The organism is Hymenobacter plasmatis (assembly GCF_020711255.1).
Taxonomy (GTDB): Bacteria; Bacteroidota; Bacteroidia; order Cytophagales; family Hymenobacteraceae; genus Hymenobacter.
Genome location: NZ_JAJFAW010000026.1, coordinates 1 through 88126, shown reverse-complemented (window position 1 = coordinate 88126; position 88126 = coordinate 1). Strand labels below are relative to the sequence as shown.

Below are 88126 nucleotides of genomic sequence, written 5' to 3'. Positions count from 1 at the left end.
TATTCAATGTTACGTTTGGTTGTCAACTTGCCGAAGCAAGTCTTACCATTTGTCTTTTCCAAGCATTCAAAGAACGTGTATCGCGCCCAGTTGGCATGATAGTGTGGCCCTGCGGCCGGTGTCTCTCTTTCCGTTTCCCCCGTCTCTTTCGATTTGGGAGTGCAAAGGTAAGAAGAAGTTTTGAATTGTCAAGCTTTCGTAGGAAGTTTTTAAATTTTTTCCTGTTTCGCTTTTCAACTCTTTCCGCCTCCTATCGAAGCGGGCTGCAAAGGTACGGCACTTTTTTCGGCTTTTGCAACGTCTTTCGAAAATAACTTTTCTAGGACTTTGCTCAGGCAGCACGAGAGGTAAGACAAGCAAACCGTTCATGAAGTTCCGCAGCTTTCAATTTTTCTTCGAGAGCTTTTGCTTTTGAAGACCCGATGTCCGTTTGACGATTTGGGACTGCAAAAGTAGCGGATTTTTTCGGGGCAGAAAAGAGCTGCGCTAATGTTTTCACTCACCAGAGCACGGAGCAGAGGCTTTTCGTCGGAGGGCCGTTTAGGAATCAGTTACTTACCAACGTCAATTTCTTTGAGATTTTTTAACGTGTCGGCTCAGATGCGAAGAACTCGGCCAGGTTGGGGTGGAACTGGTGGGGCCGCTGGGCTTCGTATTGCTGGATTGAGCGACCGAGTTGGGCTAAAAATGGCAAGCCAATGGAGTCGTATTCGTAGGCACCGTCATTGATAATGCCATCGCGGTTGACGTACAGCACAGCGCTGAGCATGAATTCGGACTGGTGCAGGGAATCGGCGAAGTAGGAGACGTCAGCTAAGTAGCCGTGTGACATGCCTACTATATTATAGATGTGTAAGGCGGATTGGCGAGTAACGTCGGGGTTGCGACCGTAGTAGAGGTACTTCTTATAGGCGTCGAAGTAGCGTGAGCGGGCGTAGGGATGGAACCCGGACTCATGCGGCGTGGCGTGGAGGTAACGGCGAAGGAAGGCGTAGTCGGTCGGTGTCAGGTTAAACCGCTGGCTTAGGGGAACGGAGGCCGGGAACAGAATGCTTTGAAGCATGGCCGTGATATCGGCCAGCGGGAGATGGTTGGCAGTTGTGAAATCGTAGGGCTCGGGGACGATGCGGCCACCGGCCTGGTGGGCGCGGCCTTTGAGGACACGGCCGAGAGGGCTGTTGTAGGGAACTGGATTGACTTTGGCGGGCTCCTTATATAAAGTATCGCCTTGACGGGTGTGAAAGCTGATGGGATTGGTGTAGCGATTGGCAGTGGTATCGCAGGGAGCGAAGCGGCGGGTGATGCGGACGTTGGGATAACCAAGCTGGGCGAGGCGGTCGTTGAGGGGGCGCTGGCCCAGGAATTCGTAGAGGCGGTTGTAGGCTAGATTATCACTCACTAGGAGCATTCGTTTGATGTAGTTGCCGACGGTGGTGGCTTGGTCGGAATCGGCAGGGGCAGTGAACCGGACGGTGGTTTGGCAGCGGAAGGCGGTGCCGGTAGCCATAATGGTGTGGCGACTTACTCCGGGCTTATTGAGCTGATTCAGTTTTTCGAGGGCAAGAGCAGTCACCGGTAGCTTAACCAAACTGGCGGGGTTGAAGTACTGGCGCGGGTTGAGGTGGTAGGTGTGGGGGGTGAATGTTGGGCGGTTTTGAGCGTCGCGGTTGATTTGGGTATAGATAATCTGGAGCTCGTAGGTATCGGGGCGGGCTATTACTTGAGCTAGCTGCGGATTGGCGTGGAGCAGGCTATCCAGTAAGGGCGAGTTGGTGGAAGGTGCGTTTTTATTCCACGTCTGTTTACTAAAGAGAGGAGGTACCAGACGCGTGGTAGAGGCTTGAGCTGCCAAAGCGGCAATGAGAAGCGTGATGGCCACTCCTATTATATAGTACCGATAAGTGCGTAACTGATAGGGCAATTTCATAGCAGCCAAGAATAAAGAAGGGCCGTGGTGTTGCCACCACGGCCCTGGGAGGCAGTTTTTATGGGAGACTAGTCGGCCAATGGGATAAGGCGGCGGGCCAGGAGGAGATTGGAGTCGGTCTGGCGCCAGTTGTAGCCGGTGCCGAAGGGCAGGGCTTTGGGACGATGGAGAGTGTCGGTGTAGGCGGCGGTGAGCTCGGGCTGATAATGCTTGGCGAACAGGTTGATGGGGCGCTTGTAGGTGCCGTAGTAATTGAACTGCCAGGCGCCTTTTTGGAAGAACTTCATGGCGATACCCGAGTCATCCTGCAGGATGTAGCGGCTGTGGCGCAGTACCAAGCGGCGAACCTCACTAAAGTAGAGCTTGTGCATGAGATACGTGGCCGACTTGACGTAGGTGGTCAGCGGGCCCAGGGAACGCACGAACTGGATGGGGGCCGGCTTGACTTGCAGGCCGTGGTTGCTGAGGTCGGTGGAGAAGTAATAGACGGTCTTGGGCTGGCCGTCGGGGCCGCGCAGCTTCATTTCTACGCCGGGCACCGATTTCGGATGCGCGGCTTGGGTGGTATCGGTGGGCGCATCGGTGAGCTGGCCGCTGGCATCAAGCTGCACGGGACGGATGGCCGTGATTAGATTGCCGGTGCGCGCGGCGAAGAGCATCATCAGCGGCAGGGCGCCGTCGAGCTCTACCGACTTCAGGTCCACGGCCATGTCGTTGGTGCGGAAAAAGCTGAAGTTGAGCACCGACCACAGCGAAGCCTTGACGGCGGGAAACAGCTTGGGGTTTTCTAAAGAAGCGCGGGCCGGCACACTGCCCACGGGCTCGAGGCCCATCAGCACGTAGGTCTGGCTGGTGGGGAACATCGTGAAGACGTTCAGAAAATCGGGGCCGCTGAAGGGGTAGAAGATGGTGGGACTGCTGCGGTGCACTTCGTCCAGCTCGGTACTGGCCCACTTGGTCATGCTGGTGGTGTGGGTGGCGCGGTATTTAGCCCAACTTTTGTCCTGGTCCGCAGCAAAGGCCTGCCAGGCGGGCTGCTCGGCAAGCTTGGTCAGGTCGCTGTGCTGGCTGGGGCGCTGGCCGCCGAGGAAAGACGCGACGTCCTGGGCGTAGGCGGTATCCGGCGCGGTAAGCCGGTTGGGGCGCGGGGCTGCCGGTGCTGGTGTAGCAGGTTTGGTGGAATCTATGGCAGCGGCCGTGGAAGCCATGGTTTCTTCGGCGGCAGGAGCAGTTTTAGAAACCGTTTCGGTCTTAGTGTTCGACTCGGAGCAAGCGGTGAGCAGAAGCAAAGCGGCCGGCAGGAACCGAAGCGCAGCGGTGCGGGGATACATTATATAGTAGTGTATTAAAAACAACCGGCATCAGAGAATGAAGCCGGCAGATGATGCCGCAAGTTACGGCAGGGCTTTAGCCTTGGGCACCGGCACGGGGCGAGCAGTGCGCATGGCCAGGAAATACACCAGCAGTCCCACGCCCAAAGTGGCCAGGCCGTAGAGGGATTCAGTGGGCTTGTCGCGCAGAATAAACGCCAGCGTCCAGCCACTCAAGCCCAGAAAAACGAGGGGCGTGATGGGGTAGCCCCACGCGCGGTACGGGCGCTCCAAGTCCGGCCGGCGCCACCGGAGGACAAACAGGCCCAGCACGGTGAGGAACGTAAATAGGTTGAGCACAAAGCCCGCGTAAACCAATACTTCTTTGAAGCTAGGCTTGAGCACAAAGGCCAAGGTAATGACCGTTTGGAGCAGGAGCGCCCGCACGGGGATGCCGGCGCGGCTGCGCGGAGCCAACCAGCGCAAGGCCGGGATATCCTCCCCCATCGTTTGGACGATGCGGGGGCCGGCAAAAATCATCGAGCTAATGGTGGAAACGAGCAGGGCCGCGATTACACCGCCCATCAGCCGACCACCAAAAGGGCCAAAAAGCGAAGTAGCTGCTACAAAGCCCACCTCTACCTGCCCGCTCAGCCCAGCTAGCGGTGTGGAGCGGAGAAACACATAGTTGAGCCCAACATATAGAAGAAGCACGACGGCGGTACCGGCCAGCAGGATGCGCGACAGGTTGCGTTTGGGGTTTTCAATTTCGCCGGTGACGTACACTGCGGCGTTCCAACCGGAATAGGCGTAGCTCACATAAACCAGCGAAACGGCAAAAGTTGGGCTAAGCATCGCCTGCCAACCAGCGTCATCGGGTAGAAAGCTTAGGGGCTGCCCCTCTCCTACTACCATACCAGCGCCGATGAAAACCACCAGCACCACCACTTTCAGGGCGGTAATAATTACCTGCATTCGGCTACCGATGCGGGTACTGCTGCCGTGAACGACGGTTAGAAGGAGCACGACGGCTACCGAAAGCCAGGTGGGCTGCAGCGTGGGAAACAGGCTCTTGGCGTATTCGCCCAGCGCTAAAGCGGCCAGGGCCGTGGGCGCCGCGAAGCCGACGGTAGCCGACACCCAACCCGATAGGAAACCCAGCGCGGGGTGGTAAATCTGGCTCAGGTAATGGTACTCGCCGCCCGAACGGGGCATGGCAGCGGCCAGTTCGCCATAGCACACGGCTCCACAAAGCGCAATCAGCCCCCCAACTAGCCACAGCATCAGTAGCGCGAAGCCGCTTTGAATGCCCATCACCTGAAATCCCAGGCTGGTAAAAACGCCCGTGCCCACCATGTTGGCGATGACGATGGCCGCACCGGTGAGGAAGGCGATTTTGTAAGGAGCGTTGAGCGAAGAAGGCATACTGAGGAACTTAACTCCTCAAAGATGCGGGCATCTGGCGGGATTGCTGGTCAGTAAGCCCTGTGGGTAGCCTTCGCATTGCTGATGCAACAGCTGCTTGAGATGGATTTATAGCGCCACGTAGCGTTAGAAATTGCCCGTTTTAGCTCAAGCTGGCTCGCTACTTACTTTGGGCTTTTTATAAAGGGGCACGGTGCTGCACGGTTCCCCGTACATGATGCTGCTGGCCACGGGAAGAAGCTTTTGCATGATGGCGACGTAGGCGTAAGTGGGCACGGGCACGTTGCCGCAGCCTTTCACTACTACTTTAGCATCGCGGTATTCTTCCGAATCGATGGTGGCAATGGCTTCCTGAAACAAGGCTTGCTCCAACGCATCCAGATTGCCGAACACGTAGCGGTGGGCGTGGTTTTGCAGTTTCGTGGCAAGCAGCATGTAGGCCCAAGTGGGCACGATGGCATCAGCCGAGCAGATGATGGCCACGTTCTTGCCGTCGTATTGCGTCCAATCGTTGGTTTTGATGAACTCGCGGAAATCCTTTTCGCGCAGAATGAGCCCGTGGAATAGGTTTTCCTTGATGTCGTACACCACCCGCTCGCCGGGATGGATGAATTCTTCCAGATTCAGGGTAACGAGGCCGCTATTGGCGACGCGGTTGACGAAGAGGGGTTCCATGCTCGTGGGTAGTTAGTGCCTATCGAAGCAGGCAGCATCATGCTTTCGATGACGGGCTGCTACTTGCCTTTCGGCGTAGTGGTGTATACTTCTTTTAAATAAAACGGCTCGTAATAAGCCACGTTCTGGAATTCCTGGCGGTGGTACGCAGCTACGGCCAGCGCCCCTACCGATACGGCCGAGGGCTCGATGCCCGTCAGAAAACCGGCTTGGGGATGCTCGCCCAGCAGCGCCTGAAACTTTGTGGCACCGTGGCCAAAGAATAACACCGGATGGCGGGCCAATTGTTCGGCCAGCGTGTCGGCCTCCAGCAGAAGTGGCGTTGGCGCCAGCACTTCCTCCCCATCGTGGGTATAGAGGGCGGCGTAAACTTCCATGCGCCGGGCATCCAGCATGGGGCAATACAGAAAATTCTCGGGTGAAGCGGTGCCCGCGGCTACTTGGGCTGCCAGCGCGCGCAGCGTGCTAATGGCTATCAAAGGAATATCCAACGCAAAGCACAAGCCCTTGGCCGCGGCGCCACCAATGCGGAGGCCAGTGTAGGAACCCGGGCCGTCGCTCACGGCGATGGCGGCGAGGTCGCTCAACTGGTGGCCCGTATTGGCGAGTAACTGCTCAATTAAGACGGTGAGGTGGGTGGAGTGCGACTTATCAAGGCGCAGCTCAGATTGGCCGACCAGGGTGGCATCGGCTACGCGGTGCAGGGCGACGGAGCAAACCGGAGACGAAGTTTCGAGCGAAAGGAGGAGCGTCGGCATTTAGATTGACACAAAAAAGCAGACCCTTCTAGAGTCTGCTTTTTGTTTGGTTGAGCAAAATTACTTCGTCCCGGCCGACTTTCTAGCGCTGGCGGCCTGACCAGTGGGCTTAAGCAAAGCCGCGTACCGGTTGGGGTCGTTGAGCACCGACACAGCGGCGATGATGTTGGGGTCGTCGTCGAAGCCCGCTTCGGTGCGGCCTTTCTCGAAATAGTAGCGCGACACAATTTCCTGCTCCAGCAACTCCTTGATTTCGGGCTTGAAGCGCTGCAGGTCGTTGGCTTTGTTCACCGTTACTTTCTTGCGAATGGATTCGAGCTCGGCTTTTACGTCGTCGTAGTGCTTCTCTTCCTTTACCTTCTTGCCAAGGTCGGCGAGGGCTTTTTCGGCGTCGGTGCTGTAGCTGAGGTTCTTGCCCTGCAGATAGGTCACGAACTTCTGGTAATCGGTATCGGACAAATGGAAAGCACGGGCCGGCGGAATCGTAGTATGCTCGGCGCGGAAACGCGTAGCGTAGTCGAAGAGGTAGCTTTTCTGGAGCAAGGTGCGCGTGATGTCCGCGATTTCGCGGTCCTGCACTTCAATATCCGGAGCTACGCCGCCGCCGTCGTACACGGTACGGCCCGCAGTGGTCTTGAAAGCGGTGCGCAAGGAGTCCGGAAATTTACCGAGCGACCCGTCGTCGGCGCGGTGGGCATAGTCTATTTCCTGAATGCAGCGGCCGCTGGGGATGTAGTATTTGGCGGTAGTCACCTTCAGCTGCGAGTTGTAGCTCAACGGGCGGGTGGCTTGCACCAAGCCTTTGCCAAAGGTGCGCTCCCCTACTAGCACGGCGCGGTCGTAGTCCTGCAATACGCCCGATACGATTTCGGAAGCCGAAGCCGAGCGATTGGAGGTGATGATGGCCAGCGGAATCTGGGTATCGAGCGGCTGGTCGAGCGCTTTATATGTTTTGTTCCACTCCGTCACCTTGCCCTTGGTGCTCACCACGTCCAGGCCTTTGTCGATGAAGAGGTTGGAAATGTTCACCGCTTCGTTGAGCAAGCCGCCGGGGTTGTCGCGGATGTCGAACACGATTTTCTTCGCGCCCTGCTCTTTAAGCTTGGTGACAGCGGCGCGCACTTCCCGGCCAGCATCTACCGTGAAGCCCCCGAGCTGGAAGTAGCCCACATCGCCGGTTATCATGCCGATGTAGGGCACGTTGTCCACCTGAATTTTATCGCGGGTGATGTCGATTGCCACCGGCTTTTCCTGCCCGTAGCGCGTCACCATCAGCTTTACCACCGAATTGGCCTGGCCCTTAAGGAGCTTGCTGATATCGGAGTTGCTCTTTTTATCGACCACCACGCCGTTGATGTCGAGGATTTCGTCGCCGGGGAGCAGGCCGGCTTTCTGGGCCGGGTAGCCTTCATAGGCGGCTTGCACTACAGTCTTGCCGTTGCGCTTCACCACCGATGCCCCAATGCCGCCGTACTGCCCGGTGGTCATGGTGCGGAAGTCTTCGATATCGTCCTCCGGAATGTAGTTGGTGTAAGGGTCAAGCGAGCGCAGCATGCCGTCGATGCCCGTTTTCACCAGCTTGGCGGGCGTTATCTCGTCCACGTAATAGGTATTCACCTCCTTAAACAAGGTGACGAAGATGTCCAGGTTTTTGGCAATCTCGAAGTACCGCTCGTTGTCGGAAGCAGCCCGGAACGACACGAGGCCCAACGTACCTACGGCCAGGGTAGCGAGTAGTTTTTTACGGATAGTCATAAAAATACAGGTAGCAAGTAGGCGAATCTACGGGGCGGGTGGCGGAGCGGATGCTCGCACCGTTGTGCCTGATAAACGATGGATTGCGGAAATTAATTTTTTTTCCACCAACGATAGAGGACTTTTTTCCTTACCCGTGAAGATAATACCTAGAAGAGCGACTTGATGCCCGCCGGGTTGCTCCACTAACCGATATTTATTGAGCCGATACGCCTCCCGAATGAGCCGCTTGAGGCGGTTGCGGTCGACGGCCCTCTTGAATGTGCGCTTGCTCACGCTGATGAGCACCTGGGGCGGCGCGGCTGTGGGCGCCGGGCTAGCCACCCACACTATGCGCAGGGGATAAACGCCAAAAGAGGAACCCTGCTTGCTAAAAAGCTCTTCGATGAGCTTCTTGCGACACAGGTGTTCCTCTTTCGGGAAGGTATAGCGCCGGGAAGGCGCTGCTCCGGTAACCCCAGCCCCCGGCTCCTTCTCCGGAGGAGAGGGCAAGCCCGGCGATTGTGGTTCTTGCATAAAGTGAGCTATTAGCTAACAGCTTTCAGCTAATAGCCTACTGCTAGCGCTTGTGCTTGCCTTCGTCGGATACGGTGAGGCGCTTGCGGCCTTTGGCGCGACGGCGGGCCAGCACGTTACGGCCGTTGGCGGTTTCCATGCGGAGACGGAAGCCGTGCTTGTTAACACGCTTGCGCTTCGAAGGCTGATAGGTACGTTTCATGGTAAGTCTAGTTTCGAGTTGGGCCGGCAAAGGTACGGGCTTTCTCTGGAAAAGGCAAGGTCCTCAGACACTTTTACCGGCAATAGGCGTGCTCGCAGTAGCTTTAGCCACTTTTACACCCATTCGGCGATGATTCACTACCGCGTTTCCTTTGAGAATCCCCTCACGTTTTACCTCCAAATTGAGCTGACGCTGGACGTAGCCGCCGATGCCACCGCGCCGCTGGAGCTGCAACTGCCGGCCTGGCGCCCGGGCCGCTACGAGCTGCAGAATTTTGCCCAGAAGATTCACAAAGTCGAGGTGTTTGACGCGGCCAGCGGCCAGCCCCTCCCCTACGGCAAGCTCACCAAAGACCGCTGGGAAATAGCTAACGTGGCCGGCCGCACGGTGCGGGTGCGCTACAACTTCTACGCCCACCAGATGGACGCCGGCGGCTCCTGGCTCGACGAGTCGCAGCTGTACCTGAACCCCGTGCAGGCCTTCATGTACGTGGAAGACCGCCAGCAGGAAGCCTGCGACCTGACCCTGGCCATTCCCGAAGGCTGGCAAATAGCCTGCGGCCTCCCGCAAACCGCCCCAAATGTGCTAACGGCGCAGGATTTCGACCAGCTGGCTGACTCGCCGCTCATTGCCAGCCCCACGCTGACGCACCGGCAGTACGAGGCCGGGGGGCTGCCCTTCCACGTGTGGGTGCAGGGTGAGGCCGAGCTGAACTGGCCGCAGCTGCTGGCCGATTTCAAGGCTTTTTCGGAAGAGCAGCTGCGGCTATTCGGCGGCTTCCCGGTGGCCGATTATCACTTCCTGAACCAGTTTTTGCCCTACAAGCACTACCACGGTGTGGAGCACAACAACTCGACGGTGATTACGCTGGGCCCGGCCGAGCTGATTATGAGCGAGGGCCTGTACAAGGAATTGCTGGGCGTGAGCTGCCACGAGCTGTTCCACACCTGGAACATCAAGAGCATCCGGCCAGCCGAGATGCAGCCCTACGACTACAGCCGCGAAAACTACTTCCGCACCTGCTTCATCGCCGAAGGCATCACGACCTACTACGGCGAATACCTGCTGGCCCGCAGCCACGTGCGCACGCCAGCTCAATATTTTGAGGAGCTGAACACGGTATTGCGCAAGCACTACGACGACGCTGGCGGCGAAAACCTCTCGCTGGCCGACGCCTCCATGGACCTCTGGCTCGACGGCTACAAGTCGGGGGTGCCCGACCGCAAGGTGTCGGTGTACCACAAGGGCGCGCTTGCGGCACTCATCCTGGACTTGACGCTGCGGCAGCTTTCCGGCCACGCCCGCAGCCTCGACGACGTGATGCGGCGGCTGTACGAGGAGTTTGGCAAAACCGGCATTGGCTACACCGAGGCCGACTACATCAGGATTGTAAACGAGGTGGCCGGGCGCGACATGCACGCGTACTTCGACAAGTTTATCTACGGCACCGCGCCGCTCACCGAGCCCTTGGATAAGCTGCTGCACACGGTGGGCTGCCAGCTGCTGATGGCCGAAAACGGCTCGGCTTCGGAAGGCACATTCGGCTTCCGCACGGTGGTGAAGAACGAACGGACGGAGGTGACGGCGATTTGGCCCAATTCGCCTGCGGCCGCGGCCCTGACGGTGGACGACGAAATTGTGGCCGTCAACGGTCGCCGCGTCGACATGAACCTGCAGTCCTTGCTCAACAACGGCGCTCCGAGCTACGAAGTCGCGGTGTTTCGCCAAAACCGCTTGCTCACGGTGCAGCTGGCGGCGGTGCCGGGCCTCAGCTTTGGCCAGCGCTATGCGGTAGACAAGCTGGAAACGGCCAGCCCAACGCAGCAGGAAAGCTTCAGCCACTGGTTGGGCTGGAATTTTTAGAGAATCATTACACCAATAAAAAAAGCCCTGCCAATTGAATTGGCAGGGCTTTTTTTATTGAATTCAGTTTAATTAGTCCCCTTTTTTGCCGGGACCTTTGCCGCCATCCACCGACATGGGGCGGTTGCCCTGGGGGTTGTTGCGGATGGGTGTAGTCTTGCGCGGCTCGTTGCCGTGGCTGTTGCCATCGGTAGTGTTGCCGTGGGTCGAAACGTTGCTTACGTTGGGAGCTTGCACTTGCGTGCTCTTCTTTTTCGTATTAGCCGCTGGGTTTACGGACGTTTTTTCGTTCTGTAGGTCGGAATCTTTTTTAGCGAGTCCCATGGCGTTAAAAGGTTAATTGTGGAGGAGTATAAGTTGTACCCTTCCGCCGCCAAAAAGTTGCCCACCCGACCGAAAACTACAGCTTAGCCTACGTTGGCCAAAGCAGTAGCCGGCACCACTTTCACCAGCTCGGCAAACAGGGCCTCGCGGGCCTCCACTTCCTCGGCCGTGAGGTTGAGCAGGCGCTCGGTGCCAAATTTCTCGACGCAGAACGACGCCATGGCCGAGCCGTGAATCACCGCGCGCTTCATGTTTTCGAAGCTGATGTCGTCGGTCGCGGCCAAGTGGCCGATGAAGCCGCCCGCGAACGTGTCGCCGGCGCCGGTGGGGTCAAACACTTCTTCCAGCGGCAATGCGGGCGCGTAGAACACCTTGTTTTTGTGGAAGAGCAGGGCGCCGTGCTCGCCTTTCTTGATGATGAGAAATTTCGGCCCCATGGCCATGATTTTCTTGGCGGCCTTCACCAGCGAATACTCGCCGCTGAGCTGGCGGGCTTCCTCGTCGTTGATGCTGAGCACGTCTACCATTTCGATGGTGGCGGTCAGCTCTTCCAGGGCAATGTCCATCCAGAAGTTCATGGTGTCCATCACAATCAGCTTGGGCCGATTGACGAGGCGCTGGATAACCAAGCGCTGCACCTGCGGCGCCAGGTTGCCGAGCATCAGGTACTTGCAATCCTGGTAGCTGTCGGGGATGATGGGGTCGAAATCGGCCAGCACGTTGAGCTCCGTCACCAAGGTTTCGCGCGAGTTAAGGTCCCGCGAATACTTGCCCGACCAGAAAAATGACTTCTCGCCCTGCTTCACCTGCAGGCCTTCCACGTCCACGCCGTGCTCTTCAAGGAGCATGATGTCGGACTGCGGAAAGTCCTCGCCAACAACAGCTACCAATTTCACGGGCTTTAGCGAATAAGAAGCCGAAAGGCCGATAAACGTGGCAGCACCACCGATGATTTTGTCGGTTTTGCCGAAGGGCGTTTCGATGGCGTCGAATGCAACGCTGCCGATGACGAGTAGACTCATGTATTTAATGGTTAGGGTGTTGTCGATTTAAATTGATACTGATTGAACGGCTGAGTGCTGGGCCAAGGCCAACTTCCGCACCGCAATCACACTACAACGTTCGGCAATTAAAAAAAAAGTCCCCGGAAATCTCCGGGGACTTAATTAATTAATTAATGGGTAAATAATGGGGCTCGAACCCACGACCTTCGGAATCACAATCCGACGCTCTAACCAGCTGAGCTATATCTACCGTGTTGGTTTTGGTGGTGCAAAGATAGAAAAGGAAGCGGGATTGGGCAAAAAAAGTTCTGAGGGAGGTTCATTTGATGGCTCAACTGCATAGCAACCGTCATGCTGAGCTTGCCGAAGCATCTCGCGTGCCGTAACTAAACCAATGGTTCAATGATGCGAGCGAGATGCTTCGGCAAGCTCAGCATGACGGCATTTTTGCGCAAGGTTGTGTCGGGGCAAAGCCTCTCCGCTTCAAAAACCCGACCTTTGCAGAATGGAACCCAATACCACCCCATCGTTCAACGATTTTAAACTCAACAAACAACTTCTTTCGGCAGTAGCTGATGCTGGCTTTACCGAGCCCACGCCGGTGCAGCAGCAGACCATTCCGCTGCTGTTGGCCGGGCACGACGTGCTGGGCATCGCCCAAACCGGCACCGGCAAAACCGCTGCCTTTGGCCTGCCCCTGCTGATGAAGGCCAAATATGCCCAGGGCATCAATCCCCGGGCCCTGGTGCTGGCTCCCACGCGGGAGCTGGCCATCCAGATTGAAACGCACCTGAAGGCGCTGGCCGTGAATACCGACCTGCGGATTTTCGCCATCTACGGCGGCCTGGGGCCGAAAACGCAGATTGAAACCATTGCCCAGGGCGTCGATGTGCTCATCGCCACGCCGGGCCGGCTGATGGAAATCTACCTGAAGGGCGACTTGGTGCTGCGGGAGCTGAAAACCTTCGTGATGGACGAGGCCGACAAGATGATGGATATGGGCTTCATGCCCCAGATTCGGCGCATTCTAGAGATTATTCCGCGCAAGCGGCAGAACGTGCTGTTCTCGGCCACCATGCCGGAGCGCGTGAGCTTGCTGAGCGAGGAATTCCTGGAATTCCCGGTGCGCGTGGAAGTGAGCCCACCGGCCAAAACGGCTTCTACAGTAACCCAGACGCTCTATCAGGCGCCCAACCTGCTCACGAAAATCAACCTGCTCAATTTCCTGCTGCACCGCGACGCTGAGACCATGACGCGGGTGCTGCTCTTTACCCGTACCAAGGAGCACGCCGACCAAGTGGCCCACTTTCTGGAGCGCAAGGCACCCGCCGGCGAGGTGCGCGTGATTCACGGCAACAAGGGTCAGAACGCCCGCATGAACAGCATGGACGCCTTCCGGGCCGGCGAAGTGCGCTACATGGTGGCCACCGACGTGGCCGCGCGGGGCATCGACGTGCCCCAGGTAACGCACGTTATCAACTTCGACGTGCCCATTGTGCACGACGACTACGTGCACCGCATCGGCCGCACGGGCCGGGCGCAGCACATCGGGGCGGCCATCACCTTTGCCAACGAGGCGGAGATGGTGCACATTGGCGAGATTGAGACCCTTATCAATCAAACCATTGAGGTGCTGCCGCTGCCCGAAGAAGTTACCATCGAGGAGACGCCTTTTGAAGAGCAGCAGAAGATGGGCCGCGAGCTCGACGAGCGCCGCAAGAAGCTGGACCCCACTTTCCAGGGTGCTTTCCACGAGAAGAAAGAGTGGATTAAGCCGGGCGTGACCATCGACAAGCGCACCGGCAAGCCATTTCAGGAGGGCAAGAAAAAGAGCTCCAAAGGCTCCAAGGCCAACGTGGGCAAAAAAGGCGGCTCGGCTCCGGGTGTGAAAGCCATTAAGGCACGAAAGCGGCGGTAGCCATACCGGCTAAAATAAAAATTGACCTACCCGCCCAACTCCATGCCTAGTGTAGAGCTGAGCGGGTAGGTCAATTTTGTTTGGTACTGTAGTGGCCGAGGCTTTTGCTGCCAGGCGCTAGTGATGATGGTGTATCATGTGCCCGAAGTGCACGCTGATAAATGTGAGGGCACAGCCCCAGAACACCGCGCTCCAAAGCATGTGGAGCAAGATGCGCCCTCGTGGTACGCCCAGCAGCGTCGCGATGACGGTGCCGCCAATGGGGGTGAGCAGCAACGGGGTAAGGAAGGCAATGCCCCCCATCCCAAACTTGCGGAACACCTTGATAATGTTGCGCGAGCGTTTCGTAAAGATGGGCTCGCGTCGCAGGCGTCGCTGCTTCTGCCGGTGCTGCATCCAGACGCGACCGATGCCTGAGAAGATGAACACACTGGTCATCATGCCGGCCACGGTGAGGCCCATCGTGGGCCAGAAGTGCAGTCCCATAGAAGTGCCGGCCAGTGGGCCGCCCAAAAACTTGACCGTGCTCAACAAGAACACAGACGCGCATTTAACGGCGGGATGGAGCAAAACGAGGAGAAAAAGCAGGCGGTGAAGAGTAAAAAACAAAGCGGGGTGGACGCTTTGCAAAGATACCAAGTTTAAAGAGGGAGGGTTCCATAAACGCCGCTTGCAGGCCGCTTATTATGCTGTTTGGCCCAACCTAAACGGTAGCACACAGCCCAAATCCAACCTTATGGCCGGCCTGAAATCTTCATCCTTACCAGCCCAACTCTTGGGCTGAGCTAGTTGAGCTACTCGCTAAGCGGTGGCTTGAGCTAGAGCTTGCTGCCGTAGGAGAGGTCGCCCGCGTCGCCGAGGCCGGGCACGATGTAGGCGTGCTCGTTCAGGCGCTCGTCGATGGCGGCCACCCACAGGTTGGCTTCGGGAATTTCGCGGGCTACATACGCCAGGCCCTCGGGCGAGGCAATAACGGCGGCGATGTGCACCTGCCGCGGCATGCCGAAGCGAAGCATGGCCCGGTAGGTTTGCACGAGGCTTTTGCCGGTGGCCAGCATGGGGTCGGCCAGAATCAGTACCCGCTCGTCGAGGCTGGGCGCCGACAGGTAATCGACCTGCACCTGCACCTGGGCCGTGCCCTCAATGCGGTAGGCCGCCACAAAGGCGCTGGGCGACTGGTCGAAATAGTTGAGGAAGCCCTGGTGAAACGGCAGGCCGGCGCGCAGCACAGTGGCCAGAATGGGAAAGTCGTGCAGCAGCTTGCCGCGAGTTTCGGCCAGCGGTGTCTGAATGGTTTGCTCGGTGTAGCTGAGGTGGGCGCTGATGCGGTAGGCAATGATTTCGCCCAGGCGCTGGAGGTTGCGGCGGAAGCGGAGGCTGTCTTTTTGCACCTCTTTGTCGCGTAGCTCGGCCAGAAAATGGTTGGCGATGCTGGGCTCGGCACACACAACGTGCACATGGGCCAGGGCGTCGACCGTGTCGGTAGCGGCGGGCACGGCCGCGGCAGAAGGTGCGGTAGGAAGTGGGGGTTTGGCCATGCTGCAAAAAGGGAAAGGAGGTGGAGCCAGGAATATTAACCCTGCTGTGGCCCCGAAGTTGGCACAAAAACCGGCGGCAGGCAAGAAATACCCGGTGTCGGGCCTGCTTCGGCACCGGTTTGGGGTGGCCCAATGGGCCCTCCTGGCGACGGGCCACAGAGGCTCAGCTTATCCGTACCAACGGCTTGCTGCGTAGGTTTGTTAAGAAATTGCCGCTCTTGACTTTCGTTTGGTCGTGCCGTTTCGCTTTTATTGAGAACTATCGGTATTTATGCATAAAGCTCTGCTTCTTTCTTCTGTGCTGGCGCTGCTGACGGGCTCCCTGGCCGCCCAAACCGTGCCTACAGTGCCTCCTACGGTACCTGCTGAGCCTTCGGCACCAAGTACGGCACCCGCTACCCCAGCTGCTCCCGCGAAGGAGGAAAAATCGCCGTGGTTGATTTTCGACCAACCGCTTGATAGCGTGCCGCCCACACGGAGCAAAGCAGCTCGGGAGCGGCCGCTGCGCGATAAGCCAGCGCGCACGGCCGCACCGCGGCAAAAGAGCGTTTCGGGCAATAACACAAAATCCACGCAGGGAGCCAACTACGTGCCGCTCGACCCCGACACGTACCGCCTCATTGACCGGTACGCCATCAAGTTCGGCTCCGACTCGCTGCACGACCCGCACACCAGCTCGCGGCCTTATACCCGCGCCGGCGTGGCCCGGCTCGCCGAGCGCATGCTCTCGGCCGACAGCGCCCAGGCCTACCGCACGGGCAGCCTCTCCCGCGCCGACCGGTTCAATGCCCAATACCTGCTGAAAGACAATTGGGCTAACTCTGCGCAAGGGGCCGAGGTGAACCAGAGTGCCAGCCCTTTCCTGAACTACTTCTACCGCAACCAAACCGATTTATACCACGTCGAGTCGCCTGATTTTACGCTGCGCGTGAACCCTGTGCTGCTGCTGCAAGCCGGCAAGGATACCGAGCTGAGCGGGCTGCGGTTTGTAAACACGCGGGGCGTGCAGCTGGAAGGCACCATTGACCAAAAGCTGGGCTTCTATACTTTCCTGACCGACAACCAGCAGGCGGTGCCCGGCTACGTGCAGGACCGGATTCTGCGCGACGACATTGTGCCGCACGAAGGCTTCAAAAAGAACTTTAAAAACCAGGCCGACCAATACGACTTCTTCACGGCCCGCGGGGGCATTACCTACGCGGCCAGCAAGCACATCAACGTGCAGCTGGCCCATGACCGCAACTTCATCGGCAATGGCTACCGCTCGCTGATTCTCTCCGATTACAGCGCCCCGTACTTCTTCCTGAAGATTAATACCCGGGTCTGGAAATTCAACTACCAGAACCTGTTTGCCGAGCTCACCGCCGAGCGCAAAAATCAGGACCAGGTGTACCCGAAGAAGTACCTGGCGCTGCACCACCTCAGCTTCGACGTGACGCCCAATTTCAACATCGGCGTGTTTGAGAGCACAGTGCTGGGCGGCCGCGGCATCGACAGCACCATTGTGAACGGGCGCGTGGTGAACCAGCGCGGGGGCTTCGAGCTACAGTACCTGAACCCGGTGATTTTCTACCGGGCAGTGGAGCAGAACGTGGGCTCGGCCGATAACGCCATTCTTGGGCTGGATTTCAAGTGGAACGTGCTGCACACCGCTCAGCTCTACGGCCAAGTAGTGCTCGATGAGTTTAAAATAAGCGAGGTGCGCGCCGGCAACGGCTGGTGGGCCAACAAGCAAGCCGTGCAGCTGGGTGCCAAGTACATCGACGTGGCCGGCCTGCGCAACCTCGACCTGCAGGTGGAGTTCAACTACATCCGGCCCTATACCTACCAGCACGCCGACAGCTACACCAACTACCAGCATTACCAGCAGCCCCTCGCCCACCCCATGGGCGCCAACCTGGCCGAGATACTGGGCGTGCTCAGCTACCAGCCCCTGCCCCGCCTGATGCTGGTGGGCAAGGCCTTCTATTCGGAGCAAGGCCTCGACGTCAACAATGCGGACCTCAACGGCTTCAACTTTGGCGGCAACGTGCTCAAATCGTACAACACCCGCGTGAGTGAATACGGCAACAAAGTAGCTCAAGGCAACAAAAGCCGCCTGCTGCACGCCGATTTCACGGCCACGTACCAGCCGCGACTGAACCTGTTTCTCGACGCCAAGCTGATTGCGCGCAACCAGACCTACACCCGCACCCCCGCCCTCAACGGCAACGAAGTATATGCCTCGCTGGCCCTGCGCTGGAACATTGCCCAGCGCTTACATGAATTTTAATCAATACCCGGACGGCTGGTTGAAGTAATCTACAACTCAAGGCGCCCTTAGCTATGCACGCCGCCCTTATCCATGAAGACTTATTTACGCATCCTTAGCTACGCCCGGCCTTACGCAGACTTCCTGCCGCTATACCTGCTTTATACGGTTCTGGGTATCTTTTTCAGCATTGGCAACTTCGCGCTCATCATTCCGCTGCTGAACGTGCTGTTTGACAAGACCGGCAAGGTGCAGGTGAAGGCGCCGACCCACCTGCCGGATTTTGCGCTCACACTTGACTACATCACCAATACTTTCAACTACTACTTTGCCCAGGTGATTGCCGAGCACGGCAAGCTGGGCGCGCTGCTCTTTGTGTGCCTGGTGCTAGTGGTGTCGGTGTTTTTCAGCAACGTGTTCCGGTACCTGAGCTTGCGGCTGGTGGCCCGGGTGCGGTCGCGCGTTATCCGCAACCTGCGCCGCGCGTTGTACCACCGCATCATGCGGCTGGAGTTGGGCTACTTCGCCAACGAGCGCAAGGGCGACCTGATGTCGCGCTTTACCAACGACGTGCAGGAGGTGGAAATTTCGGTGGTGAACACGCTCACGGCCGTTATCCGCGAGCCGCTCACCATTGTGGCCTACTTCGCGGTGCTGTTTTACATGTCGCTCAAGCTCACGCTGTTCACGCTGTTGCTATTGCCTATTTCGGGCGGCATCATTGCGGGCCTGGCCAAGCGCCTGCGCCAGCAGGCCAAAACCAGCCAGAAGACGCTGGGCTCCATGCTCTCCGTGATTGATGAGACCCTGGGCGGCATTCGGGTGGTGAAAGCCTTTAATGCGGAGGAATACATAACGGGCAAGTTTGAAGCCCAGAACGACCAATACGCGAGCACCTCGCGGCGTATCGACAACATCCGTGACCTGGCCTCGCCCTTCTCGGAGTTTGCCGGGGTGCTGGTGGTGGCCGGGCTGCTGTACTTCGGCGGCTCGCTGATATTGGGCGGGCAGTCGGACCTGGAAGGGGCTTCGTTTATCACGTACATCGTGCTGTTTTCGCAGGTGCTCACGCCAGCCAAGGCGCTGTCGTCGTCGTTTGGCAACATCCAGCGCGGGCTGGTGGCCGGCGAGCGGGTGCTTAGCATCATCGACACGGAGCCCGCCATTCGGGACCGGCCGGGCGCCACCACCCTGCCGCCGTTCGAGCGCGAAATCGAGTTCCAGAACCTGCAGTTCAGCTACGGCGACACGCCGGTGCTCTACGATGTCAACCTGAAGATTCGCAAGGGCAGCACTGTGGCGCTGGTGGGCTCGAGCGGGGGCGGCAAAAGCACGCTGGCCGACCTGCTGCCGCGCTTCTATGACCCCAGCGGCGGGCAGATTCTGATTGACGGCCACGACCTGCGCGCCTGCACGCTGCACTCGGTGCGCGACCAGATGGGCATCGTGACCCAGGAAAGCATTCTGTTTAACGACAGCATCCTCAACAACATCCGCTTCAACACCGAAGCCAGCGAGGCCGAAGTCATCGAAGCGGCCAAAATCGCCAATGCCCACGAGTTCATCCTGGCCAGCCCCGAGGGCTACCAGACCGTGATTGGTGACCGGGGCTCGCGCCTCTCGGGCGGGCAGCGGCAGCGGCTCAGCATTGCCCGCGCCATCTTGCGCAACCCGCCCATCCTCATTCTCGACGAAGCCACCTCGGCCCTCGATACCGAGAGCGAAAAGCTGGTGCAGGAAGCTCTGCAGCGCCTGATGCAAAACCGCACGTCCTTGGTCATTGCCCACCGCCTGAGCACGGTGCAGCACGCCGATGAAATCATTGTACTGCAGCACGGCCGCATCGTGGAGCGCGGCACCCACGACGAACTGGTGCGGCGCGAGGGCGGCGTATACCAGCGCCTCAGCTCCATGCAGACCAATGCCGCGCTGGTGTAAGCCCTCGCGAATGCCCTAGCACAGCGAAGTGTGCCCTTAATGCGTACACAAGGGCTACACCAAGCAGGAACTTGATGTACCTATCTTTCGGCCTTAACCAATCTTTTCCGCCATGCTCGCTCTAAAACGTATTGTCACCGTTGCAGTAATGATTTACTTGTTGCTGGCGCTGTTGTTCATTTTCGTCCCGGCGGTGCGCACTTCCGTCATGGGCATGGGCTCGGGCCTGTCGGCTCTGGAGCAGGAACGGCAGTTTTACTACACCCTGTTTGTGATAGGCGCCATTTTGCTGGCCCTGCACCTGGTCACCGAAAACCTCGACAGTGCCATCCTGCGCCGCTCGGTGAGCCAATACGAAGGCAAAATCAACGAGCTCAAAGCCAAGCTGTACGACCAGCAACAGCGCGCCACGGCGCCGGTGGTAGCTCAACCCAGCCGCACCGTCGACGGCCGCATTATTGATGGGTCCGTGGTGGAAACCGGCCCGGCCGGCACCGTGAGCACCACCGAAACCCGGACCACCGAAACGTACACGCCCGACCACCTGCCCCGCCCCACGTTTCCGCAGACCGACCCGAGCCTGCCCAATACCCCACCCGCCGAGCGGCCGCTGCTGTAACCAGCCGTTCGGCTCAGCCCAACTTAATTCAATACTGGATTTCCCTTAAGTGCCTGACTCCGCCCTGCTTCCTGACCTTATCCACGCCGAGCTAAGCGAGGCCCGCGCCGTACTCGACCGGTTTCTGAACGAGCCCGCCAACCTGGCGCGCATTGCCGAAGCGGCCGAGCTCATGGCCCACAGCCTGCGCAACGGCGGCAAAATCCTGACCTGCGGCAACGGCGGCAGCCTTTGCGATGCCCAGCACTTTGCCGAAGAGCTCAGCGGCCGCTACCGCCAGGACCGCCGCGCCATGGCCGCCATTGCCCTCACCGACGCCTCGCACATGACGTGCGTGGCCAATGACTACGGGTTCGAATTCGTCTTCAGCCGCTTTGTGCAGGCGCTGGGCCGGCCCGGCGATGTGCTGCTGGCCATCAGCACCAGCGGCAATTCGCCCAACGTGCTACGCGCCGCCGAAGCGGCCAAAGAAGCTGGCATGCTGGTCGTGTCGCTTACCGGCAAAGACGGCGGCCAGCTGGCCGGCATCAGCGACGTGGAAATCCGGGCGCCGCACGCGGGCTATGCCGATAGGATTCAGGAAATCCACATCAAGGCCATTCATATCCTGATTATGCTGATTGAAAAGCTGACGCTGTAGCGCCGGCTTTAAATTGCGCCGCTTTCCTTCTCTACCATCCGTTTTGATACTCTCCAACCAGCCGTTGGAGCCACCGTTATGCTCACCAAAACCTTCGGCTCGGCCGTGCAGGGCGTCAATGCCTATACCATTATTATTGAAGTGGTGGTTTCGGCCGGAACGGGTTTCAACGTGGTGGGCCTGCCGGATAATGCCATCAAGGAAAGCCAGCAGCGCATTGAAGCGGCTCTGAAGTTCCGGGGCTACCGCATGCCGCGCACCAAGGTGGTGGTGAACATGGCCCCGGCCGACATTCGCAAAGAAGGCGCCGCGTACGACTTGCCCATTGCCCTGGGCATTCTGCACGCGTCGCAACAGCTCAATTCGGAGCGGCTGAGCGAGTACATCATCATGGGCGAAATGTCGCTCGATGGGGAGCTGCGCCCAATAAAGGGCGTGCTGCCCATCGCTATTCAAGCGCGCAAAGAAGGCTTTAAGGGCATTATTCTGCCCAAGGAGAATGCGGAGGAAGCGGCCATCGTCAACAACCTGGACGTGATAGCCGTCGGGAGCATGCAGGATGCCATCGACTTCTTTGAAGGACGGTTGGACATCACGCCCACCACGATTGATACTCGTGACTTGTTCCAGCATTCGGTCAACAAATACTCCGCAGACTTTGCCGATGTGCAGGGCCAGGAAAACATCAAGCGGGCCTTAGAAATAGCCGCGGCCGGCGGCCACAACGTGATTATGATCGGGCCACCCGGCGCCGGCAAGACCATGCTGGCCAAGCGCCTGCCCAGCATCCTGCCGCCGCTGAGCATGCAGGAGGCCCTGGAAACCACCAAGATTCACTCCGTAGCGGGCAAGCTGGCCGGGGGCGGGCTGCTAAGCACGCGGCCCTTCCGGGCGCCGCACCACACCATTTCGGACGTGGCGCTTGTGGGTGGCGGCAGCAACCCGCAGCCGGGCGAAATCTCGCTCTCGCACAACGGCGTGCTGTTTCTGGACGAGCTGCCGGAGTTCAAGCGCACGGTGCTGGAGGTGATGCGCCAGCCGCTGGAAGAGCGCCGCGTCACGATTTCGCGAGCCAAAGTCAGCATAGAGTTCCCAGCCAACTTCATGCTCATTGCCAGCATGAACCCCTGCCCGTGTGGGTATTACAACCACCCAGAGAAAGAGTGCGTGTGCGGCCCCGGCGTGGTGCAAAAGTACCTGAACAAGGTATCGGGCCCGCTGCTCGACCGCATCGACCTGCACGTGGAAGTGACGCCCGTGACGTTTGACCAGATGACGGCGACGCGCAAGGCCGAAACCAGCGCCGACATTCAGCCTCGGGTAGACAAGGCCCGCCAGGTGCAGGAAACGCGTTTTAAGGATTACGCCGATATCCACTCCAACGCCATGATGCCGCCGCAGATGGTGAAGGACGTGTGCCAAATCAGCGAAGCGGGGCGCATGCTGCTGAAAACGGCCATGGAGCGCCTCGGCCTCTCGGCCCGCGCCTACGACCGTATTTTGAAAGTGGCCCGCACCATTGCCGACCTGGCCGGCACCGAAGAAATCCAGATTCAGCACCTGGCCGAAGCCATTCAATACCGCAGCCTCGACCGTGAGGGCTGGGCCGGATAACCCCCCCATGTACAAGGCGCTTGTCAAACCTGCCCTTTTCTCCCTCGACGCCGAGCGCGCCCACCACCTGGTTTTCGACAACCTGCGCCGCGCCGCGCGCGTGCCAAGGCCCTGCTGCGGGCTTTGTACAACTACCAGCACCCCAGCCTGGGGCGGGAGGTATTTGGGCTGAAATTTCCGAACCCGGTGGGGCTGGCGGCGGGGTTTGACAAGAATGCCGCGCTGACGGATGAGCTGGCCACGTTGGGCTTTGGCTTCGTGGAAATCGGGACGGTGACGCCGCGTCCGCAGCCCGGCAACCCGCTGCCCCGCCTGTTCCGGCTGCCGCAGGACGAGGCGTTGATTAACCGGATGGGCTTCAACAACGACGGAGCGGCTGTGGTAGCAGCGCGGCTGGCGCGCCGCCAGAACCGGCAGCTCATCATCGGCGGCAATATTGGCAAGAACAAGGACACGCCCAACGAGCAAGCAGCTGCCGACTACGTAGCCGCCTTTGAGACGCTGGCCGACGTGGTCGACTACTTTGTGGTCAACGTGTCGTCGCCCAACACGCCCAACCTGCGCCAGCTCCAGGAGAAAAAGCCGCTCATTGAGCTGCTGCAGCAGGTGCAGGCCCGCAACCTGGCCCGCCTCGCGCCCCGGCCGCTGCTGCTCAAAATTGCGCCTGACCTCACCGATTCGCAGCTCGACGACATTATCGAAATAGCCCAGGAAACGGGGTTGAGCGGCCTGGTGGCTACGAATACCACCATTAGCCGCGATAACCTTAGTACCAATGCGGCCCAGGTGGCGGCTCTGGGTGCGGGAGGCCTCAGCGGCCGGCCTTTGCGGGCCCGGGCCACCGAGGTTATCCGCTATTTGCACCGCCGCACAGGTGGGGCGCTGCCCATTATCGGCTCGGGCGGCATTCACTCGGCGGCCAATGCGCTGGAGAAGCTCGCGGCGGGTGCTTCTCTGATTCAGCTTTATACCGGGTTTATTTACGAAGGGCCGGCGCTGGTGAGCCGGATAAATCGAAGATTGGTGCCACCCGCACCGGCTGGCTCCGCACCCGGCGGTGCCACCAGAGGATAACAGGCACGCCCAGCAGCGTGGGCCACAAAAAATTATACGGAAAGGGAATAAAGCGCAGGCTGGTGACCGAAAACGCGGAGACGGCCGCGATGTACGAAGCCAGAAAGCCCGAAATGTGGTTGAGCAGCCACTGGTTTTTGGTCAATTTTCCGGCGTTGGCATAGCCGCGCAGCTGGCGGACGGCGGTGCTGGCCCCGAGGGCCCCGAACACACCCACGGGAATATTGCCGGCGACGAATGCATAGGCTACGGTGCCGAGAAACACCACCAACCCCACGCCCGCTACCACCCAATCGAAAGTAGCTACCCGGGCGTCCCAGGCCAGGTGTTTCAGAAACAGCGACCGGTAGCCGAACCCCGCCATATAGAGGCTAAAGACGGCCGTGAGCAGCAAAAACAGGCTGTGAATGTGCTGGGCGCCGACCAGCGCCGTGGTGCCGGCCACCGCCATGGCCCAGAAAAACACCTTGCCCCAGCGCCGGTGCGCTACTCCTCCCTTGCGTACGGCCAGGGCCACCGGCGCCACAAAAAACCCAATAAAGCCCGCCGTGATGTGCAGGTAGCGGTTAACCAGAAAGAAGGTTTCCATGCGATGTGGCGCGGCGCTGAATGGGAACCGCGACCGAAAGATGGGCCCGCACGCCAGCCGTTAGGCTAAAAATATTGCCGAAACGTCGGGCTATTAGGTTGAAATGCTGCGCCGAGCGGATGCAGCGTTTGCGACCGGTGTCACAGCTTCGCGCCGATTTTGAATTCAATAACATCGGCTGCCCCGCGGTGAATCTTCAAGTCGACGGCCCCGAACAGCAGGTTAGTGAAGTGGTATTTCAGGCCCAGCCGCTCGTAGTAGGCCGTGCTCGACTTGTAGGGCGCGTACACATAAAAGCCCAGGTGCGACACGAACGCCAGCCGGCCAAACAGCAGCTCGTGGCCCACAAAGGCGCCCACTTTTTTCACATCGGGCTGCTTGAGGCCAGCGCGGGTGGTGTCTTCCAGCTGGGCTTGCAGGCTGCGGTCGTAGAAGCCTTCCACACCGGCCAGTAGGTTGGATTTGCGGTTCACGCGCCGCCCCACGGCGGCCGTCACCGAGTTCACAAGGTATTTGTGGCGGTCGCCTTCGGTGCGCTGCTTGAAGCCCAGGCTGGTGCTGAAGTTAAAGAAGTTGTGGCCCAGCTCGGCCGGCGCGGGCGCATTGGCGTTGGCTTGGGGAGCCTGGCGCTGCTCGTGGTAGTTGAGCCCCAGCACCACGGAGGGCAGGTTCACGCCAAAATTGGGCTTGGTGGTGGCGCCGTTGGAGTAGTGGTTTAGCCCCACGCCGGCCAGCAGGCCCAGGTGCGGCGTGAGGGCGTAGTCGTACTCGAAGCGAAACTGCAGGGTGGCGTTCAGCGCCGAGCTGGCGATGGTGTTTTTGTGGTTGGTGTCCTGGTTATAGGGATTGGTGAGGTAGGCCAGGCCGGCGCCGAGGCGGAAGCTGAAGTCGTGCTTGGGGCCCCGCGAAAACGACTTGCTGATGTAGGGACTGGCCGACCAGACGTAGCCGAGCACGGGGTTGTGAAAATCATAGTACGTGAGGGCCAGGCCCACTTTCGGGTACTTGTACCAACCGTGCCAGGGCGCGCTCCCCGTGGTCTGGCGCTGGAAGTTGAGTTCAAACCCCGCGGGGTGCGAGGCGACCAGGTGCCGGATGGCGTAGGTGTGCGCCAGGATGATGCTGCCCTGGGCATAGGCCCCCATCACCAGCGGCGCCCGGGGTGCAACCGCCGGCATCGGCACTGAAACCTCGGCCGTAGTGGTGTCAACCTGCGCGGTCACGGGGCGGGCGGCCAGCGCCAGCAGCAATAGCAGTAAGCCCCTGGAAAGCTGCCGCAATGAGGAAGCCCCCCTCATCGCACAAGCTCAATAATAGCCTCAAAATCACAACTCAACAGTTGAAATAACAGCATGTTACCTAAAAATTAATTTTTCATTTTCAGCAACCCCGCGTCTCGAAACGTCGGTATAAAGCCGATGCCCGTCGAGTAAGTTTTGCAGCTCTAAAATTATCCTATCCCGCCATTTATCCTATCTCACCTTTTCACTTTATACTCATGAAAAATATTGCAATACTAGCCCTGTCTGTTTTGAGTATCTCGGTGGCCCGGGCACAAGTGTCGAAAGACTTCCGCTTAGGGGCAAAAATCGGCGCCACGTACTCCAGCATTTCCGGCGACAACGTTTCGCAAATTGCCGGTCCCAACTTCAACAGCGACCTCGGCAATTACAAGTGGGGCTACAATGCGGGTTTCACCGCCAACGTGCCCATTAGCAGCGACGGGTTTTTCTCCCTGCAACCCGAGCTCCTGTATAACCGCAAAGGTTACGAAGTCAACTCGAAGCAGACCAGCAACCTGCCCAATGAGGTTTCCGCAGTTGAGTTTAAGCAGCAGCGCGTGCTGCACTATCTGGACGTGCCCATCTTGGCCCGCATCAACGCAGGCGGCCTGTTTTTCGAGCTGGGGCCTCAAATGAGCTTCTTATTTGGGTCGACCAACAAGCAGCAAACCACTACCCGGTTTTCCAATGGCACCAACGACAAGGTGGAGGATAACGGCAGCTTCCAGGACTTCACTGGCATCGCTCGCGGCGATAAATACAAGTCGGACCTGACCCAATTCGACATTTCGGGTGTAGCCGGCATCGGCTTTATGACCGAAGGCGGCCTGAGCCTGGACCTGCGCTACGCCCGCGGCTTCCACTCGCTACTTGATACCAAAAACGTAACCCTCAGCCAGAATCCTAAGGCGTTCAACAACGTGTTCACGCTGCAGCTGGGCTATTTGCTGCCATTTGGCCAATAACCTGGCTTTGACAATTTTGCAGACCTAGCTAGCGCAAGGCCCGGCTTCTTCGTGAACGCCGGGCCTTGCCGTATTTAGCTCAATTATTTGAGGGAGCCGCCGGGAAGAGTAGTATTATCGGATAGCAATTATTCTATAGCTTTGGCGATAATCAAGCTCCTCACTTCTACACTCTTCTCATGAAAAAAGCAATTCTCTCCCTTGGGCTGCTGGCCGGCATGGTTGGCGCCGCACAGGCGCAAACGGGCATGAAAATCGGCCTTAAGGCGGGCGCCAACATGTCCAGCTTCACGGGCACCGACAAACAGGACGTAACGTCCCGGTTCGGCATCAGCGCCGGAGCCACCTTCAATTTTGCTTTGTCCGATATGATTGCCGTGCAGCCGGAGGTGCTGTTTTCCCAGAAAGGCATGAAGCTGCGCTACACCGGCGAGGATTCCAGCGATGCAACCGTATTCAACAGCACCGGCAACGTATCCGGCACGTTAGGCCAAACCCTGAGCTACATCGATGTGCCGGTGCTGCTGCGGGTGAACACCGGGGGCAGCTCCGGCGAAGGCTTGTTTTTTGAGTTGGGCCCCCAGGCCAGCTTTCTCATCGGCCAGAAAAGTGCCATCGACACCGGCGATAAGGCCACCGTGGTACTGGCCGGCCCCAACCGCACCAACCCCCAAGGCGACAGCATGCCGGCCTTCGCCGTGGGCACCAGCACCGACGACTTCAACCGCATAGCGTTTGGCTACGTGGCCGGCTTCGGCTACCAGCTGCCCAATGGCTTGAGCATGGGCATCCGCTACGCCGGCGACATTTCGCAGGTGTACAAAGACGGCAACGGCACGGCCGACGCCCTGAAGCCTTACCAGGCATTTGGCGCAAAGTTTACCAACCCGAAGGTGCACAACTCGGTGTTCCAGCTGCAGGTGGGCTATACGTTGGGCCTGTAGTCACGGCGCTTTTGCTGCTAAAAGGCCCGGCTCTGAAACAGAGCCGGGCTTTCTTATCATCAAGGCTTTACAGTATAAAACCAACTATTTATTCCGCTAATCAGTATACTGCCCGGCTCTGAAAAGAGCCCGGACCATTCGTATCAAAGCAGCCCTATTCTCTTATAGCATGAAAAAAATCATCACGACCCTGGCCTTGCTGGCTGGCGCGGCCGGCGTAGCCCAGGCCCAGACCAACTCCATTGGCATCACGGCAGGCTACGGCCGCACCAGCCTCACGGGCAAAAACAGCAACTACAACGCGAAGACGCACTCGGCGTACCAGGCCGGCCTGATGGCCGATGTGTATGTGGGCGAGGTGGTGTCGTTTCACCCCGAGCTGCTGTACACGCTGCAGTACTACGATGCCACCGAAGGCTCCAGCTCGTCGCTCGACGCGCTGAGCCGCGATGTTTCCTACATCAACGTGCCCCTGCTGGCACGCTACCACGCCGATGGCTTGTTTTTTGAAGCCGGCCCCGAAGTCAACTTCGCGCTGGCCGCCAAAAACGAGGCCGGCAACGACGTGAAAAGCGACGTGAGCCCCGTGGCGCTCGACTACGTGGTGGGCCTGGGCTACCAGCTCAGCAGCGGCCCGTCCATTGGCATCCGCTACGATGGCGGCATCACCAACACCTACAAGGACACCGCCGCCAACGGCCTGGGCAATGGCAAGCTGAAAAACAGCACTTTCTGGCTCAACCTTGGGTATTCGTTCGGCGGCACCGGCCGCTAAGAAACCCCAAGCTCACCAACGCAAAAGCCCGGTTTCCGCCATGGAAACCGGGCTTTTGCGTGGGGTAGTGCGCGGATAAGTTGGGCTGTAAGAGTGCCAGCGCGTCGGGCGCAGGCGTAGCTTTGCGAGTCTATTCAACTACCCTGCTTATGAAAAAGACCTTTTTTACCCTCGCCCTGTTGGCAGGCCTTGCGGGCGCGGCCCAGGCGCAGCGCAGCGACATATCGCTGGGCCTGAAAGCCGGCGCGTCGCTGACCAATTTTGTGGGCGCTGATGCCGGCAAATACAGCTACACGAGCACCTACGGGCTCCACGCTGGCGTTTTTGCGAATGTCGGACTGAGCAACATGGTGGCATTGCAGCCCGAGGTGTTGTACTCACAAAAAGGCGCTAAGTACCCGGCTTTGCTAGGCGACGACATCAAGCGACGGCTGCACTACATCGATGTGCCCGTGCTACTGCACGTAAATGCCGACGGCCTTTTCTTTGAGGCAGGCCCGCAGGTAGGCTTTCTGCTGAAGGCCCAGGACCAGCACGGCAGTACCACTACCGCGCTCGACCGTAAGGAATATAATACCGTTGATTTCGGCTACGTAGCGGGCCTGGGTTACCAGAAGAAGTCCGGCCCCGGCATCGGCCTGCGCTACAATGGGGCCTTAACCAATACCCGGCCGGATGAAACGACCGGCAACACCACGTATCAGACCCGTCTTCATAACAGCGCGTTTCAGCTGTACCTGACCTATTCTTTCAACGGACGGTAATCTTGTTGGTCTTTCACAAAAAAGCCCGGCCTTCGCTATGGAAGCCGGGCTTTTTTGTTGAATAGTGCCTACCGGCTACGCTTGCGCGGCGGCGTAGTTGCGGTAAAAATGCGGGATAGTTTCGATGCCCTTCAGGAAGTTGAAGACGCCGAAATGCTCGTTGGGCGAGTGGATGGCGTCGGAGTCGAGGCCGAAGCCCAGCAGCACGGTATCAAGACCCAGCTCCGACTTGAACATGGCCACGATGGGGATGGAGCCGCCGCCGCGCGTGGGCACCGGACGCTTGCCGAAGGTGGTTTCCATGGCATCAGCGGCGGCTTTGTAGGCCACCGAGTTGGTGGGCGTCACCACGGGCTCGCCGCCGTGGTGCGGGCGCACTTCGACCGTGACGCCGACGGGCGCGATGCTCGTGAAGTGCTTCTGAAACAGCTCCGTGATTTCGGCCGAGGTCTGGTGGGGCACCAGGCGCATGGAGATTTTGGCGTGGGCCTGCGAGGCGATGACGGTTTTGGCGCCTTCGCCAGTGTAGCCGCCCCAGATGCCGTTCACGTCGAGCGTAGGCCGGATGCTGGTGCGCTCCATGCTGCTGTAGCCCTTCTCGCCGTAGCTGGCGGGCAGGCCGATGCTCTTTTGGAATTCCTCTTCGGAGAACGGGGCTTTGGCCATCTCGGCGCGCTCCTCGGCACTCAGCTCGTCTACCTTGTCGTAGAAACCGGGGATGGTGATGTGGCCATCTTTGTCGTGCAGGCTGGCAATCATCTCGCACAAGGCGTTGATGGGGTTTTGCACGGCGCCGCCGTAGAGGCCGGAGTGCAGGTCGCGGTTGGGGCCGGTCACGGTTACTTCGTGGTAGCTCAGGCCGCGCAGGCCCACTTCGATGCTGGGCACGTCGTTGGCCAGAATACCGGTATCCGAAATCAGGATGACGTCGGCTTTTAGCTTCGCTTTGTTGGCCTTCACGAAGATTTCGAGGTTGTTGGACCCGATTTCTTCTTCGCCTTCAAACATGAACTTGATGTTGCAGGGCACGCCGCCCTGGCCGTCGCGCATCATCATCTCGAAGGCTTTCACGTGCATGTACACCTGGCCTTTGTCGTCGCAGGCGCCGCGGGCGTAGATTTTGCCGTCTTTGATGACGGGGTCAAACGGCGGCGAGGTCCACAGCTCGTAGGGGTCGGCGGGCTGCACGTCGTAGTGGCCGTACACCAGCACGGTGGGTTTGGTGGGGTCGGTGATGTAGTCGCCGTACACAATGGGGTTGCCGGCCGTAGGGCAGATTTCCACGTTCTGCACGCCGGCTTCTTCCAGGCGCGTTTTCAGGTAGTCGGCAGCCCGCAGCACGTCGCCGTGAAACTTGGGGTCGGCCGACACGGAAGGAATGCGGAGCCAGTCAATCAGCTCGTCGAGGAAGCGCGTTTGGTTGTCGGAAAGGTAATTGGCCATGCGAGGCAGGGAAGTATGGTGATGGGTTGGGAACGGTGGAGTAAAAGTAGCGGGCGCTGCCGATACGGCTCCTACAGCTTTTGGGGTTCCGGCGCGGCTCCATTCGCAATTATTGGGCTGCTCAGCAGGCTCGGTTACAAGCGCGCATCCAGCACCAGCTCACGCAGCATTACCTCGCCCAGCTTCCAGGCATCAGCCCAGTCTTTCTCGGGGCTTTCGAAGGTGAGCAGGTAGAGCGTGTCGGTCTTGGCGTTGGCCAGGGCCATTTGGTACACCACGCGGGGCTCGGCCTCAGGCGGAGCTTCGCGGTAGCGCACCGCGCGCTTGTAGAACGGGCCGTCGACCGAGGACGTCTTGTCCAACTGCTGCTGCCCCGGGCCAAACCCGGTCCTTAGCATCAGCAACTCGGCGTAGTCGGCGGCCTGGCGGCCGGTTTTGGCTTTCACCTTGCGCACTACGTTCAGCGACGCTCCGGGCTGAAACTCACCGCTCTCCCCTATTTCATCGCGGGTCAGGAAGTAGGTAGTGGCGCCCTTCTGCCCGTCGGCCTTGTAGTACCAGCCTTCGGGCAAGGGCATGGCCGCTTTGATGTCGGGCAGCGCCTGCCACCGGAAGCCCGCCGGGGCAGTGCCCAGAGGGGTATTGTATTTCTGAGCAGCAGCGGGCAGCGTGAGAAACAGCAGAATCAGGAAGCGAAACAGGGACCGCATAAAGGAGACAGCAGCAAAAGTCTTTACCTAAGGAATTGGGCTAAAATGCCGGTTGAGCACAGGATATTGCCCCCCCGCTCCTACTTCCGCCCAAATAGCGGCACGCGGCTTTCCGTCCCGCTGCGCAGGCGGCCGATATTGGCCCGGTGGGTGTAGATGAGGAGCACGGCCAGCAAGAAGCCTACCCACACCATAAACGGTTGGGCTGGCCGGAACTGGGGCAGCAGCTGCAGTAGCGCGAAGGTCACGCCCGCCGTCATGCTGGCCAGCGAGACGTAGCGGAACACGGCCAGCATGAGTAGAAACACCAGCAGGCACACGCCCACCGTGGCCGGGGCCACGCCCAGCATCATGCCCAGCACCGTGGCCACGCCCTTGCCGCCCCGGAACTGCGCAAAGACCGGATAGATGTGCCCCACAATGGCGAGCACACCGCAGGCCAGCTTAAAGTACAGTTCGTGCTCAGGCTGAATGGCTCCCTGGGCTACCAGCCACGCCGGCAAAAAGTAGGCGGCCACAAAGCCTTTCAGCGCATCAATAAGCAGGACCACCGAGCCCGCCTTGGGGCCCAGCACCCGGAAGGTATTGGTAGCGCCGGCGTTGCCGGAGCCGTGCTCGCGGATGTCGGCCAGCCCAAAGAAGCGGCGGCCCACCCACAGCGCAGTTGGGATAGAACCAAGGAGGTAGGCGGCAAGCAGGGCAAGGGCGATATATAGGACATTCATGCAGGAAAGGTATAAAACGAAAACTCCCCTCCTGGATTGAGGAGGGGAGTTTTCCGTTGGCTACGAGTCGCCGAAGGGGTCCTCGGTGGCTTTCTTTTTCTTCTTTTCTTCTTCCTTCTTCCGCTTCTCTTCCTCCTTTTTCTGCTTTTCAGCTTCTTTGGCGAGGCGGGCGGCTTCTTTCTTGTCCTGGGCCGGGTCGGGCGCGGCTTCGGCATCGGGAGCAGCGTCGGCGGCTTTGGTCTTGGTCTTCACCTTTTTGAGGTCGGGCTCGGTTGCGTCGGCCGCCGCAGGGGTGTCGGCGGCTTTCACCTTCACCTTTTCCTTCTTGTTGGCGGGCTCGGCGGTGGCAGCCGGCGCGTTGGGATCTTCCATCACGCCGTCGCCGAAGGGGTCGTTGGCTTTGGCCTTTTTCTTCTTTTTGGTGGGCTCGGGGGCGGCATCGGCCGCGGGTGCCGCGTTGGGGTCGGTAGTACCGAAGGCGTCCTCCTGCCCTTTTTTCTTTTTACCCTTCTTGCCTTCGAAGGTGTCGAAGGTGCTGGGGGCCGGGGCTGCCGGGCGGGCGGTCAGCTTGCCGCTCTTGCCCAAGTAGTCGCGCTGGAAGTGCGAGCGGAAGGCATCCACGTCGGTGAAGTCGCCGAGGAAGGCGCCGTAGCTGGTGGCCGTGTTGTAGTCGCCCTTGGCCTTGCCGCCCACTTCGGCGTCGAAGTTTTCGCTCGACGATTTCGCCAGCAGCAGGTTGTTGGCGTACTTGAAGTAGTACCAGGTCTGGGGCTCGGGCTCGAGGTAGATTTCCACCAGGTCGGTGTTGTTTTCGCGGCGGATTTCTACGTGGCCGTCAATCAGGGCGTTGAGCGGCTGCTTGCCCACGCCGGCCAGTCCCAGCTTGCCCACCGAGTACCAGGCGCGCCGCTTCTCGCTCCAGCGGAGGTCTACCTTGCTCAGCATGATGGTGTGCATGAGCTTGGGCGAGAGCTTCATGAGGTCGGCGGTGGCGCCTTTGCGCATGGTGTACTCCTCCACGCCCTTGTTGCCGATAAACTGGCCCAATTTGTACAGCTCGTTGGTGGAGCCGTCCAGGGCTTCGGGCGAGCCTTTGGTCACGCGCGCCAGCTCGGTGCCCATGGCGGCCACGGCTTTCTCGGGCATGCCGATGTCGAAGCCCAGCAGCGCATCTATCGAATAGCGGGCGCTGTCGGGGTTGGCGGTGCCCACGCCACTGCCCACCAGCTTGTAGTTTTTGTTCGAGTTAATGAACGTCATCGGGCCCCGGAAGCTGAGCGAGTTGGTGGCATCGGTGTAAGCCAGCATGGCGCCTTCGTAGGCATTCACGTCGCTCAGGTCGTTGCGCGAGATGGTGTAAATGCCCTTTTTGTCGTCGTACCGCAGCTGGCCGTCTACTTTCAGAATGGACACATCGGTATTGTTGGGCAGGGTAGCGGCATACAGCGGGTACACCTTGTTGGTCTGGTCCGACATGAACAAGCCGGTCACGAGCGGCGAGCCGTCCTCGGCCTTGATGTCCTTCAGGTTGAGGCTGAAATTCTTCGGGTCGATGGAGTCCTTCATCGCAATCCATTCGGCCGACTTGCGGTCTTTGCCAAACTGCAGCTGCACCTGGCCGTCGAAAGCAAAGCCGCGGCGCCGCGAGTTGAGCAGCACGTTGCCACGGTAGCCGATGCGCGGCGTGAGCTGAAACTTGCTCCCTGGGCTCACCACGGCCGTGGCCACAGTGGGCGGGCCTACCGTGGCGGCGCCCGCAAATTCGTCCTTGTTCTTGCGCGCGGCCCTGCCTTTGCCGGCCAGAATCGCGGCCGGGTCGGGCTCGAAGTTGCCGAAGCGCAGTGCCACCGAGTCGCGGGCAGTTTTGATGGTGTACTCGGCATTGCCGGTGAAGGCTGCTTTCGAGAGCACCTCCACGTTGCCTTTCACCAAGTGGTGGAATTTATCCAGGGAGTCGAGCACTACGCCCGCGTTGCGGAAGCGCTGGATGCGGCCATTGGCCCCAATGCTGACCTTGCCCGAGTCCGGGGTAATCCAGGCATCGGCGGCGGCGATGTAGGGCACGCCGCCCACCTGCATGCGGTACTTGGCCAGGTCGTACACGCCGCTCGAGGCCTTAAACTTCAGCCCCTGCTGGTCGGGGTTGGTGGAGTAGAAGTACGACTTGGTGGAGTCGGCATTGGCGGCCACGCGCAGCACCACTTGCTTTTTCTTGAAGTCCCAGTGCCCGCCGCTGAGCGTGGTTTTAAACTTCGAGTACGGTAAATCGATACTGGCCTTGCTACCTTCTTCGCGCTTGAAGTCGGCAAAGCCCCGGCTCAGGTTGTAGTCGAAGGCCACGTCGTTGGCCGTGAGGGCGGGCTTGTTGGCTTCAGCCGACTTGATGCTCACTGTGGCCTTGCGCCCCGAGTAGCTGTCGGTTTTGAACGTGAACGCCGGCGACTTGATGAACGACTGCGGCCCGTCGAGGCGGCCGTCACCACCCACGTTTTTAGGCGTCAGCACGGCGGTTCCTTTGAAGTTGTAGGCCGTCACCGTTTTGGTTTTCTGGTCGGCGGCGGTGTACATGCGGATGGCCTCGCCGGTGCGCGGCGTGGTCAGGAACATGGAGTCGCGGCGCACGTTCCAGTTCATAAGGTAGCCGGTGGGCAAACTCATTTTCGGAATGTCCACGCCCTCGGCTTTCTTGGCCGCAATGGCGCCCGTCCGGCCCACCGTCACCACCGAGTCGCGGTAAAACACGAAGCTGTTGGACGTAAACGTGCCCGACTGGTAGGTGATGGTGCCGTCGCCCTGCAGTCCTTTGCCATTCATCTTCACCTTGTTAAACACCCGCCCGCGGCCTTTGTACAGCGGGAAGCCGTCCTTGGGCACGTCGTACACGAAGCCCAGCGAGCCGTCTTCCTGCACGGTGAGCTTGGTCTGAATGTCGGGGATAATGCCGCCGCTGCGGAACGTGCCGTTGAAGCCGGTGGCCGTCTTGCCGATGCCGTTGAGCGAATCGAGCTTAAACGGCGGGATGTCGAACACCATCGTGGAGTCGTAGGCGCCGCCCAGCACGTCCTGCTTGCGGAAGTACACGTTGGCCCCGCTCTTGGAATCGAAGGCCGGGTACTGGCCCTTCTTCTTGCGGCCCGACTTGTTTTTGGGGTCGTTCAAGAAGAGGCGGCCGGTCGAGACCTTGCCTTTGTTGGTGAGGGCAAAGTCGGCGTGCTTGCCGGTGGGCTTGCCCTTGGCGTCTTTGGCCTCGCTGCGAATGACGATGGAGTCAATCTTGGCCATGTCGACGTAAAACCCGTCGTAGTCGAACTTAAACTCGCGGCCTTTGAAGCGCATGGCCGACGCCACCACCGTGCCGTTGAAGTTGATGTTGCGGTTTTTCTGAATGCGAATGATGGCGCTGTCCGGCCGCACAAACACCGTGGCCGAGTCGTCGGAGAAGTTGAAGCGGTCCACGCCGCGCACCGTCAGCTCGTTGGTGTTCAGGTTGAGGGTGGCGTTGCGGCCCGAGCCCGACAGCGACTTGATGGCGATATGGTCGTAGTCCTTTTTATCGCGGGCCGACGCCACGTAGTGCGCGCCCTTGGGCAGAATGGTCACGTCGCCGGTTTGGGGGTTCCACTCCACATAGCCGTCGCGCGCCAGGCCGGCCATGGCGCTGCGCATGTTGGGCTCCGAGGTTTGCAGGTCGGTGGCCAGGGTCGACACGTTCAGCGTTTTGGCGTTGCCGTGGCTCTGGCTGTAGCCCACCAGCATTTGCAGCGGGTGCAGCCGGTTGATGCTCTTGAGCTGCTGGTAGCGGCTGTTGGTAAAGAATTCTTTGCTCTCGAAATCGGCCGTTTGCTGGTTCTTGGCCGAGAGCACGGCGAAGTCGATGGTGGGGCTGTTCAGGTTCCAGGTCAGCGCCTCGGTGCGAATATCCATCTGGTGATAGGAGTCGCTGTAGGGCGTGTTCTTGTAGAGGCCCTCTTCGCGCGCCAGCTTCAGCTGCTGCTTGCCTTTCAGGTACTTGAGCTGGGTGCCGGGGTGCGTTACGGAGTCTTTGGCGCCTTCGTAGATGGTCACCGCCGCCCGATTGGCCGTGATAACCGAGTCGCCCAGCACGTAGGCCCGCGACGACGCTTTGAACTTGGGCTTGCCGCCCAGGCTCACGAAAAGGTTAGAGGGCGAGCCGTCGAGGGCCGCGCTGAGCACCTTGCCGCCGGCCATCGACAGGCCGCCCCGGTACTGAATATTCTCGCCCAGGTTTTTAATGCGGGCGTCGTTGGTGAGCGAGATGAAGCGCGGGTAGCCGGTGTCGGTGGCGCCGGGCTTGCGCCGCACGCTCTTGTAGCTGAGCGCGCCTTTCACGGGGGCCTCCAGCACGGCCGGATACGTGAGGGTGACGGGCTGCACCGTGAACTCGGGCTTGCTCATGTCGAAGTCAAACCCGGCCAGGTCGGCCGTTACCGGATTGCCTTTGATGACCCAGGCAAACTGCCCGCCCGTGGCCAGAAACCGGCCGGAGTTGGGCACGGCCGTGCCGCTCACTTTCTTCAGCACCACCGAGTCGCCGGCCGTGCCCATATGCAGGTCGGCATCCTTCACCACGATTACGGCGCCACGGGCCGGCGGCGCCATGTAGTCGTCGTAGGGCAGCGCCGAGGGCGTAAACGAAGCCGTAGGCGGCTCAAAGTCCGCGGCCTTTGCGGTGGCCGCGGCCGCTTTCACGGGCGCGGCGGTTGGGCTGGCCTTGGTAGCCGTTTTGGCCACGGGCTTTTTGGCCGGCGCTTTTTTCTTCACAGGCGCACCCCAGCCGTCGTCCGAATCGCCCCAGCCGCCACCCGAGGGCGACGACCACATGTCGGCCGTATCCCAGCCGCTGCTGCTTGCTTTTTTCTTGGGCTTGGGAGCAGCGGGCTTGGGAGCCGCTTTTGCTGGTGTCTTGGCCGCGGCCACAGGCTTCTTGGCGGCCGGCAGCGGCTCGTCTTTGGGCGCGGGCGCCGACGCGCCAAATTCCAGGTTGGAAACCGGCGCGGCAATGGGCGAATACGCAAACGAAATCGTGCCGCCCACGGCCCGCAGCGAGCTGTAGCCGGAGCGGTAGAAGTAGCCGCCGTTTAAGAAACGGCTGGTGCTGAAGATGAATTTCTCGGTTTCCTGTGGGGCTTCTTTCTCCAGGGTTTGGCCCAGCACGTCGAGGTACTGGTCCATTTGCTGGTCGGTGAGCTTGGTCGAGTTCGCGCCGCCAATGATGGCCGCGTACAGCTGCTCAAAGTGCGGCCGGGGCCGAAACTTCTTCGCCAGCATCACCTGCGACAAGGCCACGATGCGCGCCTGCTGCGACGACGTGAGGCGGTTGGTGCCCCACAGCTCTCTCAGGCGGGCGCCCATGGCGCGGGCAGCGGCGTTGTTGGTGCTGGCCATCATGCTCTGCACATCAATGATGTACTGGGCCGGGTCGGTCGAGAGCCGGCCCACCTGGTAGCGGGGCGCGGCGGCCGGCGCCGCCCCACCCGGAGCCGGCGCTTTGGTTTGGGCCTGAGCCGACGAATAGCCGCCCAGTACCAAACCCAGCCATGCAGTAAGAAGAACTAAATGCTTCATAAAGTCTCGTTGTCTGTAATTGTGGCTCGCTCGGCAAGCCGCGGACCTTCCCAATGGTATAAATGCTGCTATAGCTGCCCCTGCCCCGTCCGCGCATCGATGAAACGACGCAGCCACGACTCAGCGGGCTGCTTTTTCAACGCAAACGCCTGTGACAAAGTATAGTGCTCCACGCAGTGCTAAAAAATCGGTACAAGTTAGGCAGAATCTAAAAAGCAACACCCCAACCGCGGGGGTTAAAGTTTGATACCTGCTGACAGTCAGCAATTTTCTAGCCAACCTCCTTTTTGCCTCCCTGCTATTGTTACACTTTTCATGAAATTGACCAGCCCTGAAATGGCCCCTCCCGGAGCTGGCCTGCCGCGTAGAATTTAGGCCCCGTTGATTCCCAACCACTTTACTTTGGCGCATGACCACTGCACCCATTCGCACCGCCCTGCTGGCCTACGGCATGTCGGGCAAGCTTTTTCAAGCCCCGTTTCTGGCCGCCCACCCCGGGTTTGACTTGCTGGCCGTGGCCGAGCGCACCGAAAAGCGCATGCACCTCGACTACCCCAGCATCCGCAGCTACCCGAGCGTGGCCGACGTGCTGGCCGACCCCACTATTGAGCTGGTGGTGGTGAACACGCCCAGCAACACCCACTTCGAGCTGGCCCAGCAAGCCCTGCGCGCCGGCAAGCACGTGCTACTGGAAAAGCCCGTGGCCACCTCCGTAGCTCAACTTCAGGCGCTGGTGGCGCTAGCCCGGGAAATGGGCCGCCACCTCCTGGCTTACCAAAACCGCCGCTGGGACAGCGACTTTGGCGCCGTGCGTCGCGTGGTCGAAAGCGGGCAGTTGGGCCAGCTCATCGAAGTGCACTTTCGCTTCGACCGCTACAAGCCGGCCCTGCACACCAAGAAGTTCAAGGAAGAGCCGCTGCCCGGCAGCGGCCTGCTCTACGACCTGGGCCCGCACCTCATCGACCAGGCCATCAGCTTGTTTGGGCAGCCGCTCGGCAGCCACAAGACGGTGGGCCGGTACCGGGCCGGCAGCCGCGTCGATGACTTCTTTACGCTGCACCTGCGCTTCCCACACAACCTGAACGTGTGGCTGACTTCCGGCCTGCTCATCGCCGACCCCGGCCCCGCCTACATCCTGCACGGCACCCTGGGCAGCTACCAAAAAGGCCGCACCGACCCTCAGGAAGCCCAATTGCTCCAAGGCACGTCGCCCCTGGCGCCCGACTATGGGCACGAGAAGCACGGTCAGGAAGGCCGCCTCACCCTGGCTGCCCCCGACGGCAGCCTCACTACCACTCCGGACCCCGCCGCTCCTGGCGACTACATGAACCTGTTTGAAGCCGTGTTCCAAACCATTCGTAATGGTGCCCCCTACCCCATCCGCGAAGACCAGCTGCTCTGGCAAAACGAGCTATTGGAAAGTGCCCCGGATTTTGGGCCGGAAGCATAGCCTGTCGAGGGCAGTTGGAATACTCTAACTGTACTCTTCAATCGCGCTTCATATTGCCCAACCCACCCCGGCTCCTGTAGCTGTATGGGGCATGGGTTGGGCAACGCGCGTTATCTGTTCGGCAAATGCCATCTAGCTTAAAAATTGAGCTAACCTACAGCGACAGTCGAGCAGCGAGAAGCTATTAACCACCTGATTACGGCGATGGTGCGAGCTTTTCTGGCTACTGGCTAGCCTAAGGCAAGGGTGTTTACTGTAAGAATAGTACGGACTATCAAGCTATTACAATATTTTGCATATATCATATAAATATTGTTCCTTTGGTGAGATTACAATCTCACCCTATGCCTCAGCTCAGTCACTTGCCAGATGCTCCTCTACCGAGCCTCACTTTCTGCCCAGTAACGTGCCGAACCGGCTCTTCGCTGCTACGCGGCCGCCTCAAGCGGGCCCTAAGCGCCGAGGAAGTCACCAAAACCTGCGAAGTGCTGCTGGCAACCGCTATGCGTCGGCGCTGCCGCTACTGGCTGCTGGATGGGCGAGAAAGCTCAAACGCCCAGCCGCCTGAGCTACATGAGTGGCTGGAGGAAGATTATTTTCCCCGGGTGCGGGCCCAGTTGGGGCACCCCCCGTGTATTGCCCTGCTGGTGGCGCCTTCGCTGTGGCAGGACTTGCCCAAGCTGGGTCAAGAGCCCGTGAGCGAGTGGCCTACCTGGGCCGCCCGCGTAGGCTGGTTTAAGGACGAAGAACCCGCTTTGGCCTGGCTTCAGAAACATGGGGCGCACGAGCGGGAGCGCCAGCGCCTACTAGCCGCTTCTACCGGCACCCCAAGCACCTGGCGTGGAGAGCAACTGCGCTTTAACTTCTAAGCGGCTTCGCTTTAATCTCAGTGAGCTGCTTTCGATGCCGAAGAATAGGGCGTGACCACCGACACCAAGCAACTGCAGGCGTGGCGCTATGGCAGCACCAGCCGGTTGCCCAACGCCCGCTGCAAATCCGGCAAATCATAGCGTAGCAATACTCCCGGCAGTACTTCCGAATACACATCCTTGGCCCTGGGTTGGGCTAGTAGTTGCTGATATGACCGGGGCGGTTGTTCTACCACGACTCGGACGAAAGTGGGCCAAATAACCGCGGCATGCAGGGCGGGCCCCACGGCCCGACCGCTGGCCCTTATTTCCATGGGCAGGCCATACAGCTGCGCTTGGTTGCGCACGAAAGTTTGGATTGAGTTCAGGTCTTCCACGCGTTGAGCCAGCAGCGGGCGGCCTATGTGCAGGGCCAGCAGGGCGTTTCGGTACTCGCGGTTGTAGTATTTGGGGTCGTTGAAAGCAGCAGGGTCGGTGGTTTCGCCCAGGCCGCGCAAGTCGGCCAGCAGCACGGCCGTGCCCTGGCGCAGGTAGGCCTGTACCTGGGCCGCGCTGTCCAGAATAGCGGCTTTGCCCGCATCAGGCAGCCAGATGAGCACCCGGGTAGGGTGCGCCGAGGCGGGCGGCATGGCTAGCAGGGCGGGCAGCGGCGGTTCGCCTTCGCGGCGCAGAATCAGCTTTTGCAACACGAGGCCGTTGCGGCGCACGGTGTCGAGCAGCGCCATGGACAATGCCCGGCCATTCGCGGTGAAGGAAATGTTCATCTCCCGGCGCACTAGTTCTCCTATGGCTTCTGGCGCAACGGCGGCACGGGCTGGGGCCAGCTTCTGCGCGGCAGCTAAATGTGCGGCGGCCAGGGTCACTTCGTTGGGGAAAGCAGTATTGACTTGGCCGGTGGCCGTGCAGCGCAGCTCTTTCTCAGACAATGTTGCCAGGGCGCCTTCCCGAATTGGGCTGGCATCGCCATAAAACCACCGCCGGAACCAGGCCACCGCAGCCTCCCGCTTGGGCTGAGAAATGCCGTGCCCATCATCGTAGGTGAATAAGTTGAGCTGATTGGGGTGGCCCATGGCGGCGTACACGCGCCGGGTTTCGGCCGTGGCAGCCTCGATTTGGGTGTAGTCCACAAAATCGTAGCGGCCGGCCAGCACCAGCAGGGGTTTCGGGGCAAACATAATGGGCCAGTCGGCCAGGTCGAGCCGCACGCGACCAGCGCCGGGCAGTTGCACGCAGCCATCAGCCGGGCCAGTGAGCTCCAGGTTGCGCTCGCCGCTGGCCACGTAGCTGCACAGCGCTGCCACTTTCATCCGCTTCTCCAGGGCCATGAAGTAGGCGGTTTGGGTGGCGCCGCCGGAGTTTCCCAGGCAGCCCAGGCGGGCGGTATCTACCTCGGCGCGGGTGAGCAAATAATCGAGGCCCCGCTCGTTGTCCCAGAACTGCTCGGCGGGCACGGTTTCACCCACCAGAGCGGCGTCGGCATTCAGCAGCGTGTGTTCGGTGGTACCGCCCCGGGCCAGGGGCTTGCCGGCCGCGTCGGTGAGCTGCATACGCTCGCCCTGCGAAATGGGGTCAATCACCAGCACCACAAACCCGTGCTGCGCGAAAAGAATGGCCGTTTTTTGGTACGATACTGTCGCTTTCGATTCCTGCTCGTGCCCACAGAACAGCAGCACGCCGGGCTTCTTGCCTTTGCCCGAGGGCACGTAGAGGTTGGCCGTAACGTGGTGGTGCGGGGTGCTTTCGTAGATAATTTTCTCGATGCGGTACTGGTCGCGCGTTAGCTTGCCGATGACCTGGGCCCGGAGCGGCGTGCGCGCCGGCAGCGGCCCCAGCACCCGCCGGAAGCGCGCTCGCACGCTGTCGCGGTAGGCCGCCGCTCCCGCTGCCGACTGTGCGGCCCGGTCCAGCTCGGCGGCGCGCGGTGCATACTGGGCGTGCATTTGCTGCAGCAGGTAGGTGCTCAGCGTGGCAGGGGCTTTCCAGTCCAGCACGGTTGAACTGGGCTGCTGGGCGTGCGCCGAATAGCCCGTGGCTAGGACCACCAGAGCAAGCAAAAGGGCCTTGGCACGCATGAGAGTGGCCTTATTTCGTCGCTTTGCAGCGCAGCTCCTCCACCAAATCGGCAGAGCCCACGAAGAGAGGGGCACGCTGGTGCAGGTCGGAAGTCGGGTGCACGTCTAGCACTAAATCGGCCCCGGTCACGGCTACGCCACCAGCCTGCTCGATGAGGAAAGCCAGCGGGTAGCACTCGTAGAGCAGGCGCAGCTTGCCGCCGGGCTTGTCCACAGTGGGCGGGTAGAGGTAGATACCGCCCGTGAAGAGGTTGCGGTGGTAGTCGGCCACCAGCGAGCCCACGTAGCGGGCCGTGAGCCGGCGCTCCTTGCAGGTAGTGAGGAAGGTGCGCACGAACTCCGGGTAATCAAACCAGTTGCCTTCGTTACAGGAAAACACCGGGCCCTGACGGGGGATTTTGATATCGGGGTGCGAGAGAAAGAATTCGCCCAGCGAGTTTTCGTACGTGAAGCCCGCCACGCCGTGCCCGGTGGTGTACACCAGCATGGTGCTGGAGCCATACAGGACGTAGCCCGCCGCTATCTGCGCGCGGCCGCCCTGCAGGAAGTCCTCTTTACGAGCCGGCCCCCCAATGCGCGACACACGGCGATAAATGCCGAAAATGGTGCCGATGCTCACGTTCACGTCGATGTTCGAGGAGCCGTCGAGCGGGTCGATGGCCACCACGTACTTGCCGTTCACATTGCCAGTCTGGATAATGTCCTCGTCCTCTTCCGACAGCACGGCGCAGGCTTCGCCGCCGTTGGTGAGGGCGCGCACAAAGCGGATGTTGGCTTCCACATCGAGCTTTTGCTGGTTTTCGCCCTGCACGTTTACCTCGCCCATGGCCCCCGTAATGCGGGAAAGGCCCGCCCGGTTCACCTCCCGGTTCACGATTTTGCCGGCCAAGGCAATGTCGCGCAGCAGCTGCGACAACTCGCCCGTGGCATAGGCAAACTCCGATTGCTTGCGCATGATATAGCGCTCCAGCGTGATGCCTACCGGCGTAGCCAGCGTGTTTTCAGTGGTCTGAGACATGGGTGGGATTTGGATAGAGCGGAGCTAAGTATGATAAGGCAAACCAGTAGTCAGGCGGTCATTCAGAGCGCAGCGACGCATCTCGCCCGCGCCATTTGTCATGCTGACGCAGGAAGCATCTTATCGCCGCTGAACGATTTGTTCTGACTTGATAAGATGCTTCGCGCTGCTCAGCATGACAGACGATTGATTGAATTACTTGAGCACGCGAGATGCTTCGCTGCGCTCTGCATGAGAGTACTTCCCGGCCGGTATGGGCCTAAGAAGCCTGTTTCTGCGATTGCCACAGCACCACCTGCCAGCCTTTGTGCTTGTCCTTCACCTGCACCACCACGTACTTGAGGTGGGCCACGTTGGGCGTGCCATCGGGCTTGTTGGGCTGGTAGATGATGATTTGGCCATTGACCACCGCCGTTTTGCCGTCATTGTAGGCGCGCACGTTGAGGTTTTCCACTTCAATTTTATCGTACACGCTTTTGCCGTCGCGAATGCTCTGCAGATACTCCGTTTTGTTGTTCTGCTTGCCGTTGGAGTGGGTGTAAATCAGGTCGTCGGCAAAGGCTTTTTCCAGAAAGGCGTAGTCCTTTTTCACCTGGGCCTCAAAGCGCTGCCGCTCCAGGGCCTCCACTTCTTTAGCGGCTTTGTCGTTCTTGCTGGTGGCGGGCTGGCTGCCGCTGGCCTGGAATACGGCGGTCAGGCCGAGCATAAACAACAGGGCCAGAGTTATCACTTTTTTCATGGAGGGAGACAGCACTAGGCTGCGGGTTGGTTGGGTTCTTCGTCGAGGGTAATGGGCTCCATGCGCGGCACCAGGGTAAACATCAGAACCCAGGCCACCAGATAAGCAGCGCCGCAGATGAAGAACATGATGTAGTAGGCCTTGTCAATCTGCCCGATGCTTTCGTAGTGCACAAACATGCGCTTCTGCACCAGGGCCGTGAGGGCAATGCCGCCCAGGCCGCCCGCCATGCCGCCAATGCCCGTAACCGAGCCCACGGCCCGCTTCGGAAACATGTCGGATACGGTGGTGAAAATGTTGGCGCTCCAGGCCTGGTGCGCCGCCGCGGCAATGCCAATGACGAGCACGGCCAGCCACATGTTCAAATGCCCCAGCCATTGCGCAAACACAATGGGGAACACGCAGCACGCAATGAGGAGCATCGACGTTTTGCGGGCCTGAAACGCCGGCATGCCGCGCCGAATGAAGCCCAGCGGTAGATAGCCGCCGCCCACGCTGCCGATGCTCGACAAAATGTACACCGCCGCTACCGGCAGGGCAATGGCCGTGCCCTTGAGGTTGTATTGCTTGCCCAGAAAATCGGGCAACCAGAACAGGTAGAACCACCAGATGGGGTCGGTGATAAACTTGCCAATCACGAAGGCCCAAGTTTGCCGGAAGGTAAGCAGCTTGCCCCACGAGGCCTTGGGCTTTTCTTCGGTCACCCCTTCGGCTGGCAGGCCCACCGGAATGTCGGCGTTGATGAAGTCAAACTCGGCCTTAGTGAGGCGGGCGTGCTTGGCGGGCGTTTCGTAGAAATACATCCACAGCACCAGCCAGATAAAGCCCAGTGCGCCCGTAATGATGAAGGCCCATTTCCAGCCGATGGTTTCGGCAATCAGCGGCACGGTGAGCGGCGCCACGATGGCGCCCACGTTGGAGCCCGAGTTGAAAATGCCGGTAGCCAAGGCCCGCTCCCGTTGCGGAAACCACTCGGCCGTGGTTTTGATGGCGGCCGGAAAGTTACCGGCCTCCGTGATGCCCAAAAAGCCGCGCGCTATGCCAAAGCCAAACGTGCTGCTAACCAGCGCATGGCCCATGGCGGCTACGCTCCACAGAGCCGTTGAGAGGGCATAGCCCAATTTCGTACCCAGCTTGTCGATGATACGGCCGGCGCCTACCATGCCCACCGCGTAGGCCAGCTTGAAGGCAATTTCAATGTTGGCGTAGTCGCCCGAGTTCCAGTGAAACTCGGTTTCCAGGTACGGCTTCAGCAGCGAGATAACGGCCCGGTCGAGGTAGTTGATGGTGGTCGCAAAAAACACCAGGGCACAGATGGTCCAGCGGAATTTGCCCATGACGGCATTGGCGGAGGCCAGCGGGGAGCCGGGCGGCGCTTGAGCGGAAGTAGGATTCATCGAGTTCGGGAATTTGAAACCAGGGCAATACTCGGAAAATAAACAAGGGCGCGCCACGCGCGCCGTCGGCAACTATTTTTTCAGCGTTTCGACAAACTGCATCAGCTCGCCAATGCTGGCGGAAAGCGCGTCGGTATCATCGGCATTTTTGAACAGCTGCGAGCCCATGCCCACGGCATTCACGCCCGCCCCAAACCAGGCGCTGACGCTCTCGCGGGTAGGCTCCACGCCGCCCGTCACCATGAGCTTGATGTGGGGAATGGGGCCGCGCAGGGCTTTCACATAATCAGGCCCCACGATGTTGCCGGGGAAGATTTTGACGACTGCCGCCCCCATCTGGCTGGCCTGATAAATTTCGGTGGGCGTGAGGGCGCCGGGCAGCCACGGAATGTTGTGGGCGCGGCACACTTCAGCTACTTCGGCCGTGGCGCAGGGCTGCACCACAAAGGCCGCACCGGCCGCGATGAACTGCTCGGCCTGCTCGGCCGTGAACAGCGTGCCGATGCCCAGCACCATATCGGGGCAGTTTTCCTGGGCGTAGGCCTGGAGCTGCGCAAACACCTCGAGGGCGTTGCCGCCGCGGTTGGTGAATTCAAACACCCGAATGCCGCCGGCGTAGCAGGCCTGCAGCATGCGCTGGGCATACGCCGCGTCGGCGTGGTAGAAAACGGGCACCACGGGGTAGCGCAACAATGTTGCTAATGTATCGGCGGAGGCAGTCAGTTGAGCCATTATCTGTAAGTGAGCTTTAGCGCAGCAAGCGGCCGCTGGTGTTGCCTTTCATGATTTCTTCCACTTCGGCCACCGTCACTAAGTTAATGTCGCCGTGAATGGTGTGCTTGAGCGCCGACGCAGCCACGGCAAAGGTGAGGGCCTGCTGCGGGTTGTTGTAAGCCAAGGAACCGTAGATGAAACCTGCCATGAAGGCATCGCCCCCTCCAATGCGGTCCACGATGGGGTTGATGTCGTAGGTGAGGGTTTCGAGGAACTGCTTGCCGTCGTAAAACAGGCCCTTCAGGCCATTGTGCGACGCGCTGTGGGTGTTGCGGCGGGTGGTGATGACCTGCTTGATTTGCGGGAAGCGCGCCATCACCTGCTGGGCTACCGACACAAACTTGTTGTCGGTACCGAGCAGCGGCTGGATGCCGAACAAGTCCTCGGCGTCGTTTTCGGAGCACACCACCACGTCGCAGCCTTCCACCAGTTCCGTCATCACGGATTGAGCCGTTTGGCCGTACTGCCACAGGTTGCGGCGGTAGTTTACATCGGCCGAGACGGTGATGCCCAGGCGCCGCGCGGCGGCAATGGCCTGGCGCGTGGCCTCGGCCGTGCTGGCCGAGATGGCGGGCGTGATGCCCGTCCAGTGCAGCCAGCCGGCGTCTTTCAGAATTTCATCCCAGTTGAAAGCCGCGGCATCGAGGTGGGCAAAAGCCGAGTTAGCGCGGTCGTAGACCACCTTGCTCGGGCGCATCCCCGCTCCTACTTCCAGGAAATACAGCCCCAGCCGGTCACCGTTGAATACGGTAGCGTCCATGTTCACGCCCAGGGCGCGGAAGTGCTGGGCGGCCGCCTGGCCCAGGTCGTTGGCCGGAAAGCAAGTAACGTGCGCGGCGGGCACGCCCAACCCCGCCAGCGAAGCGCCCACGTTGGCGTCGCCGCCGCCGTAAGTGATTTCCAGGCTGGGAGTTTGGGCGAACCGGTAATTCAGCGGCGGCGCGAGCCGCATCATGATTTCGCCGAACGTGACAACTTGCTTCATTTAATGGGTAGTTGGGGGATTGAGAACCTGATTGAAAGAACAGTCATGCTGAGCGCAGTCGAAGCATCTCGCTTGCTTCGTTGAGCTAGCTGGATTACTGCTGCACGCGAGATGCTTCGGCTGCGCTCAGCATGACGTTTACTTACTGAGCAGTGGCAGCTACCGGCGCCGCTTGAGCTACTTCGCCGAAGCCAAAGTACTCCTTGGCGTTGCCGTAGCAAATGTTTTGCACGGTGCGGCCCAGCAATTCCATATCAGCTGGTAGCTCGCCGTTTTCCACGTCGTTGCCGAGCAAGTTGCAGAGCACGCGGCGGAAATATTCGTGGCGCGGGTACGAGAGGAAGCTGCGCGAATCGGTGAGCATGCCCACGAAACGGGGCAGCAGGCCCATGTTCGAGAGCGAGTTGAGCTGTTTTTCCATGCCGTCCTTCTGGTCGAGGAACCACCAGCCGGAGCCGAACTGCATCTTGCCCGCCACCGAGCCGTCGTTGAAGTTGCCAATCATCGTGGCAATCAAATCATTGTCGGCCGGGTTCAGGTTGTAGATAATGGTCTTGGCCAGCTTATTCTGCCCGTCGAGGCGGTCCAGGAACGTGGAGAGGGCGCGGCCCTGCGGGAAGTCGCCGATGGAATCCCAGCCCGTGTCGGGGCCTAGTTCGCGGAGCATGCGCGAGTTGTTGTTGCGCAGCGCGCCCAAGTGGTACTGTTGCGTCCAGCCTTTCTCCCAGTCCATTTCGGCCAGCAGCACCAGCATGGCCGATTTAAACTGGTTGTTTTCAGCTGGCGTCAGCCCGCTGCCGCCGCGGATTTTGCTAAATATGGCATCGACTTCCGCCGCGGTGTAGTCGGCGGCATAAATCTGCTCGAGGCCGTGGTCCGACAAGCGGCAGCCCACGCTGGCGAAGAAGTCGTGCCGGCGGCGCAGGGCCGTTTCCAAATCGGCGAAGGTGCGGATGTCAACCGCGGCCACGGGGCCCAGGCGGTCGAGGTAGGCGTTGTAGCTGGCGGCATCGTCCACGGCCATGGCCTTGTCGGCCCGGAAGGTGGGCAGCACGCGCACTTCGAAGCCCGAGGCGGCGAGGGCCTCGTGGTGCTCCAGGTTATCGGCCGGGTCGTCGGTGGTGCAGAGGGTTTCCACGTGCATCTTGCGCAGCAGGCCGCGCACCGAGTACTCGGGCGTTTGCAGCTTGGCGCTGCATTCGTCGTAGATGCGGCGGGCGCTGTCCTTGTTCAGCAGCTCCGTGATGCCGAAGTAGCGCTGCAGCTCCAGGTGCGTCCAGTGGTAAAGCGGGTTGCGCAGGGTGTAGGGCACGGTTTCAGCCCACTTCTCAAACTTCTCCCAGTCCGAGGCATCGCCGGTGATGTAACGCTCGGGAATGCCGTTGGCCCGCATGGCGCGCCACTTATAGTGGTCGCCGTACAGCCAGATTTGGGTGATGTTCTCAAACTGCTTGTCCTCGGCAATCTGGTCGGGCAGCAGGTGGTTGTGGTAATCGATAATGGGCATCTGCTTCGCGTACTCGTGGTAGAGCGTGCCGGCCGTGGCCGTCTGAAGCAGGAAGTCGTCGTTGAGGAAAGGCTTCATAATCAACTAAGAATACAGGAGCGGCGCCCTGATAGGTGCTAGTATTTTCCAGGGAGCCGAAGGTAGAGCCCGACTTGGGGACCCACCTTCATGTACGCTCCTGATTTTGCTATTTATTAGCGGAAACGGTTGCGTAAATAATTTGCCTGGCGGGCAATCTATCAGAACGTCATGCTGAGCTTGTCGAAGCATCTCGCCCGCATCGTTGCAGCGATTGGATTACTCCCACTGGCGAGATGCTTCGACAAGCTCAGCATGACGTTCTTCTGATGTTGTTCTAATATTAGAGCGACACCCCGCGCTTCCACGGAATGAAGTCGGTTTGGTCGTGGCGCACGGCGGCCACTTCCTCGCCGCTGGCCACCCGGATGACGTAGTCGAGAATGCGCTCGCCGGCCTGCTCGATGGTTTCTTCGCCGTCAATCACCGTTCCGGTGTTCACGTCGATGATATCGGGCATGCGCTTGGCTAGGGCCGTGTTGCTGGCGATTTTTACCACCGGGGCAATGGGGTTGCCGGTGGGCGTGCCCAGGCCGGTGGTAAAGAGCACAATGTTGGCGCCCGAGCCCACTTCGGCCGTGGTCGATTCCACGTCGTTGCCGGGGGTGCAGAGCAGATTTAGGCCCGGCTTGGTTACCAGTTCGGGGTAGTCGAGCACGGCCACCACGGGCGAAGAGCCGCCTTTGCGGGCCGCGCCGGCCGATTTCATGGCGTCCGTAATCAGGCCATCGCGGATGTTGCCTGGCGAAGGGTTCATGTCGAAGCCCGAGCCCACGGCCACGGCGCTGTCGCCGTACGCCTTCATGAGGCTGCTGAATCGTTCGGCGGTGGGTTGGTCCACGCTGCGGTCTACGAGTTCCTGCTCCACGCCGCACAGCTCCGGGAATTCGGCCAGGATAACCGAGCCACCCAAGGCCACCAGCATGTCGGACACATGGCCTAAGGCCGGATTGGCCGAGATGCCCGAGAAGCCATCGGAGCCGCCGCACTCCAGCCCAATATTGAGCTTGGACAGCGGCGCCGGCTCGCGGTGGACCTGGTTGGCAATCATCAGGCCCGCAAACGTCTGCCGCAGGGCCGTGCTGATAAGGTTCTCCTCGGTGCCCAGCTTCTGCTGGTCTAGGATGTAAAGCGGCTTGCTGAAGTGCGGGTCGCGCTTCGCGATTTCGTCCTGCAGCATGGTGGCCTGCGCGTTCTGGCAGCCCAGGCTGAGGACAGTGGCGCCAGCCACGTTGGGGTGCGTGATGTAGCCGGCCAGCAGGCCGCACAGCGTCTGGGCATCCTGGCGGATGCCGCCGCAGCCGCCCTCGTGCGAGAGAAAGCGGATGCCGTCCACGTTCGGGAAGGGGCGCTGGCTGCGGGCCGTGTCTTCGGCGGCTTCCAAGTCAGCGCTCAGGATTTCTTCGATGGACTTGCCGGCCTGCATCAAGCTCAGGAGCTTGCGGGTTTCAGGCTGGTAGCTCTTGCGACGGCCGTAGCCCAAGTCGGTAATCAGGGCATCTTGCAGCACCTGGATGTTGCGGTTTTCGCAGAACACCAGCGGGATTACCAGCCAGTAGTTGGCGGTGCCCACGCGGCCGTCGGCGCGGTGGAAGCCCTGGAAGGTGCGGTTTTGCCAGGCACTCACGTCGGGCGCCTGCCACGCGGCGCGCTGCTGGGCGTGCTCGTCGTAGCTGTTGGTGGCGTGCTGAATGTTGGCCGTGGTGAGGCGGCCGCCGGGGCGGATGGCCTCGCGGGCGGTGCCCACGAGCACGCCGTACATGGTCACGGGCTGGCCGGGGCTAAGGCCCAGGGGCGCGAGCTTGTGTTTGGCCGGAATGGCTTCGGTGACGGTCACGAACCCATTTTCCCACGGCACTTCGGTGCCGATGGGCAGGTCTACGAGGGCGACCAGCACGTTGTCGGCGGGGTGAATACGGGCTACTTGGTGCTTCACGGGGAAGGATAATTATAGATTTGTAGTACGTCTCTTGAGTTGCTCGAGGCATCTCGTTCGCGCCTCTTGTCATGCTGACGCAGGAAGCATCTTCTCACGTTAGCTCAATTCGTTCAGCAGCGATAAGATGCTTCCTGCGTCAGTAGGACAGACGTTGAGCTTACGAGTTTACGGCCGCTGCTTTCTTGGTAAAGAACGCTGCCAACGTGGCTGCGGCACCTTCCTCCAGCAGTTGAGCTAAATATTGGCTTACCCATTCGGCGAAGCCGGGCAGGCGGGTCAGGTCGGTGCCCCAGAGGGCAGTGTTGCGCAGCACGGTGGTGGTGAGCTCGGCTGGCGACAGGCGAGCCCAAAGGTCGGCAAAGTAGCCGGCGCGGTCGTCCTGGATGGTGTAGGGTTCGCCGTTGGCTTCGCCCTGCCCTACCCCGGGCGCCGAAGCCGTGTTGCGCATGAACAGTAGGTAGGCTGCAAAGCCCAGCGCCATGTAGTGCGGCACGGCCCGGTGCTGCTGGTAGTAGTGCAGCAGCGTGGGGATGTTGCGCATCTGCATCTTCATAGTGCCCTGCATGGCTATGGCCAGCCAGCGGTGCTCCAGATAGGGATTGCGGAAGCGGTCGAGCACCTGCATGCCGAAGCGCTGGCCTACTTTTTCGTCTACTTGGTACGGTATGCCGGGCAGCAAATCGGCCAGCATCAGGTTATGAATGAAGCGGGCCAGGCACTCATTTTCGAGGGCTTCGCGCACGGTGGTGCAGCCTATTAGGTGCGCTAACCCATAGCTGAGCGTGTGCGTACCGTTGAGCAAGCGCAGCTTCAGCTCCCGAAACAATGTGATGTCGGGCCGGATGACCACGCCCTTCGCAGCGCTGTGAAACGAGAGCACCTCGCGCACCCGCTCGTCGCCTTCAATGGCCCAGAGCGAATACGCTTCGGCCACGGTCAGCAGTGCGTCCTGGTAGCCCAGGTCGGCTTGCAGCTGCTGATAGGTAGCAGGGTCGGGCAGGCCCGGCACAATGCGGTCGACCAGGGTATTGCAGAAGCTGTTGGCCGATTCGAGCCAGTCGATGAACTCGCTGCCTAGGTCGTTGCGGTGGGCCAGCTCCAGCACAATGGCTTCGAGTTTGCGGCCGTTGTCGGGTATCAGCTCAGTGGGCACAATCACGAGCCCGCAGCTGGTATCGCCCTTGAATGCCACAAAGCGCGAATAGAGCACGGCCAGCAGCTTGCCAGGAAAAGACTGCGGCGGCGTGAGGTGAATGTCCTCGTTCACGAGCTGGATGCCGACTTCGGTGGTGTTGGAAATCACCACCTGCAAGTCGGGGCTGGCTGCAAATTCCAAGATTTCAGCCCACTGGCTTTTGGCCGACAGCACCCGGCTGATGCTGGCGCACACCACGTTGTCTTCAACGGGCTTGCCGTCGTCAACGCCGCGCACGCACACCGTGTACAGACCGTTTTGGCGGTCAAAGGCCGTGGCGTCGCCGCCGTCGGTGCTTTTCACCACCACAATGCGGCCGTTGAACACGCCCTGGCGGTTGGCCTCGTCAATCATGAAATCGGGCAGGCCGCGCAGCAGCACGCCAGTGCCAAATTGAAGCACCTTTTCGGGCAGCGCCAGCATTTCGGCGGTGGGCCAGGCTACGGGCAGGGCCGCGCTGGGGGCAGTCCGGACCAGCTCTTTGGTTAGAATCGTCATGGAAGGATAGATGTAGCCGTTTATTTTTTTGCTTCGCCCGGTGCGGTGTTCACGCGCTTTTGCCAGGCGGGGTATTCTTTTTCGAGCAGCTTGGCGGGCCAGGTACCGGCGTAGAGGTAGCCGGCGCGGCGCTCGTTTTCGATTTCGGTCAAGTGGTAGTGCACTTGGCTGTCGCGGCCCACGTAAATGGGGCGGTTGGTGTTCAGCTCATAAAACCGCGCCCACAGCGTGGAGCCGGCTTCGGGCACGATGACCCGGTCTTTGCCGCGCGGCTCCTTGGGAGCATCAATTTCCTTCATGGCGAAGCCTTCCATTTTCACAGCATTCAGCCAGGCCACGGCGCTTTCGATGGCGGTTTTCACGGCCTCAGAAGGCTTGTCTACTCCCATCAGGAAGCGCACGATGCCCACGGTTTCGTCGCCGCTCAGCGAGGCTAGCTCGAAGGCGCGGGCTTTGGCTGGCAGCAGGGTTTTCTCGTCGTGCTGGGCGCACCAGGCCGTGAGCTTGCCGTTCTGTACGTACTGCGTTTTGAGGATACAGCTGACGCCGCGGTCCACGGCTTCTTTGGCTTGAGCCACCAGGCCGGGGTCCACAATGGCGAACTGGTCTTTCTGCTGGGCCACGTTGCGCAGCACCGTCAGAGCCCGCACCATGGCGTCGTCGTTGTAGGTTATCTGGTGGCGGTAGTTGCTGAAATCGGGGTAGTACTGGGGGAAGCCGCCGTTGGGGTACTGCATTTTCAGCAGGAAGCGGATGCCGTTTTCGGCGGCCTGGCGGTAGGCCGGGTTGTTGGTGCGGCGGAAGGCCTCCACCAGGTAGGTGATTTCGCGGGTCGTCGCGTTGTTGTCGATGGTGGCGTCGGTGCGGTTTTTATCGGCCAGCGTGGCCGCACGCTGGGCGGCAGTCAGCTTGTGGTCGTAGTTCACCTTCACCTCCCCCACCGCCTTGGGCCAGCCGCCCACGCTGCGCTGGAAGACCAGCATTTTCTCAGCAATGGTATCGACCGCCGCCGATGCCGGGGCGGGCAGCGCGGGCTTGCGGGGGTCCACGTTCCAGCGGCCGCCGAAGGTCCAGTTCGCGTTGATGGCGCGGGGGCTGGGGGCATTTTCGGCGGTGGCCAGGTTGTTTTTCATCCAGGCATAATCGCCGCCCTTGCGGTGGCAGTCGTAGTAGTACACCCGCCGGCCCCACTGCTTGGCACCCGGGCCCGATTCAGCCCAATAGATGTCAGCGTCGGCCATGTTCTTGGCAAACTTGCAGCCGATGAGGTAGAACTGCGCCTCGCGGTGGAAGCGGCCGAGCTTGAAGTTGTCGTCGCCGGTGAAGCGGCAGTTTTTCAGTACCGTTTTCGAGTCGCGGTTGCCCGAGCCGTCGTGCCAGATGGCCGCATTGGGGTTGTGGCAGATAAAGCGGCAGTTTTCGGCGTAGGCCCACCCGCGGGGGCAGTAGAAATCCACGCCGCCTTCCATGGTGCAGTCCTTGAAGTAATACAGGCCGGCCTCGGTGTCCCAGGGGCTCACCGTGTCGCCGCCCAGGGCCCGGAAAGTGCAATGCTTTACCGTAATGCGGGTGGCGCCGGGCATGGTGCGCAGGGCCATCTGGTGGCCGGTTTTGCTGACGGTTTTCTTGCCACTGGGCTCAGCGGGGCAGTCCAGCACCACGTCGCCCTTGGCATCGAAGCCGTAGGAATTGATAACCGTGAGGTTCTCCAGCGTGATGTCGGGACTGTTGCGCAGGTTCAGCGTGGCCACACCCCAGTCGTCGGGGCCGCCGGCGGGGTCGCAGCGCCAGGCATCGCGGGCCTGGGCATAAGTGAGCACCACGCCCTTTTCGCTCTGGCCTTTGAATACGATGTTGGCCTTGCCGTCCACAAACACCTTCTCGCGGTAGGTGCCGTTTTTAATGAACACCGTACGCAGCTGGCTGGCCTCGTTGGGCAGGCTGTTGACCGCTGCCTGGATGGTCCGGAAATTCCCCGAGCCATCCGGCGCCACCGTCACCTGCTGGGCGAGGGTCGTTCCGAGGCCCACCTTGCCCAATCCCGCCAGCAGGAACAGTAGTCGCAGCATTTTCATGATGTATAAGGATTCAGGACAAAAGCCCAGCTAGTCTGGATTACAAAAACTCGGTTCGGGCCGGGCTGAACACATCGAGCAGCACGCCGGCTTCGATGCACTCTACCCCGTGCCATGCCTCGGAAGGGACGTAAAAGGAGTCGCCTGCCTGGAGCACCCGTTTCTCGTCGCCGATGCTCACCGTGAACACCCCGCTTTCCACGTAGGTCATTTGGGTGTGCACGTGCTGGTGCCGGCTGCCGATGCCGCCGCGGTCGAAGGCCACTTTCACCAGCATAGTGCCGGGGTCGTGGGTCAGCACCTGCCGGCGTACGCCCTCGCCCACGGTCTCCCAGGTGCGCGTGTGGGCACGGCTAAACAAGGGAGATTCGGGGGTGAGGAGCGCAGCCATAGCAAGTCAGAAGGCGGAAATCGGGATTGGCTAGTAGCCGGAGTTTTGCTTCAGGGCCGGGTCGGTGTCCAGCGTGGTCTGTGGGATGGGCAGTAGCTCACGGCCCTGGCCCGCCACAAATTCAGCAGCCAAGCCGCTGCCGATGCTGGTAACGGTGGTTGTGCCCAGCGTTACACTGGTGCCGTTGGGCTGGAGGTTGGCCACGTAGGTGGCGTCAATCGACTGGCGCCAGTTGACCCGGGTGGTGCCGCTGGGGGCCGTGGTGTTAGTCGGCGAGGGCTTGTAGAACGAGCGGGTCCACTGCACCATGCCGTTCACCACCTTGTAATACTGGTAGAGGGGCACATTCTGGTAGGGGGCCGCGCCGGTGCGCATCAGGTTCAGGCTGGCTTTGGTATCGGCCAGCTTTTGGCCCAGCAGGTTCCAGCGCAGCAGGTCATACTTGCGGATGCCTTCGGAGCCAAACTCCAGCAGGCGCTCGTTCACAATGGCGTTGAAGAGGTCGGCTTTGGTGCTGGTGTTCAGGCCCACAGCCGCGCGGGTAGCGTTGCCGCCAAAGCCCCGGGTGCGCACTTCTTTCAGGGCGGCTACGGCGGCCGTGGTGGGTCCGTTCAGCTCGTTGTCGGCTTCGGCGTACATCAGCAGCACGTCGGCGAAGCGGATGATGGGCCAGTTGTAGCCCAGGTAGTTGTTGGTGCCGGGCAGCGGGGGAATGTGCCAGTCGCGGCGGAATTTGCCGTCATAAATGGTATTCAGGGCCACGCCCGCTTGGTTATTGTTGGACGGAATCTGGTAAGGAGCCACCGTGATGTCGCGGCGCACGTCGGTCGAGTCGAAGGCGTAGAAATAGGTCGGCACCACGGTTACGGCGCCCTGCGTCGAGCCATAGATGGTCGAGGCGTTCAGGCGCGGGCCGTTGTAGTAGCCCAACTTGGAGTCGCCAGTGGCAGTTGAGCCAGTCATGCCCACTTCAAACAGGATTTCGTTGGCCACGTCGTGGCGCTGCTCGTTCACACCACGCCACAGGTCCGAGAAGCTGGGGTTGAGGGTGTGCTCGGTGCGCTTGCTCATCAAGTCCAGGCATTCCTGGCGGGCAATCTTGTAGTAGTCGAGGTAGTCGCTGGCGCGGGTCATGGTGGTGCCGTGCAGCGAGTAGCCGCCGCGCTGCAGCGCCAGGCGCGCCCGCAGGGCTTTCACGGCGCCTTTGGTGATGCGCTCGTTCACGAGGCCGGCAGCCGAGCGGTACGGCACCAGCTTCTCGGCCTGGTATAGGTCGTCAATCAGCTTGGTCAGGGTTACGTTGCGGTCGGCGTTGGGCAGGTTGAAGTCCTGGCCCGACTTGGACGGAGTGAACTGCGCGGGCACATCGCCCCAGTTGCGAATCAGCTCATAGTAGTACTGCGCGCGCAGGGTCAGGGCTTCACCGTAGAGGCGGTGCAAAGCCGCGGTATCGGCGCTGGTGCCTTTGGTGTACAGCTCCATCTGCGGGATGTTCTCGATGCAGATGTTGGCCCGCTCCACGCCCTGGTACAGGTTGTTCCAGGGGTTGATTACTTCGGTGTTGTTGGCAAAGGCCTTGTAGCGCGCAATGCCGCGGCGGCCCGTGTCGAACGTGCCCGACGAGCTAATCATCTCGTCGGTGTCGTAGGGGAAGTACATGCTCAGGCGGGTGCCATAGGTGTTGTCGCCCGAGAGCGGGTCGTAGGCACCGAGCACGGCGCTGGTGGCGCCGCTCACCGTGCTGAACGTGGCCGCCGTGGTGGTCAAGGTCAGGGGCTCCACATCGAGGTAATCCTTGCAGGACGTGGCCAGCCCGGCGATGCCGGCCAGCAGCAGCACTGTAGTGGCCGCCCGGTAAGTTGAAATGAAAGATTTCATGATATTGAATGCTAGCGCAAATGCGGGTGGGAATGGGAGATTACAAGCCGATGTTCACGCCGAACAGGAAGGCGCGGCTGCGGGGGTATGCGGCGTAGTCGACGCCCGGCGTCAGGGGCGTGCCCCGGCGGGTGTTCACCTCCGGGTCGTAGCCCGTGTACTTGGTGAAGGTGTACAGGTTGTTGAGCGTCACGTAGAAGCGCAGCTGGTTCAGCTTGCCTTTGCTAATCAGTGCCTTGGGCAGCGAGTAGCCCAACGTGATGTTGTTGACGCGCAAGAACGAGCCATCTTCCACGGCGTAAGAGTGCAGGAAGTAGTTGCCCCGCACCGGCGACCAGATGGAAGCGTTGGCGTTCACCCGGTTGAAGGTGGCGGCGTCGGCAATGAGCACGCCGTTCTCGTCGATGTTTTTCACCCGGTTGTTCATCACGCTCAGCAGGTTGGCGTAAGACGTGTTGGCCGTGCTGGTGGTGAATTCAATCTTGTTGGCGTTGTAGATATCGTTGCCCAACACGAAGTTGAGGAACACGCTGGCGTCGAATCCCTTGTAGGTAAACTGCTGGTTCAGGCCACCGGTGAGCTTGGGGTTGGCGTTGCCGATTACCGTTTTGTCGGCGTCGGTCACGGTGCCGTCGCCGTTGGTGTCCTTCAGCTTGATGCTACCCAGCGAGATGGCCGTGCCGGTTACGCTGGCGTCGCTGGCTACGGTCTTCTTCAGCACGCCCGTGCGGGTGGCGTAGTTATAAGTCTCGAAGTCGTCGGCGGTGTAAAAGCCGTCGGTGATGAAACCAAACATCTGGCCGACCGGCGAGCCCACGCGGGCCACATAATCAGCGCCCGACAGGGCCGAACCAGCCCAACCCGACTGAATGCTCTGGATTTCCTGCGCGCCGCTGCCCAGCGACTCAATGCGTCCGCGGTTGAGCGCGGCGTTGGCCGTGGCCGACCAGGTGAAATCCGGGGTCTGAATAACGGTGCCGCTCAGCTGCAGCTCCAGGCCGCGGTTGGAAGTTGAGCCCACGTTTTGCAGCTGCGAGGTATAGCCCGTGAAGCCGGGGATGGGCACGTTCACCAGCAGGTCGTTGGTGGTGTTGTAGTACGCATCGGCGGTAAACTGCACCCGGTTGTTGAACAGGGCCAGGTCAATGCCGGCGTTGCGGGTCGTGGTCACTTCCCACTGCAGGTCGGGGTTAGCCAAGTTGGTGGCCGAGGTGGCCGGCGTGGTCACGTGGTTGAGCACGTACGACACGTTGCCGGCCTGGAACAGCTGGTCGCCGAGGAAGTCGGCAATGCGGTTGTTGCCAGCTTGGCCGTAGCTCAAGCGGAGTTTCAGGTCCGAGATGGCGGGCAGTTGGAAGAAGTCTTCCTTGGATATGCGCCACGCGGCCGATACGCCGGGGAACACCCGGGCGCGGTGGCCGGGCTTGAACTTCGACGAGCCATCGAGGCGGCTAGATACGGTAAGCAGGTACTTGTCTTCGTAAGAGTAGTTCAGGCGGCCAAAGCCGGAGAGCAGGCGGTAGTCAACCGGCACGCCGGTCTGGGGCAGCACGGGCTGCGACACGGTGCCCACCGGCAGCACGGCCTGGTTGAGGTTGGCCAAAGCGCGCTCGGCCGTGATGTCGGCCGGCAGGAAGTTCACCTGCGTGAAGGCCGTGGTGGTGCGCTGCTGGTAGGTTTCCTCGCCCAGCAGCACATTCAGCGTGTGGGCCTCTTTCTTGAACGTGTAGTCCAACACGTTCGAGTTGTTGATGGTGGTAGTAGTACCGGTAGCAATGGTGGCGAAAGGCAAGTTCTGGTAGCCGCCTGCTGCCTGCCGGATGGTGGGCGAGTAGAGGCCGTTGAACGTACCCAAGTCGGCGTAAGTAATGTCGAAACCACCCGTCGAGCGGAAAGTCAGGTTTTTGGCGATGTCGAACGCTGCGGTGCCGCCCATGTTGAAGGTGCGGCGCTTGTCGGCACGGTACTCGTTGTTGTTGGCCAGCACCGGGTTAATCAGGGTCGAGTTCGCAAAGAAGTCGGGGTCGAAGGTGGTGGTGGGGTCAATACCGGCACTGCCGTTGAGCGCAGGGGTAATGAAGGGCTGATACTGCACGGTGTTGCGCAGGCGCGACGTCACGCTCGAGCCGGTGTTCACCGTCTGGCCCGTAGAGGAGTTACCCAGGGCCGCACCGGTGCCGGCGCCATTGTTGCGCTGGTCATTGAAACGCACGTTCACGCCCAGGCGCAGGCGGTCGGTGGCTTTGGTATCGAGGCGGAAGTTTACCAGCTTGCGCTCGTAGCTCGAGCCCAGCTGGATACCGTCTTCTTTGTTGCTGGTCAGGCTCAGCGCATACGTGGTGGCTTTGTTGCCGCCATTCACTGATACGTTGTGCGTTTGCTGGAAAGCATCGCGGCCGAAAACCTGGTCCTGCCAGTCCTGGAAAGGAGCTTTGCGGATGCGGTTCAGGGTATCGCTGGCAAAGTTGGTGGAGCCAAACAGCGCCTTGAAGGTGCTGGTGCCGCCCGATACGCCGGCGCCCGTACCCGTGAGCAAGGCGCGCTCGTATTCCCAGTTGAGGTAGTCGGCCGGGCCCATTACGTCCAGCTTTTTGGAAAGCCGGCGGAAGCCTGCAAAACCGTTGTAGCTCACCGAAGTGCGGCCTTCTTTCCCACTCTTGGTGGTGATGATAACCACGCCGTTGGCACCGCGGGCACCGTAGATGGCCGTCGAGGAGGCGTCCTTTAGTACGTCGACCGAGGCAATGTCCTGCGGAGCGATAACGCTCAGGGCGTTTTCAATCTGGATACCGTCGACCACGTACAGCGGCGAGTTGTCCTGCGTGATGGAACCACCACCGCGGACGCGCACCTGCACGTTGTTGTTGCCGGGGGTGCCTTCGGCCGAGGTGAGCTGCACACCGGCCAGGCGGCCCGTCAGGGCCTCAGCGGCCGAGTTCACCGGGATGTCTTTGATTTGCTGCGCTCCCACCGACGATACCGAGCCGGTTACGTCGCGGCGCTGCACCTGCTGGTAGCCAATCACAACCACGTCTTCCAGCTGCTTGCTGTCGGAAGCCAGGGTCACGTTGATGGTCGACTGGTCGCCCACCGTCACTTCTTTCGAGGTAAAGCCCACGTAGCTGAAACGCAGCTTGGCCGTAGCCGCACTAGCGGCGGGCAGCGTGATGCTGTAAGCACCGTCGCCTCCGGTGGAAGACCCATTAGTGGTGCCTTCTACCAGCACCGTCACGCCGGGCAGGGGCTCACCCTCGGCAGACTTTACGACGCCCTGAATCTGGCGGCTTTGGGCCATCGCCAGTCCGATGCTCCCAAAGAGCAGCAGCCAGAGCAGGAGAAAATGTTTTTTCATGAGTGCAGGAAAAATTTGGGTGGGAGTTTTTTTAAATTCAGCTTAGCGCAGTGCGTCGAGGGGCACAGCGTCCATGTCGGTGTATTCGCGGTTTTCGCCGGCCATGCCCCAGATGAAGGCGTAGGCCGCGGTGCCGCAGCCGGTGTGAATGGACCACGGCGGCGAAAGGATGGCCTGCTCGTTGCTCACCCACAAGGGGCGCGTTTCGGTGGGCTCGCCCAGCAGGTGCAGCACGCGCTGGCCTTCGGGCAGATTGAAGTAGAGGTAGGCCTCCATGCGCCGGTCGTGCGTGTGGCTGGGCATGGTGTTCCACACCGAGCCGGGCTGCAGCTGCGTCAGGCCCATCACCAGCTGGCAGCTCTGGATGCCTTCGGCGTAGATGTACTTGTAGATGGTGCGGCGGTTGGCCGTCTCGGTGGCGCCCATTTCCACGGGTGTGGCCTGGGCCTGCGTGCGCAGCGTGGTGGGGTGGGCGTGGTGGGCCGGGGCCGAGAGCAGGTAGTACTTCGCCGGATTGGTGGCGTCGTGGCTCGAGAAGCGCACGTCGGCCGCGCCCATGCCCACGTAGAGGCAGTCCTGGTTGCCCAGCTCGTAGGTGTCGTTGCCCACGCGTACCTGGCCCGGGCCGCCCACGTTGAGCACGCCCAGCTCGCGGCGCTCCAGAAAGTAGCCGGCCTTTAATGACTCCGGGCACGGCAACGACAAGGCTTTACCATTGGGCTGGGCCCCGCCCACTATCATGCGGTCGTAGTGCGTGTAGGTGAGCTGGATTTCGCCGGCCACAAACAGGTTTTCAATCAGGAAATGCTCGCGGATACCACTTGTATTAAGGGTGGCCGTCTCACGTGGACCGATGGCGAAGCGTTGGGTCATTAAGGTAATTATGAGTTATGAATGATGAGTTATAAGTCGTTCAGATGAGTTGATGACCAGTGAGTAAAACTCCCAATTCATAACTCTGAACTCATAACTCTTACCGTCCCATCCAGCCGCCGTCGACGGTGAGGATGGTGCCGTGCACGTAGTCGCTGGCGGCCGAGGCCAGGAACACGGCCGGGCCCTGGTAGTCCTGGGGCAAGGCCCAGCGGCCGGCCGGGATGCGGGACAGGATAGCGGCGCTGCGCTCCTCGTCCTGGCGCAGGGCGGCGGTGTTGTCGGTGGCCACGTAGCCGGGGGCAATGGCATTCACGTTGATGCCTCGGCCGGCCCATTCATTGGCCAGCGCCTTCACCAGGCTGCCCACGCCGCCTTTGCTGGCCGCGTAGCTGGGCACGTTGATGCCGCCCTGGAAGGTGAGCAAGGAGGCGGTGAAAATGATTTTGCCACTCCCCTGCTTCAGCATTTGCCCGCCAATGGCGCGAGCCAGCCGGAACGGGGCATCGAGGTTGATGGTGAGCACGGCGTCCCAGTCCTCGTCGGAATGCTCGGCGGCCGGCGCGCGGCGGATGATGCCGGCGTTGTTGAACAGGATGTCAATCGTGGGGTAATCAGCCTGCACCTCCTTGATGAAGCCGTTGAGCTGCTCCAGATTGCCGAAGTCGGCCTGGTAGCCGCGGTACTCCCGGCCCAACGCCTTCACGGCCTGCTCCGTTTCGCCGCCCTGGGGCATGTGCACCGATACGCCGATGATGTCGGCGCCAGCTTCGGCCAGACCCAAGGCAATGGCTTGACCGATACCCCGGTCGCAACCCGTCACGAGGGCGCGCTTGCCGGCTAAACTAAAAGCAGAAGAAAATGCAGTCATAAAAGGGACGATGCGGAGACAAGAAGAAGTTTAAACCAAGCTCGCGGTTCGGCTGCGGCCGGTTTTGCTTCTTAAAGGTTTGATGCACCAGACCCCGAAAGCAAGAGTTGGATAATATATTTTTGCGCAATCGTTACCGGGAACGATGCCATACCTGCATTAACGCTCTCACCGGTGGAATTAGTGGGCTTAACTAGCTCAATTTAGGCCAAATGGCTCTAAGCCGCCGCGCAATCGGTTTTTTCAACACTTATTGTACTTTATTAATAATTCAGGCTTGGATTGAATTTTCAATATTAACCTGAACAATATCTTATTTCATAATCTGCCCAATTATTTTACAATTCTGCTTTCGTCTTAGAGCACCCGCGCTATATGTCATGCTGACGAAGGAAGCATCTTATCAGGTTAGCACGACTCGTTCAACGGTGATAAGATGCTTCCTTCGTCAGCATGACAGATAGCGCGGGTTGCGCGGTAGAGATACTTCGCTGCGTTCTGCATGACAAATGTTCGTCAGCATGACAGATGGAGCAGATGGCTTACCGCCTATTGCCCATTCTCAGTGATGCGCCACCAGTCCAAATCGACGTTGCCGGCGTCGTTGGTTTTGCCGATGCGACTGCAGAACATGCCCACTTTGGCTCCAATCCACTTGCCTTCGCGAGCCTGGAAATCAGGCCCAACTGTTTCGAACAGCTTGCCATCGCGGCTGTAGCTGAAGCGGCACTTGGCACCGGGGCTCACCTGCACCCGCAGGTAGATGGTGCCGGAAGCCGGAGCGGCAATCATGAGCGGCGCGGCCCCAGTTTCGAGGGTGAGCTTGTCGGCGTCGTGGCAGGTGGTTTGGGCGATGCGCCACTGCCCGTTGTGACTCGTGACGGAGAGGTAGGCGTAGTCGAGCCCCATCATTATCAGCCCAACTTTTTCCCCATCGAACCGGGGCGTGAAGGTGAGCTTGGTGGTGGCCGTGAAGCGCTCGGCCGGCAGCTTTTGCAGCAGCAGGTTGGGTGCTTGCCAGTAGTTTTTGAAGTCGGTGGGCAGCGGCACGGCGTAGAGGCGCAGGTAGCCCTGGGGCCCGTTGGGGAAGGCCCAGCCCAACTGCGGGTTAGCGTGCCACTGCCACTGCAGGCCCAGCGCGGGGCCGCTGAACTCGTCGGAAGTGGCCGGGGTGGCCAGGGGCTGCGCTGGGCCGGGCACGCGAGGCTTGCGGTACGTGAGCACGGGCTGGCCCTTGCCGTCGCCATCCGGGTCTTCGCCGATAACAGGCCAGTCATTTTTCCAGGCCATGGGCTGCAGGTGCACCACCCGGCCGTAGGGGCCCTGGTCCTGGAAATGCAGAAACCAGTCCTCCTTGCCGTCGGGCGTATCGACCCACGCGCCCTGGTGCGGGCCGTTGACGGTGGTTTTGCCTTGGTCCATCACAATCCGGTCTTCGTAGGGGCCGAATACGCTCTTGGACCGCAGGACGGTTTGCCACCCGGTGGGCACGCCGCCGCCGGGCGCGAAAATGTAGTAGTAGCCGTGGCGCTTGTAAAACTTGGGCCCTTCGATAGTGGGGTGCTTGGCGTGCCCATCGAAAACCAGCACGTCGTCGCCCGTGACCTGCAGGCCATCGGCGCTCAGGCGCGATACGGCCAGAATGGACTTGAACCCGGCCCGGCTGCCGGCGAAGGCGTGCACAAGGTAGGCGCTGCCATCTTCGTCCCACAGTGGGCAGGGGTCTATCCAGCCTTTAGCTTCCTTTATCAGCTTGGGGCGCTCCCAGGGGCCAGCGGGGTTGGTGGCGCGCGTCACGTAAATGCCGCGGTCGGGGTCCGGGTAGTAGAGGTAAAACTGCTTGTTGTGGTAGCGGATGGCCGGCGCCCACACGCCGTTGCCGTGCTGGGGCAGCCGGAACTCGGCTACCGGCAGCTGTTCCTGAAACGCGGCCCCGATAATGGTCCAGTTCACCAGGTCTTTGGAATGCAGGATTTGCAGGCCCGGCACGCTGTTGAAGCTCGACGACGTGAGATAGTAATCGGTGCCGACCCGCACTACGTCCGGGTCCGAATAGTCGGCGTACAGCACCGGGTTTTTGTAGGTGCCGTTGCCCAGGTCGGGCACCCAAACCTGGGAAAGCGTGGCCTGGGCTTGAGCCTGCAGGCTCAAGCCGATACTCAGAATTACAACGCTTCGAACTATCCGCTTTAGCTGTGCCGCCATCGCTTGCTGCTTAGAGTCTACCCAAAAAAGAACGTCATGCTGAGCGCAGCGAAGCATCTCTACTGCTTCGTTGCAAACCGTCTGTCATGCTTCGCTACGCTCTGCATGACAAGAGGCAGAAGCTGAGCGACTAGCCCGCGTAGGCCTTGAGCACCTGGCGCGACGTGCCCAGGTGGTCGATGCCCAGCTCCACTACATCGCCAGGCTGGAGGTACACCGGCGGCTTAAAGCCCAGGCCCACCCCCGCCGGCGTGCCCGTCGAGATGATGTCGCCGGGCAGCAGGGTCATGAATTGGCTGACGTAGGCAATAAGGAAGGGAATGTTGAAAATCAGGTTGGCCGTGGTGCCGTCCTGCACCATGGTCCCGTTCAGCATGAGCCAGAGGCGCAGGTTGTCCACGTCGCCCATTTCGTCGGGCGTGGCCAGGAAGGGGCCCACCGGCGCGAAGGTATCGCAGCCCTTGCCCTTGTCCCAGGTGCCGCTGCGCTCCATCTGAAACTCGCGCTCCGATACGTCGTTGTGCAACGTGTACCCGGCGATGTAGCCGGCCGCATCGGCTTCCTCCACATAGGAAGCGCGCTTGCCTATGACCACGGCCAGCTCCACTTCCCAGTCAGTTTTCACCGAGTTTCGGGGGATGATGATGTCATCGAAAGGCCCGACCAGCGCGGTAGTGGACTTCAGAAACAGCACTGGCTCGGCGGGGGGCGTGGCGCCTACCTCGCGGGCGTGGTCGGAGTAGTTCAGGCCGATGCACACGATTTTGGAAGGCCGGGCTACGGGCGGGCCCAGGCGCTCGGTATCGGCCACCAGGGGCAGCTGGCCGGCGTTGGCCTGCACAAATTGAGCTAACCGCTGCAGGCCATCGTGCTCAAAAAAGGCTTCGTTGTAGTCTTCGCCAAACGCAGATACGTCGTAGCGCTGGGTGCCCTGTATAATGCCCGGCTTTTCCTGGCCGGGAGGGCCGTAACGAAGGAGTTTCATAGCAAATAAGGGTAAAAAGGCGGGTTGACATAAAGCAGAACGTCATGCTGAGCGCAGCCGAAGCATCTCGCGTGCTGTAACTAATCTTATTGATTGAGTTTACTATTGCACGCGAGATGCTTCGGCTGCGCTCAGCATGACGGCCTATTGAGCTTTGCTTGAAAGCTTACCAGTAAATGGTGTAGAGCGTGGTGAGAATAACCAAGATGGCAATGGAGCCGATGGCAAAGCCGCGGGTGGTTTTGAACATGCTCCGGTCTACTTCCAGGCCATTGGTTTTTACGCCGCGGCTGGTTTCAAACAAGCTGATGAGCACCATGGCCACGATGCAGATGACGAACACAAAGCCCATCCGGTCGAGGAACGGGATTTCGTAAACGCCGTCGGCGTTCTTCACCGCAAACCCGAAGGGCGCCAGGAAGGAGAGGTCGGCGAAATTGGGCAGGAACTTGAACAGCACCGACAGCAGGAAGCCGCCGATGGTGGCAAACAGCGCCGCCGACGAGGTGGTCTTCTTCCAGAAGAAGCCCAGGATGAACATAGCAAAAATGCCCGGCGACACGAAACCCGTGTATTCCTGAATGTACTGGAAACCGCCTTTCTTATCGATGCCCAGGTGCGGCGCGATGAGCACGCCCAAAATCATGGCCACGATAACGGCAGCTTTGCCCACGTGCACCAGTTTCTTTTCCGAAGCCTCGGGGTTGATGACTTTTTTGTAGACGTCGAGGGTGAAGATGGTGGCAATGCTGTTGGCTTTGCCGGCCAGCGAGGCTACCACGGCGGCCGTGAGCGCGGCGAAGGAAAGCCCCTTGAGGCCCACGGGCAGGATGTTGAGCAGCACCGGGTAAGCACGGTCGGGGTTGAGCTCGCCGTTCTGCATCATCTCCGTGCTGAACACGTCGGACTTGTACAGCACGTAGGCGGCAATGCCGGGCAGCACCACAATCACGGGCATGAGCAGCTTGAGGAAAGCGGCGAACAGGATGCCGGCGCGGGCCGTGGGCAGGTCGGCGCCGAGGGCGCGCTGGGTGATGTATTGGTTGCAGCCCCAGTAGTTCAGGTTCACAATCCACATGCCGCCGAGCAGCACGGTCAGGCCGGGCAGGTCGATGAAGTTGGGGTTGTCCTTCTTAAATATCATCTGGAAGTGGTCGCCGGCTTGCTGCGTCATCAGGTGGAAGCCGTTGAGCACGCCAGTCTGGCCGCTGTGCTCGGCCACGAGGTTCAGGGCCAGGTAGGTGGTGGCCAGGCCGCCCAGAATCAGGAAGAACACCTGGATTACGTCGGTGAAGCCAATCACCTTCATGCCCCCTAGCGTGATAAGCACGGCAAACGCGGCCAGTGCGTACAGGCAGAAGTCGAGATTGAGGCCGGCGATGCTGCTAATGGCGATGGCGCCGAGGTAGAGAATCGAGGTCAGGTTGACCACGATGTAGAGCGCCAGCCAGAAAATGGCCATAATCATGGCCACGGTGCTGTTGTAGCGCTGGTTCAGGAACTGGGGCATCGTGAAGATGTGATTCTTCAGATACACCGGGATGAAGAACGTGGCCACGACCACCAGCGTGATGGCTGCCATCCATTCATAGGTGGCAATGGCCAGGCCCATTTTGAAACCCGAACCCGACATGCCCACAAACTGCTCGGCCGAGATGTTAGAGGCGATGAGGGAGGAGCCGATGGCCCACCACGTCAGGGAGCCTTCGGCGAGGAAGTAGTCTTTGGAATCGCCCTCCAGGGTACCATCGTGGCCGGTCTTGCGCCGGTAAATCCAGATGCCATAGCCGGATACAATGATGAAGTAGACGAAGAAAACGATGTAATCAATCGTGGAGAGCTTGTTCATTGAGTGTAGTTGGTGTTGGAAGGCTACGCCCGCCACGTTTGCAGCGTGGCATAGTGCTAGCGAAGCTAAGGGAAAGTAATGTTCCGCTAAAAAAACCGCTTCTGAAAGAAAAAACTAGATTTTCGCACATAATCGTTTGTGCAACGGTTTCCGCCAGGCGCTCACGCTGGCTTTGCGGCGGCCTTCATCAGGTTGGTTTGTCCCTCAGCTACTTGAGCGCAGCGGCGCTAATAAAACAACTGGCCAGGCTTCACCCATGGGGCATAACCAACTGTTTTTCATTCGAATATATAGATTGAATTTGAGCTGCCGGGCGAGCTTATTGGCCGCTGGAGGCGCCTGCTTTCGGCATGAGGTACTTGTTGTACCAGCTCAGATAGCGGGCGTAGCGGTCCTTCACGTAGCTGGGCGTGCTGATGCCGTGAAACTGGCCGGGGTAGATAACGAGCTGCGTGGGCACATTCAGGCTTTTCAGGGCTTGGTACATCTGCTCGGTGTTGAGCAGGGGCACGTTGAAATCCTTTTCGCCGCAGAGAAAGAGCGTGGGCGTGTGAATCTGGTCGGCGTGGAAGAAGGGGTACGACACGCGCAGGTACACGTCGGTGTTCTTCCAGGGCGTGCCCAGCTCGGTTTCGTAGTCGCGGATGTACTGGTCGGTGCCGTAGCCGGCCAGCACGTTGCCGATGCTGGCGCCGCTCACCGCCGCCTTAAAGCGCTGGTCGCGGGCAATGACCTGGTCGGTCATGATGCCGCCGTAGCTCCAGCCGCCCACGCCCAGGCGGTCTGGGTCGGCCAGGCCCTGGGCCACGGCGTAGTCTACCACGGCCAGCACGTCGTCGGTGTCTTTGTTGCCCCAGTCGGCGTAGATGGCCTTGCTGTAGTCGAGGCCGCGGCCCGAGCTGCCGCGCGGGTTGGCCACCACCACGGCGTAGCCATTTGCCGCGAAGTACTGCCACTCAAACGAAAAGCCGTAGCCAAACTGCGACACCGGCCCGCCGTGAATGCGCAGCAGCGTGGGGTATTTGCGCCCCGCCTGGTAGCCCACCGGCTTGATTAGGAAGCCGCTCACCAGCGTGCCGTCCTTGCTCTTGGCCTGAATGGGCGTCACGTCGCCCAGCGTGAGGCCGCGCAGCCACTCGTCGTTCTGCTTGGAAAGCGGGCGCAGGGCGGCCTTTTTGCCCAGTGCAAACACCTCGTTGGGCTGCTGGGCCTGGCCGGTGAGCACCGCCAGCTGGCCGTTGCGGGCCAGGGCGTAGTCGCCCACCTCGCGGGCGCCGGTGAGGACTTTTTCGATTTTGCCACCGGCGGCGGGCACGCGGGCCAGCGACACGGCGCGGTCGTCTTCGAGCAGGAAGTAGATGCTCTTGCCGTCGGGCGACCACTGGGGCTTGGTGGTGTTGCGGTCGAGGCCGGCGGTGAGAGCGCGCGGGGTGCCGCCGCTTACAGGTACCACCATTAGCTGGTGCAGGGCATACACCAGCTGCTCCTTGGGGCCGCCCTGCACGAAGGCAATGCTCTTGCCGTCGGGGCTCCAGGCGGGGCGGCTGCCGTAGTTGGGCGCGCTGTCCGGTACTTCGTTGGTGGTGAGCGGGCGGGCGGTGGCGCCGGCCGTGGCATCAATGAGGAAGAGGTCGTAATTGTCGTGGCGGTCGGGGTCGGGCCCGCGCTTGCTGGAGAATACCAGCTGCTTGCCATCGGGGCTCCAGGCAGGCATGTGCTCGTCGTACACGCCGGGCGTGAGGTTCACGAGCTTGCGCGTGGCCACGTCGAACACGTAGAGGTGCTGGCGCTGCTTGTTGAGGTAGCCGTCGACGTCCTGCTTGAACTGAAACCGGTCGATGACGATGGGCGGCGCGGTTTTCTTCTTGGTTTTTTGGGCAGCCGACAGCGAGTCCGGGTCGGCATCGCGGATAATCATGGCAATGCGCTTGCCATCGGGTGCCCATACGTAGTCCGACACGCTGCCGCGCAGCTTGGTCACTTTTTCGGCTTCGCCGCCGGCGCGGTTCAGCAGCCAGAGCTGGGCATCGCCGGCGTCGTCTTCGCCGCGGCTCGAAAGGAAGCTCAGGTACTTGCCGTCGGGGCTGAAGCGGGGCTTGGTTTCGCTTTTGGGGTCGGTGGTGATGCGCAGGTTCTGCGAGCCGTCGGTGCGGGCCATCCACACGTCGGCGTTGCGCTTGTCGGCGGCCGTGTCGGCCCGCGTCACGGTGTAGGCCGCCCAGGCCCCGTCGGGCGAAAGCTGCGGGTCGGCCACATCGCGGAGTTGAGCCAGGTCGCTCAGGCGCAGGGCCCGCGGCGTGGGAGTGGTTTGGGCGTGCCCCGCCAGCGGCAAGGCTAGGGAAGCCAGCATTAAATATTTGGTCATAACAGCGAAGAAGTAGCACCCGAGGCCGGGGCATCGTTGAGCCGCTAAGCTACGCCTCGCCTCCCGGTTTTGCCATACCGGCAGGGCCAAAGCCAGCTCAACTTACCGTCACCGCCCTGCCGGCCCCGCCGCGACTACTTGTTGCTCAGCAGCCAGGTGGCCAGGTCTTTGCCGGCCTGGAAGTTCTCGAACGTAGCCGGAATCTTGCGGCCGTCCACGTACTCGTTATACAGCCACGGGTCGCCGAGGACGAAGACCCGGCCCTTGCCCAACTTGGCGGTGGCCATGATGACCTTGCCGTTGTTGGTGACCAGCGGCTGGCCCGGCGCCTGCACCGCCAGCACCGACAGCTCCTTGATGTAAGCCGTCGCGGCGTTTTTGAACACCGCTTTGCCGGAGCTCAGCTCCACTTTGCCCTGCTCAAACTGGCTGCCCTGCACCATGTTCACGCTTTGGTCGGTGAACTGCACGCCAAAGTTTTTTGCCAGCTCGTTGAAGTGCTTGATTTCGCAGTTGGCCGTGTCGTTGGCGAAGAGCACCAGCGTGCCGCCGGCCTTCACCCAGTCGGTCACGGCCTTGCTGTCGGCGGGCTGGATGTAGTTGGGCTGGGGGCTTTCCTTACGCGTGTCGGGGTCCACAATGATGTAGACGCTCAGGTTCTTGAGGCTGGCCGCAGTGGGCGCGGCGGGGATGGCCACGGTCTTGGCGCCCAGCTCTCGGAACTGGTTGCCCCACAGCCAGAAGCCGCCGTGCGTGCGCTCCTCCCAGGTGTAGTGCCACTGCTCCGGCTCGCCGGTGATGCTGTTTTTGCGCATCTCGTGGTTGAAGAAGTAATCCAGCCCCACGGTTTTGTTCTGCCCAATGCCGTTTTCGGCGGCAATCTCCATCTCCGTACTGGCCAGGATGAACGGGCCGACGCCCTTCAGGTCGTTCTTGCGCAGCGGCTCGCTCAGGTAGTAGTCGTAGGAGCCGTCGCGGTAGGGCTTGCCGCCCAGGCCACCCACGCTCACTGTGCCATTGAAAGCCAGCGCGCCGCCGGGCTCGGTGGCCACAAATGACTTGAGCAGGCCGTCGTAGCCCTTCCGGGCCACCTGGGCGAAGCTTTTATCGAGGTAGCCCATGCGCACGCCTTTGGCCAGCGCGTACACAAACATGCTGCTGCCCGAGGCCTCGGCGTAGTTGCCCTTGCGGCCTTCCTGGGCCATTACCAGGCTCCAGGTGCCGGTTTTGGGGTCCTGGTACTTTGCCAGTACCGGGGCCAGGCGCTTTAGGGCCTTGATGAGGGCGGGGCGCTGCGGGTGGTTCTGCGGGAAGTAGTCGAGCACGTCGACCAGCGCCATGCTGTACCAGCCAATGCCGCGGTCCCAGAAATTGGGCGACTGGCCGGTGGTTTTGTTGGCCCACTGCTGCTCGCGGCTCTCGTCGTAGCCGTGGTAGAGCAGACCGGTTTTGGGGTCCACCAGGTTCTTCTCAATCAGCGCAAACTGCTTGGCTACGTCATCGAAACCAGCTGGCTGGTTGAAAACCTTGCTGTACTCGGCGTAGAACGGCTCGGCCATGTACAAGCCGTCAAGCCACATCTGGTTGGTGTAGATTTTCTTGTGCCAGAAGCCGCCTTCCTTAGTGCGCGGCTGGCCTTCTATCTGCTTGCGCAGCAGTTGGGCCGCTTTCTGGTAGCGCTCCTGGTTGGGGCCCGATACCTGGCTGAGCAGCAGCAGGGCGTGGCCCGTGGTCAGATTGTCGAGGTTGAAATCATCGGGTTTGTAGGTGCGGATGGTGCCATCCTTCTGCACAAACTGGTCGAGGTCTTTCTGAATATAGGTGAAGTACTTCGCGTTGCCGGTGCGCTGCCACACGCGCTCCAGGGCGCGCATCATCAGGCCTTGCTCGTAGTCCCAGCGGGCGGTTTTGTTTTTGCCGATGACGATGGAATCCGGGTGCCAGCTGATGAAGGCGTCGGCCATGCGCTGCGAGTACGCGGCGGGTTTCGCCGTCTGCGCCGAGGCAGTTTCACTCAGCAGCGAAAGGCCCAGCAGCGACATCAGGAGACGGAGGTTGTTTTTCATAAAGGAAGGGTAACATAACGTCATGCGGAGCAGAGCATCTTTAGCTCAGTCTCAGTGCTAGCTCAATCGTCTGTCATGCTGACGAAGGAAGCATCATATCGCCGCTGAACGACTCAGGCGTGATAAGATGGTTCCTTCGTCAGCATGACAGGCGGCCCAGCATGACGTTCTTTATTTAAAAAATTAGCCCAAGGCGGTGCCTAACGCTTGGCAAAAACCACGGCTTTCTTTGCCACTTTCTGGCCCAGTTCCACGTCTTTTTTCGCCAGCTTGGTGTTGGTATTGGTCAAGCGGATGTCTTTGCTGCGGTCGCCGGTCACGCGCATCAGCAACTCGGCGCCTTTGGTGTAGTGGATGCCGTCCAGCGCGATGTTGTGGCTGTTTTGAACTTCCATCACAGGTGCGGTTTCGGTCGAGAGCAGGGTCACGTTTTTCAGGCGGATGTTCTCGGCTTCCTGGCACACCAGGCCTTTTTTGCTTTCCAGCACCGCGTTTTCAATGCTGATGTCCTTGATGCTCATTTCCGGCAGGCCGCGCACCAGAATGCCGGTCGTGGCGCCTTTGCACGTCACGTTGCGGATACGGAAGCCCTTGAACTGGGGCGTGCCCTCGTTCAGCGGCTGCGCGGCTATCACGGGGGGCGCGGTGCTTTCGCCGGCCAGCGGCACGGGGTCCTTGGCGGCGTAGTACATGTCGAACAGAATGGCCTCGCCGGCAATGTCGGTCATGTCCACGCCGTCGACGAAGATGTTCTCGACCACGCCGCCGCGGCCGCGGGCCGTCTTGAAGCGCAGGCCCACGTCGGTGCCCATGAAAGTGCAGTTGTACACGTACAGGTTGCGGGCACCGCCCGACATTTCGGAGCCAATCACGAAGCCGCCGTGGGCGTGGTACACTTTGGTATCGCGCACGATGAAGTTTTCGGTGGGCACGCCGCGCTTGCGGCCCTGCTCGTCGCGGCCGCTCTTGATGCAGATGCCGTCGTCGCCCACGTCAAACGTGCAGCCTTCCACCACGCCTGTCCGGCAAGATTCCAGGTCCAGCGCGTCGGTATTTTGGCCGTACCAGGGGTTTTTGGCCGTCACGTTGCGCAGCGTGATGTTTTCGCACAGCAGCGGGTGAATGGTCCAGGCTGGGGAATTCTGGATGGTGAAGCCCTCCAGCAGAATCTGCTTGCAGCGCGTCAGGCTCAGCATGTTGGGCCGCAGAAAGTCGCGAATGTCGTCGAAGTCCTTCGGGTCGAGGCTCTTGCGGGGCGTGCCGGCCGTAGCCAGCAGGTTGCCCTTCATCGAGCCGGCCGATGGGTACCAGTAGTCCTTCTTGTCGGAGAGCACGCCGCCCGAGGCCACCAGCTTCTGCCACTGCGTCTCGTTGAGCTTGTTTTTCTTCACCGGGCGCCACGCGTCGCCGGCTCCATCAAAGATGCCGTTGCCGGTGATGGCAATGTTGGTCAAGTCCACGCCCGAAATGGGGGCTTGGCTGCGAATGGCCTCCTCCCCTTCCCAGGTGGTTTTAATCAGCGGGTACTGGCTGCGGTCGGCCGTGAACTGCACCAAGGCGCCGGTGGCTAGGTGCAGGTTCACGTTATTTTTCAGCACAATGGGGCCGGTGAGCCACAGGCCGCGGGGCACCAGCACCGTGCCGCCGTTTACCGCGCACGCATCAACGGCTTTGCGAAAGGCTTCGGTGTTTAGGGTCTGGCCGTCGGCCACGGCACCGTATTTGGCAATGTTGAAGGTGTCCTTTTTGAACATCGGCTCCAGCACCACGGGCAGGTCAAACAGGTACTTGCCATCGAAGGGCGCGCGGCTCAGGTGGCTGGCCAGGGCCAGGTTCTGCTCCTTCACGCTCTGGGCCACGAGTTGAGCTACGCGGGTGGCGCCGTACTCCGAAAAGTGGGTGTTGTCGTTCTTGGCGGGCGGCACCGGGTTGGGCTGATAGTAGCCGTTGAGGTACGACCAGAATAGCGGCCGCGACCCCTGCTCGCCCAGCTGCGAGTACATGGCCCAGCTTTTTTCGTGCAAGTCAATCAGCGGCACTTTCTGGGCCTTGGCCACCTCGCGCACCACACCGGGGTATTCGCCGTGGTCGTCTTTGCGCTTGCCGGCCTCATCGAAGAAGCGGCGGCCCACGGGCGTGAGCAGCACGGGGTTAGCGCCTTTCTGCTTGGCTTCCTGCACAAACTTGGTGAGGAGCTGACGGTACAGCGTCTGGGCCGGGGCCGAGCGGGTGCTGTCCTCCACTTTCTCGTCGTTGTGACCAAACTGGATAAACACCCAGTCGCCGGGCTTGAGGCCTTCGAGTACCTTGGCCCAACGGCCTTCGCGCAGGAAGCTCTTGGTGCTGCGCCCGTTCATGGCAGTGTTGCGGATAACCACGCTGCCGTCGAAAAACTGGCCGAACTCCATGCCCCAGCCGCGCTCGGGCTTAGTGAGGTCGGCCTTGTCGGCCATGGTGGAGTCGCCCACCAGGAAAATCTGCGTTTTCGGCTCGGCCGCCGGCCCAAAGGCCAGCATGAGGAAAGCCGCCAGCCCGGCCAGCAGTAATACCAAAGTTGATTTCATCGCACGAAAGGAAAGGTTGCACCCGCCCCGGCGAGTGAGCCCAAGGGAGTGAAGGCAGTATCGCCCTAACAATATTAGGCCAACTCTGAGCCGATAGGCCCTTCCTGCGAGGCAGAGAGGCGCTTTTTTTTGCGCAATCGTTGCCGGGAACGTTCTCATCTGCGCCACCGGCAGCTCAACCTCCTGGCCTTTTACGCAAGCTAGCTCAACCTAAGGCTCCTCAGCCTACTTCCCCCGAACCACCACGGTGCCCGTGCCTTGCGCCGGCAGCCCGCCCAGGCTGAGGCCCTCGGCCACGGCCTGGAAAGTGCCGCTGCCATCGGCGGTGAAGAAGTGCAGCTCGGCCTCGCCGCGCGCATTGGTTCGCACGGTGGGGTTCCAGTACAGGGTGCTGGTGCGCGGGTCGGCGGGCGGGTTGGTGAGCAGGGCGTTGTAGCGGGGCTGGTAAAACTCGCGGGCCTGGTAGAAGCCCGGCACCTTCACGGTCGCAATGCCGGGAGACGGGGCCAAATCAGCGCCCTTGTACTTGGGGTTGGCGCGCTTGGTGTAGATGGCAATGGCTCCGCCGCTGCCGCCGAAGATGGCCGCTTCCACTCCCTTGAAGACTTCCACCGATTCGATATCGGAAGACTGCAGCGAACTGATAAAGTCGATATCGACCCGCTGACCATCCAGAATAAACAGCGGCGTGCCCGCCCCCCGGATTTGCGCCGTCATGTTCGGCGGGTTGCCGCTGATGGTGAGGCCGGCCACGCGCCCCTGCAGCAGCTGCAGCACCGACATACCCGACTTCGCTTCCGGCATGTTGGCGAAATCAATCACCGTGCCCCCAGTGGCTCCATATAAACGGCGCGGGTCATCGCGCGGCACGGTTTCCCGCTTGGCCGTCACCGATACGTTGCCCAGGTTGATGTTGCGCACGGCCTTCTCGGGGTGCAGGTCCAGGTCGGCGGCCTGGGCCTGGCGGCTGCGGCGCACAAAGGCGGCCACGCCGGCTGGCGCTGTAGCCAACGACGGCAGCGCAGGCAAAGGCTGCGTGCTCGGCACCGGGCCGGCATCGGGCCGGATGAGGACGTTGGAACCACCCTGCGAGCGCCGCGCCTGCAGGGTAATCACGGCCGTATCGCGCAGCGTGAACGCCGAGAACGTGAAGCGGCCCTCAGCGTCGGTGGTGGCCGTGGCCACGTTTTTGGCCGGCTTCATTTGCAGGAAGGTGAGCTGGCTGTTGGCAATGGGGCGGTTGCCCTGCGCGCTCACCACCTGCCCGGTGAGGGAGATGTTTTGCTCGGGTAAAAAGACGACGGGCGCGGGCTTACCGGCCAGCACCTCCTTCCACACAAACCGCCGCCAGCCCTGCGTCAGCAGCAGGTCGTCGAGGGCCTGGGCCGTGGCGGCCGACTGCTCCCGGAAGTAATAGCCGGGGGTGTCGACGTAGCCCACCAGGTCAGAAGTCAGCAGCAGATTCGAGGCAATGGTTTCGGCGTTGGGGTCGAGGGCGCTCAGCCCGGCGTCGCTCACGGCCACCGACAAGTTGGCTTGCACCGGCAGGCCCGCGGCATCGGCTACGCGCACGGTGAGCTGCACCGGCGCGTGGGCCCCGTAGGTGGGCTGGTCAGGCGTGATGGTGACCTTCAGCGCGGCCGGGCCGTTTAGCACAAAGGCCAGCCGCTCGCAGCGCGGCGTGCCCTGGGCATCAAACAAGGTGAAGTGTACAATGCCATTGGGGTAATTTTTCTTCGGCATGCGCCACACGGCCGGCGCATCGCCCACCAGCGGGCGCGCCGCCGGGTAGGCCACCACGCCCCGCACTTGCGTGAGCAGGTGCACAGGGCCAGGCGCGGGCGCCCCGGCAGCGCCCCGGTAACGGGCTTCTACCAGAAATTCCTGGGCGTTTTCTACCACGTGCAGGGTGTAGCCGCTGGGCTGCGGCACGGGCAAAGGATAGTCGGCGGTACTGCCGTCGGGCAGCGTGATACGGGCGTGGTAGCGCTGGCCGGCGGCGGGCACCAGGGCAAAGCGGCCCATGCCCGCGTGGCGGCTGCTATAGGTGGTCACCACGGTGTTTTGCGCGGTTAGAATCTGGCCGCGCACGGCAATGCCCCGGCCGCTGGCATCGGTGGCTTTGCAGGCCACCACGCCCGGCAAGCCCTCCACGAGGTAGCCGCCTTCGGCGAAAAACTGCACGTCGGGTTTGCCGGCGGCCGCGCTGCCGCCTTTGGGTTTGCGGGCCGCAGTGGTTTCGGCGCTGGGTTCCTGGGGGCCAATGGGCGAGGCGGGCCAGATGCTCAGGCGGCGGCTGTACACGAAATTATCGCCGGCGTTGCGCATCCAGTTGGTGTAGGCGCGCAGCACGTAGGTGCCGGCGGCCAGCGAATCGGCAATGTCGAGGTCGCCGCTGGCGCGGCCGCCTTGCAGCAGCAGGGTGCGGCGGGCCACCACCTTGTGCTCGGGCGAAACCAGGTCGACGTGCAGCACCTGGTTGAGGGAATCGAGCTGGTGCCGCGAGGCGTCGACGACGTAGGCGCTGAACCAGATGGTTTCGCCGGTGCCGTACACCGGGCGGTCGAGGTGGAGGTAGGCTTTTTCGCCCCGGGCCGCCGCGTAGAACTCGCCCACCTGGCGCGCGATGCGCTCCATCAGGCCTTCCTCGGCGGGCCGCTGGCGAAAGGCGGTGAGCACCAATCCAACGGCCAGCAGGGCCGCCAGCATTCCTTTTTGCACGCGCACTAATTTCATCTTTGCAGGCTGTCGAAAACAGTTGGCTTTAATACTTAGCCCAACCGTAAGATTACTGCACAAAGATGGTGACACCATGAACCCCGCGCGCCATGCCTCTGGGGACTTGAGCTGTTTCGGTCGCGTGCGGACCGTCGGAAACGCTAGGGCCGTTTCTATTTAGCCAGAATTAGCTACTCTTGTAATGGATTAAGCTCCGAAAGATTTCCTGCAGCGGCCGCCGCTGCTGCCAGTAGCCCAACCGGTTGGGCTGCTGCTTCGGAACCATTCGAGCCCGTAATCCAGTAATTTAGTTGAGCCGGCTGCGGCTATTTATTCTCCTTTCTTAGTCAAAGCGCTTGGACCCCGTCACCATCAAGGATATTGCGCACGCCCTGAACCTGTCGACCTCGACAGTGTCGCGGGCGTTGCGCGACAGTTACGAAATCAGCCCCGAAACCAAGCGGCTGGTGATGGAATACGCCGAGCGGCTCAACTACCGGCCCAATCCCATTGCCCTGAGTTTGAAGGGCAACAGCAGTAAGGCCCTGGCCGTGATTGTGCCCCAGATTGCGAACAACTTCTTTTCGCAGGCCATCAACGGCATCGAGGCCATTGCCTACAATCGCGGCTACCACGTCATCATCTTCCAGACGCACGAGTCGTACGAGCGCGAACTGGCCAATATTCAGCAGGCCGTATCGCGTCGCGTCGACGGGCTGCTGCTCTCGCTGTCCAGCGAAACCTCCAACGTGTCGCACCTGCAGGCGCTGATTGACCAGGGCATGCCGCTGGTGCTGTTCGACCGCGTGGCCGCCGAACTAGCTGTGACGCAGGTGGTAGCCGACAACTTCGGCGGGGCCTACGCCGCTACCTCGCACCTGCTCCAAACCGGCCGGCGCCGCATTGCCCACCTCACCATTCCGCCCTACCTGAGCATCACGCAGGAGCGGCTGGCTGGCTACCGCGCCGCCCTGGAGCAATACGGCGTGCCCTTCGACGAAAACCTGGTGCGCTACGGCACCTTCGGCCCCGACGAGGCCGGCCCGCTCGTGGATGAGCTGCTGGCCCTTTCGCCCCCGCCCGATGCGTTTTTCACGGCCAGCGACCGGCTGGCCCTGGGCTGCCTCGCGGCCCTGCGCGAGCGCGGCGTCGACATTCCCGGCCAGGTTGGGCTGCTCAGCTTCACCAATTCCCAATCGGCCCACCTGCTCAACCCGCCCCTGAGCACCGTGACCCAGCCAGCCCAGGAAATCGGCCAGCTCGCCGCCGAGCGCCTCATCGAGCAAATCGAGCGCAAGCATAAGAGCACCGGGCCCAGCACCATGAAGCTGCCCACCACGCTGGTGGTTCGCGAGTCGTCGCGGGCACTGCCCAAGCTGGTTTCGTAGCGGCAGTCTATGCGATTGGGTATTTAGCTAGAATTGAGCTAAAAGGCAGGACGTCATGCAGGGCGCAGCAAAGCATCTTTACCACATACGCCTGTCATGCAGAGCGCAGCGAAGCATCTTATCAGGTGCGAACGATTCGTTCGAACCTGATAAGATGCTTCGCTGCGCTCTGCATGACAGGCGATTGAGATACTCTTGTGGTTTCAATACCCAGGCGAGGTTTGCCCCTACTCCTTCTCAAAAATGGCTGACACCCAGCTGCGCAGCGTGCGGTGGCGCTGGTAGCGGAGGCCGTGCTTAGCCGCCTCATCCTGGATTTTGGGCAGGTCTTCTTCGTAGAAACCGCTGAATAGGATGGGGCGGCCGCTGGGCAGCAGGCGGGCATACTCGTGCATGTCTTCGAGCAGCACGTTGCGGTTGATATTGGCCAGAATGAGGTCAAAGTGTGCTTCGCTAGCCAGGGTTTCCACGCCGCCCAGGCGGCACTCGATGGTGCGGCACTGGTTTTCGGCGGCGTTGTCGCGGGCGTTTTCCACCGTCCAGGGCTCGGTGTCGACGGCCAGGACGTGGCGGGCGCCCAGCATTTCGGCCATAATGGCCAGGATGCCGGTGCCGGTGCCCATGTCCAGCACGCGCAGGCCCTTGTGGTCGACGTCGAGCTGGTTTTCTATCATCAGGGCCGTGGTTTCGTGGTGGCCCGTGCCGAAGGACATGCGCGGCATGATGACGATGTCATAGTCCACGTTGTCGGGCTTGGGGTGAAACGGGGCCCGCACCGACACGCGCTCGGCGATAATCAGCGGCTGGAAGTTCTTCTCCCACTCGGCGTTCCAGTTTTGGCGGGTAATGACGCGGTGCGAATGGTTCAGGTCGCCAATGCCCGAGTAGCGGGCCATGATTTCCTCCACCGCATCGGGGTTGAAAGCCTCTTCGGTGGTGTAGGCACAGAAGCCGGCGTCGTTGTCTTCAAAGGTGTCGAAGCCTACTTCGGCCAGCTCGGCCACCAAAATGTCGGCCAGCTCGCGCGGGGCTTCAACGGTCAGTTCAATAAAATCCATCGATTGGGAATAACGCATGACGAACGAGGCAGCAGTGCAGACGGAAATTGTTGATTTCCGCAGCTTGCCTCGTTGCTATTAGTGCCGCAAAGGTCGCAGGAAAAACCGACGCCGTAGCGGCCGCTTATTACAAGCCGATGCTGCCCCACAGGCGCCGCCGCAGGCGGCCGTCGTTATGCAGCACAGCCCGTATCGGCCACCATGCCGAGGCCCCCACCAGCGCGGCCACCAGAATGCGCAGCCACCACCACGGCACGAAATACAAGAACATAGCAAACGCAATGGTGCAGAAGCTCATGAGCGTAGACGTGTTGTTGCGCATGTTGGCAAAGTCTACAGCCTTTACCACCGGCTTGGCCTGGTACAGGCTGCCCCACAGCCCCACGCTGGTAAACGCCACGGCAGCCAGCGGCAGCAGCCCCAGCAGCTGCCAGCGCATGGCCGGAAACAGGCCCAGCAGCAGGGCGGCCGATAGCAGGCAATCGACTAACACCACTGGCCCCACCAGCCGCGCATAGAGCAAAAGGATGCGCCGGGTAAGTCCCAGGCGCTGCAATTCGTTGCCCACGAGCGGGCTCAGGAAGCCAAACAGGTTGTTGTTGACATAGGTAAAGCCGATGGCGGGCTGAAAGGCCATGAAGAAGACCGAGAAAAAGCCAATATGCGGGCCTCTGCCTTCTTTGCCCAACATGTAGCCCCCTACCCCCACCATCAGCACTTTGAATACCAGCCCCATGAGCAGTGGCAGCCAGGCTTTGCGGGCGTATACTTTCCACTCCGGGGAGAGGTGCGCCAGTACCTGGCTGGGGGCCGACGCCGTGCCCGCTTCGGCCGGCAGGTAGCGCGCACTGAAGTACGGCCCCAGCCAATACAGCTGCGCTGCCCACAGCACCCAGGGCAGCAGCGCCATGCCCACGCCCAGCGCCGCGTGGTGGGGCCCCTGCGGCTGGCTCAGCCACCAGCACATCAGCAGCAGGCTGGCCGCGTGCAGCCCCAGCAGCGGGTGCCGCCACCGCCGCAGCGCCACCAGCAAGCGGAAGTTGAAGCTGAGCGTGGCCGCGCCCAGCACCAGCAGCAAGCCGAAGCCCGGCACCTGGGCGTGGCGCGGGGCCACCGCCAGCGCCGTGAGCAGACCCGCCACGATGGTTAGGCGGCGCAGGGTGATAAAGTCCAGCAAAAAGGCCGTCACCACATTGAGCCGGGCCGACACCGGGAAGTGCTCCGGCACCGCCCGTACCACGGGGCGCAGCGTGGGCACAAAATCTATCAGCAGCGCCGAGACCAGCAGCATGGCATTGAAGCCAATCAGGAGCGCAGGAAGCAGGTCGGCTACCTTATCGCTCCTGGTACTGCTGTTCAGCAACAGGCCAAAGCCGGCGCCATAAAGCACCGTGAGCACCAAAATCAGGAGAAACACGGCCCGCTCCCCGCCACTGTCGGGCCAGGCCACGGCTCGCAGCCGGCGGAGCAGCAAGTAGGGCAAAAAGTGTCCCAGCCGGGGGCTTAGCGTTGGGTGGTCAGCCATGTCAGGTCCTGGGCAGTTTGGGCGGCGGGGTGGATGAGCTGCAGCAGGGCATCGCCGAGGAAGGCGCGCTGGCCCTGCAGGAAGTCTTCCATAGAGCCCCAGTATTTCACTTCGCTGTCGTCGATGACGAGCAGGTGCGTGGCTACTTTTTCGATATGGGCTAGGTTGTGCGACGACACAAACGTGAGGGCTTGCGGCCGGTAGCTGTTGAGCAGCGAGAGCACGCGCTCGGCCGCAAACACGTCGAGGCCGTTGAAGGGCTCGTCCAGAATCAGCAGCTCCGGGCGGTGCAGCAGGCAGGAGGCAATGGCCACGCGCTGCTTCATGCCGGTCGAAAACGAGCTCAGCCGCTTGGTGCGCACGCTGTCGTACTCTTCCAGCAAGTGGGCCAGCAGGCTGTCGATGTGGGCCTGGGCGGCGGGCAGCCCGTAGATGCGCGCCACAAACTGCAGGTACTCCTCGGCGGTGAGCTGCTCCACCAGATACCCTTGGTTGACGAGGGCGCCCATGCGGCGCTTGGCCGCCACGGGGAAGGTTTCGCCCAGCGGCTCGCCGTCCAGCACTATCGCGCCCTTGCTGGGCAGCAGCGCATTAGTGAGCAGATTAAACAGCGTGCTCTTGCCGGCGCCATTACGGCCCAGCACGCCCACGCAATAGCCGGTATGGGCCGTCAGGCTCACGTCGCGCAGCACGGTTTTGGGGCCAAACGATTTGGTGAGGTTTTGTAGCGTTAACTCCATTTGTATTGGTTCAGAAAACAAAAATGCCACCCCGGGCGGGGTGGCAAGTTCGGTAAGAAACGACGGCAACGCAGCAGCTATTTATTATTGCTTGCAGCCAGCAAACGAGCGCACTTTGGTGTAGTGAATAGAGAAGTCGGCCCGCGACCGGTCGGTGGTCACAAACAGGACGTAGTCGGCGAAGTCGCGGGCCGGAGCATCGGCCCACAGGCCGGCTTTGTCGGCAAACAGCTTGTTGGCTTCCTTGAACACGATGAGGTCGGCAAAGGCCTCTTCGGGCTCCACATACACCGTGCCCAGGCAGTAGTTGCGGCGGCTCGGGTCGGTTTCGAGGTACACGGAACCGTAGATTTTGCACGGCTCCAGCGGGCCAGCCGCGTGGGTGCGGACAACTACCGCCGCAGGGCTCAACCGGGGTTGAGCCGGAGCCGTTGCTAATAAAGCCGTGAGCAGAAAGGAAAAGAACATAGCTGAAGCGAGAGATTTCCGCGCAGAATTACGCGGGTACTACGTGCCTAACGGCCTTCCAACAACGGTGCCAGGCCTGGGTTAAAACGACTGGATGATGGCCGTAAAGTCCGCTGCTTTCAGCGAAGCCCCGCCAATCAGTCCGCCGTCAACATCGGGCTGCGAAAAAAGCTCCCGCGCGTTCTGCGCATTAGCCGAGCCACCGTAGAGAATGGTGGTATCGAGCGCAGCTTTGGCATCGTAGGCGCGGGCAATGCGCTCGCGGATGAAGGCGTGCACTTCCTGCGCCTGCGCGCTGGTAGCGGTGCGACCCGTTCCAATGGCCCAGATGGGTTCGTAGGCCACGGTTACCTTGTCAAACTCCTCATTGCTGAGGTGGAATAGCCCGTCGGTGAGCTGCTTACCGATATAGTCAAAGGTCTCGTCGGCCTCACGCGTGTCGAGCGACTCGCCCACGCAGAAAATCGGCTTCAGGCCGGCAACCAGGGCCGCTTTCAGCTTCTGACTCAGCAGCTCGTCATCTTCGCGGAAGTACTGGCGGCGCTCCGAGTGGCCCAGAATCACGTATTCGCAGCCCACCGAGGCCAGCATCTTGGCTGAAACCTCGCCGGTAAAGGCCCCGCTTTCTTTCTGGTGGCAGTTCTGAGCGCCGAGGTGAAACTTGCCGCTCTGCGGCAGGGCCTGCCCCACGCCGTGCAGCAGCGGAAACGGCGGACAGATAACGATTTCGGGGGCATTGGCGCCGGCAGCAGCCGAGCCGGCCAAATTGGTGATTTCACTTACCAGGGCCAGGCCCTCGGGGTAAGTCAGGTTCATTTTCCAATTGCCGGCAACGAGGTTTTTGCGCATAAGCTGAAGGTGCGATAAGCGTGAAGTTCAATCGCACAAAGCTAACAGCGCCTGCTTCGCCACTACTATAGCTGATTATTCGCCATGGCAACGCCGCACTATTCGCCCGTGCGCATTTCCCTGGCGGCCCGAGCGGCCGCAATTTCTGCTTCGACGGCCGCTACGGCTTCGTCGCGCAGCTGCCAGGGGGTTTTGCGGCCGCCGCGGCGCGACAATACAATGCCCAGCACCGTGACCGCCACGGCCCCGGCCAGCGCCGCCCAGCCCAACTCGGGGATTTCGCGCAAGCGCACCACCCAAATGGCCACCAGGGCCCACGCCAGTACCAAAGGAAACACCATATCCCGAAATACCCGGCTGATTATTAACCCCAAAGCCACAATCACAAGCAGCAGCCCCAGCGTCATCGTGACCGAGAGGCCCTCGGCGGCCTGCCAGCCGAATTCCCGCAGCCCAATGGTGATGTTTATAACCGAGGCCACCGAAATCCAGCCCAAGTAGAGCGAAAAAGGCACCCCAATCCAGGCCGGAGCGGCCCCGGCAAAGATGCGCCGCCGGGTGCGGCCGTACGCTACAATCAAGGAAAGGAGAATGAGCAGCATCACCCCCACGCTGGGGATAATCTGCTCGTAGGCAAACAGCACAACCCAGGCGCCGGTAGCCACATTGGCCAGCGTGAGCGGCTTGGCTAGAGCATCAGGCAGCGACAACTGCCCTTGAGCTGGCAGCAGCTGCCAAACGGCATACACCGCCAACCCCAGAAATATCAAGCCCCAGATGCTGAAGGCATAACCCGCCGGCGTAAGCAAAGTGGGGTACCTGGCCGACACCATGCCCATGGTTTGCCCGGCAAAGGGGTGGGTATTCGAATAGTAGTTGAGAAAGATGTTGCCAAAAATGGCCAACGCCGTCAGCCACCGCCACAGCCTTCCCAGGAAAGTGCGGTTGGGGACAGCGTAATTATCTGGGGCCGGCGAAGGTGCGAGCATGGCTGGGAAGTAAAGCACGAAACCTACGTAGGAGTCCGGGCAGTTGGATTAGCTGCCAGTTGAGCTGCTTATCGCCTGATAAGCAGCTCAACTGGCAGCTCTTCTAACTCGGTCTGCTGCACTACGGCAGGCAGCTACGGCGGTTTCGGGCTGTAACGTTACACTTTCTCCGCCAAAAACCGCGCTGTGTGGTTGGTATCCTTCAATTTCACCATTTCTTCGGGCGTGCCTTCGAAGAGCAAATGGCCACCGTTGAGGCCGCCTTCCGGCCCAAGGTCGATGAGCCAGTCGGCACACTTGATGATGTCCACGTTGTGCTCGATGATGAGCACCGAGTTGCCCTGCTCCACCAGCGCGTTCAGGGCCGTGAGCAGCTTGCTGATGTCGTGAAAGTGCAGGCCAGTGCTGGGCTCGTCGAAGATGAACAGAATCTTATCCTGCTGCAGCGTAGCGCCTTTGGTCAGGAATGAGGCCAGCTTCACGCGCTGGGCCTCGCCGCCCGAAAGCGTATTGGCCGACTGCCCCAGGCGGATGTAGCCCAGGCCCACGTCTTCGAGTGGCTTGAGACGCTCGGCTACTTTGGGCTGGCCTTTGAAGAACTGCACGGCATCAGTCACCGTCAGTTCCAACACTTCGTCGATGCCTTTGTCCTGGAATTTGATGTCCAGAATATCTTGCTTGAACTTGCGGCCGCCGCAGCCTTCGCAGGTCAGGTAGATATCGGCCATAAACTGCATCTCAATCTTCACCTGACCTTCGCCCTGGCACACCTCGCAGCGGCCACCGTCGATGTTGAAGGAGAAGTGCGAGGGCTTGAGGCCGCGCGCCTTGGCCAGCGGCTGCTCCGAAAACAGCGTCCGGATGGCATCGTAGGCCTTCACATAAGTAACGGGGTTGGAGCGTGACGACTTGCCGATGGGGTTCTGGTCCACGAACTCGACGTGCGATACCTGCCCGTTCACGCCGGTGAGGCGGTCGAACTTGCCGGTGCTTTCGCCAGCGCCACCGCCCAGCATTTTCATCAGGGCCGGGGCCAGGATGCGCTTGATGAGCGTGGACTTGCCCGAGCCCGAGACACCCGTCACCACCGTCATCACACCAAGCGGAATCTTCACGCTCACGTTTTTGAGATTGTTTTCGCGGGCGCCGGTTAGCTCCAGGGCGTTGCGCCAGGGGCGGCGCACCCGGGGCATGGGCACTTCCATTTTCCCGCTCAGGTATTTGCCCGTGTAGGTTTCGGTGTCCTGCAGCAGCTGCGCCATGGTGCCCTGAAACATCAGGTTGCCGCCGCCGCTGCCGGCTTCGGGGCCGATGTCGATAATCTGGTCGGCGGCCTCCATCATCTTCTCTTCGTGCTCCACCACTACCACGGTGTTGCCGAGCTGCTGCAGGGAGCGCAGCACGCCGATGAGTTGCTCGGCATCCTTGGGGTGCAGGCCAATGCTGGGCTCGTCGAGCACGTACATGGAGCCCACCAGCGCAGAACCAAGAGAAGTAGCGAGCGAAATACGCTGACTCTCGCCGCCGCTGAGCGTGTTGCTCAAGCGGTTCAGGGTGAGGTAGCCCAGGCCTACGCGATTGAGGTAGCCCAGGCGGTTGGTGATTTCCGTCACGAGTCGCTCGGCTACTTTGGCGTCGTGCTCGCTCAGGCTCATGTTCTGGAAGAAATTCAGCGCGTCGGAGATGGGCAGCAGCACGATGTCGGCGATGCTGCGGCCATCGATGCGCACGTATTGGGCGTCTTTGCGCAGGCGGGTGCCGCGGCAGTCGGGGCAGGTGGTGCGGCCGCGGTAGCGGCTTTGCAGCACGCGGTACTGGATTTTGTGGGTCTGCTCGCTCACCCACTTAAAGTACTTGTCGAGGCCGTCGAAGTACTTGTTGCCGGTCCAGAGCAGGCGCTGCTCGGCGTGGCTGAGCTCGCTGTAGGGGCGGTGAATGGGGAAATCGAAGCGGATGCCATTTTTCAGCAGCGGCTTGAGCCATTCGCCCTGCTTTTCGGTGCGCCAGGGCGCGATGGCGCCCTCGTACACGGTCATGCTCTTGTCCGGAATCACGAGGTCCTCGTCGATGCCCAGCACCGAGCCGAAGCCTTCGCAGGTCTGGCAGGCGCCGTAGGGGTTGTTGAAGGAGAAGAAGTTGACGCTGGGCTCCTCAAACACGATGTCATCCAGCTCAAACTTGTCGGAGAAGGTGCGGGTCTCGTCTTCGTTCAGGCGCAGCAGGCAGGTGCCATGGCCCTCAAAAAAGGCGGTTTGCACCGAGTCGGAGAGGCGGAAGAGCAGGTCTTCGTCGTTGGGCCGGAGCACGGCGCGGTCTATCATAATGTAGACGTCGCCTTTTACTTCGGGCTGGCCCTCGCCTATCAGGTCCTCAATCTGCGAGGTCACGCCGTTCACCACCACGCGGCTGTAGCCTTTTTGCAGCAGCAAATCCAGCTCCTTGCTCATGGGCCGGGTTTTGTCGGCGCGGTAGAGCGGGGCCAGAATCATGGCCTTGGTGCCGTCGGGCTGGGCAGCCAGAAAATCGACCACGTCGGCCACGTTGTCTTTGCGCACTTGCTCGCCGCTCACGGGCGAAAACGTGCGGCCCACCCGCGCAAACAGCAGCTTGAGGTAATCGTAAATCTCGGTGCTGGTGCCCACCGTCGAGCGGTTGTTCTTGATGCTGACCTTCTGCTCGATGGCAATGGCCGGCGAAATGCCGCGGATGTAGTCCACGTCGGGCTTGTCCATACGGCCCAAAAACTGGCGGGCGTAGCTGCTCAGGCTTTCCACGTACATGCGCTGGCCTTCAGCATAGAGCGTATCAAACGCCAGGCTCGACTTGCCCGAGCCGCTCAGGCCCGTGATGACGATAAACTGGTTGCGCGGCAGGGCTACACTGAGGTTTTTGAGGTTGTGAACCCGGGCATTCTTGATGAGGATGAATTCGCGCGGGTCGAGGTTATCAATGGCATTGTCGGCAGGGGCCGAAACTTGCAACGAGTCTTTTTTGGGCATAAACGAATCAACAGCTAGAAGGGGCCGGAAGGTTTCGGCCGGATGCAGTTGCTTGGGACTGCGAAGGTACGGCTGGGGCTAAAGCCGCGGCATGGTAGCCCGGCAATACCCCGATACTGCGGTGCTTTGCCTAACATTACGCCACATTTCCCTTATTCAGCCACTCATGCCCTCTGCAAGTCCGCTCGCGGCTATCTACCAAGTTATTCAGCAGGTGCAAGCCCATGCCGCCGCCAATGCCGCCCTTTTTCAGAACAATGAAGCCGCCACCCGAGCGGCCCTGATTAACCCGATTCTGCGGGCGTTGGGCTGGGACACGACCAACGTGCGGATGGTGGAACCCGAGCGCATGGTGGCCAATAAACAGTCGCTCGACTATGTGCTAAAAGATGCCCACGGCAACATCCGGTCGGTAGTGGAGGCCAAAAAGCTGGGCGAAAGCCTCGACAAGCTCGGCCACGTGGGCGCCGTGATAGGCTACGCGTTTTCGCTCAAGCCCAAGAATTTCTTCATCACCGATGGCCTGAACTGGCACTGCTACTCGCCGGCTCATTCCACCTTCCACCCCATTGAGACCATTGACTTTCGGCACACCGATTTGGTGGAAGCGGCCCTCCGGCTCATCCAGTGGCTGGATGCTACGCAGGCTGGCCATGGTATCTCGGTGCCAGCTGCTCCCGCCGTACCGTCGCTCGTAAATAATGTTGAGCTGCCCTTAGCAAATGGCAAGAAGCCTAAAGCTCCCAAAGCCACGGCCTCGCTCAAGCGCACGCAGCCGCATTTGCCATCCGCTGGCTTCACCGATTTAGCTCAAGTGCATCTGCTGGCTTTGCAGCCCGGCCAGAAGCCCAAGCAGCTGCGGCTGGCCGATGGCACTATTCAGCCCATTGCTACCTGGAAGGATATTCTCCTGGAAGTATGCCGGTTCGCTTTTGCTACTAATCCACATATCCCGGTGCCATTTGTGGATAAAGCAGGTAAAAAGACCTTTTTGTTTTCGGCCGAAAAGCCAAGCAATGGCTCAAGTACGCTTGCTTCCTACAATAGCAAGCCGGTATTTATTTACACGAATTACAGCGCCGCCGATTGCATTACCAATGCCCTTTACGCGGCTGAGCAGATTCCACCACACCACCAGAAAGCTGCGTTTGCAGTCAGCTTTTAACTTCTGGCTCAATACTTAATAGTGACTACTCATTGGCTGCCGCTGCCATGTTTCAACGATGGATTCATTTAATTAGAAGGTTGTCTAATTATCTTCGTAACATTACGCAATTATTCACTTCTGCCTATTTCTCATGCAAACATTTACTCGCGCATTCCTGGCCGCATTACTGGGCTGCACCGTCATCGGTGCTAAGGCCCAAACCGCTCCTGCCAGCCTTACCGGCGATTGGGCCGGGGCCGTTGGGCCCATCGATTTCATGATGCACCTCGCCGACCCTGCCGGCGGCGCGCGCACGGCCACGCTCGACATTCCAGCCCAACACGCGCAAGGCCTGGCCCTGCAGTTCACAGCGCCCGGCGACAGCGTGTACCTGCGCCTGGCCCAGCCGGCAGCCCAATTTGCGGGCCGCCGCTCGGCCGATGGCCAGCAGCTGACCGGGGAATGGAAGCAAGGCCTGCGGGCTTTCCCTCTCACACTCACGCGCACTACCGGCGCGGCCAAACCGACCGCGCGCCGGCCCCAAACGCCCCTGCCGCCCTTCCCTTACCAATCGGCCGAGGTCACGTTTAAAAACGAAAAGGCCAACGTGACGCTGGCCGGTACCTACACCGTGCCCGCCGACATGGGCCCGTTTCCGGCCGTGGTGCTACTCACCGGCTCGGGCCCCGAAGACCGCAACGAAACCATCCTGGGCCACCAGCCCTTTGCCGTGCTGGCCGACTACCTCACCCGCCACGGCATCGCCGTGCTGCGCTTCGACGACCGCGGCGTGGGGCAGTCGGGTGGCACGCTGGCCGGCACCACCAGCGCCGACTATACCACCGATGCCCAAGCTGCGCTGGCGTGGCTCCGGGCCCAACCGGGCATCGTCAAAAACCACGTGGGACTGCTAGGCCACAGCCAGGGTGGCACCGCCGCTATTGGGGCAGCCCAGCAGGCCGGCGGGCCCGATTTTTTGGTGCTGCTGGCTGCGCCCGGCCTGCCCGGCGATGAACTGATAGTGCAACAGTCGCTAGCTGTATAGTCCCAAAGAGTGATGGTGTATTTTCCGGGCTGGAATTTCGCACGCACTTATGGGACAAGTACTCCACGGC

At 60.7% G+C, this 88126-nt stretch carries 63 protein-coding genes, 1 tRNA gene and 1 pseudogene; 17 read left to right on the top strand and 48 right to left on the bottom strand.

All coding sequences use genetic code 11. The annotated features are described in order from the left end of the window. Positions 1–583: 583 nt before the first annotated feature. The 8 genes from LJ738_RS17410 to rpmH form a co-directional block, all read right to left on the bottom strand. Entirely contained in the window at positions 584–1927 is a 1344-nt protein-coding gene (locus tag LJ738_RS17410) for a serine hydrolase (protein ID WP_227787638.1), read from the bottom strand. A 68-nt stretch (positions 1928–1995) separates the two neighbouring features. Continuing rightward, entirely contained in the window at positions 1996–3258 is a 1263-nt protein-coding gene (locus tag LJ738_RS17405) for a hypothetical protein (protein ID WP_227787637.1), read from the bottom strand. Between the two features lie 63 nt (positions 3259–3321). Then, positions 3322–4662: an APC family permease gene (locus LJ738_RS17400; protein WP_227787636.1), complete on the bottom strand. Its 1341-nt coding sequence runs from the start codon at positions 4660–4662 to the stop codon at positions 3322–3324. A gap of 147 nt (positions 4663–4809) precedes the next feature. Beyond that, a complete protein-coding gene (locus tag LJ738_RS17395) occupies positions 4810–5337 on the bottom strand; it encodes a DUF2480 family protein (protein ID WP_227787635.1) in 528 nt (175 codons plus the stop codon). Between the two features lie 59 nt (positions 5338–5396). Continuing rightward, positions 5397–6095 (bottom strand): tRNA (adenosine(37)-N6)-threonylcarbamoyltransferase complex dimerization subunit type 1 TsaB, encoded by a 699-nt coding sequence (gene tsaB, locus LJ738_RS17390; protein ID WP_227787634.1) that lies wholly within the window; start codon positions 6093–6095, stop codon positions 5397–5399. 60 nt (positions 6096–6155) lie between these two features. Beyond that, the gene (locus LJ738_RS17385) at positions 6156–7850 is read right to left on the bottom strand and encodes a S41 family peptidase (protein WP_227787633.1); all 1695 of its coding nucleotides are present in this window, start codon (positions 7848–7850) and stop codon (positions 6156–6158) included. A gap of 27 nt (positions 7851–7877) precedes the next feature. Then, on the bottom strand, positions 7878–8366 hold the full coding sequence (locus LJ738_RS17380) for a ribonuclease P protein component (protein ID WP_227787632.1): 489 nt from the start codon (positions 8364–8366) through the stop codon (positions 7878–7880). A 43-nt stretch (positions 8367–8409) separates the two neighbouring features. After that, positions 8410–8568, bottom strand: a complete 159-nt coding sequence (rpmH, locus tag LJ738_RS17375; RefSeq protein ID WP_046246180.1) for a 50S ribosomal protein L34 — start codon at positions 8566–8568, stop codon at positions 8410–8412. Positions 8569–8697: 129 nt separating this feature from the next. Between rpmH and LJ738_RS17370 the strand changes: the two genes are divergently transcribed. Further along, positions 8698–10431 (top strand): M61 family metallopeptidase, encoded by a 1734-nt coding sequence (locus LJ738_RS17370; RefSeq protein ID WP_227787631.1) that lies wholly within the window; start codon positions 8698–8700, stop codon positions 10429–10431. Positions 10432–10503: 72 nt separating this feature from the next. Here the strand turns inward: LJ738_RS17370 and LJ738_RS17365 are convergent, their stop codons facing one another. The 3 genes from LJ738_RS17365 to LJ738_RS17355 all read right to left on the bottom strand — a co-directional run bounded on the left by LJ738_RS17365 (position 10504) and on the right by LJ738_RS17355 (position 12009). Next, positions 10504–10755, bottom strand: coding sequence for a hypothetical protein (locus LJ738_RS17365; RefSeq protein ID WP_227787630.1), 252 nt, complete (start codon positions 10753–10755; stop codon positions 10504–10506). 83 nt (positions 10756–10838) lie between these two features. Continuing rightward, entirely contained in the window at positions 10839–11777 is a 939-nt protein-coding gene (locus LJ738_RS17360) for a PfkB family carbohydrate kinase (protein WP_227787629.1), read from the bottom strand. A gap of 158 nt (positions 11778–11935) precedes the next feature. Further along, positions 11936–12009: transfer RNA gene (locus LJ738_RS17355), tRNA-His, on the bottom strand. Positions 12010–12264: 255 nt separating this feature from the next. On the opposite strand from LJ738_RS17355, the gene LJ738_RS17350 reads away from it, so the two are divergent. Next, positions 12265–13677, top strand: a complete 1413-nt coding sequence (locus LJ738_RS17350; protein ID WP_227787628.1) for a DEAD/DEAH box helicase — start codon at positions 12265–12267, stop codon at positions 13675–13677. 117 nt (positions 13678–13794) lie between these two features. Here the strand turns inward: LJ738_RS17350 and LJ738_RS17345 are convergent, their stop codons facing one another. Together LJ738_RS17345 and upp are read right to left on the bottom strand one after the other, a co-directional pair. Beyond that, on the bottom strand, positions 13795–14163 hold the full coding sequence (locus tag LJ738_RS17345; RefSeq protein ID WP_227787627.1) for a hypothetical protein: 369 nt from the start codon (positions 14161–14163) through the stop codon (positions 13795–13797). A 332-nt stretch (positions 14164–14495) separates the two neighbouring features. After that, complete coding sequence (gene upp, locus LJ738_RS17340) at positions 14496–15215, bottom strand: uracil phosphoribosyltransferase (RefSeq protein WP_227787626.1); 720 nt, start codon at positions 15213–15215, stop codon at positions 14496–14498. Positions 15216–15486: 271 nt separating this feature from the next. Between upp and LJ738_RS17335 the strand changes: the two genes are divergently transcribed. The 6 genes and pseudogenes from LJ738_RS17335 (at position 15487) to LJ738_RS17310 (ending at position 23351) form a co-directional block, all read left to right on the top strand. After that, the gene (locus tag LJ738_RS17335) at positions 15487–17487 is read left to right on the top strand and encodes a capsule assembly Wzi family protein (RefSeq protein WP_227787625.1); all 2001 of its coding nucleotides are present in this window, start codon (positions 15487–15489) and stop codon (positions 17485–17487) included. Between the two features lie 72 nt (positions 17488–17559). Next, on the top strand, positions 17560–19404 hold the full coding sequence (locus tag LJ738_RS17330) for an ABC transporter ATP-binding protein (protein WP_227787624.1): 1845 nt from the start codon (positions 17560–17562) through the stop codon (positions 19402–19404). A 112-nt stretch (positions 19405–19516) separates the two neighbouring features. Further along, positions 19517–20023, top strand: coding sequence for a hypothetical protein (locus tag LJ738_RS17325; protein WP_227787623.1), 507 nt, complete (start codon positions 19517–19519; stop codon positions 20021–20023). 49 nt (positions 20024–20072) lie between these two features. Next, the gene (gene lpcA, locus LJ738_RS17320; RefSeq protein WP_227787622.1) at positions 20073–20663 is read left to right on the top strand and encodes a D-sedoheptulose 7-phosphate isomerase; all 591 of its coding nucleotides are present in this window, start codon (positions 20073–20075) and stop codon (positions 20661–20663) included. A 78-nt stretch (positions 20664–20741) separates the two neighbouring features. Next, on the top strand, positions 20742–22277 hold the full coding sequence (locus LJ738_RS17315) for a YifB family Mg chelatase-like AAA ATPase (protein ID WP_068189070.1): 1536 nt from the start codon (positions 20742–20744) through the stop codon (positions 22275–22277). 7 nt (positions 22278–22284) lie between these two features. Continuing rightward, positions 22285–23351, top strand: a pseudogene (locus tag LJ738_RS17310) (quinone-dependent dihydroorotate dehydrogenase). Here the strand turns inward: LJ738_RS17310 and LJ738_RS17305 are convergent. Both LJ738_RS17305 and LJ738_RS17300 read right to left on the bottom strand, forming a co-directional pair. Then, a complete protein-coding gene (locus LJ738_RS17305; protein WP_227787621.1) occupies positions 23254–23940 on the bottom strand; it encodes a DUF2306 domain-containing protein in 687 nt (228 codons plus the stop codon). The pseudogene LJ738_RS17310 and the gene LJ738_RS17305 sit on opposite strands and share 98 nt — an antisense overlap. Before the next feature lie 140 nt (positions 23941–24080). Next, positions 24081–25220 carry an acyloxyacyl hydrolase gene (locus LJ738_RS17300; RefSeq protein ID WP_227787620.1) on the bottom strand — a complete coding sequence of 380 codons (1140 nt, stop codon included), beginning with the start codon at positions 25218–25220 and terminating at the stop codon, positions 24081–24083. A 218-nt stretch (positions 25221–25438) separates the two neighbouring features. Here LJ738_RS17300 and LJ738_RS17295 point away from each other — a divergent pair, with 218 nt between their 5' ends. The 4 genes from LJ738_RS17295 (at position 25439) to LJ738_RS17280 (ending at position 28671) form a co-directional block, all read left to right on the top strand. Then, entirely contained in the window at positions 25439–26188 is a 750-nt protein-coding gene (locus LJ738_RS17295) for a porin family protein (RefSeq protein ID WP_227787619.1), read from the top strand. A 179-nt stretch (positions 26189–26367) separates the two neighbouring features. Then, positions 26368–27132, top strand: a complete 765-nt coding sequence (locus LJ738_RS17290; protein ID WP_227787618.1) for a porin family protein — start codon at positions 26368–26370, stop codon at positions 27130–27132. Between the two features lie 169 nt (positions 27133–27301). After that, positions 27302–27907, top strand: a complete 606-nt coding sequence (locus LJ738_RS17285; protein ID WP_227787617.1) for a porin family protein — start codon at positions 27302–27304, stop codon at positions 27905–27907. A 149-nt stretch (positions 27908–28056) separates the two neighbouring features. Next, on the top strand, positions 28057–28671 hold the full coding sequence (locus tag LJ738_RS17280) for a porin family protein (RefSeq protein ID WP_227787616.1): 615 nt from the start codon (positions 28057–28059) through the stop codon (positions 28669–28671). Positions 28672–28746: 75 nt separating this feature from the next. Here the strand turns inward: LJ738_RS17280 and LJ738_RS17275 are convergent, their stop codons facing one another. From LJ738_RS17275 to LJ738_RS17260, 4 genes are all read right to left on the bottom strand, one after another. After that, positions 28747–30114 carry a dipeptidase gene (locus LJ738_RS17275; RefSeq protein ID WP_227787615.1) on the bottom strand — a complete coding sequence of 456 codons (1368 nt, stop codon included), beginning with the start codon at positions 30112–30114 and terminating at the stop codon, positions 28747–28749. A gap of 134 nt (positions 30115–30248) precedes the next feature. After that, positions 30249–30824 carry a hypothetical protein gene (locus tag LJ738_RS17270; RefSeq protein ID WP_227787614.1) on the bottom strand — a complete coding sequence of 192 codons (576 nt, stop codon included), beginning with the start codon at positions 30822–30824 and terminating at the stop codon, positions 30249–30251. Between the two features lie 80 nt (positions 30825–30904). Then, positions 30905–31549, bottom strand: a complete 645-nt coding sequence (gene plsY / locus LJ738_RS17265) for a glycerol-3-phosphate 1-O-acyltransferase PlsY (protein ID WP_227787613.1) — start codon at positions 31547–31549, stop codon at positions 30905–30907. Between the two features lie 60 nt (positions 31550–31609). After that, the gene (locus tag LJ738_RS17260; protein WP_227787612.1) at positions 31610–37135 is read right to left on the bottom strand and encodes a hypothetical protein; all 5526 of its coding nucleotides are present in this window, start codon (positions 37133–37135) and stop codon (positions 31610–31612) included. A gap of 409 nt (positions 37136–37544) precedes the next feature. On the opposite strand from LJ738_RS17260, the gene LJ738_RS17255 reads away from it, so the two are divergent. Continuing rightward, positions 37545–38585, top strand: a complete 1041-nt coding sequence (locus LJ738_RS17255) for a Gfo/Idh/MocA family oxidoreductase (RefSeq protein WP_227787611.1) — start codon at positions 37545–37547, stop codon at positions 38583–38585. A gap of 344 nt (positions 38586–38929) precedes the next feature. Then, a complete protein-coding gene (locus tag LJ738_RS17250; RefSeq protein ID WP_227787610.1) occupies positions 38930–39454 on the top strand; it encodes a hypothetical protein in 525 nt (174 codons plus the stop codon). Positions 39455–39540: 86 nt separating this feature from the next. On the opposite strand, the gene LJ738_RS17245 is transcribed toward LJ738_RS17250, so the two are convergent. The 22 genes from LJ738_RS17245 to LJ738_RS17140 all read right to left on the bottom strand — a co-directional run bounded on the left by LJ738_RS17245 (position 39541) and on the right by LJ738_RS17140 (position 75866). Continuing rightward, positions 39541–41526, bottom strand: coding sequence for an alpha/beta hydrolase family protein (locus LJ738_RS17245; RefSeq protein ID WP_227787609.1), 1986 nt, complete (start codon positions 41524–41526; stop codon positions 39541–39543). Positions 41527–41536: 10 nt separating this feature from the next. Beyond that, complete coding sequence (fbp, locus tag LJ738_RS17240) at positions 41537–42544, bottom strand: class 1 fructose-bisphosphatase (protein WP_227787608.1); 1008 nt, start codon at positions 42542–42544, stop codon at positions 41537–41539. 259 nt (positions 42545–42803) lie between these two features. Next, the gene (locus LJ738_RS17235) at positions 42804–43283 is read right to left on the bottom strand and encodes a nuclear transport factor 2 family protein (protein ID WP_227787607.1); all 480 of its coding nucleotides are present in this window, start codon (positions 43281–43283) and stop codon (positions 42804–42806) included. 14 nt (positions 43284–43297) lie between these two features. Beyond that, on the bottom strand, positions 43298–44680 hold the full coding sequence (locus LJ738_RS17230; RefSeq protein WP_227787606.1) for an MFS transporter: 1383 nt from the start codon (positions 44678–44680) through the stop codon (positions 43298–43300). 72 nt (positions 44681–44752) lie between these two features. Further along, positions 44753–45412, bottom strand: a complete 660-nt coding sequence (locus LJ738_RS17225) for a beta/alpha barrel domain-containing protein (RefSeq protein ID WP_227787605.1) — start codon at positions 45410–45412, stop codon at positions 44753–44755. 16 nt (positions 45413–45428) lie between these two features. Continuing rightward, a complete protein-coding gene (locus LJ738_RS17220; protein ID WP_227787604.1) occupies positions 45429–46439 on the bottom strand; it encodes a sugar kinase in 1011 nt (336 codons plus the stop codon). Between the two features lie 142 nt (positions 46440–46581). Continuing rightward, a complete protein-coding gene (gene uxaC, locus LJ738_RS17215; RefSeq protein WP_227787603.1) occupies positions 46582–48024 on the bottom strand; it encodes a glucuronate isomerase in 1443 nt (480 codons plus the stop codon). A gap of 283 nt (positions 48025–48307) precedes the next feature. Further along, a complete protein-coding gene (locus LJ738_RS17210; protein ID WP_227787602.1) occupies positions 48308–49960 on the bottom strand; it encodes a UxaA family hydrolase in 1653 nt (550 codons plus the stop codon). A 160-nt stretch (positions 49961–50120) separates the two neighbouring features. Continuing rightward, positions 50121–51656: a tagaturonate reductase gene (locus tag LJ738_RS17205; protein WP_227787601.1), complete on the bottom strand. Its 1536-nt coding sequence runs from the start codon at positions 51654–51656 to the stop codon at positions 50121–50123. Between the two features lie 20 nt (positions 51657–51676). Next, positions 51677–53725, bottom strand: a complete 2049-nt coding sequence (gene pelA / locus LJ738_RS17200) for a pectate lyase (protein ID WP_227787600.1) — start codon at positions 53723–53725, stop codon at positions 51677–51679. A gap of 46 nt (positions 53726–53771) precedes the next feature. Beyond that, positions 53772–54122 (bottom strand): cupin domain-containing protein, encoded by a 351-nt coding sequence (locus tag LJ738_RS17195; RefSeq protein ID WP_227787599.1) that lies wholly within the window; start codon positions 54120–54122, stop codon positions 53772–53774. A 30-nt stretch (positions 54123–54152) separates the two neighbouring features. Continuing rightward, positions 54153–56000 (bottom strand): RagB/SusD family nutrient uptake outer membrane protein, encoded by a 1848-nt coding sequence (locus LJ738_RS17190; RefSeq protein WP_227787598.1) that lies wholly within the window; start codon positions 55998–56000, stop codon positions 54153–54155. A gap of 40 nt (positions 56001–56040) precedes the next feature. Further along, positions 56041–59352 carry a SusC/RagA family TonB-linked outer membrane protein gene (locus LJ738_RS17185; RefSeq protein ID WP_227787597.1) on the bottom strand — a complete coding sequence of 1104 codons (3312 nt, stop codon included), beginning with the start codon at positions 59350–59352 and terminating at the stop codon, positions 56041–56043. 42 nt (positions 59353–59394) lie between these two features. Further along, positions 59395–60225: a 5-dehydro-4-deoxy-D-glucuronate isomerase gene (gene kduI / locus LJ738_RS17180; protein ID WP_227787596.1), complete on the bottom strand. Its 831-nt coding sequence runs from the start codon at positions 60223–60225 to the stop codon at positions 59395–59397. A gap of 100 nt (positions 60226–60325) precedes the next feature. Next, complete coding sequence (gene kduD, locus LJ738_RS17175; protein ID WP_227787595.1) at positions 60326–61096, bottom strand: 2-dehydro-3-deoxy-D-gluconate 5-dehydrogenase KduD; 771 nt, start codon at positions 61094–61096, stop codon at positions 60326–60328. 549 nt (positions 61097–61645) lie between these two features. Continuing rightward, positions 61646–63247: a glycoside hydrolase family 43 protein gene (locus LJ738_RS17170; RefSeq protein WP_227787594.1), complete on the bottom strand. Its 1602-nt coding sequence runs from the start codon at positions 63245–63247 to the stop codon at positions 61646–61648. Positions 63248–63431: 184 nt separating this feature from the next. Continuing rightward, positions 63432–64286: a fumarylacetoacetate hydrolase family protein gene (locus tag LJ738_RS17165; RefSeq protein WP_227787593.1), complete on the bottom strand. Its 855-nt coding sequence runs from the start codon at positions 64284–64286 to the stop codon at positions 63432–63434. A 166-nt stretch (positions 64287–64452) separates the two neighbouring features. Continuing rightward, complete coding sequence (locus LJ738_RS17160) at positions 64453–66135, bottom strand: sodium/sugar symporter (RefSeq protein WP_227787592.1); 1683 nt, start codon at positions 66133–66135, stop codon at positions 64453–64455. Positions 66136–66454: 319 nt separating this feature from the next. Then, positions 66455–68500: a S9 family peptidase gene (locus tag LJ738_RS17155; RefSeq protein WP_227787591.1), complete on the bottom strand. Its 2046-nt coding sequence runs from the start codon at positions 68498–68500 to the stop codon at positions 66455–66457. Between the two features lie 134 nt (positions 68501–68634). Beyond that, positions 68635–70566, bottom strand: a complete 1932-nt coding sequence (locus tag LJ738_RS17150) for a DUF4350 domain-containing protein (RefSeq protein WP_227787590.1) — start codon at positions 70564–70566, stop codon at positions 68635–68637. A 200-nt stretch (positions 70567–70766) separates the two neighbouring features. Further along, entirely contained in the window at positions 70767–73130 is a 2364-nt protein-coding gene (locus tag LJ738_RS17145; RefSeq protein WP_227787589.1) for a glycosyl hydrolase family 28 protein, read from the bottom strand. Between the two features lie 225 nt (positions 73131–73355). Continuing rightward, the gene (locus tag LJ738_RS17140) at positions 73356–75866 is read right to left on the bottom strand and encodes a TonB-dependent receptor plug domain-containing protein (RefSeq protein ID WP_227787588.1); all 2511 of its coding nucleotides are present in this window, start codon (positions 75864–75866) and stop codon (positions 73356–73358) included. 338 nt (positions 75867–76204) lie between these two features. On the opposite strand from LJ738_RS17140, the gene LJ738_RS17135 reads away from it, so the two are divergent. Next, the gene (locus LJ738_RS17135) at positions 76205–77236 is read left to right on the top strand and encodes a LacI family DNA-binding transcriptional regulator (RefSeq protein WP_227787587.1); all 1032 of its coding nucleotides are present in this window, start codon (positions 76205–76207) and stop codon (positions 77234–77236) included. 227 nt (positions 77237–77463) lie between these two features. Here LJ738_RS17135 and prmA read toward each other — a convergent pair whose 3' ends face one another. The 7 genes from prmA to uvrA form a co-directional block, all read right to left on the bottom strand. After that, positions 77464–78312 (bottom strand): 50S ribosomal protein L11 methyltransferase, encoded by an 849-nt coding sequence (gene prmA / locus LJ738_RS17130; protein WP_227787586.1) that lies wholly within the window; start codon positions 78310–78312, stop codon positions 77464–77466. Between the two features lie 109 nt (positions 78313–78421). After that, on the bottom strand, positions 78422–79819 hold the full coding sequence (locus LJ738_RS17125) for a hypothetical protein (protein WP_227787585.1): 1398 nt from the start codon (positions 79817–79819) through the stop codon (positions 78422–78424). After that, entirely contained in the window at positions 79798–80559 is a 762-nt protein-coding gene (locus tag LJ738_RS17120) for an ABC transporter ATP-binding protein (RefSeq protein WP_227787584.1), read from the bottom strand. Before LJ738_RS17120 ends, LJ738_RS17125 begins: the two co-directional genes overlap by 22 nt. Before the next feature lie 84 nt (positions 80560–80643). Next, entirely contained in the window at positions 80644–81027 is a 384-nt protein-coding gene (locus tag LJ738_RS17115) for a 7(1) septoil knot domain-containing protein (protein WP_227787583.1), read from the bottom strand. Positions 81028–81108: 81 nt separating this feature from the next. Then, entirely contained in the window at positions 81109–81876 is a 768-nt protein-coding gene (tpiA, locus tag LJ738_RS17110) for a triose-phosphate isomerase (RefSeq protein WP_227787582.1), read from the bottom strand. A gap of 98 nt (positions 81877–81974) precedes the next feature. Next, complete coding sequence (locus LJ738_RS17105) at positions 81975–82865, bottom strand: hypothetical protein (RefSeq protein WP_227787581.1); 891 nt, start codon at positions 82863–82865, stop codon at positions 81975–81977. 158 nt (positions 82866–83023) lie between these two features. Continuing rightward, on the bottom strand, positions 83024–85864 hold the full coding sequence (uvrA, locus tag LJ738_RS17100; protein ID WP_227787580.1) for an excinuclease ABC subunit UvrA: 2841 nt from the start codon (positions 85862–85864) through the stop codon (positions 83024–83026). Positions 85865–86030: 166 nt separating this feature from the next. On the opposite strand from uvrA, the gene LJ738_RS17095 reads away from it, so the two are divergent. Then, a complete protein-coding gene (locus LJ738_RS17095) occupies positions 86031–87029 on the top strand; it encodes a type I restriction enzyme HsdR N-terminal domain-containing protein (protein ID WP_227787579.1) in 999 nt (332 codons plus the stop codon). 133 nt (positions 87030–87162) lie between these two features. After that, a complete protein-coding gene (locus LJ738_RS17090) occupies positions 87163–88056 on the top strand; it encodes an alpha/beta hydrolase family protein (RefSeq protein ID WP_227787578.1) in 894 nt (297 codons plus the stop codon). Positions 88057–88126: the final 70 nt, after the last annotated feature.

Excerpts from the sequence above, each read along its gene's own strand:
- LJ738_RS17410 (WP_227787638.1), bottom strand. The coding sequence starts at position 1,927 with ATGAAATTGCCCTATCAGTTACGCACTTATCGGTACTATATAATAGGA.
- LJ738_RS17405 (WP_227787637.1), bottom strand. The coding sequence starts at position 3,258 with ATGTATCCCCGCACCGCTGCGCTTCGGTTCCTGCCGGCCGCTTTGCTT.
- LJ738_RS17400 (WP_227787636.1), bottom strand. The coding sequence starts at position 4,662 with ATGCCTTCTTCGCTCAACGCTCCTTACAAAATCGCCTTCCTCACCGGT.
- LJ738_RS17395 (WP_227787635.1), bottom strand. The coding sequence starts at position 5,337 with ATGGAACCCCTCTTCGTCAACCGCGTCGCCAATAGCGGCCTCGTTACC.
- tsaB (WP_227787634.1), bottom strand. The coding sequence starts at position 6,095 with ATGCCGACGCTCCTCCTTTCGCTCGAAACTTCGTCTCCGGTTTGCTCC.
- LJ738_RS17385 (WP_227787633.1), bottom strand. The coding sequence starts at position 7,850 with ATGACTATCCGTAAAAAACTACTCGCTACCCTGGCCGTAGGTACGTTG.
- LJ738_RS17380 (WP_227787632.1), bottom strand. The coding sequence starts at position 8,366 with ATGCAAGAACCACAATCGCCGGGCTTGCCCTCTCCTCCGGAGAAGGAG.
- rpmH (WP_046246180.1), bottom strand. The coding sequence starts at position 8,568 with ATGAAACGTACCTATCAGCCTTCGAAGCGCAAGCGTGTTAACAAGCAC.
- LJ738_RS17370 (WP_227787631.1), top strand. The coding sequence starts at position 8,698 with ATGATTCACTACCGCGTTTCCTTTGAGAATCCCCTCACGTTTTACCTC.
- LJ738_RS17365 (WP_227787630.1), bottom strand. The coding sequence starts at position 10,755 with ATGGGACTCGCTAAAAAAGATTCCGACCTACAGAACGAAAAAACGTCC.
- LJ738_RS17360 (WP_227787629.1), bottom strand. The coding sequence starts at position 11,777 with ATGAGTCTACTCGTCATCGGCAGCGTTGCATTCGACGCCATCGAAACG.
- LJ738_RS17350 (WP_227787628.1), top strand. The coding sequence starts at position 12,265 with ATGGAACCCAATACCACCCCATCGTTCAACGATTTTAAACTCAACAAA.
- LJ738_RS17345 (WP_227787627.1), bottom strand. The coding sequence starts at position 14,163 with ATGGGACTGCACTTCTGGCCCACGATGGGCCTCACCGTGGCCGGCATG.
- upp (WP_227787626.1), bottom strand. The coding sequence starts at position 15,215 with ATGGCCAAACCCCCACTTCCTACCGCACCTTCTGCCGCGGCCGTGCCC.
- LJ738_RS17335 (WP_227787625.1), top strand. The coding sequence starts at position 15,487 with ATGCATAAAGCTCTGCTTCTTTCTTCTGTGCTGGCGCTGCTGACGGGC.
- LJ738_RS17330 (WP_227787624.1), top strand. The coding sequence starts at position 17,560 with ATGAAGACTTATTTACGCATCCTTAGCTACGCCCGGCCTTACGCAGAC.
- LJ738_RS17325 (WP_227787623.1), top strand. The coding sequence starts at position 19,517 with ATGCTCGCTCTAAAACGTATTGTCACCGTTGCAGTAATGATTTACTTG.
- LJ738_RS17315 (WP_068189070.1), top strand. The coding sequence starts at position 20,742 with ATGCTCACCAAAACCTTCGGCTCGGCCGTGCAGGGCGTCAATGCCTAT.
- LJ738_RS17305 (WP_227787621.1), bottom strand. The coding sequence starts at position 23,940 with ATGGAAACCTTCTTTCTGGTTAACCGCTACCTGCACATCACGGCGGGC.
- LJ738_RS17295 (WP_227787619.1), top strand. The coding sequence starts at position 25,439 with ATGAAAAATATTGCAATACTAGCCCTGTCTGTTTTGAGTATCTCGGTG.
- LJ738_RS17290 (WP_227787618.1), top strand. The coding sequence starts at position 26,368 with ATGAAAAAAGCAATTCTCTCCCTTGGGCTGCTGGCCGGCATGGTTGGC.
- LJ738_RS17285 (WP_227787617.1), top strand. The coding sequence starts at position 27,302 with ATGAAAAAAATCATCACGACCCTGGCCTTGCTGGCTGGCGCGGCCGGC.
- LJ738_RS17280 (WP_227787616.1), top strand. The coding sequence starts at position 28,057 with ATGAAAAAGACCTTTTTTACCCTCGCCCTGTTGGCAGGCCTTGCGGGC.
- LJ738_RS17275 (WP_227787615.1), bottom strand. The coding sequence starts at position 30,114 with ATGGCCAATTACCTTTCCGACAACCAAACGCGCTTCCTCGACGAGCTG.
- LJ738_RS17270 (WP_227787614.1), bottom strand. The coding sequence starts at position 30,824 with ATGCGGTCCCTGTTTCGCTTCCTGATTCTGCTGTTTCTCACGCTGCCC.
- plsY (WP_227787613.1), bottom strand. The coding sequence starts at position 31,549 with ATGAATGTCCTATATATCGCCCTTGCCCTGCTTGCCGCCTACCTCCTT.
- LJ738_RS17260 (WP_227787612.1), bottom strand. The coding sequence starts at position 37,135 with ATGAAGCATTTAGTTCTTCTTACTGCATGGCTGGGTTTGGTACTGGGC.
- LJ738_RS17255 (WP_227787611.1), top strand. The coding sequence starts at position 37,545 with ATGACCACTGCACCCATTCGCACCGCCCTGCTGGCCTACGGCATGTCG.
- LJ738_RS17250 (WP_227787610.1), top strand. The coding sequence starts at position 38,930 with ATGCCTCAGCTCAGTCACTTGCCAGATGCTCCTCTACCGAGCCTCACT.
- LJ738_RS17245 (WP_227787609.1), bottom strand. The coding sequence starts at position 41,526 with ATGCGTGCCAAGGCCCTTTTGCTTGCTCTGGTGGTCCTAGCCACGGGC.
- fbp (WP_227787608.1), bottom strand. The coding sequence starts at position 42,544 with ATGTCTCAGACCACTGAAAACACGCTGGCTACGCCGGTAGGCATCACG.
- LJ738_RS17235 (WP_227787607.1), bottom strand. The coding sequence starts at position 43,283 with ATGAAAAAAGTGATAACTCTGGCCCTGTTGTTTATGCTCGGCCTGACC.
- LJ738_RS17230 (WP_227787606.1), bottom strand. The coding sequence starts at position 44,680 with ATGAATCCTACTTCCGCTCAAGCGCCGCCCGGCTCCCCGCTGGCCTCC.
- LJ738_RS17225 (WP_227787605.1), bottom strand. The coding sequence starts at position 45,412 with ATGGCTCAACTGACTGCCTCCGCCGATACATTAGCAACATTGTTGCGC.
- LJ738_RS17220 (WP_227787604.1), bottom strand. The coding sequence starts at position 46,439 with ATGAAGCAAGTTGTCACGTTCGGCGAAATCATGATGCGGCTCGCGCCG.
- uxaC (WP_227787603.1), bottom strand. The coding sequence starts at position 48,024 with ATGAAGCCTTTCCTCAACGACGACTTCCTGCTTCAGACGGCCACGGCC.
- LJ738_RS17205 (WP_227787601.1), bottom strand. The coding sequence starts at position 51,656 with ATGACGATTCTAACCAAAGAGCTGGTCCGGACTGCCCCCAGCGCGGCC.
- pelA (WP_227787600.1), bottom strand. The coding sequence starts at position 53,725 with ATGCTGCGACTACTGTTCCTGCTGGCGGGATTGGGCAAGGTGGGCCTC.
- LJ738_RS17195 (WP_227787599.1), bottom strand. The coding sequence starts at position 54,122 with ATGGCTGCGCTCCTCACCCCCGAATCTCCCTTGTTTAGCCGTGCCCAC.
- LJ738_RS17190 (WP_227787598.1), bottom strand. The coding sequence starts at position 56,000 with ATGAAATCTTTCATTTCAACTTACCGGGCGGCCACTACAGTGCTGCTG.
- LJ738_RS17185 (WP_227787597.1), bottom strand. The coding sequence starts at position 59,352 with ATGAAAAAACATTTTCTCCTGCTCTGGCTGCTGCTCTTTGGGAGCATC.
- kduI (WP_227787596.1), bottom strand. The coding sequence starts at position 60,225 with ATGACCCAACGCTTCGCCATCGGTCCACGTGAGACGGCCACCCTTAAT.
- kduD (WP_227787595.1), bottom strand. The coding sequence starts at position 61,096 with ATGACTGCATTTTCTTCTGCTTTTAGTTTAGCCGGCAAGCGCGCCCTC.
- LJ738_RS17165 (WP_227787593.1), bottom strand. The coding sequence starts at position 64,286 with ATGAAACTCCTTCGTTACGGCCCTCCCGGCCAGGAAAAGCCGGGCATT.
- LJ738_RS17160 (WP_227787592.1), bottom strand. The coding sequence starts at position 66,135 with ATGAACAAGCTCTCCACGATTGATTACATCGTTTTCTTCGTCTACTTC.
- LJ738_RS17155 (WP_227787591.1), bottom strand. The coding sequence starts at position 68,500 with ATGACCAAATATTTAATGCTGGCTTCCCTAGCCTTGCCGCTGGCGGGG.
- LJ738_RS17150 (WP_227787590.1), bottom strand. The coding sequence starts at position 70,566 with ATGAAAAACAACCTCCGTCTCCTGATGTCGCTGCTGGGCCTTTCGCTG.
- LJ738_RS17145 (WP_227787589.1), bottom strand. The coding sequence starts at position 73,130 with ATGAAATCAACTTTGGTATTACTGCTGGCCGGGCTGGCGGCTTTCCTC.
- LJ738_RS17140 (WP_227787588.1), bottom strand. The coding sequence starts at position 75,866 with ATGAAATTAGTGCGCGTGCAAAAAGGAATGCTGGCGGCCCTGCTGGCC.
- prmA (WP_227787586.1), bottom strand. The coding sequence starts at position 78,312 with ATGCGTTATTCCCAATCGATGGATTTTATTGAACTGACCGTTGAAGCC.
- LJ738_RS17125 (WP_227787585.1), bottom strand. The coding sequence starts at position 79,819 with ATGGCTGACCACCCAACGCTAAGCCCCCGGCTGGGACACTTTTTGCCC.
- LJ738_RS17120 (WP_227787584.1), bottom strand. The coding sequence starts at position 80,559 with ATGGAGTTAACGCTACAAAACCTCACCAAATCGTTTGGCCCCAAAACC.
- LJ738_RS17115 (WP_227787583.1), bottom strand. The coding sequence starts at position 81,027 with ATGTTCTTTTCCTTTCTGCTCACGGCTTTATTAGCAACGGCTCCGGCT.
- tpiA (WP_227787582.1), bottom strand. The coding sequence starts at position 81,876 with ATGCGCAAAAACCTCGTTGCCGGCAATTGGAAAATGAACCTGACTTAC.
- LJ738_RS17105 (WP_227787581.1), bottom strand. The coding sequence starts at position 82,865 with ATGCTCGCACCTTCGCCGGCCCCAGATAATTACGCTGTCCCCAACCGC.
- uvrA (WP_227787580.1), bottom strand. The coding sequence starts at position 85,864 with ATGCCCAAAAAAGACTCGTTGCAAGTTTCGGCCCCTGCCGACAATGCC.
- LJ738_RS17095 (WP_227787579.1), top strand. The coding sequence starts at position 86,031 with ATGCCCTCTGCAAGTCCGCTCGCGGCTATCTACCAAGTTATTCAGCAG.
- LJ738_RS17090 (WP_227787578.1), top strand. The coding sequence starts at position 87,163 with ATGCAAACATTTACTCGCGCATTCCTGGCCGCATTACTGGGCTGCACC.